At 63.3% G+C, this 115,343-nt stretch carries 105 protein-coding genes and 1 pseudogene (2 of these 106 running past the window's edge); 53 read left to right on the top strand and 53 right to left on the bottom strand.

What is annotated here, in order from left to right; all coding sequences use genetic code 11:
- Window positions 1-232 carry the end of a formaldehyde-activating enzyme gene (gene fae, locus BXE_RS25025; RefSeq protein ID WP_007176329.1) on the top strand. 278 nt of this gene lie to the left of the window's left edge, so only the last 232 of its 510 coding nucleotides appear in the window; the start codon falls outside the window, past its left edge; its stop codon occupies window positions 230-232.
- Window positions 233-319: 87 nt separating this feature from the next.
- Window positions 320-727 (top strand): hypothetical protein, encoded by a 408-nt coding sequence (locus BXE_RS25020; protein WP_011490919.1) that lies wholly within the window; start codon window positions 320-322, stop codon window positions 725-727.
- Between the two features lie 68 nt (window positions 728-795).
- On the opposite strand, the gene BXE_RS25015 is transcribed toward BXE_RS25020, so the two are convergent.
- A complete protein-coding gene (locus BXE_RS25015) occupies window positions 796-1,320 on the bottom strand; it encodes a dihydroneopterin aldolase (protein ID WP_040124030.1) in 525 nt (174 codons plus the stop codon).
- Window positions 1,321-1,759: 439 nt separating this feature from the next.
- On the opposite strand from BXE_RS25015, the gene BXE_RS25010 reads away from it, so the two are divergent.
- The 7 genes from BXE_RS25010 to BXE_RS24980 all read left to right on the top strand — a co-directional run bounded on the left by BXE_RS25010 (window position 1,760) and on the right by BXE_RS24980 (window position 9,295).
- Window positions 1,760-3,835, top strand: coding sequence for a sigma-54-dependent Fis family transcriptional regulator (locus BXE_RS25010; RefSeq protein WP_040124032.1), 2,076 nt, complete (start codon window positions 1,760-1,762; stop codon window positions 3,833-3,835).
- Complete coding sequence (locus BXE_RS25005; protein WP_011490916.1) at window positions 3,832-4,410, top strand: flavoprotein; 579 nt, start codon at window positions 3,832-3,834, stop codon at window positions 4,408-4,410. The genes BXE_RS25010 and BXE_RS25005 overlap by 4 nt, the downstream gene beginning before the upstream one ends.
- A 78-nt stretch (window positions 4,411-4,488) precedes the next feature.
- Window positions 4,489-5,871, top strand: coding sequence for a DUF6513 domain-containing protein (locus BXE_RS25000; protein ID WP_011490915.1), 1,383 nt, complete (start codon window positions 4,489-4,491; stop codon window positions 5,869-5,871).
- 205 nt (window positions 5,872-6,076) lie between these two features.
- Complete coding sequence (locus BXE_RS24995) at window positions 6,077-6,913, top strand: AraC family transcriptional regulator (protein ID WP_011490914.1); 837 nt, start codon at window positions 6,077-6,079, stop codon at window positions 6,911-6,913.
- Window positions 6,914-7,059: 146 nt separating this feature from the next.
- Window positions 7,060-7,800, top strand: a complete 741-nt coding sequence (locus tag BXE_RS24990; protein WP_011490913.1) for an AzlC family ABC transporter permease — start codon at window positions 7,060-7,062, stop codon at window positions 7,798-7,800.
- The gene (locus BXE_RS24985; protein WP_011490912.1) at window positions 7,797-8,108 is read left to right on the top strand and encodes an AzlD domain-containing protein; all 312 of its coding nucleotides are present in this window, start codon (window positions 7,797-7,799) and stop codon (window positions 8,106-8,108) included. The genes BXE_RS24990 and BXE_RS24985 overlap by 4 nt, the downstream gene beginning before the upstream one ends.
- Before the next feature lie 35 nt (window positions 8,109-8,143).
- A complete protein-coding gene (locus tag BXE_RS24980) occupies window positions 8,144-9,295 on the top strand; it encodes a hypothetical protein (RefSeq protein ID WP_199577125.1) in 1,152 nt (383 codons plus the stop codon).
- Between the two features lie 61 nt (window positions 9,296-9,356).
- On the opposite strand, the gene rpe is transcribed toward BXE_RS24980, so the two are convergent.
- The 8 genes from rpe to BXE_RS24940 form a co-directional block, all read right to left on the bottom strand.
- The gene (gene rpe, locus BXE_RS24975) at window positions 9,357-10,076 is read right to left on the bottom strand and encodes a ribulose-phosphate 3-epimerase (protein WP_011490910.1); all 720 of its coding nucleotides are present in this window, start codon (window positions 10,074-10,076) and stop codon (window positions 9,357-9,359) included.
- Window positions 10,077-10,105: 29 nt separating this feature from the next.
- A complete protein-coding gene (gene fba, locus BXE_RS24970; RefSeq protein ID WP_011490909.1) occupies window positions 10,106-11,143 on the bottom strand; it encodes a class II fructose-bisphosphate aldolase in 1,038 nt (345 codons plus the stop codon).
- 59 nt (window positions 11,144-11,202) lie between these two features.
- On the bottom strand, window positions 11,203-13,245 hold the full coding sequence (gene tkt, locus BXE_RS24965) for a transketolase (protein WP_011490908.1): 2,043 nt from the start codon (window positions 13,243-13,245) through the stop codon (window positions 11,203-11,205).
- 46 nt (window positions 13,246-13,291) lie between these two features.
- The gene (locus BXE_RS24960; protein ID WP_011490907.1) at window positions 13,292-14,164 is read right to left on the bottom strand and encodes a phosphoribulokinase; all 873 of its coding nucleotides are present in this window, start codon (window positions 14,162-14,164) and stop codon (window positions 13,292-13,294) included.
- Window positions 14,165-14,228: 64 nt separating this feature from the next.
- Entirely contained in the window at window positions 14,229-15,365 is a 1,137-nt protein-coding gene (locus BXE_RS24955; protein ID WP_011490906.1) for a class 1 fructose-bisphosphatase, read from the bottom strand.
- A 26-nt stretch (window positions 15,366-15,391) separates the two neighbouring features.
- Window positions 15,392-16,441, bottom strand: a complete 1,050-nt coding sequence (gene cbbX, locus BXE_RS24950) for a CbbX protein (RefSeq protein WP_011490905.1) — start codon at window positions 16,439-16,441, stop codon at window positions 15,392-15,394.
- Window positions 16,442-16,496: 55 nt separating this feature from the next.
- Window positions 16,497-16,925: a ribulose bisphosphate carboxylase small subunit gene (locus BXE_RS24945; protein ID WP_011490904.1), complete on the bottom strand. Its 429-nt coding sequence runs from the start codon at window positions 16,923-16,925 to the stop codon at window positions 16,497-16,499.
- A gap of 108 nt (window positions 16,926-17,033) precedes the next feature.
- Window positions 17,034-18,533, bottom strand: coding sequence for a ribulose-bisphosphate carboxylase large subunit (locus BXE_RS24940; protein ID WP_011490903.1), 1,500 nt, complete (start codon window positions 18,531-18,533; stop codon window positions 17,034-17,036).
- Window positions 18,534-19,028: 495 nt separating this feature from the next.
- Here BXE_RS24940 and pqqA point away from each other — a divergent pair, with 495 nt between their 5' ends.
- The 3 genes from pqqA (at window position 19,029) to BXE_RS24925 (ending at window position 20,574) form a co-directional block, all read left to right on the top strand.
- Entirely contained in the window at window positions 19,029-19,103 is a 75-nt protein-coding gene (gene pqqA, locus BXE_RS47925) for a pyrroloquinoline quinone precursor peptide PqqA (RefSeq protein WP_013342881.1), read from the top strand.
- 101 nt (window positions 19,104-19,204) lie between these two features.
- The gene (locus BXE_RS24930) at window positions 19,205-19,804 is read left to right on the top strand and encodes a DUF447 domain-containing protein (RefSeq protein ID WP_011490901.1); all 600 of its coding nucleotides are present in this window, start codon (window positions 19,205-19,207) and stop codon (window positions 19,802-19,804) included.
- A 26-nt stretch (window positions 19,805-19,830) separates the two neighbouring features.
- Entirely contained in the window at window positions 19,831-20,574 is a 744-nt protein-coding gene (locus tag BXE_RS24925) for a (5-formylfuran-3-yl)methyl phosphate synthase (RefSeq protein WP_011490900.1), read from the top strand.
- Window positions 20,575-20,650: 76 nt separating this feature from the next.
- On the opposite strand, the gene BXE_RS24920 is transcribed toward BXE_RS24925, so the two are convergent.
- From BXE_RS24920 to BXE_RS24910, 3 genes are all read right to left on the bottom strand, one after another.
- A complete protein-coding gene (locus tag BXE_RS24920; RefSeq protein WP_007176312.1) occupies window positions 20,651-21,241 on the bottom strand; it encodes a kinase aspartokinase/uridylate kinase in 591 nt (196 codons plus the stop codon).
- Window positions 21,242-21,366: 125 nt separating this feature from the next.
- Entirely contained in the window at window positions 21,367-22,500 is a 1,134-nt protein-coding gene (locus BXE_RS24915) for a hydantoinase/oxoprolinase family protein (protein ID WP_011490899.1), read from the bottom strand.
- The gene (locus BXE_RS24910) at window positions 22,497-23,552 is read right to left on the bottom strand and encodes an ATP-grasp domain-containing protein (RefSeq protein ID WP_011490898.1); all 1,056 of its coding nucleotides are present in this window, start codon (window positions 23,550-23,552) and stop codon (window positions 22,497-22,499) included. Before BXE_RS24910 ends, BXE_RS24915 begins: the two co-directional genes overlap by 4 nt.
- Window positions 23,553-23,566: 14 nt before the next feature.
- On the opposite strand from BXE_RS24910, the gene BXE_RS24905 reads away from it, so the two are divergent.
- The 12 genes from BXE_RS24905 to BXE_RS24850 all read left to right on the top strand — a co-directional run bounded on the left by BXE_RS24905 (window position 23,567) and on the right by BXE_RS24850 (window position 35,131).
- On the top strand, window positions 23,567-24,337 hold the full coding sequence (locus BXE_RS24905) for a HisA/HisF-related TIM barrel protein (protein ID WP_011490897.1): 771 nt from the start codon (window positions 23,567-23,569) through the stop codon (window positions 24,335-24,337).
- Between the two features lie 286 nt (window positions 24,338-24,623).
- Window positions 24,624-26,000: a formylmethanofuran dehydrogenase gene (locus BXE_RS24900; RefSeq protein ID WP_040124037.1), complete on the top strand. Its 1,377-nt coding sequence runs from the start codon at window positions 24,624-24,626 to the stop codon at window positions 25,998-26,000.
- The gene (locus tag BXE_RS24895) at window positions 25,997-27,697 is read left to right on the top strand and encodes a formylmethanofuran dehydrogenase subunit A (RefSeq protein ID WP_011490895.1); all 1,701 of its coding nucleotides are present in this window, start codon (window positions 25,997-25,999) and stop codon (window positions 27,695-27,697) included. Before BXE_RS24900 ends, BXE_RS24895 begins: the two co-directional genes overlap by 4 nt.
- Before the next feature lie 20 nt (window positions 27,698-27,717).
- Window positions 27,718-28,677, top strand: a complete 960-nt coding sequence (fhcD, locus tag BXE_RS24890; RefSeq protein WP_011490894.1) for a formylmethanofuran--tetrahydromethanopterin N-formyltransferase — start codon at window positions 27,718-27,720, stop codon at window positions 28,675-28,677.
- A complete protein-coding gene (locus tag BXE_RS24885; protein WP_011490893.1) occupies window positions 28,674-29,519 on the top strand; it encodes a formylmethanofuran dehydrogenase subunit C in 846 nt (281 codons plus the stop codon). Before fhcD ends, BXE_RS24885 begins: the two co-directional genes overlap by 4 nt.
- Before the next feature lie 76 nt (window positions 29,520-29,595).
- Entirely contained in the window at window positions 29,596-30,162 is a 567-nt protein-coding gene (locus tag BXE_RS24880) for a cytochrome b (protein WP_011490892.1), read from the top strand.
- Window positions 30,159-31,199: an alpha/beta fold hydrolase gene (locus tag BXE_RS24875; RefSeq protein WP_011490891.1), complete on the top strand. Its 1,041-nt coding sequence runs from the start codon at window positions 30,159-30,161 to the stop codon at window positions 31,197-31,199. Before BXE_RS24880 ends, BXE_RS24875 begins: the two co-directional genes overlap by 4 nt.
- Window positions 31,196-32,116, top strand: coding sequence for a pyrroloquinoline quinone biosynthesis protein PqqB (gene pqqB, locus BXE_RS24870; RefSeq protein ID WP_011490890.1), 921 nt, complete (start codon window positions 31,196-31,198; stop codon window positions 32,114-32,116). The genes BXE_RS24875 and pqqB overlap by 4 nt, the downstream gene beginning before the upstream one ends.
- Before the next feature lie 82 nt (window positions 32,117-32,198).
- Entirely contained in the window at window positions 32,199-32,951 is a 753-nt protein-coding gene (gene pqqC / locus BXE_RS24865; RefSeq protein ID WP_011490889.1) for a pyrroloquinoline-quinone synthase PqqC, read from the top strand.
- Window positions 32,948-33,238, top strand: coding sequence for a pyrroloquinoline quinone biosynthesis peptide chaperone PqqD (pqqD, locus tag BXE_RS24860; RefSeq protein ID WP_007176300.1), 291 nt, complete (start codon window positions 32,948-32,950; stop codon window positions 33,236-33,238). Before pqqC ends, pqqD begins: the two co-directional genes overlap by 4 nt.
- 4 nt (window positions 33,239-33,242) lie before the next feature.
- On the top strand, window positions 33,243-34,466 hold the full coding sequence (gene pqqE / locus BXE_RS24855) for a pyrroloquinoline quinone biosynthesis protein PqqE (RefSeq protein WP_011490888.1): 1,224 nt from the start codon (window positions 33,243-33,245) through the stop codon (window positions 34,464-34,466).
- A 2-nt stretch (window positions 34,467-34,468) separates the two neighbouring features.
- A complete protein-coding gene (locus BXE_RS24850) occupies window positions 34,469-35,131 on the top strand; it encodes a response regulator (protein WP_007176298.1) in 663 nt (220 codons plus the stop codon).
- On the opposite strand, the gene BXE_RS24845 is transcribed toward BXE_RS24850, so the two are convergent.
- Complete coding sequence (locus BXE_RS24845) at window positions 35,101-36,111, bottom strand: histidine kinase (RefSeq protein WP_011490887.1); 1,011 nt, start codon at window positions 36,109-36,111, stop codon at window positions 35,101-35,103. The genes BXE_RS24850 and BXE_RS24845 overlap by 31 nt on opposite strands.
- A gap of 204 nt (window positions 36,112-36,315) precedes the next feature.
- Here BXE_RS24845 and BXE_RS24840 point away from each other — a divergent pair, with 204 nt between their 5' ends.
- A complete protein-coding gene (locus BXE_RS24840) occupies window positions 36,316-38,682 on the top strand; it encodes a TonB-dependent receptor (RefSeq protein ID WP_011490886.1) in 2,367 nt (788 codons plus the stop codon).
- A gap of 86 nt (window positions 38,683-38,768) precedes the next feature.
- On the opposite strand, the gene BXE_RS24835 is transcribed toward BXE_RS24840, so the two are convergent.
- Complete coding sequence (locus tag BXE_RS24835) at window positions 38,769-39,863, bottom strand: beta-propeller fold lactonase family protein (RefSeq protein ID WP_011490885.1); 1,095 nt, start codon at window positions 39,861-39,863, stop codon at window positions 38,769-38,771.
- A gap of 197 nt (window positions 39,864-40,060) precedes the next feature.
- Here BXE_RS24835 and BXE_RS24830 point away from each other — a divergent pair, with 197 nt between their 5' ends.
- The 5 genes from BXE_RS24830 (at window position 40,061) to gph (ending at window position 43,678) form a co-directional block, all read left to right on the top strand.
- Complete coding sequence (locus BXE_RS24830) at window positions 40,061-40,825, top strand: energy transducer TonB (protein WP_049782255.1); 765 nt, start codon at window positions 40,061-40,063, stop codon at window positions 40,823-40,825.
- A 27-nt stretch (window positions 40,826-40,852) separates the two neighbouring features.
- Complete coding sequence (locus BXE_RS24825) at window positions 40,853-41,641, top strand: MotA/TolQ/ExbB proton channel family protein (protein ID WP_011490883.1); 789 nt, start codon at window positions 40,853-40,855, stop codon at window positions 41,639-41,641.
- On the top strand, window positions 41,632-42,054 hold the full coding sequence (locus BXE_RS24820) for an ExbD/TolR family protein (RefSeq protein ID WP_011490882.1): 423 nt from the start codon (window positions 41,632-41,634) through the stop codon (window positions 42,052-42,054). Before BXE_RS24825 ends, BXE_RS24820 begins: the two co-directional genes overlap by 10 nt.
- A 147-nt stretch (window positions 42,055-42,201) precedes the next feature.
- Entirely contained in the window at window positions 42,202-42,966 is a 765-nt protein-coding gene (locus BXE_RS24815; RefSeq protein WP_011490881.1) for an HAD family hydrolase, read from the top strand.
- 25 nt (window positions 42,967-42,991) lie between these two features.
- Entirely contained in the window at window positions 42,992-43,678 is a 687-nt protein-coding gene (gene gph / locus BXE_RS24810) for a phosphoglycolate phosphatase (protein ID WP_011490880.1), read from the top strand.
- Between the two features lie 141 nt (window positions 43,679-43,819).
- Here gph and BXE_RS24805 read toward each other — a convergent pair whose 3' ends face one another.
- Window positions 43,820-44,353: a hemerythrin domain-containing protein gene (locus tag BXE_RS24805; protein WP_011490879.1), complete on the bottom strand. Its 534-nt coding sequence runs from the start codon at window positions 44,351-44,353 to the stop codon at window positions 43,820-43,822.
- Window positions 44,354-44,477: 124 nt separating this feature from the next.
- Window positions 44,478-45,413, bottom strand: a complete 936-nt coding sequence (locus BXE_RS24800) for a YihY/virulence factor BrkB family protein (RefSeq protein WP_049782352.1) — start codon at window positions 45,411-45,413, stop codon at window positions 44,478-44,480.
- A gap of 261 nt (window positions 45,414-45,674) precedes the next feature.
- Here BXE_RS24800 and BXE_RS24795 point away from each other — a divergent pair, with 261 nt between their 5' ends.
- The gene (locus tag BXE_RS24795) at window positions 45,675-46,844 is read left to right on the top strand and encodes a zinc-dependent alcohol dehydrogenase (protein ID WP_011490877.1); all 1,170 of its coding nucleotides are present in this window, start codon (window positions 45,675-45,677) and stop codon (window positions 46,842-46,844) included.
- Between the two features lie 296 nt (window positions 46,845-47,140).
- Here BXE_RS24795 and BXE_RS24790 read toward each other — a convergent pair whose 3' ends face one another.
- From BXE_RS24790 to BXE_RS47325, 3 genes are all read right to left on the bottom strand, one after another.
- Entirely contained in the window at window positions 47,141-49,111 is a 1,971-nt protein-coding gene (locus tag BXE_RS24790) for an Ig-like domain-containing protein (RefSeq protein WP_011490876.1), read from the bottom strand.
- Window positions 49,112-49,663: 552 nt separating this feature from the next.
- On the bottom strand, window positions 49,664-51,175 hold the full coding sequence (locus BXE_RS24785; protein ID WP_233518979.1) for a hypothetical protein: 1,512 nt from the start codon (window positions 51,173-51,175) through the stop codon (window positions 49,664-49,666).
- A 67-nt stretch (window positions 51,176-51,242) separates the two neighbouring features.
- A complete protein-coding gene (locus tag BXE_RS47325; protein ID WP_011490874.1) occupies window positions 51,243-51,599 on the bottom strand; it encodes a WxcM-like domain-containing protein in 357 nt (118 codons plus the stop codon).
- 216 nt (window positions 51,600-51,815) lie between these two features.
- Here BXE_RS47325 and BXE_RS24775 point away from each other — a divergent pair, with 216 nt between their 5' ends.
- Genes BXE_RS24775 through BXE_RS24755 form a run of 5 tightly spaced genes read left to right on the top strand, consistent with a single transcriptional unit; the run spans window position 51,816 to window position 56,111 of the window.
- The gene (locus BXE_RS24775) at window positions 51,816-52,685 is read left to right on the top strand and encodes an STAS domain-containing protein (RefSeq protein WP_193352972.1); all 870 of its coding nucleotides are present in this window, start codon (window positions 51,816-51,818) and stop codon (window positions 52,683-52,685) included.
- A 1-nt stretch (window position 52,686) separates the two neighbouring features.
- Window positions 52,687-53,058, top strand: coding sequence for an STAS domain-containing protein (locus tag BXE_RS24770; protein ID WP_011490872.1), 372 nt, complete (start codon window positions 52,687-52,689; stop codon window positions 53,056-53,058).
- Window positions 53,059-53,078: 20 nt separating this feature from the next.
- Window positions 53,079-53,468, top strand: a complete 390-nt coding sequence (locus tag BXE_RS24765) for an anti-sigma regulatory factor (RefSeq protein WP_011490871.1) — start codon at window positions 53,079-53,081, stop codon at window positions 53,466-53,468.
- Window positions 53,453-54,445, top strand: a complete 993-nt coding sequence (locus BXE_RS24760) for an ATP-binding SpoIIE family protein phosphatase (RefSeq protein WP_011490870.1) — start codon at window positions 53,453-53,455, stop codon at window positions 54,443-54,445. The genes BXE_RS24765 and BXE_RS24760 overlap by 16 nt, the downstream gene beginning before the upstream one ends.
- A gap of 1 nt (window position 54,446) precedes the next feature.
- Window positions 54,447-56,111, top strand: a complete 1,665-nt coding sequence (locus tag BXE_RS24755) for an ATP-binding response regulator (protein ID WP_011490869.1) — start codon at window positions 54,447-54,449, stop codon at window positions 56,109-56,111.
- Window positions 56,112-56,132: 21 nt separating this feature from the next.
- On the opposite strand, the gene BXE_RS24750 is transcribed toward BXE_RS24755, so the two are convergent.
- The gene (locus BXE_RS24750; RefSeq protein WP_011490868.1) at window positions 56,133-56,438 is read right to left on the bottom strand and encodes a hypothetical protein; all 306 of its coding nucleotides are present in this window, start codon (window positions 56,436-56,438) and stop codon (window positions 56,133-56,135) included.
- A 349-nt stretch (window positions 56,439-56,787) separates the two neighbouring features.
- On the opposite strand from BXE_RS24750, the gene BXE_RS24745 reads away from it, so the two are divergent.
- Window positions 56,788-57,831: an FAD-dependent oxidoreductase gene (locus tag BXE_RS24745; RefSeq protein WP_011490867.1), complete on the top strand. Its 1,044-nt coding sequence runs from the start codon at window positions 56,788-56,790 to the stop codon at window positions 57,829-57,831.
- Between the two features lie 115 nt (window positions 57,832-57,946).
- Here BXE_RS24745 and BXE_RS24740 read toward each other — a convergent pair whose 3' ends face one another.
- The 8 genes from BXE_RS24740 to BXE_RS24705 all read right to left on the bottom strand — a co-directional run bounded on the left by BXE_RS24740 (window position 57,947) and on the right by BXE_RS24705 (window position 66,842).
- Window positions 57,947-58,309, bottom strand: a complete 363-nt coding sequence (locus tag BXE_RS24740; protein WP_148222996.1) for an antibiotic biosynthesis monooxygenase — start codon at window positions 58,307-58,309, stop codon at window positions 57,947-57,949.
- Between the two features lie 7 nt (window positions 58,310-58,316).
- Window positions 58,317-59,861, bottom strand: a complete 1,545-nt coding sequence (locus tag BXE_RS24735; RefSeq protein WP_011490865.1) for a methyl-accepting chemotaxis protein — start codon at window positions 59,859-59,861, stop codon at window positions 58,317-58,319.
- 266 nt (window positions 59,862-60,127) lie between these two features.
- Window positions 60,128-60,478, bottom strand: a complete 351-nt coding sequence (locus tag BXE_RS24730) for a RidA family protein (protein ID WP_011490864.1) — start codon at window positions 60,476-60,478, stop codon at window positions 60,128-60,130.
- A 48-nt stretch (window positions 60,479-60,526) separates the two neighbouring features.
- Complete coding sequence (locus tag BXE_RS24725) at window positions 60,527-62,092, bottom strand: hydantoinase B/oxoprolinase family protein (RefSeq protein WP_011490863.1); 1,566 nt, start codon at window positions 62,090-62,092, stop codon at window positions 60,527-60,529.
- On the bottom strand, window positions 62,093-64,207 hold the full coding sequence (locus tag BXE_RS24720) for a hydantoinase/oxoprolinase family protein (RefSeq protein ID WP_148222995.1): 2,115 nt from the start codon (window positions 64,205-64,207) through the stop codon (window positions 62,093-62,095).
- Between the two features lie 44 nt (window positions 64,208-64,251).
- Entirely contained in the window at window positions 64,252-65,664 is a 1,413-nt protein-coding gene (locus BXE_RS24715) for an aldehyde dehydrogenase family protein (RefSeq protein WP_011490861.1), read from the bottom strand.
- A gap of 21 nt (window positions 65,665-65,685) precedes the next feature.
- Window positions 65,686-66,294: a thiamine pyrophosphate-dependent enzyme gene (locus BXE_RS24710; RefSeq protein WP_011490860.1), complete on the bottom strand. Its 609-nt coding sequence runs from the start codon at window positions 66,292-66,294 to the stop codon at window positions 65,686-65,688.
- A gap of 14 nt (window positions 66,295-66,308) precedes the next feature.
- Window positions 66,309-66,842, bottom strand: a complete 534-nt coding sequence (locus BXE_RS24705; RefSeq protein WP_011490859.1) for a thiamine pyrophosphate-binding protein — start codon at window positions 66,840-66,842, stop codon at window positions 66,309-66,311.
- A 294-nt stretch (window positions 66,843-67,136) separates the two neighbouring features.
- Here BXE_RS24705 and BXE_RS24700 point away from each other — a divergent pair, with 294 nt between their 5' ends.
- The 3 genes from BXE_RS24700 (at window position 67,137) to tcuB (ending at window position 70,761) form a co-directional block, all read left to right on the top strand.
- On the top strand, window positions 67,137-68,063 hold the full coding sequence (locus BXE_RS24700) for a LysR family transcriptional regulator (protein WP_011490858.1): 927 nt from the start codon (window positions 67,137-67,139) through the stop codon (window positions 68,061-68,063).
- A 78-nt stretch (window positions 68,064-68,141) separates the two neighbouring features.
- The gene (gene tcuA, locus BXE_RS24695; protein ID WP_011490857.1) at window positions 68,142-69,560 is read left to right on the top strand and encodes an FAD-dependent tricarballylate dehydrogenase TcuA; all 1,419 of its coding nucleotides are present in this window, start codon (window positions 68,142-68,144) and stop codon (window positions 69,558-69,560) included.
- A complete protein-coding gene (gene tcuB, locus BXE_RS24690) occupies window positions 69,547-70,761 on the top strand; it encodes a tricarballylate utilization 4Fe-4S protein TcuB (protein ID WP_011490856.1) in 1,215 nt (404 codons plus the stop codon). Before tcuA ends, tcuB begins: the two co-directional genes overlap by 14 nt.
- A 225-nt stretch (window positions 70,762-70,986) precedes the next feature.
- On the opposite strand, the gene BXE_RS24685 is transcribed toward tcuB, so the two are convergent.
- From BXE_RS24685 to BXE_RS24670, 5 genes are all read right to left on the bottom strand, one after another.
- Window positions 70,987-72,291, bottom strand: coding sequence for a c-type cytochrome (locus BXE_RS24685; protein ID WP_011490855.1), 1,305 nt, complete (start codon window positions 72,289-72,291; stop codon window positions 70,987-70,989).
- 105 nt (window positions 72,292-72,396) lie between these two features.
- Entirely contained in the window at window positions 72,397-74,625 is a 2,229-nt protein-coding gene (locus BXE_RS24680) for a xanthine dehydrogenase family protein molybdopterin-binding subunit (protein ID WP_040124995.1), read from the bottom strand.
- Window positions 74,626-74,670: 45 nt separating this feature from the next.
- Entirely contained in the window at window positions 74,671-75,177 is a 507-nt protein-coding gene (locus BXE_RS24675; RefSeq protein ID WP_407668628.1) for a (2Fe-2S)-binding protein, read from the bottom strand.
- 20 nt (window positions 75,178-75,197) lie between these two features.
- Complete coding sequence (locus BXE_RS46645; protein WP_158340982.1) at window positions 75,198-75,335, bottom strand: hypothetical protein; 138 nt, start codon at window positions 75,333-75,335, stop codon at window positions 75,198-75,200.
- Between the two features lie 199 nt (window positions 75,336-75,534).
- Window positions 75,535-76,497, bottom strand: coding sequence for a Bug family tripartite tricarboxylate transporter substrate binding protein (locus BXE_RS24670; RefSeq protein WP_011490851.1), 963 nt, complete (start codon window positions 76,495-76,497; stop codon window positions 75,535-75,537).
- Window positions 76,498-77,201: 704 nt separating this feature from the next.
- Here BXE_RS24670 and BXE_RS24665 point away from each other — a divergent pair.
- Entirely contained in the window at window positions 77,202-78,329 is a 1,128-nt protein-coding gene (locus BXE_RS24665; protein WP_233518981.1) for a LysR family transcriptional regulator, read from the top strand.
- Between the two features lie 167 nt (window positions 78,330-78,496).
- On the opposite strand, the pseudogene BXE_RS43430 reads toward BXE_RS24665, so the two are convergent.
- From BXE_RS43430 to BXE_RS24595, 15 genes and pseudogenes are all read right to left on the bottom strand, one after another.
- Window positions 78,497-78,760 (bottom strand): annotated as a pseudogene (locus tag BXE_RS43430) (XdhC family protein); the annotation flags it as partial.
- A gap of 53 nt (window positions 78,761-78,813) precedes the next feature.
- The gene (locus tag BXE_RS24660) at window positions 78,814-80,004 is read right to left on the bottom strand and encodes a porin (protein ID WP_011490848.1); all 1,191 of its coding nucleotides are present in this window, start codon (window positions 80,002-80,004) and stop codon (window positions 78,814-78,816) included.
- Between the two features lie 88 nt (window positions 80,005-80,092).
- Complete coding sequence (locus tag BXE_RS24655) at window positions 80,093-81,082, bottom strand: porin (protein WP_011490847.1); 990 nt, start codon at window positions 81,080-81,082, stop codon at window positions 80,093-80,095.
- Between the two features lie 634 nt (window positions 81,083-81,716).
- Complete coding sequence (locus BXE_RS24650; RefSeq protein WP_011490846.1) at window positions 81,717-82,700, bottom strand: ABC transporter substrate-binding protein; 984 nt, start codon at window positions 82,698-82,700, stop codon at window positions 81,717-81,719.
- A 156-nt stretch (window positions 82,701-82,856) separates the two neighbouring features.
- Entirely contained in the window at window positions 82,857-84,452 is a 1,596-nt protein-coding gene (locus BXE_RS24645; protein ID WP_011490845.1) for a tripartite tricarboxylate transporter permease, read from the bottom strand.
- A 2-nt stretch (window positions 84,453-84,454) separates the two neighbouring features.
- Window positions 84,455-84,937: a tripartite tricarboxylate transporter TctB family protein gene (locus BXE_RS24640; RefSeq protein WP_011490844.1), complete on the bottom strand. Its 483-nt coding sequence runs from the start codon at window positions 84,935-84,937 to the stop codon at window positions 84,455-84,457.
- 77 nt (window positions 84,938-85,014) lie between these two features.
- Complete coding sequence (locus BXE_RS24635; RefSeq protein WP_011490843.1) at window positions 85,015-85,422, bottom strand: PaaI family thioesterase; 408 nt, start codon at window positions 85,420-85,422, stop codon at window positions 85,015-85,017.
- A complete protein-coding gene (locus tag BXE_RS24630; protein ID WP_011490842.1) occupies window positions 85,419-86,960 on the bottom strand; it encodes a class I adenylate-forming enzyme family protein in 1,542 nt (513 codons plus the stop codon). Before BXE_RS24630 ends, BXE_RS24635 begins: the two co-directional genes overlap by 4 nt.
- A complete protein-coding gene (locus BXE_RS24625) occupies window positions 86,957-88,108 on the bottom strand; it encodes a quinone oxidoreductase family protein (protein WP_199577126.1) in 1,152 nt (383 codons plus the stop codon). The genes BXE_RS24630 and BXE_RS24625 overlap by 4 nt, the downstream gene beginning before the upstream one ends.
- A 262-nt stretch (window positions 88,109-88,370) precedes the next feature.
- Window positions 88,371-89,729 carry an MFS transporter gene (locus tag BXE_RS24620; RefSeq protein WP_011490840.1) on the bottom strand — a complete coding sequence of 453 codons (1,359 nt, stop codon included), beginning with the start codon at window positions 89,727-89,729 and terminating at the stop codon, window positions 88,371-88,373.
- 157 nt (window positions 89,730-89,886) lie between these two features.
- Entirely contained in the window at window positions 89,887-91,515 is a 1,629-nt protein-coding gene (locus BXE_RS24615) for a methyl-accepting chemotaxis protein (RefSeq protein WP_011490839.1), read from the bottom strand.
- Between the two features lie 88 nt (window positions 91,516-91,603).
- Entirely contained in the window at window positions 91,604-92,236 is a 633-nt protein-coding gene (gene leuD / locus BXE_RS24610; RefSeq protein ID WP_011490838.1) for a 3-isopropylmalate dehydratase small subunit, read from the bottom strand.
- The gene (leuC, locus tag BXE_RS24605) at window positions 92,236-93,669 is read right to left on the bottom strand and encodes a 3-isopropylmalate dehydratase large subunit (RefSeq protein ID WP_011490837.1); all 1,434 of its coding nucleotides are present in this window, start codon (window positions 93,667-93,669) and stop codon (window positions 92,236-92,238) included. The genes leuD and leuC overlap by 1 nt, the downstream gene beginning before the upstream one ends.
- Window positions 93,670-93,918: 249 nt before the next feature.
- Window positions 93,919-95,304: an MFS transporter gene (locus BXE_RS24600; protein WP_011490836.1), complete on the bottom strand. Its 1,386-nt coding sequence runs from the start codon at window positions 95,302-95,304 to the stop codon at window positions 93,919-93,921.
- Window positions 95,305-95,524: 220 nt separating this feature from the next.
- Window positions 95,525-96,613, bottom strand: coding sequence for a porin (locus BXE_RS24595; RefSeq protein WP_011490835.1), 1,089 nt, complete (start codon window positions 96,611-96,613; stop codon window positions 95,525-95,527).
- Window positions 96,614-96,905: 292 nt separating this feature from the next.
- On the opposite strand from BXE_RS24595, the gene BXE_RS24590 reads away from it, so the two are divergent.
- The 12 genes from BXE_RS24590 to BXE_RS24535 all read left to right on the top strand — a co-directional run bounded on the left by BXE_RS24590 (window position 96,906) and on the right by BXE_RS24535 (window position 109,312).
- A complete protein-coding gene (locus tag BXE_RS24590; RefSeq protein WP_011490834.1) occupies window positions 96,906-97,484 on the top strand; it encodes a UbiX family flavin prenyltransferase in 579 nt (192 codons plus the stop codon).
- Between the two features lie 189 nt (window positions 97,485-97,673).
- Entirely contained in the window at window positions 97,674-98,864 is a 1,191-nt protein-coding gene (locus tag BXE_RS24585; RefSeq protein ID WP_011490833.1) for an FAD-dependent monooxygenase, read from the top strand.
- Window positions 98,865-98,894: 30 nt separating this feature from the next.
- On the top strand, window positions 98,895-99,425 hold the full coding sequence (locus BXE_RS24580) for a VOC family protein (RefSeq protein WP_011490832.1): 531 nt from the start codon (window positions 98,895-98,897) through the stop codon (window positions 99,423-99,425).
- Window positions 99,422-100,774 (top strand): fumarylacetoacetase, encoded by a 1,353-nt coding sequence (gene fahA, locus BXE_RS24575; RefSeq protein WP_011490831.1) that lies wholly within the window; start codon window positions 99,422-99,424, stop codon window positions 100,772-100,774. Before BXE_RS24580 ends, fahA begins: the two co-directional genes overlap by 4 nt.
- Window positions 100,771-101,538: an alpha/beta fold hydrolase gene (locus BXE_RS24570; RefSeq protein ID WP_011490830.1), complete on the top strand. Its 768-nt coding sequence runs from the start codon at window positions 100,771-100,773 to the stop codon at window positions 101,536-101,538. Before fahA ends, BXE_RS24570 begins: the two co-directional genes overlap by 4 nt.
- 81 nt (window positions 101,539-101,619) lie before the next feature.
- A complete protein-coding gene (locus tag BXE_RS24565; RefSeq protein ID WP_011490829.1) occupies window positions 101,620-102,438 on the top strand; it encodes an FAD binding domain-containing protein in 819 nt (272 codons plus the stop codon).
- A 21-nt stretch (window positions 102,439-102,459) separates the two neighbouring features.
- Entirely contained in the window at window positions 102,460-102,945 is a 486-nt protein-coding gene (locus BXE_RS24560; protein ID WP_011490828.1) for an SRPBCC family protein, read from the top strand.
- 40 nt (window positions 102,946-102,985) lie between these two features.
- Window positions 102,986-103,495: a (2Fe-2S)-binding protein gene (locus tag BXE_RS24555; RefSeq protein ID WP_011490827.1), complete on the top strand. Its 510-nt coding sequence runs from the start codon at window positions 102,986-102,988 to the stop codon at window positions 103,493-103,495.
- On the top strand, window positions 103,492-105,828 hold the full coding sequence (locus BXE_RS24550) for a xanthine dehydrogenase family protein molybdopterin-binding subunit (protein WP_011490826.1): 2,337 nt from the start codon (window positions 103,492-103,494) through the stop codon (window positions 105,826-105,828). The genes BXE_RS24555 and BXE_RS24550 overlap by 4 nt, the downstream gene beginning before the upstream one ends.
- A 41-nt stretch (window positions 105,829-105,869) precedes the next feature.
- Window positions 105,870-106,595, top strand: coding sequence for an enoyl-CoA hydratase/isomerase family protein (locus BXE_RS24545; RefSeq protein WP_011490825.1), 726 nt, complete (start codon window positions 105,870-105,872; stop codon window positions 106,593-106,595).
- 109 nt (window positions 106,596-106,704) lie between these two features.
- Complete coding sequence (locus tag BXE_RS24540; RefSeq protein WP_040124054.1) at window positions 106,705-108,270, top strand: UbiD family decarboxylase; 1,566 nt, start codon at window positions 106,705-106,707, stop codon at window positions 108,268-108,270.
- Between the two features lie 106 nt (window positions 108,271-108,376).
- Window positions 108,377-109,312, top strand: a complete 936-nt coding sequence (locus BXE_RS24535) for a LysR family transcriptional regulator (protein ID WP_011490823.1) — start codon at window positions 108,377-108,379, stop codon at window positions 109,310-109,312.
- A gap of 502 nt (window positions 109,313-109,814) precedes the next feature.
- On the opposite strand, the gene BXE_RS24525 is transcribed toward BXE_RS24535, so the two are convergent.
- The 5 genes in view from BXE_RS24525 to BXE_RS24505 are tightly spaced (at most 55 nt apart) and all read right to left on the bottom strand, a layout consistent with a single transcriptional unit that may run on beyond the window.
- On the bottom strand, window positions 109,815-110,666 hold the full coding sequence (locus tag BXE_RS24525) for an amidohydrolase family protein (protein ID WP_011490822.1): 852 nt from the start codon (window positions 110,664-110,666) through the stop codon (window positions 109,815-109,817).
- A gap of 23 nt (window positions 110,667-110,689) precedes the next feature.
- Window positions 110,690-112,330 carry a class I adenylate-forming enzyme family protein gene (locus BXE_RS24520; protein WP_011490821.1) on the bottom strand — a complete coding sequence of 547 codons (1,641 nt, stop codon included), beginning with the start codon at window positions 112,328-112,330 and terminating at the stop codon, window positions 110,690-110,692.
- Window positions 112,331-112,385: 55 nt separating this feature from the next.
- Window positions 112,386-113,480 (bottom strand): ABC transporter ATP-binding protein, encoded by a 1,095-nt coding sequence (locus BXE_RS24515; protein WP_011490820.1) that lies wholly within the window; start codon window positions 113,478-113,480, stop codon window positions 112,386-112,388.
- A 31-nt stretch (window positions 113,481-113,511) separates the two neighbouring features.
- Complete coding sequence (locus tag BXE_RS24510; protein ID WP_011490819.1) at window positions 113,512-115,104, bottom strand: phytoene desaturase family protein; 1,593 nt, start codon at window positions 115,102-115,104, stop codon at window positions 113,512-113,514.
- 19 nt (window positions 115,105-115,123) lie between these two features.
- Window positions 115,124-115,343, bottom strand: partial view of an ABC transporter permease gene (locus BXE_RS24505; RefSeq protein ID WP_011490818.1) — the 3' end only. It continues 632 nt past the right edge of the window; 220 of the gene's 852 nt are visible here — the last part of the coding sequence; its start codon lies beyond the right edge, outside the window — the gene reads right to left on this strand; its stop codon occupies window positions 115,124-115,126.

Genomic DNA, 115,343 nt, shown 5'->3' with positions numbered 1-115,343 from the left:
CGCTGTCGCGGACAGCGTCGAGGACGGCACGATTCCGAAAGACGAGGCGGACGACCTGTTCCTGTGCGTCGGCGTCTTCATTCACTGGCAGGCGGACGACGACAAGAAGATTCAGGAGTTCAACTACAAGGCCACGCGCGAGGCGATCCAGCGCGCTGTCGCCGGCGAGCCGAGTGCCGCGGAGGTGGTGGCGAAAAAGGGCAGCGTCGCGCATCCGTTTGCACCGAACTGAGGGCGCGCGAGTTCGCGTGGATGCGACAGGCGCCCGCCGTTGCGCGGGCCCTGAACTGAAGCGCAAACCCTTTGATAGAGGCATGAGATGACCATACGATGTCGTGCGCTGGCCGCCTGCGCCTGCTTCGCGCTCGCAACGACGCTCGCCTGGGCGGACGGCGACGCGCCCACGGCGCCGGCCCCGGCGGGAGGCTACAACTACCCGACGCAGGGGCGCGTCGAATACGTGTTGAGCTGCATGGACGACAACGGACACGATTTCGTGAACGTCTATAAATGCTCGTGCGTGATCGACAAGATGGCCACTGCGCTGTCCTACGACGACTTCGTCGCCCAATCGACCTTCTCGAAGTACGCCACCCTGGGCGGCGAAGGCGGTTCGGAGTTCCGGGTCGACCACGCGAAAGCACAGACAAAGAAATTCCGCACGCTGCAGACCCAGGCCTATCACAGTTGCGGACTCGGCCCCGACAAGACGGCGTCGGCGAAATAGCCGGGCGTGTAACGTTCAGCATGAAGGCAAGCGGCGCCGGCCATGGCGCCGCTTGCCTTCTGTCGCGCTCAATTCGGAATCAGCCCCGCCCCGAGCGACGCATAATCCGCGAGCCCGGCAGCCGCTTGCTGCATGTCGCTACGCTGCCGCTCGATCTGCACGCCGACGGCCGACACGTCATCGAACTTGGCGGGTTTGGCGAGCGCGACGCGCACCCAGTGAGCGCCGAAGTCCGTAATCAGCAAACGCGCTACCGCTTCGGCAAGCGCTTCGAGCAGCCGCACGCCGTGCGAGGCGAGCAGCGCATGCAGCGCACTGCGGACCGCCGCATAATTTATCGTGTCCTCGATGCGATCGGTCGTGCACGCGCGGATGGAAGGAACCCCGATTGCGAGATTCATTCTCACCGGCTGCAAGACATGCTGCTCGCTGCTGTCGATACCGATAATCGTCTGACCGACAAAGTTCTCGATAAAGACGATGTCCATGCGCCCGGGCAGCGTGCCGGTAGAGAGCGGCCCGGACGGGGCAGTGGCGCCCGGCGCGCCGGCAGCGGAGAAACTGGCAAGGCGAACGGTATCGATACGGTCCATGATGTACTCCGCCGCAGTGCGGCAAATAGTGAGCAAACGGGTTGGCAGACGGGATCCGGGTAAACGCAAAAGGGTAAACACAAAGCGGTTCAAAGGTGACAGGAAGCGAAGCACTCTGCGCCAAACCTGCAACACGTTCTCGCCGCCGGCAGGCGAAAAGCGTCCGCAACGGCGTGGCATCAATAAAAGCAAAAATCGGGCACGCCATGTAGGGTTATTGCGACTTCTTATTGAACGGCAGCGACATCCGGCGTACAGTTTTAAGCCGACGCCTTGCTACAAGGGCGAATCACTCAGTGCGCATACGGACGGCAGAAGCCGCAGCGCGAGGGGAAGACAGTATCGATAAAGCGGCACTCGTGACGCGCATGGCGAAGCAGAGCATCCGCAACGCAATGCGAACCGGCGCGCACGAACTGACGCAACGGAGACAGGCCCCATGTCGTTGCTCGCTGACAGCACTCTGCACGTCCGTGAAGTTCTGAACGTCGTCAACCATCAATTGGCCACGCGCCCAACGAGCGAGCCCGTCGCTCAATCGTGGGCGCGCTGCATGAACGAATTCCGGCTCGACCCTTCCCGTTTTGTCACGCCACCTGTCCTGACGGACTACGAACTAAGTTCGCGCCGCGAAGCAATGGGCGATCTGATCGCGTGTTCGAAGCTCGAAATGACCACGCTTTATCAGCAACTGGCCGATCCCGAACTGGCGGTCGTGCTGGTCGACGCGGGCGGCATGATCGTCCATCAGGTTTCGTCGGTGCCTTTCGCCGAGGCAGTCGCGGCGGACGGCTTTCGCGTCGGCGCGTTGTGGAGCGAGCGCGAGGCCGGCACGAACGGCATGGGCACGTGTCTGGCCGAGCGCGACTGCATCGCCGTCTGCCAGCATGAACATTTCTATCCGCGCTATACGTCGCTCACCTGCTCCGCCGCGCCGATTTTCGATGACCGCGGCGAGATTGCCGGCGTGCTGGACGTAACGAGCCGCTCGAAGCTGTTGCAGCAGCATTCGCTGGTGCTGGTCGGCATGTCGCGGCAAATGATCGAGAACCGTCTGCTGGATGCGCGTTACCGGCACGCGAACATGATTCATTTCCATAGCCGCCCGGAATTCGTCGGTACGCTGCACGGCGGCAAACTGGCGGTAGCGGACGACAGCACGGTGCTCGCCGCGAACCGCAGCGCCCTCTTCCAGCTCGGCTTCCGCACGCTCGGCGAATTGCGCGGCCGGCGTATCGAGGAAGCCTTCAATGCGTCGCTCGAAGACATGATCGCGCGCAGCATTCGCGGGTCGTTTCATCCGGTCACCGTGTATAGCGCGAACGCGACCAACCGCTTCTTTCTCGTCGCGCAGACGCCGCAAAACAGCGCGGAGCGCGGCACGCGGGTGGCGATAACAGCGCCGGGCGCGCGCGCGAGCGCCGCGGACAAACGGCCGGCGCCGGCACGGCTCGACGAAATCGCGCACCTGGAGTTCGGCGACCCGCGCATGGCTTCGCAAATCCAGCTCGCGGCGCGCGTGGTCCAGCGCAAGATTCCGATCATCCTGAGAGGCCAAACGGGCACCGGCAAGGAAGTCTTCGCGCAGGCGCTGCATAGCATCAGCCCGCACGCGGCAGGCCCGTTCGTGCCGGTGAATTGCGCATCGCTGCCAGAAAACCTGATCGAAAGCGAGCTGTTCGGCTATCGTGCCGGCGCGTTTACCGGCGCCCAGCGCGAAGGACGGCGCGGCAAGATCGTGCAGGCCAACGGCGGCACCCTCTTTCTCGATGAAATCGGCGACATGCCGCTCTCGTTGCAGGCGCGGCTTCTGCGCGTGATCGAAGAGCACGAAGTCACGCCGCTCGGCGCGGAAACGACCATCAAGGTGGATTTTCAGCTCATTAGCGCCAGTCACCGCAATCTGCTCGAACTCGTGCATGGCGGTCAGTTCCGCGAAGACCTGTACTACCGGCTCAAGGGCGTCGAACTGAATCTGCCGCCGCTTAGCGAACGGATCGACAAGCTCGCGCTGATTCATCATCTGCTCGAAAACGAGTCCGACAACGATCCGCCCGAGTTGACGCCGGAGGCCGAGCACGCGTTGCTGACCTATGCGTGGCCCGGCAATATCCGCCAGTTGCGCCACGTATTGCAGATGGCCATCGCGCTATGCGACGGACAACCAATCCGTTGCGAGGACCTGCCTGCCGAAATCACACAACGTGGGCCGGAAACCGGGCTGCTCGCCGTTTCGCGCACGGCAGCGGCGGACTTCGAGCCGCATCCGGCCGACGAAGCGGATCTCTCCTCGCTCAATGCGATTCAGTTGAACGAACGCGGGACCGTGCTTACGCTGCTCGACGAGCATCGCTGGAACGTCAGCAACGTTGCGAAGGCGCTCAGCATCAGCCGCAACACGCTGTACCGCAAGATGCGCCGGCTGCATATCCGTCTGTCGCACGACGGCTCGGCGCCCGACGGATTGCCGCCCGACGATTCGCCATCCGAAGAATCGCCGCCTTTCAGCGCATGACCCAGGCGCCCGCTCGCAATCTCGCGGACTTCAAGCCCGATGCGCGCTTCGCGTGGTGCGTAACCGGCTCTGGCCATCTGCTCGACGAATCGATCGCGCTCGCACTGGAGTTGCCGCGCGCCGACCTGTTCCTTTCCGCAGCCGCGGAAGAAGTTCTGCCGCTCTACGGCTGGGCGTTACCGAGGCTGCGCAAGCACTTCCGCGTGTTTCGCGACAATAGCGCGAGCGGCGTGCCGGTCGGCATGCTCTATCACGGCATGTATCACACGGTCGTGATCGCGCCGGCCACCAGCAACACCGTCGCCAAATGTGCGTTCGGCATCTCCGATACGTTGCCCACCAATATGTACGCGCAAGCCGGCAAGCAGTGCATTCCGGGCATTGTCTTTGCATGCGACACCGAACCGACCGTAGTCACGCAAAGCCCGAACGAGTGGGTGGAGCTGCGTCCGCGGGCAATCGAACTCGACAATGTGGAGCGCCTGTCCCGCTTCGAATATACGACGCTCGTCCGCTCGCTGGACGAACTGAAAGCGGCGCTCGGTGAACGCCTGTCGACACTCGATCTCGCATGAAACGGCATTTACGCTCCCTGCGTTCGCTGCCTCCCGAGCGGGAGGCAGCACGTTTGGGGCAGCCCAGCGCGCACTGACATGGATCACATCGTCTTCCTGACTGGCCGGCTCGCCGAAAAGAGCCTGCTGCGCGTGCTCGAAAGCATGGCGCCCACGCCGTTCACTTGGGAAATCCGCGAAATCGGCCTGCAGGTCGCCGCGCTCATGACAGCGGATCTGATCCGCCGCCGGGTGCCCGCGCCACTCGCCGCGCAGCGCGTGATCGTGCCCGGCCGCTGCCGCGGCGATCTCGCCGCGCTGACCGAACACTACGGTGTGCCGTTCGAGCGCGGTCCGGAAGAGGTCAAGGACCTGCCGCAATTCTTCGGCCGCGAGGCGCAGCCGTTCGATCTAACGCGTTACGAGACCGACATTTTTGCCGAGATCATCGATGCACCGCGGCTCGATCTGGACGGCATCGCCGCGCGGGCGCGCGAGTATGCCGCGCAGGGTGCCGATGTGATCGACATTGGCTGCCTGCCCGAAACGCCGTTTCCGCATCTCGAAGACGCGGTGCGCCTGCTGAAAGACGAAGGGTATCGCGTAAGCGTCGATTCGATGAGCGGCGATGAACTGCTGCGCGGCGGCCGCGCGGGCGCGGATTATCTGCTGAGCCTGAACCTCGATACGCTATGGATCGCGGACGAGGTGCCGTCCACGCCGGTCCTCGTTGCCCGCGAACCGGGCGACCCCGCCTCGCTCGACGCCGCGATCGACCTCCTCGCCGCGCGCGGGCGCGCGTTTCTCGCCGACCCGATTCTCGATCCGATTCCGTTCGGCCTCGCCGCATCGATTGCGCGTTATGTCCGGTTGCGCGAGCGCTACCCGGACGTCGCCATCATGATGGGCATCGGCAACGTGACCGAGTTGACCGAGGCCGACACCAGCGGCATCAACGCGGTCCTGCTCGGCATCGCAGCGGAGCTTCGCGTGAGCGCGGTGCTCACCACGTCCGTCAGCCTGCATGCGCGGCGCGCGGTGCGCGAAGCGGACGTGGCTCGCCGGGTGATGCACGCCGCGCGCGAGGCGCAGGTGCTGCCCAAGGGCATCGACAGCGATCTCGCGACGGTTCACGCCAAACGCCCATTTCCATACAGCGCCGCCGAAATCGACGAGTTCGCTCGCGATATACGGGATCCTAACTTTCGCGTCCAGATCAGTACCGACGGCATTCATGTCTACAACCGGGATGGACATCGCAAAGGCCATGATCCGTTTGCGCTTTACCCGGCGTTGCATCTGGAAGCCGATGGCGGACACGCGTTTTATATGGGTGTTCAGTTGGCGCGTGCGGAGATTGCGTGGCGGTTGGGCAAGCGGTTCGATCAGGATCAACCGCTTGACTGGGGGTGCGCGCTCGATCGGAATGAGCAGGATTTGATGGTGTGGCGTGAACCGGGAGAGACCAGGAAGAAGGGGTAAGCACGGACACCCGCGCGCACAGCCGACCGGCGGTCGTATCTCTTTATTTGACACCGTGCCGCCGATCGCGGACAGTGTGTTGCATCGGTCACCCAGTAAAAAAATCGGCAAGCCAAGGCGATCTCTTGCAGCGCTCCAGATAGAGCCAACAGCAATTTTGTTCTAAACATGGGGTCAATCGTATTTGCCATGCATAGCAAGGGAAATGGAAACTAGAGAACAGGCCAAATTCTTTCATCTGGATGAATTCAGCGGGTTGAGCCTCCTGCAGGCAAGCTATCACCGGCAACGATTTGCCCGCCATGTGCATGAGACCTTCTGCATTGGCGTCATTGAAGAGGGCGTACAGCGTTTTTATCGCACCGGCGGGGAGCACGTCGCCCCCAAAGGCGACATCATCCTGGTCAATGCGGACGAGATTCACACTGGGTCGCCTGGCGTGGAAACGGGCTGGGCCTATCGCGCCATTTACCCGCATCCCGACCTGATGCTGCTGTTGTCCCGCGATCTCATCAACGCCAACGGCACCGTTCCCTGGTTTCCCGAGGCAGTCGTCCACGATCCGGGACTGGCCGAACAGTTCCGGCTGGTGTTCAATTTGCTGACCCGAGACGGCGACAGATTGCTGAAGGAAAGTCTGCTTCTTTCATCAATCGCCTCGCTGGTGATGCGCCACGGCCGCACTCCAGCGTTCGCTCGCGAGCTACCCAGTGTGGGACAGCCGCTTCGCATCATCAAGGATCTCATCGCGAGCTGCCCTGAGGAGGATTATTCCCTTACCCAGCTGGCCGAAATGGCGCACCTCAGCCCGTGGCATTTTCTTCGGCAGTTCAAGAAACAGGTGGGCCTACCGCCCCACGCGTGGCTAATCCAGGCGCGGCTGAAGCGAGCCCGGCAGTTACTGCGACGAGGCCTGCCCATTCCCGTTGTCGCCGCACGCTGCCGATTTTCGGATCAAAGCCACTTCAACCGGCATTTCAAGAGTTCCTTCGGCATTACACCGGGCGAATTCATTCGCACACTGCCGTCGCTATCGGCGTGACAGCCGTCTGCCTGCCGCACGCCTCTGCCTCGACATAAAGTCACCGCAGCAACGCACCGCGCAGGCGATGCGGAACTCCGCAAGATTGTTCAATACGCGACGCCGCCGCATTCGTAGACTCACAGTCCACTCTCCGGTGCAACGGCATGACACGTAATAAAAATACTCTCGAGTGCGCTTCAGGCGCACATGAGCGCGACCTCGCCCACGGCGGGGCTTTTCTCGGCGCTCTTAACATGTTGCCTCTCTGTCTCTCCGTCCTGCCGTGGGGAATACTCGCCGGCTCGATGGCGGTGCAGTCCGGGCTGACCCTGTGGCAAAGCATTGGTATGTCGGCGATCGTCTTCGCCGGCGCCGCGCAGCTCGTGACACTCGGATTGCATATGTCCGGCGCAAGCGCATTGACCATCATCGTTTCGGTTTTCCTGATCACCGCCCAGCACTTTCTCTATGGGCTGAACCTTCGAGGCTACGTGTCGACTCTGCGCAAACGTCACCGGCTGCCTATCGGCTTTCTGCTCACCGACGAACTCTTTGCACTCAGCAGCGCCAGCAAAATAAAAAGTCAATTGACACCTGGCTATCTGATCGGGGCGGGACTGGCTTTTTATCTGAGCTGGAATCTCTTCAGCCTGCTTGGAATCTTCACAGCCGCTTCCGTCCCGGATCTGAGCCGCTACCACCTCGATTTTTCCATTGTGGCCACGTTCGCCGCAATCGTGATCCCCATGATCCGGAAAATCAGCGTGCTTTCGGGCGTTCTGTTTTCGCTGCTGACTTCCATGCTGCTGTCCTATTTTCATGTGGGCGGCGCGATCGTGATTGCCGGCGTGAGCGGCATGTTCTTCTCGTCGTTTGTCGCGCGCCTGCGGAAGGAAGCGCCATGAGCTGGTGGCTGATCCTGACTCTGGCGGCGGTTGTTTTCTTCAACCGATATGTATTTCTGGAACCCAAGGTTCCAGTCAAACTGCCCCGTCTTTTGAGCAATGCGCTCGAATATTCGGCTCCCTGCCTGCTCACAGCGATTTGTGCGCCGATCATCCTGATGGATAAAGGCTTGCTTCGCAGTTTTCCGGGTAACCCTTACTTCCTGGGCGCGGCGTTTAGCGTCGTCTTCGCACTCGTGATCCGCAGCGTCGTGCTGTCTGTCGTCATGAGTCTCGCCGTTTTTTATCTGCTTGCGCGATTCCTGTAAAGAACGTTTCTCGTAGTTTTATTAAGGAAATTGTTTTGCATACAAAAACTTATAAGGATTCCTGTGCGATACGCGATTCATATCGTATTTTGCCTCTTCAAGGTGTCTGGACATGGCTGACGGGGAAAGAGATCAACGGGCGCAGCCCGCTCTGGCGGTCCAGTTCCCTTGAAATGCTGTTCTGGTCCCTGCTCTGGTGCGCGGGCGGAACCACCTTGAGCAGTTACGCATTGGGAGCAACGCACGGGTGTTTCGTCGATATGCTTCTCTACTCGGTAGGCGTGCTGTTCTCTGTCTCCGGCGCCCGTTACGTGGTGGCAACGATCATCCATCATGGCGTACACGGCCACCTGACCCGCAAGCCGATAGTCAATCAGGCGCTATGCGAGGTCCTGTCCACGTTGCTGATCGTTCAGCCTTACGAGTCATATCGGCGATTTCACGTCTACGAACACCACGGGCGCGATTTTTCGACGCTGAATGACAAAGATCTGGCGGCGATCTACAAACTGGGCTTCACGCCCGGAAAAAGCAAGGGCGCGCTGTATCGCAATCTCGTGATCACGCTGCTCAACCCGGCATTCCACCTGACGTTCTTCTGGGGTCGGCTCAAATCCAACCTCGTAAGCGTGCGGCTATATCGTCTTTGTATGTCGGTCCTCTGGTTGATCTCGCTGGCAGTTTTCGCGGCACACTTTGGCACATTGTTCTTTGTGGCGATCGTGGTCGTTCCGTATGTCGTGGTTTATCAGGCGGCTTCCTTGCTGCACTTGCTGACGGAACATGTCTGGCTCCTGAGGCTACCGCCTGAAAGCGTGCGTGAAAGCCACGTCAGAAACAGTCTCGGGCGCTTCTGTGGCTCGGCATGTCCGGCCGGTTGGGGTATCGTCCATCTCGTGCCGTGGCTGAAGTGGTCCATTGCCCATCTGTTTTTTCACCTGCCGTGCCGCATGCTCATCGTTCAGGGCTCCCTCGTCTGCCATGACTGGCATCACCGGTTCGGCAGCACCCGGCAGTGGCACGACTATGCCGCCTTGCGTGAGGCGGATGCCGTCAAACTGGTGGCGGAAGGCAGATACGACTACACGGAAATCTGGGGATTCGATCATTGCCTGGATCATGTCTTCGAACGCCTCAGTGCATCTGATGCCGTGCATGTTGGAAATCTGAACTACCGGCTCAACTGATTGGAGAGGCGCCCGGCGCGGGATGTAATTCGCATGCACTGTGGGGCATTTCCCGCGCGCCCTATCGCACCACCGCCAAAACCCCTGCGCCTTCACTCTCGTCACTCACCCGCTCAAGCTCGTCGCGCATCTCCCCGATCGCCTGTGCGTAGTCGTCCGCACCGAACACCGCCGACCCCGCCACGAACACGTCCGCCCCCGACGCCGCGATCCGCGCGATGTTCGCCGCCTTCACGCCGCCATCCACCTCGATCAGCAACAACCGTCCCGTTCGCTGCATCGTCGCATCGACCCGTTCGCGCAAGGCGCGCAGTTTATCCAGCGTTTCCGGAATGAACGCCTGCCCGCCAAAACCCGGATTCACCGACATAACCAGCACCACGTCGAGCCGCTCGATCACATGATCGAGCACCGCGAGCGGCGTGGCCGGATTGAGGGCGAGTCCGGCGCGCGCACCGCTCGACTTGATGAGTTCGATGGTCCGGTGCACGTGCAGCGACGCTTCCGGATGGAAGCTGATCGTATTCGCGCCTGCCTCGGCAAAGCCCGCCACGAGCGAATCGACGGGCATCGTCATCAGATGCACGTCGATCGGCACGGACGTATGCGGGCGAATCGCCGCGCACACGAGCGGCCCGACCGTGAGGTTCGGCACGTAGTGATTGTCCATCACGTCCAGATGAATCCAGTCGGCGCCGGCCGCCGTGACGTCGCGAATTTCGTCGGCAAGGCGGGCAAAATCCGCGGACAACAACGACGGGGCTATCAGAAAATCGCGCATGGCCGTCTCCTTGCGAACAGGTGAATGGTTCAGTGATACCGGCGCGCCATCGCATCGAGCGGCAGCGGCTTGATGCGCGAGGCCTGGCCCGCACAGCCGAACGCTTCGAACCGTTCGACGCAAATCGCGCTGGCCGCCGCCGTCGCCGCCTTCAATGCCGCGCGCGGGTCGAACTCGGCGCGCGCATTCGCCATCGACTTGCGCATCGCGCCGCTCATTGCGAGCCGGATGTCGGTGTCGATATTGACCTTGCGCACGCCATGCGCAATGCCGCGCTGGATTTCCTCGACGGGTACGCCGTAGGTGGTGGGAATCTCGCCGCCGTATTCGCGGATCACCGCGAGCCACTCCTGCGGCACCGAAGACGAACCGTGCATCACGAGATGCGTATTCGGAATCCGCTCGTGAATTTCGACGATCCGGTCGATGGCCAGAATATCGCCGGTCGGCTGACGGCTGAATTTGTACGCGCCATGCGACGTGCCGATCGCAATCGCCAACGCGTCGACGCCGGTCGCCTCCACGAAAATCTGCGCCTCGCGCGGATCGGTGAGCAGATCGTCGCGCGAGAGTTGGCCTTCGGCGCCGACGCCGTCCTCGTCACCCGCCGTGCCGGTTTCGAGCGAGCCGAGACAACCCAGTTCACCTTCCACGGAAACGCCCACTGCGTGCGCCGCCTCGACAACCCGCCGACTCACATCGACGTTGTACTCGTACGCGGCGGGCGTCTTCTGGTCGGGCAGCAAGGAGCCATCCATCATCACCGACGTGAAGCCCGAGCGGATCGCCTGCTGACACACCGCCGGGCTCGCGCCGTGATCCTGGTGCAGCACGAGCGGGATATCCGGATGCGCTTCGAGCGCCGCGAGCACCAGATGGCGCAGATACGGCTCGCCCGCATACTTGCGAGCGCCCGCCGACGCCTGCAAGATCACCGGGCTCGACGTCGCCTCGGCGGCCTGCATGATCGCGTGGATCTGCTCCATGTTGTTGACGTTGAAGGCGGGCACGCCGTAGCCGTGCTCGGCCGCGTGGTCCAATAGTTGCCGCAGTGCTATGAAGGCCATCGCAAACTCCTCGAAATCGGATCGGGTCATGGCGCGCCGCGCGTGCCGCGGGTTCGGGTTTAACGCGCGAGTTGCGCGACACGGCGGGCTTCGTCCACCACCGCGCGCGCGGTCAGACCGAAATGCTCGAACAGCGCCGCGGCGGGGGCGGATTCGCCGAACGTATCAATGCCCACCACGCCGCCTTCGAGGCCCACGTATTGCCGCCAGAACGCGCGCACGCCCGCTTCCACCGCGACGCGCGGCACCCGCGGCGGCAGCACCGCGTCGCGCCATGCGGCGGGCTGCCGGTCGAATACGCTGGTGGACGGCATCGACACGACCCGCGCGGCGATGCCGGCTTGCGCGAGCGGCGCGACGGCATCGAGCGCGAGCGAGACTTCCGAACCGGTGGCGATCAGCACGATCCGCGTTTGCGCCCGTTCCGCAGGCCAGTCACGCAACACATAGCCGCCGCGCTCGATCGCGTCGATCTGTTCAGCGCTGCGCGCGGCGAACGGCAGATTCTGGCGGCTCAGCAGCAGGCACGACGGCCCATCGCGTTCCACCGCGCTCGCCCACGCCTGCGCGGTCTCGACCGTGTCGCACGGACGCCAGACGTCGAGCCCGGGAATGAGCCGCAAGCTCGCCGCGTGCTCCACGGACTGATGTGTCGGCCCGTCTTCGCCGAGGCCGATCGAGTCGTGCGTGAACACGAAAATCGCACGGGTCTTCATCAGCGCGGCCATGCGCAGCGCGCTGCGTGAGTAGTCGGAGAACGTGAGAAAGGTGCCGCCGAACGGAATATGTCCGCGATGCAGCGCAATACCGTTCATCACCGCGCTCATGCCGAATTCGCGCACGCCGAAGTGCAGATAGTTGCCGCCTTGCAGGCCGCTGTCGTCGGCATGAACATCGACCGCGGTTTTCCAGTTGGTGAGGTTCGAGCCGGTCAGGTCGGCCGAACCGCCCAGCAATTCCGGCAATGCGCGAGCCAGCACGGCAATCGCCTGTTGCGAGGCCTTGCGGGTCGCGATCGATTCGCCCGCGTGGTCCGCGTCGCTCACCATCGCGCGGACCGTGTCGCGCCACTGCACGGGCAGCGTGCGTTGCGTCCTTCGCTCGAACTCGGCGGCTTCATGCGGATAGTGCTTGCGATACGCTTCGAAACGCGTGTTCCAGTCGGCTTCTGTGGCCGCGCCACGCTCGCTCGCGTCCCACAGCGTGCGAACCTCGGCAGGCATAGCGAACGGCGCATGCGGCCAGCCGAGCGCGCGCCGCGTGTTCGCAACTTCGTCGGCCCCGAGCGGCGCGCCGTGCACGTCGTGCGTGCCCGCTTTCGAGGGCGAGCCTTTGCCGATCACCGTGCGGCAGCAGATCAGCGTCGGCCGGCCGGCTGCGCGTGCGCGCGAGAGAGCCCGATCGACCGCGTCCACGTCATGTCCGTCCACCTCGCGTACCACATGCCAGCCGTAGGCCGCAAAACGCGCGGGCGTGTCGTCGCTGAACCACTGCGAGACGTGGCCGTCGATCGAGATGCCGTTGTCGTCATACAGCACCGTGAGCTTGTCGAGCTTCAACGTGCCGGCGAGCGAAGCCGCCTCGTGCGAAATGCCTTCCATCATGCAACCGTCGCCGACGAACACATACGTGCGGTGATCGACGATCGAATGGCCGGGCCGGTTGAATTCGCGCGCGAGCAGCGCCTCGGCGAGCGCCATGCCGACAGCATTGGCGAGCCCCTGCCCGAGCGGCCCGGTGGTCGTTTCCACGCCAGGGGTCACGCCCACCTCCGGATGCCCCGGCGTCCTGCTGTACAGTTGCCTGAAGCGCCTGAGTTCGTCGATCGGCAGATCGTAGCCGGTGAGATGCAGCAGGCCATACAACAGCATCGCACCGTGCCCGTTCGACAGCACGAAGCGGTCGCGATCGGGCCACGCGGGATTGCGCGGGTTGTGCTTCAGATGCCGGTCCCACAGCGCGACGGCAATCTCGGCCATGCCGAGCGGCATGCCCGGATGACCGGACTTCGCGGCTTCGACCGCGTCGATCGCGAGCATGCGCAGCGCGTCGGCCATCAGCCGGGTCGCGGGTATTGCGACGGATTCTGCGACGGCACTCATCGAATGTCTCCTTGCACGAAATGGATAAACCGTTTTGCACCGCGCGTCACGCGCGCGCCCGCCGGTCGATCAGTTGCAGAATCATCGGCGTGAAAATCAGCTGCATCGCGAGCCCCATCTTGCCGCCCGGCACGACGATCACATTCGGCCGCGACATGAACGAGTCGTGCAGCATGGTCAGCAGATACTGGAAGTCGATCCCCTTCGGGCGCGCAAAACGGATCACGACAAAGCTCTCGTCGGGCTGCGGAATCTCACGGGCGATAAACGGATTCGACGTATCCACGGTCGGCACGCGCTGGAAGTTCACGTGTGTGCGCGAGAATTGCGGGCAAATGTAGTTCACGTAGTCCGGCATGCGCCGCAGGATCGTATCGACCACGGCCTCGTGCGAGTAGCCGCGCATGGTCTGGTCGCGATGCAGTTTCTGAATCCATTCGAGATTGATGATCGGTACCACGCCGATCAGCAGGTCCGCGTGCCGCGCAATGTCGATATCGTCGGTCACGGCTGCGCCATGCAGGCCCTCGTAGAACATCAGGTCGGTGTCGGGCGTCACCTCCTCCCACGGCGTGAAGGTACCGGCATCCTGCTTGTAGAGCCGCGTTTCGCCTTCGTCATGAACGTAGTGGCGCAGCCTGCCGGTGCCGTTCTCGCCATAACTGGCGAACAGGGTCTCGAGGTCTTCGAGCAGATTCGCTTCCGGTCCGAAATGGCTGAAATTCGGTGCGCCATCCCGCTCGTGCTGCTTCATGGCCTCGCGCATGCCGTTGCGGTCATAACGATGAAAAGCGTCCCCTTCCACGATCTGCGCGTTGATTTTTTCGCGCCGGAAAATATGGGTGAAGCTCTTCATCACGGTCGTGGTGCCGGCGCCGCTCGAACCGGTCACCGCAATGATCGGGTGTTTGACTGACATGCGCTTGTCTCCGGATAGTAGTGTTCTGATCGGATGCCTTTCGCGAGCCCGGGTTGTCCGGCGGCTAGGCCGTGAAACCCGGCAGGAACAGCGAGCGCCGGCTGAACAGCGGCGAGGTGAAGGGCTGATCTTCGCCGCGGTCGTATTCGCCGTGATAGCGGCCAATACGCTCCACCTCGTGCTTCGAACCGAGGATCACCGGCACGCGTCCATGCAGCGCGCGCGGCACGACGTCGAGAATCCGCTCGCGCCCGGTGATCGAAAGACCGCCCGCCTGTTCGACGAGAAAGCTCATCGGGTTGGCTTCATACAGGAGCCGCAGGCGCCCTTCCATCGCAGGCGTCTTCGAGTCGCGCGGGTACATGAACACGCCGCCGCGCATCAGGATGCGATGCACCTCGGCGACCATCGACGCGATCCAGCGCATATTGAAGTCGCTCGCACGGCAGCCGCTGCGCCCGTCCTTGCATTCCTGCACATAGCGGCGCACCGGCGGTTCCCAGAACCGTTCGTTCGAGGCGTTGATCGCGAACTCGACGGTGTCTTCGGGAATGCGGATGTTCGAATGCGTGAGCACGAAGTTGCCGATCTCGCGCTCCAGCGTGAAACCATGCGTGCCGTTGCCGACCGAGAGCACGAGCATGGTCGATGGCCCGTAGACGGCGTAGCCCGCGGCCACCTGCTCGCAGCCCGGCCGCAGAAACGCGGACTCGCCGACCGTGCCGCGCGGATCGCTGCCGTTTTTTTCATTGGCATTTCCATTTCCCTCGCCATTGCGCAGCACCGAAAAGATCGACCCCACCACGCCGTTGATGTCGATATTCGACGAACCGTCGAGCGGATCGAAAGCGAGCAGATAATCGCCGCGCGGATAGCCCGGCGGAATCGCATAGACGCTCTCCATTTCCTCGGACACCATCGCGGCGAGCAGTCCGTCCCACTCGCATTGCTGCACGAAGATTTCATTGGTCGCGACGTCGAGCTTCTTCTGTTCCTCGCCGTGCGTGTTGATGCTCTGCGCGGAGCCGTAGTTGCCGCCGAGCGCGCCTTTGGTGAGCATCGCGGAGATCGACTTGATAGCGGCGGCGACGTCGATCAGCAGCGCCGAAAGGCCGGCGTTGCGCGCCGTTTCCGTCGAACAGGGCTGGCGGTCGAGGGTGTCGATCAGAAATTTCGAAAGGGTCGTACGTCCGTCCTGCATGGCGATCTCCTGAGGATTGTTTTCGTTCAGCCTGGCGGCGCCGTCACGGCGCGCGTTGCCGTTGCATGAGAGGACGCAGGCGCCCCGGCGTTCGCCGCGAGCGCTTCAGATTCAGTGAACACGCGGCTCGCGCGAACGTCGGCGGCGGCGATCAGCGTGAGCGCGGCTGCGTCGATCGGCGCACCGCCCTGCATCGCCGTGGCGAACAGGCGGTTGGCCTGGCGCAGCCGTGAGCGATCGAGCGCATTGCGCACCGAGCGGGCGTTGGCGAAATTCGCCTGCCTGGTGCGCAGCGCGAGATAGTCGGCGAAAGCGCGCCGCGAGTCGGCGTCGAAGCGGTAATGCATCGTCGCGAGCATGCGCTCGGCGATATCGAGCAGTTCCGCGCCGTCGTAGTCGGGAAACGTGATGTGATGCGCAATGCGCGAGCGAAAGCCCGGATTGCTTTCGAAGAACACTTCCATGCGCGCGGCGTAACCGGCCAGAATCACCACCAGATCGTCACGCTGGTTTTCCATTGTTTGCAGCAGGATCTCGATCGCTTCCTGACCGTAATCGCGTTCGTTTTCCGGGCGATACAGGTAATAGGCTTCGTCGATGAAAAGCACGCCGCCCATCGCGCGTTTCAGCACATCGCGCGTTTTCGGCGCGGTGTGGCCAATGTACTGGCCGACCAGATCGTCGCGCGTGACCGACACCAGATGATTGCGGCGAATGTAGCCGAGCCGGTGCAGCACCTCCGCCATGCGCAGCGCGACCGTGGTCTTGCCCGTGCCGGGATTGCCCGAGAAACACATATGCAGGGTGGGCGCGCCGCCCGCGAGACCGAGCGAATCGCGCGCGCGCTCAACGAGCAGATGCGCCGCGATCTCGCGAATGCGGGTTTTCACCGGGGCGAGGCCGACCAGATCGCGGTCGAGTTCGGCAAGCACGTCGCCGATGCCGGAGTCGCGATAGAGGGCGGCGAGATCGACCTGCGGCGCTTGCGCGCGGCTGTCCTGGCTGTCCTGTAGCGCGGCAGCGTCTCGTCCGTCAGAACATAGCGCGTTCGCGTCTATGGCGGCAGCTTCGGTCATGGCCTCTCCCTTTGCTTGTGGCAATTCGTCGAGCCTCGCATTGCGGGTCCCTCTTCTAGCGCGCGGGTCCGTATCGTTCGCCCGACGGCCGGTCGCCCGCGTAGCCCGACAACCCGTAGCGCTGCACGCGTCCCGGCCCGTCCTGGCGCGTCAGGCGGAAGCCCGGCTCTTCGTCCGGCCGGTTGACGATGAACGACAGGCGCATCGTCTCGAAGCCGCGCACCGAGTCGAATGCATTGACCTTGATGTAGTGCTGCGGCTGCGCCGCGCGGCACGCCTTCACTTCCTGCAGCACGCCGGCCGCATCGCGCAGATCGAACATCGGCAGGCCCCACATTTCCCAATACGTGTTGCGCGGATGCGGGTCGTCGGTGTATTCGACCGAGCAGGCCCAGCCCTGGCTCAGCGCGTAGTCGATCTGCAAACGGATCTCTTCGTCGGTCAATTCCGGCAGGAAGGAAAACGTGCCCTGTGTAATTCGCATGACGTACCTCGTTGATGAATGCAGCGTTCGGAACGGCGCCAGCAGACTCCCGCGCAGTGCGGCAGCACTGCGGTCGAACCCGCCCTGAAAATCCTGAATGGCCGCCGCTCAGGCCGCGGTCGGCGTGGCGGCGAAATCCGGCGTGTCGGTGGACGCGTAGTTGAAGGTCACGTCCCGCCACGTATCGAGCGCCTGCTTGAGCGGCGTGCACCAGCGCGCCGCGGCTTCGAGAATGTCCGGCCCCTCGTGAACGATGTCGCGGCCCTCGTTGCGCGCCTTCACCATCGCTTCGAGCGCGACGCGATTCGCCACCGCGCCCGCCTGAATACCGGCCGGATGGCCGATCGTGCCGCCGCCGAACTGCAGGATCGCGTCATCGCCGAACAGATCGAGCAGCTGATGCATCTGTCCCGCGTGAATGCCGCCCGAGGCCACCGGCATCACCTTGCGCAGACCGGCCCACGGCTGGTCGAAGAAAATGCCGCGCGACAGGTCGACCTCGTTGTGCGACTCGCGGCACACGTTGTAATAGCCCTGCACCGAGAGCGGATCGCCTTCGAGCTTGCCGACCGCCGTGCCCGCATGCGCGTGATCGACGCCCGCCATGCGCAGCCACTTCGCGATCACGCGAAACGAAATGCCGTGGTTGCGCTGCCGCGTATAGGTGCTGTGCCCCGCGCGATGCAGGTGCAGGATCATGTCGTTCCTGCGCGCCCAGCGCGCCATCGACTGAATCGCGGTCCAGCCGATCACCAGATCGATCATCACGATGCATGAACCCAGTTCCTTGGCGAATTCGGCGCGCTCATACATGTCCTCCATCGTGCCGGCCGTCACGTTCAGGTAGTGGCCCTTGACCTCGCCCGTCTCCGCCTGCGCGCGATTCACCGCTTCCATCGCAAACAGAAAACGGTCGCGCCAGTGCATGAACGCCTGCGAATTGATGTTCTCGTCGTCCTTCAGAAAATCCAGACCGCCGCGCAATCCTTCATACACGACGCGGCCATAGTTCTTGCCCGACAAACCCAGTTTGGGCTTGACGGTCGCGCCGAGCAGCGGCCGTCCGTACTTGTCGAGCCGTTCGCGCTCGACGACGATTCCGGTCGGCGGCCCCTGAAAGGTCTTCAGATAAGCAACAGGTATGCGCATGTCTTCGAGACGCAGCGCCTTGAGCGGTTTGAAGCCGAACACGTTGCCGATGATCGACGCCGTCAGGTTGGCGACCGAGCCTTCTTCGAACAGATCCAGTTCATAGGCGATGTACGCGAAATACTGCGGTTCGGCGGCGTTCGAGGCCGGCACCGGATCAACGCGATAGGCTTTTGCGCGGTAAATGTCGCACGCGGTCAGCCGGTCGGTCCACACCACGGTCCAGGTTGCCGTCGACGATTCGCCGGCCACGGCCGCCGCCGCCTCCTCCGGATCGACGCCGGGCTGCGGCGTGATGCGAAAAAGCGCTATGACGTCGGTATCTTTCGGCGCGTAATCGGGCTGCCAGTAGCCCATCTCGCGATACTTCATCACGCCCGCGGCGTACCGTTCGCGAGGGTTCGCCGCGTCGCGCGGCTTGTGTATGGAATCGATCACCGGTTGACTGAAATCGTTCATGACGTATCCTCGAGAGTGAACAGGCGCGCTGCCGGAAGAACGAAGCGCTTGTGTGCACTGTAGGCATGAACGCAGTCATTGAGAATTCACGATTTTATTTGGCAGACTTAACCGATCCGTTATCGATCACCGAAAACGCGGATCGCGAAAACGCGGGCCACGAAGCGAAATTCTCAACACATGCGCTTGCGATCGGTAGAGAATGATTCGCATAGGAATTGCAAGCATTGCGTGACAGAAGCGGTAGCCTTTGCCCGTCATGGAACACTTTGCTGCATTCCCGGAACAGTGCGCGGTGCAACCGCATCGTGCCGCGCGCCCGGTGGCCGCGCCGACGCAATTCGGCGAACGCTGTATTGCGGCGCGCCGGTGCGCTGCCCACGCCGTGTCGTCGAACATCCGGCATGGAGCTTGCGTAGTAACCAACGCCAATGAAGTCCGGCATCACGCCGGGCCGACGGCGCAACGCTGTATCAATACCTGGAGGAAACACGTATGCAATGGACCACTCCGAGCTACACCGATATGCGTTTTGGTTTCGAAATCACGATGTATATCGCTACGCGTTAAGCCCGCACGGGCCGCGAGACGCGGCCCTTCTGCGGATTTGCTGTGTAATCCCTAGCTAGACGGCCGGCCTTTCGGCGCTGCCAGGACACGCGTTCCCAGCCATGATCCACGAAACGATCGTCACCACGGCAGCGTGCGATGGCCGTCCTCATATCGCGCCGATGGGAGCCCGTTACGAGGGCGACTTCGTCATCCTCTCGCCTTTTCGTCCGTCCGTGACGCTCGACAATATCGTGGCGTCGCGCGCAGCGGTGCTGAACTTCACCACGGACGTTCGTATCTTTGCCGGCTGCGTCACGCATTGCGCAACCGATTGGCCCACGCTCGCGGCGAGCCGCGTGGCGAGCGTCAGGCTCGCCGAATCGCTCGCGCATGCGGAACTCGAACTCGACGACCTGCGCGACGACAAGGAGCGTCCGGTGCTGCGCATGAAATGCGTGCACCGCGAAAACCATGCGCCGTTCGGCGGCTTTAACCGCGCCCAGGCGGCCGTGGTGGAAGGCGCGATTCTCGTCAGCCGGCTTTTCATGCTGCCTGCCGACAAGGTGGACCGGGAAATGGCCTACCTGCAGATCGCCATCGACAAAACCGCGGGCGAGGCCGAACTCACCGCCTGGCACTGGCTCACCGCCGCGATCGCGCGGCACCGCGAGAATCTCGCCGCGTCCGGCGGCCCGGCCGCCGAACTCGTGTCCCACTAGTTTTTCCCGTCTTCCGGAGAATATCGATGACCGCATTGCTCGCGAGCGTCCGCTCGGACGAGGAGGCGTTCGACGCCGCCCAGGCCGGCGCCGAACTGATCGACCTGAAGGAGCCGAACGCGGGTGCGCTCGGCGGTTTGTCGATCGGCGACATCACGCAGATCGCGCGCCGGCTGCGCGCCCATTACCCGGTCAAGCCGATCAGCGCGACGATCGGCGACGTGCCGGCGGATGCGCTCGACGAGATCACGACACGCGTTATCGAAGTGAGCGACGCGGGCATCGATTATGTAAAAGTGGGCGTGACGCCCGGACCGGCCGCACGGCGCTGCCTCGAACAACTGGCCAACCTGCCGGCGGCGGTCGTGCCGGTGCTGCTATGCGACGGCGGCATGGACGGCGAACTGGTTGCCTACGCGGCCACGCTCGACTTCGTGGGCGTGATGTTCGACACCGCCGGCAAGGACGGCAGCACGCTGTTCGACCATGTGGATAGCGACACGCTCGCCCAGTGGTTGCGGATCACACGCGAGCGCGGCGCCATGAGCGGCATTGCCGGCTCGCTCGGCTGGGCGCAGTTCGAGCAGATCCGTGCGCTCGCGCCGGACGTGGCGGGTTTTCGCACCGCGCTATGTGTGGATGGCAGGCGCTCGCGGCTCGATCCGCAGCGCGTCGCGCAATGGGCCGCCGCGCTGCACCGTCCGTCGGGCGAGGTCAGCGGCGCGGTCGCGGCGGCGGACACGCGAGCTTCGGGTACGGCGCGTTTTTGATGCTTGCCACGCGTGTCATTGCGCGTGTCGCCGCATAAGCGGCGACACGCAACGCGCGCTCCAGAACGCCAAATCGCTAGCTGACCGGCGTATTCAGCAGCCGGTCGCGCATCAACGCCACATTGTCCTTGTTGAACAGTTCGACCACGTAATTGGCCTCGTTCACATAGTCGACGAAACACCGGTCGACCACGCCCGAGGCAGCCAGCGTTTCGAGCCGCTCGTCCTCGGCGATCGGGCATGACTTCACCACGATCAGCCGCTCGGCGTTGAGCATGGTGGAGAGCCACGCGGCGAGACTGTCGGAGGTGGTGTCCCAGTTGCTCATCGCGTCCGGCGTGTCACGCATCAGCGCGGTCGGCACCCACACGGCGACATGGCCGTCGCGCAGCGCGCGGCGGATCTTCGCCTCGCTCGAGGCGAGCACGAGTTCAGGCAAGACCCCTTGCATCAGAATCGCGTATTGCGTCATGGCGAGCAGACACATGTTGTGCGCGGCGAGATCGTCGAAGCGCCACTCGCTCTGGTATTGCCGCACCTTGTCCGCGAAATCGCCCCCGCCGGGCACGATGACGACGCGCCCACCCCCCACTTCGCATAGCTCGGTGAGCCAGTGGCGCAGCGTCGGCTCGTGACTCAGGCTGCCCCCGATCTTGACCACCCACATGACCGTTGTCCTCGTTTCCGATTAACTGCATTGGCTTGCCGATTGTCCGACTACAAGTTCCGTCGCGTCCAGCAGCCGCTCTTGCCGCTTCGCACGCAAACCTGCGCTGCACCGCACCGTTCGCGTCAAGCCGCCCGCGATGCCGCGCTACGGTTTTCATCAGCGGCTTCGCCGCCGCGCGCTGCCGCCAGCAATGCCACCGCCACACTCGGCGCGCACGTCGCAGCCCAGTCCGACCGGCTCGCCGGCACACTCGCCAGCGTACCGAAATCGATATACCCGCGCGCCTCTTCACGCGCGAGCGCCGCCGCGAGAAACCGTCCGCAGCCCGCACCCACCAGCGGGGCGGTGGCGAGTTCAGGGTGCGCCGCCGTCACCCGCGCCAGATTGACGCCGATTTCTCGCAGTTGCAGTTCACGCCAGCGCAGCGCGAACCGGCGCCATTCGGCGGGATCCGTTTCATGAGCATCGCGGCCGATCATCCGCGCGAGCCGCGTGCGGCTTGCGTTTTCCGTCTTCGGCCCCTGGTCGGCGCACGGATACAGGTCGTACTGCGGCGCCAGTTCACCCGTGAGCCGGTAGACGTCCGCCGTGGTCGCGAACCATTCGTTCATCACGTTGACGGCCGTCCCGGCGAATTCGATGCGCTGCGCGACACCGCACAACGGCGTGCGCACCACCCCCTGATACACGAGCTCGCCCGTGGCGAGCCGCCCGGCGTCGGTCGCGGCGCGCGCGACGACACGGCCGCCCGCGAGCGGAATGATGTCGGTGGTCGTGCTGCCGATGTCGATGAGCAGCGCATCGGGCACGCGCGTCGCCACCCAGCGCGCGGTCGCCAGCCAGTTCGCCGAGGCGACGCTGCGCCAGCCGGCCGCGCAGGCCTGCGCCGTGAGCCAGCCGGCGTCGCCGGCGTAGAAGCAGAGCCGCGGCCCGAGCCGCTCTGCCAGCGCGGCGGCGATCGCCCGCACGCCCTGCGCGCGGTCCTCGAACAGGTCGACCATCTCGCCGGTCATCGTCACCGCGTGTTGCGCGGCGCCAGTGTGCGCGAGCGGCCAGCGCTCGAAGACGAGGTCGATGGTGCGCTCCAGATGGTCGAGCCCCTGCCACAACGGACACGCCCATTGCGCGATATCGAGCACGACGCCGCTGGCATCGGCCATCGATACCTTCACATGCGCGCCGCCCACGTCCCAGCCGAACACCGGCCCGCTATCCAGCGTCGCGGAACTTGCATGCGTGACATGCGCGGTGCTCATGGCCGGGCCCCACAGGCGGACTGTGCGCCACGGCTGCGCGCCGCCGGCCCGGATCGCCCGACGCGCACCCCGTGCGCCGCGAGCAGGGTGCGCGCGAGATCGCCGCCGCGCGCACCCGCGGACAGACCCGCATACGCCACGGTCAAACGCGGATTGACCTCGATCACGACCGGCCCGCGCTGCGGATGCCACACCACGTCGATGCCGACGAAGCCACGCAAGCCCGGCATCGCCTTCGCGACGCGCTGTGCGAGCGCGCCGAGCAGGCGGCCCTGATCGCCGGCCAGGTCGATCTGATTGACCGTCACGCCGTCGAATTCGACGATGCGCGGTTGCCGTTGCGACGTGTCGTTCGCGCTCAAGCTGATTTGCTGCCGGTTGATGCTGATGAGTTCCACACCGTCGGCACGGCAGATCAGCGAAAGACTGAGCGGCTCGCCGTCGACCCAGGCTTGCAGCACGGGATTGCGCGCGGCCGCCGCGCGCGCGTCGTATTCGGCGCACGCGTCGGCGAAGCTGTCGAACACGAAGGTATCGAGGCCGCCCGCGCCGTCGTCCGGTTTCACGACCCAACGCTCGCCGCGCTGCACATCGGATTGTCCGGGTTCGATCGCGGGCGTGGTGGCGACACCCTGCGCCGCGAGCAACGCCGCCGTCGCGCTCTTGCTCGACGCCACACGGATCGCTTCCTTTGCGCAGCCGAGCCAGCGCGCCGCGCCCACCGCGTCGTACAGTTGCAGCAGCAAGCCGTCGCATTCCGGCGCGATGACCCACGCGTAATCGTGCTCGCGCGCCACGCGAGCGACGAAAGCCGTCATCGACTCGCCTTGCGCGGCCCTACAATGAGCAAGCGCCGGGTCGACGGTTTCGAAGCGCGAACTCGCGAAGCTCACGTCCACGCCGTCGAGTTCACGCAGCTCGCTCACCAGCGCGTCGCGCATCACCCGGCCTTCGACGATCAGCGCGCTCAGGTCGGCGAGACTCGCCGCGCCGGCATGCGCCGGGTCGATGCCGCCGCCGGTGAGGTACTCGTAGACAAAGATCTTGGTCAAAGGAACGCGCCCCTATGCAGGTGATACCGGTTCTCGATCTGCTCGACGGCCACGTAGTGCGCGCGGTGCGCGGCGAACGGACGGCCTATCGGCCCATCCGCTCGTTGCTCGCCGCCGGCAGCGAGCCGCTTCACATCGCCCGTGCGCTGCTTGCGGCAAGCGGCGCACGAACGCTCTATATCGCCGACCTCGGCGCGATCCTTCAGCAAGGCGCTCATGTCGAGACGCTCGCTGCACTGCGTGCCGCCCTGCCCGGCACGGTCATCTGGCTCGACGCGGGCTATGCCGACTACACCGCGATGCATGCGCTGTTCGAACGTATCGAGGCAGCCTGCAAGCGCAACAGCAGCAGCCAACCCACTCCGTATGATCCGCACGCTCCGCACGATCTCGCGAGCCTCGTGCCCGTATTCGGCACCGAGTCGCTGCGCGACATCGACGCGCTGCGCACCGCCGAAGCCGCCGGTCTCTCGCCGATCCTTTCGCTCGACCACCGCGCCGGCCAACTGGTCACCGCCACCGCATTCGAGCGCACCTCCGCATGGTGGCCTCGAAGCGTGATCGCGATGACGCTCGATCAGGTGGGCAGCTATGACGGGCCCGATCTCGCCACCATCGAACGCATTCGTGCCACGGCTCCCGCGCATACCGCCGTGATCGGAGCGGGCGGCATTCGCCATCGCGACGATGTTGCGGCAGCGGCCCGCAGCGGCGCATCCGCGTGGCTCGTGGCGTCCGCGCTGCATGATCGGCAGATCGGCGCGCCGCTCATCGAATCCACATAGGCGAGCCATACAAATTCCATGCCAAACGTCGAAGAGGGTGTGGATGTAAACGAACGGCAAGCTGATGTGGCAGTTCGTGACACTCTGCTCCAGATTGACACACAACCTGTGCGGCGCAGCCGGCAGGCGTGCCGCCGATTCGGCTGGGCAGAGGCGGCGCATCGCGCAAACGGCGGCCGTATCGATCCCTTTAAGCGCAGCGCCACATGAGCGGCGCACCATTCGCCGCACACCCGCACCATCGCCATGCATCCGGATCGGCATGGAGCTTGCTAAAAGTGCGGCCATGCACCTCTCGTCCATCGATCCATCGTCCACGAGCCCGTCGGCCGCGAACAGCGCGCCCGCCTCGCCGGTTACGCGCGATTGGATCTGCCCGTTCTGCCCGCTGCTGTGCGATGACCTCGTCGTCGAGTCGCGCGAAGACGCCACGCTCGCGGTGCCCGATACCGAATGCCCGCGCCTCGCGCAAGCGCTCGCATGCTATGGCAGCGCGGATGCGCAGTGCGGCAACAGCGTCGACGGACACGACGCGGATCTCGACACCGCACTGGCGAGCGCGGCGCGGATACTTTCCTCGGCCCGCCGCCCGCTGTTCGGCGCGCTGACCACGGACGTTGCCGGCACCCGCGCGCTGTACACGCTCGCCGCGGGCTGCGGCGCCATTCTCGATCATCTGCACGGCGATGCGATGAGCGCGGCCACGCTGCCGTTGCAGGATCGCGGGTCGTTCTTCACGACGCTTTCCGAAGTGCGTTCACGTGCGGACCTGCTGGTGTTTTTCGGCTGCCGGCCTTCGCAGCGTTATCCGCGTTTCTTCGCGCGTACGCTGGAAGGCACGCAGCAGCAGCGCGAGCTGGTGTTCGTCGGCTGCGCACCCGACCCGGCGGCGAGCGGCCTCGCGAATACGCGAATCGAAGCGCTCCTGCCGGACGCCGATCCTTTCGACACGCTCGCGCTCTGGTCCGCGCTTAGCGAAGGCCGTGAGCCCGGCGCATTGCAGGACGACGGCACAGGTGCGGCAGAAGCGCTTGCCGAACTACAGGCCCGCATCGCCGCCGCGCACTACACCGTGCTCGTCTACGAACCTGCGGCGCTGCCCGGCCCGCATGCCGCGCTGCTGATCGAAGCATTGAACCGGATCGTCAAGGCGGCCAACCGCACCGTCCGCGCCGGCTGTCTCGCGCTCGGCGGCGACGATGGCGCACTGACCGTCAATCAGACCGTGACCTGGCTCTCGGGTCTGCCGCTTCGTACTCGTGTCTCCACGCCCGCACGCATCGCCGGCACGGCGCCGCTCGACTACGATCCGTATCGGTATCGCACGGCCAGATTGCTCGCCGAGGGCGAGATCGATGCCCTGCTGTGGGTCGCCAGCTTCGCGCCGCCGGCCTGGCCGCAAGCGCTCGCCGAAGACGTACCGGCGATCGTGCTCGGCCATCCCGCTTTAGCGCAAGCCGCGAAATCGCGCGGCGGCGCCACGGTCTTCATTCCCGTCGCCACGCCTGGTATCGACAGCGGCGGCCATCTGTTTCGCGTCGACGGCTCGGTCGTGCTGCCGCTCGCTGCCGCACGCGGGGCGGCACTGCCGTCAGTGGCGGCGATCGCATCGCAACTGGCTGAGCGGCTCCACGCCCAACCCGCCGCACAGGTGCAGCCATGAGTCTGATCCGGCTCAAGGGCGGCACGCTCTTCGATCCCACCCACGGCGTGAACGGCGAGCGCCGCGACCTGGCGATCCGCGACGGCCGCATTGTCGAGGTGCCCGCCGCCACGCCGGCCGACCACGAATACGACGCCACCGGCATGATCGTGATGGCAGGCGGCATCGACATGCACTCGCATATCGGCGGCGGCAAGACCAATCTTTCGCGCCTGCTGCTGCCCGAGGATCATCGCGACGACCGTGTGCGGGACGCCGCCTATGAATCGGTGCAGGACGCGAACGGCCGCTACCTGCGGCTGCCGTCGTGCGGCGTCTGCACGCCCGGCACGCTCGCAACCGGCTACCGCTACGCCGAAATGGGCTACACGGCCGCGTTCGAGCCGGCCATGATGCCGTCCAACGCGCGCCACACGCACCTCGAAATGGGCGACACGCCGATCATCGATCACGGCGCGTATGTGATGCTCGGCAACGACGAGCTGTTCCTCCAGATGCTCGCCGCGCGCGACGACTTCGAGCGGCTGCGCGACTACATCGGCTGGACGATTCATGCGAGCAAGGCGCTCGGCGTGAAGGTTGTCAATCCGGGCGGCATCTCCGCGTTCAAGTTCAACCAGCGCTCGCTGAACGTGGACGAGCCGCACGTGCATTACGGCATCACGCCGCGCGAGGTGCTGCACACCCTCTCGCGCGCGTTGACCGAGTTGCGCGTGCCGCATCCGCTGCATGTGCATGCGAGCAATCTCGGCGTGCCCGGCAACATCGATTCGACGATCGCCACGATGGATGCCGCCGGCGGCCTGCCGATCCATCTCACGCATATCCAGTTTCATAGCTACGGCACCGAGGGTCCGCAAAAGTTTTCGTCGGGCGCGCGGCAGATCGCGGAAGCGGTGAACGCACGGCCGAACGTGTCGATCGACGTCGGACAGATCATCTTCGGGCAGACCGTCACCGCATCGGGTGACACCATGATGCAGTTCCGCAACACGCCGCTCGCGCGTCCGCACAAATGGGTGATCGGCGATATCGAATGCGACGCGGGCTGCGGCGTGGTGCCGTTCCGCTATCGCGAGCAGAGCTATGTGAATGCGTTGCAGTGGATCATCGGCCTCGAGATCTTTCTGCTGATCGACGACCCGTGGCGCGTCGCGATGACCACCGATCATCCGAACGGCGGCCCATTCACGAGCTATCCGCATCTGATCCGCCTGCTGATGGACAAATCGTTTCGCGACGAGCAACTCGCGAAGCTCAATGCCGACGCACAGGTGGCGAGCGCGTTGCCGCAGTTGCAACGCGAGTTCTCGCTGTACGAAATCGCCATCATCACGCGCGCCGGCCCGGCACGCCTGCTCGGGTTGCGCGACCGGGGCCATCTGGGCGTCGGCGCGGCGGCGGACATTGCCGTCTATCGCGACGACGCGGACCGCGAGCGGATGTTTACGTCGCCCGCGTATGTGTTCAAGGACGGCGAACTGGTCGCGCGCGACGGCACGCTCGTCGCCACGCCCACGGGCGGCATCCATTTCGTTTCGCCCGACTTCGACCGGGGCATCGAGAAGACGTTGCGCGCCTACAGCGACGCCAATCTGGCGAACAACTTCGCGCATGCCGCCATCGGCGACGACGAGATCTGCCACTGCTGCCGCGGCGGCAGACTGCTGCCGGTCGAATGTCTCTCGAACGGCTGAGCAAAGATGAAGCGCACACCATGAGCGAACCGGCGACCCTGCAGATCAACGGCACCACGATCGACGCCACCTTCGCGGAAGCCTTTCCGATGAAGGCGACGCGGCTCGTCATCACCGCCCATACGCCGGCCTGGGCGATGCACGCCGCCAACTCGCTGACGGGTTTCGCCACCTCTGTGATCGGCTGCGGCTGCGAAGCGGGCGTCGAACGCATGCTGCCGGCCGGGCAAACGCCTGATGGCCGGCCAGGCGTGACGGTGCTGCTGTTCGCGGTCTCGTCGAAGGAACTGGCCAAACAGATCGAACGGCGCGTCGGGCAATGCGTGCTCACCTGCCCGACCACCGCCGTGTATGGCGGCATCGACGCCGGAACGAGCCGCGCGCCGCTGTCCGACCGGGCGCCGCTCGGCAGCGCTCTGCGCTTTTTCGGCGACGGCTGGCAGATCTCGAAGATGCTCGGCGACACGCGTTACTGGCGCGTGCCGGTGATGGACGGCGAGTTCGTCTGCGAAGACACGGCGCTCACTGTCAAAGCCGTGGGCGGCGGCAACCTGATTCTGCTGGCGCGCGATATCGACGCCGCGCTGGCCGCCGCCGAGGCCGCGGTCGCCGCCATGCGCAGGCTGCCGAACGTCATCATGCCGTTCCCGGGCGGCGTCGTGCGCTCGGGTTCGAAAGTCGGCTCGAAATACAAAGGCGCGAGCGCATCTACCAACGACGCGTTCTGTCCCACCCTCACGGGTCTCTCGGCGCGCAGCGAACTGGGCGCGGAAGTCGGCTGTGTGCTCGAAATCGTGATCGACGGGCTCACGGATACGGACGTGGGCGCCGCGATGACGGCGGGTATCGGCGCGGCCGCCGAATCAGGACGCGCGGCCGGCCTGCTGCGGATTTCGGCGGGCAACTACGGCGGCAAGCTCGGGCCTTACCACTTCTATCTCCATAGCCTCGCAGCCGGCCTCGACGGGAGCCGCGCATGAGTCAACGCACAACGCTGCGCGTGAAAACGCCGCCGGGTTTCCGCGTCGACGCTTCCTCCCTGCTGCCGATGCCGCTCGCGGCGATGAGCGTGGCGGACATCGAGGGCATGGTCCTGCCCGCGGGCAATGACAGGTGTATCGTGGGCGATATATTCGACGTGTCACGCCATGAAGCCGCCGATGTCCCCGAAGCGCCTCACGCCGGCGCCACCCTGGTGGTCGAAAACGCAGAGCCGTGGCTCGACCGCATCGGTGCACGGATGACGGACGGGCACCTCGTCGTTCACGGTTCGACCGGCGACTACAGCGGTTTCCAGATGGCGGGCGGCAGGCTGCACATTGAAGGCGACGCGGGCCATTTCACCGCATGCGAAATGCGCGGCGGCCGCCTGACGGTGACCGGCCATAGCGGCGATTTCGCCGCCGGCGCGCTCGCAGGCGACATGGAGGGCATGACGGGCGGCACGCTGACGATTCATGGCAACGCGGGCGCACGGCTTGCCGATCGCATGCGCCGCGGCCTCGTGCTGGTCGGCGGCAATGCGGGCGATTTTGCCGCGTCGCGACTGGTGGCGGGCACAGTCGGTATTGCCGGTCAACTGGGCGCGCATTATGCGTACGGTATGAGGCGTGGCACGCTGCTGCTCGCGCAGCAGCCGGCGCACTTGCCGCCGACGTTCACCGAAGGCGGCCGCGGTTTCGACGTGTTCTGGGCGCTCCTCGTGCGCAGTCTCGCCACGGAAATCGCGCCTTTTTCGCAGTGGCGCGCGGCGAGTTTGCCGACGCGCCACGCGGGCGATCTCGCGGTCGACGGACGCGGGGAAATACTGGTCGTGAGTTAGCCACCGGAGCCGATGGCCCGCAAAACAGCCCGTCAAACGGTGTTCGACAGAAACACCGGATAACGAAGGAGACAGCATGACGATGGCGCATTCTTCCCACCTGACGCCGGGCGCCGAAGCGCCCGCGCCGCGCTATGCCGGCGTAATGATCGCGCTGCACTGGCTGATTGCTCTTTGCATCATCGGCCTGCTCGCGCTCGGACTTTATATGGTCGGACTGCCGAAGGGGCTGCCGCTCAAGGCGGCGCTGCTCAACCTTCACAAGTCGGTCGGACTGACGGTTTTCCTGCTGGTGCTTCTGCGCATCATGGCGCGTGCGGCCTTCAACCGGCCGCCCTTGCCGCCGATGCGACCGTGGCAACGCGCCGCCGCGCGCACTACGCAGGGCCTTTTATACGTGGCAATGGTCGCGATGCCGGTATGCGGCTATCTCGGTTCGTCGTTCAACCGCTACGGGACGCGCTTCTGGGGCGTGCCGCTGCCGAAGTGGGGCTGGGACGACGCGGGTTTGCGCGAACTCTTCTTCGGCCTTCATCAGGCGATCGGCTATGCGCTGATCGCATTGATCGCGCTGCACGTGGCGGGCGCGCTCAAGCATCAGTTGATCGACCGTGACAATCTGCTGGCGAGGATGCTGCCATGATGCGGCACGCTTCGAAGTCCGGGTCAAGGCCGGGGGCACGGCAGGCGTCGCCACAAGCGCCGTTGACGGTGGACGCGCTGCGTACGCGCGACGGGCATCGCGTGTCGTTCAGCGTCGCCGGTGCGGCTGACGGCGTGCCGGTGGTCGTGCTGCACGGTGGTCCGGGCAGCGGCAGCCAGCCCGGTGCACTGGGGCTTTTCGATCTGACGCGCTTCAGGGTCGTGCTGATCGACCAGCGCGGCACCGGCGCCTCGACGCCGCACGGCAGTGTGCGCCATAACCGCACCGACCGGCTGATCGAAGATATCGAAGCGATCCGTGTCCGGCTCGGCGTCGAACGTTGGGGCGTGCTCGGCGGCTCGTGGGGTGCCGCGCTCGCGCTTGCATATGCCGGCCGGCATCCGCAGTCCGTGACGGGCGTGGTGATGCGTGGCCTGTTTCTCACTTCCTCGCGCGAGGTTCGCGGGCTGTTCGTCACGGCGCGCAAGCGCGCGCCGCGCGCATGGTCGCAGTTGTGTGCGGCCGCGCAGTGCGACCGGCCCGCAGCGTTGCTGGCACGCTGTCATGCCCGGTTGCAACGCGGCGCAAACGCGAACCAGGCGCAACAGCATGCACTCGCTCTCGCCTGGCGCGGCTATGAAAATGCCGTGCTCGCCAGTGCCACCTCACGCCGCTCACGCTCGCCCACAAGAAGTTCGCGTCAAGACACGCGCAAGCTGATCGGCAAGTACCGGATTCAGGCTCACTACCTCATGCATCGCTGCTGGCTCGGCGAAACCCGTCTGCTCTCGCTCGCGCGCGGCGCCGCCGCAGCCGGCGTGCCGCTCGCCGCCGTGCATGGCTCGCGTGATCCGGTGTGCCCGCCGGACAATCTGCGACGCCTCGCGCGCGCCGTTTCCGCGGCACGCGTCGAATACGTGCGCGCCGGTCATCTGGCGAGCGACCCGAAGCTGCACGAACGCGTGGCCGCAGCGCTCGCGATGATGTTCCTCCCCACCGCTCACGACGAGGGGCGCGTTCTGCGCCGCGCGGCATGAAAATCAAGGTACTCGGCTCATCGGCGGGCGGCGGTTTCCCGCAATGGAACTGCAATTGCCGCAATTGCGACGGCGTGCGGCGCGGCACGATCAAGGCGACGCGCCGCACGCAATCGTCGATCGCGGTGAGCGCGAATGGCGAGGACTGGCTGCTCGTCAACGCATCGCCCGATCTGCTCGCACAGATCGCCGCCAATCCGGAATTGCAGCCGGCCCGCCGCGCGCGCGACAGCGGCATTGCCGCGGTGCTGGTCATCGACGCGCAGATCGATCACGTGACCGGCCTGCTGATGCTGCGCGAACGCGACACGCCGCTGCCGCTCTATGCGACTAATGCGGTATGGCAGGACCTGTGCAGCGGTTTTCCGGTTGCGCCGATCCTCTCGCACTATTGCGGCGTCGAGCATCGGCGTATCGCGCTCGACGGCGCGCCGTTAGCGATAGATGCGCTCGGCGGCGTGCAGATCGACGCGCTGCCGCTGTCGAGCAAGGCGCCGCCCTATTCGCCGCACCGCAACGCACCCGAGCGCGGCGACAACATCGGACTCGTCATCACGAACCGGCAGACCGGCAAGCGCGTGTTCTATGCGCCCGGACTCGGCGCGATCGAAGCGCACGTACTCGCGGCGATGCGCGAGGCCGATCTGCTGCTCGTCGACGGCACGCTGTGGACCGCCGATGAAATGATCCGCCTGGAACTTTCGAAGAAGACTGCGGCCGACATGGGCCATCTGCAGCAGTCCGGCCCCGGCGGCATGATCGAGGTGCTGGACTCGCTCGGCGCGCACAATGCTCGCAAGGTGCTCATTCACATCAACAACACCAACCCGATTCTCGTGGAGGACGGCCCCGAGCGCCGCATCCTGACCGAGCACGGCATTGAAGTGGCGTATGACGGAATGACGTTCGAGATCTGACATGAAGCGATGAAATCGGACTGAAGCGGGAAATCAAGCGTCAGTCTGCAAGCGTAGTCATGAAGTGCAAAACGGAGACAGCATGAACGCGAAAGATACCTTGGGCACGGCGCCGCGCCAGAACGCGCAAACGAACGGAGGCGACGAGCGCCCGGCCTGGACCCGTGAAGAATTCGAAGCACAGTTGCGCGCGAAAGGCGCCGCGTATCACATTCATCATCCGTTCAATGTGAAGATGAATAGCGGCGGTTGCTCCCGCGAACAGATTCGCGGCTGGGTCGCCAATCGCTTCTATTATCAGATCAATATTCCGCTGAAGGATGCGGCCGTGCTGTCGAATTGCCCGGATCGCGAAACACGCCGCCGCTGGGTGCTGCGCATTCTCGACCACGACGGTTGCGGCGACGAGGAAGGCGGCATCGAAACATGGGCGCGGCTGGGCGACGCGGTCGGGCTGTCGCGTGACGATCTGTGGTCGCTGAAACAGGTGGCGCCCGGCGTGCGCTTCGCCGTCGACGCCTATGTGAATTTTGCGCGCCGCGCGCCGTGGCAGGAATCGGTCTGCTCGTCGCTCACGGAAATGTTCGCGCCGCAGGTTCATCGCGACCGGCTCGCGAGCTGGCCGGAACATTATCCGTGGATCGAGTCTTCGGGTCTCGCGTATTTCCGCTCGCGCATTTCGCTTGCACAACGCGACGTGGAGCACGGGCTCGCCGTCACGCTCGATCATTTCACGCGGCGCGAACAGCAGGAACGCGCGCTCGAGATCCTGCAATTCAAGCTCGACATTCTGTGGACCATGCTGGATTCGATCGAAAAGGCCTTCCCGCAATGAACGATCTGCCACGCGCCGGCGGCGCCACGCAAACCGCCGATCGTCCGACGATCAGCAAACTGTTTCGTCTGCAATGGGAGCCCGCTCAGAACGCTCACGTCCTGCTCTACCCGGAAGGGATGGTGAAGCTCAATCAGAGCGCGGCGGAAATTCTCAAACGTTGCGACGGCACGCGCGATATGAACACCCTGATCGCCGACCTGGAGCAGGCGTTCAGCACGACCGGGCTCGGTCCCGACGTGCGGGCGTTCGTTGCCGACGCGCAGTTGCGCGGCTGGCTGGAGTAGCGCGATGACGGACCTTTCACAACCTGGCGGCGCGGCACAGCCGCAAGCGACTCCGGACGGCGTGGCACCGCCGCTCTGGCTGCTCGCCGAGCTGACTTATCGCTGCCCCCTGCACTGCGCGTTCTGCTACAACCCGGTCGACTATACGGATCACAGCCGCGAGCTCAGCACCGAACAATGGATCGGCGTGCTGCGCGAGGCGCGCGCGCTCGGTGCCGCGCAACTGGGGTTTTCAGGCGGCGAACCGCTCGTGCGCGACGATCTGGAAGTGCTGGTCGGCGAGGCGCGCAAGCTCGGCTTCTATACGAATCTGATCACCTCCGGTGTCGGTCTCACCGACAGGCGCCTCGGCGATCTGAAGGCCGCCGGCCTCGACCACATCCAGCTGTCGTTCCAGGATTCGACGCAGGAACTGAACGACTTCCTGAGCAGTACGCGCACCTTCGATCTGAAACAACGCGTTGCCGCATCGATCAAACGGCACGGCTTTCCGATGGTGCTCAACTGCGTGCTGCACCGCTACAACCTGCCGCACGTCGACAAAATCATCGACATGGCGCTCGCAATGGGAGCCGAATACCTGGAGCTCGCCAACACGCAGTACTACGGCTGGGCGCATCAGAACGAAGCTCAACTGATGCCGACACGCGAACAGCTGGAGGAAGCCGAAGCGGTAGTCGAGCGTTATCGCCGCACGCAGGGTGAGCGCTGCAAGATCTTCTTCGTGGTGCCGGACTACTTCGAGCGACGCCCGAAGCGCTGCATGAACGGCTGGGGCGCGGTGTTTCTCGGCGTCGCTCCGGACGGCGCGGCGCTGCCCTGTCACGCCGCCCGCAGTCTGCCGGGACTCGTGCTGCCGAACGTGAAAGAGACGCCGCTGCGCGAAATCTGGTACGAAAGCGACGCGTTCAACCGCTTCCGCGGCCTCGCATGGATGAAAGAGCCCTGCCGTAGCTGTGACGAGAAAGAACGGGACCTCGGCGGCTGTCGCTGCCAGGCCTATCTGCTCACCGGCGACGCGGCCAACGCCGACCCGGTCTGCGACAAGTCGCCCGCGCACGACACCGTGGTGAGCGTGGTGAACATGGCACGGCGTGCGGCCGCCGCAGGCGAAGCGCGCGAGCAGCCGATCCTGTTTCGCAACGACACCAACTCGCGCAAGCTGGCATCCGCTTTGTCCACTGCGGCGAGCGGCGATACCTGCGGCCACGGCGGCACTGGAGGCTGACCATGACAGCCGGAGACATTTCCGTCCTGCTCGTCGACGATCACGCGGTGGTGCGCGAGGGTTACCGGCGACTGCTCGAACTGAATGCCGACGTGCATGTGTGCGGCGAGGCCGCCGACGCCGCCCAGGCCTATCAGCGTTTCTGCGCGCTGCGGCCGGACGTGGTGGTGATGGATGTCTCGTTGCCGGGCGCCAGCGGCATCGAAGCAATGCGACGTATGCTCGCGCGCGAGCCGGACGCGCGCGTGCTGATCTTCAGCGTGCACGAGGAGGCGATTTTCGTGCGCCGCGCGCTCGATGCCGGCGCCCTCGGCTACGTGACCAAGGCGAGCGCGCCCGATGTGCTGGTGGAAGCAGTGCGCACCATCGCCCGGCGCGCGGGTTATCTGAGCCCGGATATCTCGCAGGCGCTCGCGCTGCGCAATGCGTTCAGCGAAGGGCCGCCCGGACGGCAATTGTCCGCGCGCGAATTCGAGGTGCTGCGTCTGCTCGTGCAGGGTTATACGCTGCCGAGCATTGCCGAAAAACTGGGGCTGAGCCAGAAGACCGTGGCCAATCACCAGTCTGTAATCCGGCAAAAATTCGGCGCCGACAACGGCGTGCAGCTCGCCCAGATGGCGAGCCGCCTCGGGCTTCAGTTCACGGGCTCGGCAAGCCCTGCGTGAGCAGGCACCCGCGCGCAGAACAGGAACCCGCCTTCCGGCCTGCTCGCCACGTGAAATTCGCCGCCGAGCGCTTCCACGCGCTCGCGCATGCCGATCAGGCCGAGTCCGCCGCGCGGCTTGTCGAGATCGGCGCCGGGGCCGTCGTCGGCCATAGTGACGACGATTTCATCGACGAGCCTGCCGTCCTGCCGCTCCCGCGCCTCGCGCGGCGCGCGCACCATGAACACTTCCACGCGTGCAGTGCGGGCGAACTTCGAGACATTGGTGAGCCCTTCCTGCACGAGCCGGTAAAGCGTGATGGTGAGCGCGTCGCTCAGCCCGGTGAAGTCCCCTTCGATCGTCAGCGAAAACGAGGCGTCCGGCAGCCGCTCACGCCAGCCGTCGACGCAATGCTCCAGCGCGCTCGGCAAACCGAACTCGTCGAGCCCGATGGGCCGCAGGCGCCGGATCATGCCGCCAATCTGCCGATAGACGTGACTCGCGCTCTGGATCAGGCCGAGCGACACGCGATGAACTTCCGGCTCGCGTGCGCTGGACAGATCGCGGATGCGCGCGGCGTCGAGCGAGATCGCGTTCAGGTACTGGCCCAGTTCGTCGTGCAGTTCGCGCGCTAAATGGCGGCGTTCCAGTTCCTGCGCCTGCAACGCCTGATTGGCGAGGCGCCGGTTCTCGGCGAGCAGCCGTTCGGCCTGCTCTTCCAGCGCGCACCGACGGATCAGCTCGCGGCGCGCCTCGCGATACCGGCGCCATGCGAACCACGCGAGGCCGATGGAGAGCACGCACAGCGTGCCCGGCAATTCGTCGAGCTGGAAGCGTTCGAGGCCGCGCGTCCAGCGGTAAGCGTGCTCGCTGAAATCGAACCTCGCGCTCAACACGGCGGCGAGCACCGTCAGCGCGAGCACCCATGCAAGGTCGCGCCGCACCGTCGAATGCGGCGGAACGGGGCGCGCTGAAGAAGGGTTCGAGGGATCGCTTGCCATCACGTTTGCATTCTACTCAGACCGGTCGCCCGCAGCGGTTTGTTGCAGCGCGTTTGGGAACGCTTCCCCGCGATATCGGGAAAAGCTCCCGGGTCTCGCGCGCCGGCGTATGCGAAGCTTTGCACACACAGAAAGAAAGCGCTACGCACGCCGCAACGCGGTAGCGCCAATGAAGATAGCGTCGATCCGGCCGGAGACAAAACGATGAACATGCCGCTCAGCGCGCACCGCGCATCCCGCTTACCGGACTTGCCACGTTTGCGCCGGCGTGCCGGTCTCACGCTCTGCTTCGGCAGCGCGCTCGCAAGCCTGTCGGTCCCGGTGTGGGCCCAGGCCGAAACCGCCACGCCGGCAGCGGCGGCTTCGTCGGCCGCGCCGGCCGGTGCGAGTCCGGACGCCGATACGGTGAAGCTCGCGCCGATCGTCGTGGTCGGCACCACGCCGCTTCTCGGCATCGGCACACCGCTCTCTCAGGTGCCCGCCAATGTGCAGACCGTTCACGCGCAGGACCTGGAACAGCAGCACCGCAGCACGCTCACCGACTACTTCGCGAAGAACCTGCCGAGCGTCGATATCGCCGATGCGCAGGGCAATCCGTATCAGGTCAACCTCAACTATCGCGGCTTCACGGCGTCGCCTCTGCTCGGGACGCCGCAAGGCCTCTCGGTGTTCGTGGACGGCGTGCGCGTGAACGAGCCGTTCGGCGACGTGGTGAACTGGGACCTGCTGCCGCAACAGGCGATCGACACGATCCAGCTGATTCCCGGTTCGAATCCGACCTACGGGCTCAATACGCTGGGCGGCGCGCTCGCGATCACGACGAAAAACGGCAAGACGAGCCCCGGCGGCGAGGCCGAAGTGCAAGTGGGCTCGTGGGGCCGCAAGACCGCCCAGATCGAACAGGGCGGCACCATTGGTCAGAATCTGGATTACTACGTGACCGGCAGCATGGCGAACGACAACGGCTGGGCGGAGCAGAATGCCAGCCGCGTGCGGCAGGCGTTCGGCAAGCTGCGCTATACCGACGCGGATACGACGCTGTCGTTCTCGGCGGGCGGCGCGGACAACGACCTGCACGGCACGCAGACCATTCCGCGATCTTTCCTCGGCAATCCGAAGCAGCCTTATACCTATCCCGACCAGAATCTGAACACCGCCGCGTACGCGACGCTCTCGGGCGACCATTACTTCAACGACCATGTAGAACTGAGCGGCAACGTTTATTACCGGCACTTCCGCAACGACAATGTGAGCAGCAACACCAACTCGGACTTCGGCTCGGTGGACGACGACGGCAACGTCGATACGACCCAGGCCACCAACGAAAAATCGATCGTCTCGACCGACAGCTATGGCGCCAGCCTGCAACTCACGCTGCTCGGCAAGCTCGGAGGAATGGAGAACCAGTTCGTCGCTGGTGTGTCCGCGGATATTGCCAACTCCCGGTACACCCAATCTTCCCAGGACGCGGTGTTCACCGCTTCACGCGCGACGATCGGCATTGGCGATTTCGAGCAGGAAACCGCGGCGAAAACGCATAACGGAAACTACGGCATCTATCTGCAGGACACTTTGTCGCTCACGAAGCAATGGACGCTGACGCTGGCCGGACGCTACAACTGGGCGGACGCCACGATCGGCGATTCGAGCGGCACGCAGCCGCAACTGGACGGCCACCATACGTTTTCCCGCTTCAATCCGGCGGTCGGCATCAACTGGAACCCGACCTCCGCGTTCACGGCTTATGCCACCTACAACGAAGGCATGCGTTCGCCGACCGCCATCGAACTGGCCTGTGCGGATCCGTCCGCGCCGTGCTCGCTGCCGAACGACTTCGTGTCGGACCCGTCGCTTCAGCCGGTGATCTCGAAGACCTTTGAAATCGGCGCACGCGGACGCATCGGCCAGGCAACGACCTGGAGCGCCGCCGCTTACAGCACGACGCTCGACAACGACATCGAATTCATCAGCACGAATGGCGCCACCAGCAACCAGGGCTTCTTTCAGAACGTCGGCCGCACGCGCCGGCAAGGCGTGGAGCTGTCCGGACACAGCCAGTTCGGGCCGCTCGCGGTCACGGCCAGCTACAGCTATGTCGATGCGACCTACCGTTCGAGCTGGACCGAAAGCAGCCCGAGCAACTCCAGCGCGGATCAGAACGGCAATATCACGGTCAAGCCGGGCGACCATATTCCCAGCATCCCGGCCAACACCGTCAAACTGCAACTCGACTATGCGGCCACCGCGAAGTGGAACGTCGGCACCAACCTGACCTGGCGCGGCAGCGTCTATGCACAGGGCGACGAAAACAACCAGGACGTGAACGGCAAGATCGCCGGCTATCTGCTGATCGATCTGGATACCTCGTACCAGGTGACCAAACAGTTGCAGGTCTTCGCGAGCGTCACGAACCTGCTCGACAAGCGCTACGCGAGCTTCGGCGCGCTCGGCGAGAACTTCTTCAACGGCGCGAACCATACGTTCGACGGCGCCAACCCGATCAACGAACAGTTCGTCGGGCCGGGCGCGCCGCGTGGTTTCTGGGTGGGGTTGCGCTACGCGTGGAAGTAGCTATGGGTGTGAGCCGATCGGCGCGTCGTGTCGCCTGACGACGCGTGATCGGCTCATCGGCTCATCGGCTCACATGCTGCACGCGCTCAATGCGATTCGATCGAGCCGTCGCTATGCGGATAAGTGACGATGCCCCAGGCCAGCGGCAGTTCGCCGATCTGCTTGATCGGCTGATAGCTCTGCGCGTCGAGCACATACACCGCGTCGGAGCGCCCGCACGCCACCAGCAGCTTCGCGCCATCCGGCGTGAAGCTGAAGTGCCAGCAACGCTGCCCCACCGGCACGTCGGCGAGATGCTCGTAGCTGTGGCCGTCGAAAACCTGCACGGTCCTGTCGCGCGCCGCGGCGACAAAAAGCCGCTTGCCATCCGGCCCGAACGCTACCCCGTAAGGCCCGAGCTTCGTATCGACAGTCTTCGTAACCTGGTACGTACGCGCGTCGATCACCACGAACTTGCTTAGCGATTCGAGCGTGACCACATAATCCTTGCCATCCGGAGACAGGCGGATGCCGCGCGGACGGCCACCTGCGACGAGCTTCACGGTTCTCACCGGCGCGCCCGTGCGGACGTGATAAACGGACACCGTGTCGTCGCCCTCGTTGGTGACGAGCATCATGTTGCCGTCGCGTGAGAATTCGATGCCTTCGGTTTCGTGGCCGCTCGTCACTGAACGGATCACGCGCCAGGTTTTCATATCGACGATCGCGATCTGCGCGGGCGGCTTGTTGGCGTCATCGTCGTCGGCACCCGGCTTTGCGTTGGCGGCAGGTGGGCCACCGTCTTCGCCGGGCTCGTAGGTTACGTATGCGAAGCCATTGTGCACGCGCACATATTCGGGGTTCTTGCCGATCTTCACACGCTGCACGACCTGACCCGAAGCCGTGTCGATCACCGCCAGGTCGCCGGTGTTCTTGTTGGCCACGAGAAGCCGTGTGCCGTCGGTATTCAGACTCAGGCCGCGTGGGCCGTCGGCGCCGACCGGAAACGTCTTTGTCAGCGTCATCTGATCCAGATCGATCACGCCGACGCCGGCCTTCTCGCTGGTCACGTAGGCCATTGGGGCGGCGGCGTATGCCGTGCTCGCGGCGAGCGCGAACGCCGTGGCGGCAGTGGCTAACGTGGCGACAGCGAAAGCGAGGGAACGTGTTGGTGTGGTGTTGCGGAACCGTGTCTCCAGCATTGTTGTACTCCGTTGTGAAAGCGCTGCGCCGCGAAAGCTCGCGTCATTCAAGCAAAGTAGTCCATTGGAGGATCGTTTGACAACGAACATCTGGCGGGAGATTTTCCCGAATTGACGCTGCGCGGCCCGCGGCAGTACTAAAACACGCTACAGGGGTGGAAAATAAACGCGGAGGTGGCCAATGCAAGGCCTCGACCGTGATGCTGGAACGTGCAACGGCGACGGCGGGATATACCGCGAACGATACGGCATGGCGCCGTCGGATCGTCGTGGCGCTGGGCGCCGTGGTCGCCGCTCATGTGGGTTTGCTCGCGTGGGTGTCGGCAACGCTGGACAGGACGGTGGAGCGAACGGTCGAAGCACCGGCCATCGTTGCGATGTTGTTGAGGAATGAGCCGGAGACGGCTGCACCCATCACACCTGTAGCGCGTGCCGTGCCCGCGCCGGCCGCCGTGGTTGCAGCGCCGCAAGCCGCGCAGCCTCCGGCACGCAGCAAACTCGCGCCGCCTCGTCTCAAGGCGCCGCGCAGCAGCGTAGCGCCTGCGCCGGGTGCGCCAGGTGCGCCGGATGTACCTGCCACGCCGTCGCCGTCCAGAGACGCTGCACGCTCACCGGAGCCCACTGCCCCGGCCGTTGCTGCTGCGCCTTCGCCCGCAGCACCGGCAACGAATGCACCGGCTACACCAAAGAGCGTAGCGCACGTCGATTGCGATATTCCCAAGCCGGATTATCCCGACATATCGAAGCGCCGCAGTGAGAGCGGCACGGCGATCGTGCGCTTCGTAGTAGGCCTGAGCGGTCATATCGAAACCGCGCAACTGCAAAAAAGCAGCGGCTATCCCCGGCTCGACGACGCAGCGCTCTCTGCCGTGCACGCCGGGGCCTGCCAGCCATACAGGGAAAACGGCGAAGCGGTACGCGCCGCCTATTCGGAATCGTTCGTCTTCGGCTTGACCGAGTAACTTGTCTACGGGTCAAAGGAAATCACCATGCAACACTACGGCCTCGCGAATGTCTGGGAAAGCGGCGATATCGTCACGCGCTGCATTCTGGGCACGTTGCTGATCATGTCGGTTCTCTCGTGGACGGTGATTCTCGTCAAGCTATGGACCATTGTGCGGATCAGGCGCGTAACCCGCCAGGCCGAAGCGCAATTCTGGCGAGCCGACCGTTTCGAGGACGGCTTGAAGAGCCTCGGCGCCGAAGCATCGAAGTCGGTCCGCGACAACCCGCTTCTCGCGCTCGCTCTGGCCGGCGAGGAAGCCGCGGCCCATCATCGGCAAACGCAGTCGCATCTGCATGACCGCATCGACGTATCCGACTGGATTACGCGCCGCCTGCAGGACACGATGGACGACGCCATCGCACGCATGCAAAGCGGACTCGCGGTGTTGGCATCGATCGGCAGCACCGCGCCCTTCGTGGGGCTCTTCGGCACCGTGTGGGGCATTTACCACGCGCTCATCCTGATCGGCGAGACGGGACAGACCTCGATCGATCACGTCGCCGGACCGGTCGGCGAGTCGCTGATCATGACGGCCTTCGGCCTCTTTGTAGCGATACCCGCGGTGCTGGGATACAACGGGCTGACCCGCGCCAACAAGTCGGTCGTGACGAGACTCAAGCGTTTCGCGCATGGACTGCATGCGTATTTCGTGACCGGCTCGCAATTGCCGTCGAGTACCGGTCCCGACATGCGCATCGTGCCGCGCGCCGTTCCTGCGGCAAATGGCAAAGCCAATGACGCCACGAACGACGGAGCGCTCAAATGGCAATGACCCCGTTCTCCGACGACGAAGATAGCGGCCTGATGAATGAAATCAACATGACCCCGCTCGTCGACGTGATGCTGGTACTGCTGATCATCTTTCTCGTCACCATTCCGGCCATGCAGCACGCGGTGAAGATCGATCTGCCGCAAGCGAGCAGCCAGCCAGACAACGTCAAACCCGCACATCTCGACGTTGCCGTGCGAGCGGACGGCTCGATTCTTTGGGACGGCCATCCCGTGGCCGACGACGTTCTGCGCGCAAGGATCGCCGAGGCCGCGCGCGCGAAGCCTCAACCCGAACTGCATTTACGGGCCGACCGCAAAGTGCCTTATGAACGTGTTGCCGACGTGATGTCAGCTGCGCAGGCCGGCGGGCTGACAAAAATAGGCTTCGTGACCGATCCTCGGGCGAAGAAATAGCGCGGCGTTTCCGCGTGCTCGACACAACTACTCAAAGGATGTCTTACCGGAGACCAAAGAATCTCTGAATTCAAATCGGCATCCGGCTCCGCTATCGTGGCTGCTTGAACCTGCTTGAAGCTGCTTGAACTCAGGAGAGCCCGGACCATGCAAGCCCTGATTTTCGACGTCGACGGCACGCTTGCCGATACCGAGACCGCTCATTTGCAGGCCTTCAATGCCGCATTTGCCGAAGTGGGTCTCGACTGGTTCTGGGACGAACCGCTCTACACGCGTCTTCTGAAGGTGGCGGGCGGCAAGGAGCGCCTGCGGCATTACTGGCACGTCGCCGATCTGGAGGAAGCGGACGGCACGCGTATCAACGACGTGATAGACGCGGTGCACGCCATCAAAACCCGTCACTATGCCGCGCGCGTGAGCAACGGCGGCTTGCCGTTGCGGCCGGGCATTGCGCGTCTGATTGCCGAGGCGCAAGCGGCCGCCATTCCGGTTGCGATCGCAACCACCACCACGCCAGCGAACCTAGACGCATTGCTGCAAACGCCGTTCGGACCCGCGTGGCGTACGCGCTTTGCCGCGATTTGCGATGCCGGCACGACCCACGTAAAAAAGCCTTCGCCCGACGTCTATCTCGACGTGCTTCGTCAGCTCGGGCTGAAAGGCCCGGACTGCGTGGCCTTCGAAGACTCCGCGAATGGTCTGCGCGCCGCACGCGCGGCGGGCGTTCCCACTATCGTGACGCCAACCGCCTATACGTCGCAAGATGATTTCGACGGCGCGTTGGCCGTGCTCCCTCACCTGGGCGAACCGCACGCGCCGATTCCTTCGTCTGTACCGGATGAACGGGCCGGATGGGTCGATCTGGCCACCTTGCGTCAGTGGCATCGCCACGCGTCGGCCGCGCTTGCCTGATCTGCGTATGCTCGCGAGGCCACTCATGAGAAGCATGCAGTCCAAAGCCGTGCTGGTCGATCTCGACGGTACGATGGTCGACACCGCGCCGGACATTGTCGAAGCGGTCAGCCATATGCTCGACGAGTTCAACGCAGCGCGGTTGCCGTTCGCGACCGTTAGCGGTTTCATCGGCAAGGGCGTACCTAACCTGGTTCGACGTTCCCTTGAAGCAGCCGGTCTGGACCGGCGCGTCGATGTCGACCATGCGTTGAACGTGTTTCATCGCCACTATGTGCAGACCAATGGACGCCTAGGCCGCGTTTTTCCACACGTGGAGGCAGGGCTTGCGGAGTTGCAGCGTCGTGGCTACCGGCTTGCATGCGTCACCAACAAACCGGAAGAACTCGCTGCGCGGCTATTGCTCATGACTGGCCTTGCCCGCTACCTCGACGTACTGGTGGCCGGCGACTCGATAGCGAGAATGAAGCCCGATCCCGAACCGTTGTGGCACGCGTGCAGGCTGCTCGACGTGGAACCTGAAAACAGCGTACTGGTTGGTGATTCGCCGGTCGACGTGAGCGCCGCGCGAGCGGCGGGTCTGCCGGTATTTATCGTGCGCTATGGCTATGCCGGGCCACACGGGTCGGCGGCGCTAGCGTGCGATGGTTTGATCGATTCACTCATGGCAATGCCCGCGATTCTGGAGTCTCGCGGAGCGCGTGCTGGATAACCTGGTTGACGATCGGATTGGAGCTACGGATTTGCAAACATCCGCAGGTGCGCTTGGCTAAACACTGCGGATTCCTACTGATGCCAGGTGAAAAACGAATCCTCTCAGCCCCATTCCGCCGTTGCCGTCAGGCTGCTCGACTCAAAGCGTCGCGGTCTTGTCGCCCACCGCTCTGCTGCCCACGGCATCGAGCTTGGCTTGCAGTTCCGCCTTGCGTTTTGCCAGCTTTTCACCGAGCGTGCGGAGATCGCATTTCGACTTGCGCAGTTCCGGGAAGAGTTCCTGTTCTTCTTCCTCCACGTGATGGTCCACCATCTCACTCATTACCTTGAAGGTTGCGTCGAAACCTTTGTCGCCCGCTTTCAGCGTTTCGAATTTCGCAATCAGCGATTTGACGAGGTAGTGCTCGACGTAGGCTTCTTCGACGTCCACCTTATCGCTGTCAGGCAACGCTTCCTGCGCAGCCGGATAAAGCAGTTCCTCCTCCAGCATCGCATGAATGGTTAGCTCTTCGCAGGCACGCTGTGCCAGCGCCGCCTTCGCTTCGAGGTCGTCGTCCGCTTTCTTGAAAGCGGTGAACAACTTTTCAACTGCTCGATGGTCCGCCTCCAGAAAGGCCAACGCGTCGGTTGTGCCGGTGCGGGTGTCCGTCTGGTTCTCTTTCGTGGCTTGCATTGTGATCTCCTCGGTGATGCGGTTGAATGGTCTGGTTGCCACCGTAGTCGAGCAAGCGATATGCCTGCCGATTCAGCGCGATCTGGCATCTCTGTCACGCTTCCACGCGCTGCCATCGATCTGGTCAATTGCGGGGCTGCCCGACAGTTACGGGCTTCTTGCCGTCCGGCGTCTGACGCTCGCCGTCCATCGCTGAAGCGACCTCTGCGCCGAGTAGAAACACCGCTGCGGAGAAATAAAGCCACAACATCAGCACGGCGAGCGAGCCGGCGGCACCGAACGAGTTCGCCGTGCCGGCATGCGCGAGGTAAAGCCCGAAGAGCCGCCGTCCCACCGAGAAAAGAACCGCAGAAACGATTGCGCCCGTCATGGCGTGGCGAAATGGGACATGCGTGTCCGGCAACCAGCGCAGCATTGCCGTAAAAGCGGCGGATAACACGACGATGCCGAAAACGGTTTGCGCGATCTGCGCGGCGATCACCAGCGGCGATTCGCCGAACAGTCGTTGTCCGACGAAAGTGATTGCCGTATCCAGGACCAGCGAAACCACGAGCAGGAATCCGACACCGAGTACCAACCCGAACGAAATGAGGCGTGCTCGCACCAGAAGGGCCAATCCGGCCAGCCCGGCTTTCGGCTTCGCGGCGAAGACAACGTCGAGCGCCGTGTTCAGCGAACTGAAGGTGGCCGATGCGCCGATCACCAGCAGCACGATCGAGAGAAGCGCGGCCAGGCCGCCTCCGCTTGCACGATGCGCGCTTTCGACAACGGCCTGCATCGCGCCGGCTGCGTCGTTGCCGAGGATGTCGTGCACCTGCGCAAACAGCTTGCCGCGGGCGGCGGCCTCGCCGAAAAACCAGCCTGTCACCGTGAGGACGATCAGCAACGTCGGCGCGAGAGAAAACGCCGCGTAGAAGCTGATACTGGCCGCCAGAGTCGTGCATCTGTCCGACGCAAATCTGCTGACGGCTTCGACAGCAATGTGGAAGATGCTACCGCTGCGGCGGCGGGCGGGCGCTTCCGGGCGGATCGATCGGCTCACTTTCGTTCTCCTCGACATTTGCACGGCGTGCGGTAAACGCCGCCGGGTGCGCTGCATCCGTTTTCCTGTCTACCTGTTCGAGCCCCGTGCGCTTTTTTAGCAGGTCGGTTCGGTGCGGCGGGCCATGAAGAATCCCGCTGCGTGAGTTTGAGCAACCGCCATTCCCACACGCAAGACGCACCCGCCACAGGCGGGAATAGTCGTTGCGGAAGGAAGGCGCCGGCCTTGTGCATGCGGTCGCATGCAAGCAATGGCACTGACATTTACCGGGAGCTTCGAATGAGAGCACTACGTTGGCATGGCAAACACGACATCCGCTGCGATACGGTCCCCGACCCGATCATCGAAGAAGGACGCGACGCGATCATCAAGGTCTCGACGTGCGCCATTTGCGGCTCGGACCTTCATCTCTTCGACGGCTTTATGCCGACCATGGAAAGTGGCGACATCATGGGCCACGAATTCATGGGCGAAGTGGTCGAAGTCGGCAAGGACAACAAGGCGTTGAGCGTCGGCGATCGGGTCGTCATTCCGTTCACGATTTTTTGCGGCGAATGTGATCAGTGCAAGCGCGGTAATTTTTCCGTTTGCGAGCGCAGTAACCGCAACAAGGAAAAAGCAGACAAGGTCTTTGGCCATGCAACGGCCGGACTATTCGGGTACTCCCATCTGACCGGCGGATATGCAGGCGGACAGGCGGAATACGTGCGTGTGCCGATGGCGGACACCACGCACGTCAAGATTCCCGACGGACTAACCGACGAACAGGTTCTTTTTCTTGGCGACATTTTTCCGACCGGCTGGCAGGCGGCGGTGAACTGCGACATCCAGCCCGAGGACACGGTCGCCATATGGGGTGCGGGGCCGGTCGGCCAGATGGCGATCCGTAGCGCCGTGCTATTGGGAGCCCGGCAGGTGGTGGTCATCGACCGTGTACCGGAGCGGCTCGTCATGGCCAGGGCCGGCGGTGCGATCACCATCAACTTCGACGAGGAGAGTGTGCTCGACCGTCTGAAGGAGTTGACGAACGGCAAGGGCCCGGAAAAATGCATTGACGCAGTCGGCATGGAGTCTCACGCCACCCGCTCGTTCGATGCGATGTACGACCGTGTCAAGCAGGCCGTGATGCTGGAGACCGACCGGCCGCACGTGCTGCGGGAAATGATCTACGTGTGTCGCCCGGCGGGCATATTGTCCGTGCCGGGAGTGTATGGCGGGCTCATCGACAAGATCCCGTTCGGTGCCTCCATGAATAAAGGCCTCACCTGGAAGATGGGACAAACCCACGTCAACCGCTGGACAGACGATCTGCTGCATCGCATTCAGGAAGGACAGATCGATCCGTCCTTTGTGATTACGCACACGGTTTCGCTCGAACAAGGACCCGATATGTATAAGACGTTTCGTGACAAGGAAGACGGCTGTATCAAAGTCGTCATGAAGCCATGAAAGCGTGACGATCATGCATAAAAAAATCCCCGCAGGGCAGCGGGGACAAGTTGTTGCGCGATGCGATTAACGGCAGTGGTTTTGCCAGTGGTGATGAACCATTACCCGGTGGCAGGAACGGTGATGCGGATTGGCGGAGGCAGGGGCTGCGGCACACAAAGATACGGCGGCAACGGCGAGTGCGAGGACTGCTTTTTTCATGACGTATGGCTCATAAGTGAAAAGAAATTGCATGGACAGGTAGTGCCGGAAGCAGGTACCCGGCTATGCCGGGTACCCGACTGGCACAGCCAGGCCTACTGTGAAGGCAGATTGATAACCGTATTGACCATCGTCACCGCGGCGGTCAATGCGATTGCGCGACCGTTGAGCGTCGTGATAACGGCAGTCGGAGGTGTTCCGCCTACCGTCGACAGAGTGATCGACGCATTGGCCAGCATCGTTCCGGTCATCGTGGATCCCGTGCCGATAACAGCACCGGCCGGGACGTACCAGAACACGTTCTTCGCCTGGGCGCCATTGACGAGCAACACCTGGATCGGCACCGCGGGTGTCGCGGGTCCGGTCAAGCCGACATTCAATGTACCTGTACCGGCTGCCGTCTGGAAGACCCACACTGCATTGGCATCGCCACCCGCGTCGAGCGTCAGATTGGCTGTCGTGCGGCCAACACCGCCGATATCGAACGTACCCGTGCTGGACAGATAGACGCCCGGCGGAAGCGTACGGCCTGCGAGTTCGTCCGCCCCCCCTCCAGCGCCGCCACAGCTCGGACACTGGGCCAGGCTCGCAACGTTGATACCACCCGGCAACGAAGCCGGCGACAGCGAATTGAACGCGGTCGTGGCGTCAAGGCTTGCCTGAGTGACCGCAAGTCCCGGGACCGAATTGGCAGGCGCAGTGAGGGTGTACACCAGACCCGTTACCAGTCCGTTATTGCTGGTGGTAGTCGTGAAGTGGGTGCCGCTCGAATCGGTCAGCCCCGTTATCTTCGTTGAAGCGGCATTCACACCCAGGTCGCCGTGAATGACCGAATTCAATCCGGCGTTGGTGACCGATGCATTACCACCGAACGAACCAAAGGGCTGGGCGCCACCCAATGCCGGTGCCGTCGTGCACAGCGACGAATTCGTCGTGAATGTCGTCACCGAAGCCAACGCCAGGGCATTGCCCGCAAGATCCTTCACCCCGGTCGTGACCGTAGCGGTGTAGCTCGTGTTAGCCGCGAGCGGGCTGGTTGTGGTGAAGGTTGCCACCTTGCTCGGCACATCATAGGCAACGGTACCTGACAACAGTGTGGCGGGCGTGCTCGACGCCGCGACCGTGAACGTCGCGCCGGTAAGGGTCGACGGGTCCATCGCCTCGCTGAAGGTCACGTTGACCGACTTGTTGGTGCAAACACCGGTCACGCCATTGGCCGGGTTGGCCGATACGATCGACGGAGGCGTCGTGTCCGTGGTGGTTCCCGTGGTGAACGTCCACGCAAACTTGCTGACTAGCGCGTTGCCGGAAAGATCTTTGGCAGCGGTGGTAATCGTTGCAGTGTAGGCGGTTGCCGCACTCAGGACCGCAGGCGAGGTCGGTGTGAAGATGGCACTTTTTGCACCCGCCGCGTAGGACACCGTACCCGCGACTGGCGCGCCGCCGGGGCCGGTCAGTGTGAAGCTGGTCGCCGTGATCGTCGACGGATCCATGTCTTCGCTGAAGGTCGCAGCAATGTGCGTGTTCAGGGCAGCGTTGGTGGCGCCCGCGGCAGGCACGCTCAGCGATACCGTCGGCGGAGTTACATCCGGAGCGGCCGCCGTGGTGAACGTCCAGACGAAATTGTTCTGCAGCGCGTTACCCGAAACGTCCTTCGCCGCAGTGGTTATCGTTGCCGTGAGAACCGTGCCTGCCGGCAGCGAAGCATTCGTGGACGTGAATACAGCGGCTCTTGAGCCGACGGTATAGTTCACCGTACCGGCAATCGGGGTGGCGCCCGGACCGCTGACGGTGAAGCTCGACGCGGAAATCGTCGCCGGGTTCATGTCCTTACTGAAAGTGACGGCGATCTTCGTCGTTACGCCGACACCCGTGGCGCCCGGCGCGGGCACGGCGGCGCTGACAGCGGGACGGGTCGTGTCCTGAGTTCCACCCGGCGCGGAAGCGGGTTGATCACCGCCGTTGGAAACATTGTCCGAAGAACCACCGCACCCTGCCGCCAATACGATGAGGAACACTGCCGACAACCAGCTCAGCCGTTTTGCGAAACGCGGTATGTGATTCATTTGCCACCCCGGTGCGACGACAAAGCCGCTTTATAGTGAAGATTTTTCATGGTTCGCTTCTGCATAGTCGGTCCGCAGCACCGGGAATTCGGTGCCGCTTAAAATAAGTTCGGTTTGCGTGTGGCGCTGAGGACATACCGAGGATCGGGGCAACCACATACCCGAATTGATCCTGGAAGAATCGGACCGGCCGCTAAGTGCGCCGGTAATAGAGAACTAAATATGGGTAATACTTGCGCGGCGAGAAGGGAAAAAATACCGAGAGGACCTTTTGCCTTTTACTCTTTTTACTCTCCCGGGGCGCCGCCGCATCTCCCGTGAGGGATCAATGGATCTCTTATACACCTAATTGCGGTGAGGATATCGATTTATCTGAAGGTTGCGATCGCAACAGGTATTCCGGCGCGTTACGTGGACATTGCTGTTGCATGCGCCGCGCTCTGCGGACCAGTCGATGCAACAAATGCGACGACACGCCAAGCGTCGGAACGCGGCATTGGCCTGGACCGAATGCCAGCGTCCCGTTGCGTGCCCCCGGCACATTCATTCGTGTCAACGCTGGAGCACGAACAACTCGGCGCTGGAGGTTCCGTAATCTCGGGCGGTCGAAACATCAACCGTGCCGACGCGGCGATACTGCGGCAGTTCGCGGATCGCCTGCACGACGGTCGAGCTACCGGGCAAGTCTCTCCGGGTCACTACGACCACGTCAGCTGGACAACTTTCAATGGCCCGTCTCATGGCTTCGACGTTGAAATGCAGCGTGACAGCCGTGACGGTCAGATTACTGACGCCGTAACACGGCGGGCGAAGACCCGTGAGCGGATACAGTATCAGCATTGCGGCACTCGAACTCAGCGTGGCGTTAGCAGGAGCAATGCGTTTGATCTGATCAGCCATGAGCAGATAATTGCTACGCTGAATCGACTCCTCGGCCCAATATTTCCCGTGCGTCTCCTTGAAAGCGGGATAAGTGAGTCCCCAAAAAAGGCCGCGTTGGAATTGAAGCTGGGACCATACGAGCAGCAAAGAGACGCCAATGCACACGCCGCTACCAATGAGCTTTTGCACCCGGCCACTGAAACGGCAGGCGCGCCAACCCAGACTCGTGATACTGCACAGACCGATCAGCGACCATGAGAAATGGTAAGGCAGACCCAGTTTCGAGAGCGGTTCAACGAGCGGAATCAACGCGGCAGCCGCCCAAAAAACGAAAGGTTTGAAATATTCCTTCGTTCTTCCGCGAATCGACGCGACGACGATGCATACCGTTGCCGCCAGACTCATGACCAACCCTGCGACCGCTGCCTGCGCGGCGAGTTGCCCGCTCGACTTGAAGAGCTTCCATCGCAAATCACCAAACGCCCCATATCCGACGCCGGTGTCAACATAGCCGGATATCAGGCTGGATACGCCGCCGGGGCCTCGCAGGCCGATTGCCACGATAAGTACGAGAGACCCAGTTGCCAATCCGCCTGCAACAAAGTACTTCAGTGCGCGAGTACCCCGCTCCACGAAGATGGAGACCGCCCCCAACACAGCGAACAGAAGTAGCGTTTCTCGCAGGAGTACGCCGAGCGCAACGAGTACTCCCATTGCAAAGAATCTGCCCGGACCGGCCTGCTGGCCGGACAGGAACAGAATCACCGCGTACAACAACGGACAGAGTGCTATGAAGAAGCTGTTCTTGAACCCATATTGAATAAATGTCGGATGGTTCAGCAGCAGAAAAAACAGCGCGGTAATGAGCGCGCTCGCTATCAGGCTTCCACTCAGACGGACCGATATTCGCAGCATCAGGACAGCGGCCAACGCGTCTGGAACCACATCAATCAGTCGCAACGCAAAAATTGGATTGACCTTGAGCGAATAGACGAAAGACGTTAGCAGCGGGTAGAGCATCAACATGCCGTCATTCGGAAGACGCAGGTCTTGCGATAACCGGTCATGGATAATCAGCGCATAGTATTCGTAGATGCCTTCGTCCGTAGATGGATAGCCTCCGATTACCGCCAGCCGCAACACGACAATAACGAGCACGACGAACAAAGCGGCGGCGACCATGCCTACGCGTTGGCGGTGCGTCTCCGACTTTGGCTCTGATGTCAATCTTACGACGCGGTCCATTCAGTCAAACCTGCTTTTGCGTCAGCTCTTTCATCAACGCCAGATAGTCATCGTAGTCCCGGACATAATCCGCTTCGTTGTAGACATCCGACGCGAGAACCAGCGCGACCGAGCCCGGGTCGAAGTTGACCTCTGCTGCCCAGATCAACGGGGGCACATGCAAGCCCTTCCACGGTCGATTCAAATGGATACGCGTGACGGCACAGCCGATTTCGAGGAAAGCCGGGCGGAATAGCAATATGACTGGCGGCATCTCGCTGGCGGCAATCGTCAACCAGGGATCTATCGCGGCAGAAATCCGGTCTTCGGAAGCTACCGCCGATGGCAAGCCCTGCGCTATGGCGGAGCAGTGAATACCCATCGCGTCCGGCGTCCTGTCGCTTGCGTACCGGCCCGCGTTTTTCCTCGGTAGAAGTGACCACGCGCCGTTCATTTTTCAGAGCCGATTCGGTAAAAAGGTTGCGCACGCAATTTTTTGATGGTTTTGCACGGCAACTGGCCCCTCCACATGTAACTCGTCCCGAAGCCCCCTGTATGATGTCTTCCTGTCCTATTAACTGACATGAAGGAGTGGACTTTGAGCGAACAAAACGAGTTGGCAACCATCCTCGAAAAAGACGGGGATACCGTTTTAAATGCGTGGGTGGCTGGACAACTGTCCGGCGGTATCCGCCAGGGTGTTATTTCAGAAGCTGAGTTGCGCGAGTCCGCGCGCTCGTTTCTGGCCGTCTTTGCACGCGCGGTCAAAACAAACTACAACGCCCAGCTTGCCGGCGAAACATGGGATTCGGTTCGCACCCACCTCGTGTCACTGTCCAGAGAGCGGGTCATTCAGGGTTTTTCCCCGGTCGAAACGGCCATGTTCGTGTTTTCGCTGAAAGAGCCTCTGTTCGAAGCGCTGCGTAAATCGCTCGGCAAGAATCCCGAGGCATTCGGCGACGCATTGTGGAAACTCACGCAAACGCTCGACAGCCTGGGTCTGATCACGATCGAAGCGTATCAGGCGAGCCGCCAGCAGATCATCGAGCGGCAACAACAGGAGTTGCTGGATCTCACCACGCCGGTTGTCCGGTTGTGGGACTCCGTGGTCGCATTGCCGCTGATCGGTACGCTCGACAGCGAGCGCACCCAGGTCGTCATGGAAAGCCTGCTCGATTCCATTGTCGAGAACGAGGCGGCCATTGCGATCATCGATATTACCGGCGTGCCGACCGTCGATACGCTGGTCGCCCAGCATCTGCTGAAGACCGTCGCGGCAGCACGGCTGATGGGCGCGGAATGCATCATTAGCGGCATTCGCCCCCAGATCGCGCAGACCATCGTGCACCTCGGTGTCGACCTGGGTGACGTGGTGACAAAGGCCACGCTGGCCGAAGCACTGAAAATCGCCTTGCGGCGCGTCGGCATGACGGTAACGAAGATCGCTACCGCGAAGCAGGGCGACTGAGATGGAGCAAATCCCGGTTCTCAAGCTCGGCGAATTCCTGCTTGTGTCGATTCAGGTTGAGCTGCACGATGAGCTGGTGCTCAGCTTGCAGGACGACCTGACGTCGCGAATCGAACGCACGCGCGCAAAAGGCGTGCTAATCGACATTTCCGCCCTTGAAATAGTGGATTCGTTCATTGGCCGCACACTTGGGCACATCGCGGCAATGGCGCGGGTGATGGACGCGGCCACGGTGCTGGTCGGCATGCGGCCGGCGGTGGCGATCACGCTGGTCGAGCTCGGCATGTCGCTGCACGGTATCCGGACAGCGCTCGATGTCGACAAGGGAATGGCTCTGCTGCGAAAGTCGCTGGAAGAAGGGGGAGAGTCCTGATCATTACCCTAAGCGAATCCGTGCTTGAAATACGTTCGGCCGATCAGGTCAATCTGGCTCGCAAGACGGTTCAGGATTGGGCCACGCGGCTGGCGTTCGGCACGCTGGACCGGACGAAATTCGTCACGGCAGCCAGCGAACTCGCGCGTAACACGCTAGTGCACGGACGAGGCGGCACTCTCACGATTTCGGAAATCGAGCGTGACGGGCGAACTGGTATCAAGCTGGTTTTCGAGGACACCGGTCCGGGCATCCCGGACATCGAAAAAGCGCTACAGGACGGGTTCAGTACTGCCAGAAGCATGGGGCTCGGCCTGGGTGGCGCGCGCCGGCTCGTCAACGAGTTCGAGATCTCGTCGACGGTGGATGTAGGAACGAAAGTGAGCATTATTCAATGGAAACGACGCTAAGCCTCGCCGACAAGAGCGGCGTGGCGCATGCGCGCAGGCGCGCTGTCGAAATGGCGCAGGCACTGGGCCTTCCTGACAGATCTCAGGCGGATGCGGCCCTGGTGGTCACGGAAGCCGCCACCAACATACTCAAATATGCGGGACATGGCGAGATCGTGCTGAAAAGCACCGACGATGCAGGGGCAAGCAGTCTCGACGTGATCGCTCTAGATCGCGGCCCCGGCATCGCCAATCTTGGCGCAGCGTGTTCGGATGGCTTTTCCACGGGCGGGAGTCTCGGCGCCGGCCTGGGCACGATCGCACGCCATTCGGCGGTTTTCGACATTTACTCGATTCAGGGCTGCGGAACGGCGCTGTTTGCACGCGTCGGCGAAAAAGCCGCGGCAGAACACCCGCGCTTTCTGGTGGGCGCCAAATCCACGCCCAAGCGCGGGCAGGACATCAACGGAGACGCATGGTCGGTGCGCCATGCGGGCGGCAATCTCTGGCTGACCCTGCTCGACGGCCTCGGCCACGGACCGCTCGCCGCGGAGGCGTCGCGCCGCGCGGTCGACGTTTTCATGCGCGCCGATCCGGCGGCTCTGCCGCAAGAAGTGCTTCGCGATGTCCACTCGGGTATCAAGGCGACACGCGGCGCAGTGATGGCGATTGCCAGATTCGACCCGGTAAATGCCATCCTGTCGTTTGCAGGCGTGGGTAATATCGTCGGTATCGTGAATGCGGGCGAGACTACGCAGCATCTGCTTTCCACCGACGGCACCGTCGGCTACAACATGCGTTCGGTTCGGCCGACGGAAGCACGCTGGGCACCCGGCAGCGTGTTTATCGCCACCACGGACGGGCTGACCACACGCTGGAACCTGAACCGTCATCCTGGCCTGATCAGCCGGCACCCCAGCCTGATAGCCAGCGTGCTGCATCGCGACTTCGCGCGCGACAGTGACGACGCGACGATTGTAGTAGTCAAGGCGCTTTGATATGCGACATCGAATTCTGGCGACGCCCGTCAGTTCCAATTTGAGTCTCGTCGCGGTGAGGGACCGTTCGCGTCAGATCGGCGAACTGTTCGGACTCGACAATCTGCAGCGTACGCGTTTCATCACCGCAGTGTCCGAGATCGCGCGCAACGCGGTTCAGTTCGCGGGCGGCGGCATGCTGACATTTTTCGTCGGCGACGCCACGGACGCCGGCGACACTCAATGCGTGGTCGCGCAGATCAGCGACAAAGGGCCGGGCATCGCCCGTCTGGACGCGGTGCTGGCCGACGCCAGCCATCGCCCTGGCGCGGCGGGCGTGGGCATTCTCGGCAGTCAGCGCATGGCCGACGGATTCTTCGTCGAATCGCAGCCCGGGCAAGGCACGATTGTCACGATCGAGATGTTCCTGCCGCGCGGCACGGCGCGCCTTTCGGTGCGCGCGCTTGGAGAACTCGTCGAGCAGATCACTCACCGCAAGCCTCAGAGCCCGGTCGAAGAACTCGAAAAGCAGAACCGGGAAATGCTGCTCGCGCTGGAAGAGCTTCGCCGCAAGCGCGCGGAGCTCGAAGAAGCGGATATTCGAAAGAACGAATTTCTGGCGATGCTGGCGCACGAACTGCGCAATCCGCTGGCGGCGATTTCGCTGTCGCTGGAACTGGCGGCGCAAGCGGACAGGAGCCGGTCCGGGCAAGCGTTCGCGGTGATTGGAAGGCAAACCGCGCAACTGTCCCGCATGGTCGAGGATCTGCTCGACGTCTCACGGCTCACACGCGGCAAGGTCGAACTGCAGACTGAAGTCGTGCGGGTCGATACGCTTATCGAGGGCGGCATCGAAATAGCGGCGGCAGAAATCAGGCGGCGCGGGCACACGGTTCGGGTCACCTGTCCGCCGGAGCAGCTGTCGGTTCGCGTCGACGTCGCGCGGCTGAAACAGGTATTCAACAACATCATCCACAATGCCGCGCGGTACACCCCTCAACCGGACACCATCGATATCACGGTGACGAACTCGCACAGCGAGGTCGTGGTTGCGATTACCGATCGCGGCATCGGCATCGATCCCGTCATCCTGCCGCACATATTCGACCTGTTCACCCAGGCGGCGGGCGGTATAGGCAGGCAGGAAGCCGGACTGGGGATTGGATTGACGGTCGTGCAGCGGCTCGTGCAGGATCACGGCGGGTCGGTCGAAGCGTTTAGCGACGGAATCGGCAAGGGCTCGAAAATTGTCGTGACGCTGCCGGTCGCGCATGAGGAAATGGCTCGCGACGACGCCGAGATCTTCGTCGAGACGGCGCAAACGGGCGTGATACACAAGGTATTGGTCGTCGACGACAACCGGGACTCCGCGGATGCCCTCGCTGCGTTGCTCGACATGCACGGGCACGAGTGCAGGGTCGCTTACGACGGTGCTTCGGCTCTCGAACTCGCGGAGCAGTTCGCCGCGACGGTCGGCATCGTCGACCTGGGATTGCCCGATATGCCCGGTTTCGAGGTGGCCAGGGCGCTGCTCGAGCGCCCGCGCCCGGCCCCGTTGACGCTGATTGCGTTGACCGGCTATTCGAGCGCAGGGTTTCGGGCGAGTGCGACGCAAGCGGGTTTCCATCACTTCTTCGTCAAGCCGGTCTCCGTCGACGAGTTGCTGAGGTATCTGGAGAACAGGTAGCCCCCGCGCCGGTGAAGCGGGCTACCGTCCGCCGCTGCCGGCGGGTGCTGTCCAGGCCCTTTTGTTGATTTCGGGCCGAACGCTGAACATCGGCTCGTTGATCCAGGCGGCGAGATCGTCCTGCCAGTGCTGCCACTCATAGTCGGTCAGCTCGAATTCATCCTCGATCACGCCGCAGCCGTCTGCGGAGAGGAAGGCATAGACGACCTTGCCGCCGTCCCAGAACGCGATCGCGAAGCCCGTCAGATCGGCGCTGGTGCCATAGGGAATATCTCGCAGCATCGACTCCAGTTGGGTCTTGAACTGGTCGAAGGTAAGAGGCGTCATCGTCTGCTCCACTGGGTAGTTTCCATCAGGTGACACCGTCGGCCCGGCTGAATGCTGGTTCGCCAGGCAAAGGTTTCATGGCATGGAGTGATCGCTCCCATTCCAGTTCGCGCGAATGCCCGAAACAACGCGTTCTGCACGGGATGCCCAAGCAAGCTCAGCAAGCTGCGCGCCCAACCGCCGCGCGCAGCCCGCTTTATGCGCATGGCTCGCCAGATACCGATGAAAAACCTCAGAAAACGCGACCCTCCATGCAAGCGACGCCGATCCGCGGGCCGCGCGGCAACAAAAAGACTGCCCGAACCGCACTCACATCTCTACAACGCTCAGTAACGCCTGCTTCGAGGCGGTGCTGCGCGAGCGTGGCGTGCGCTTCCTGATGAACACGACAGTCGACGGCCTCAGGCGCAGCCCGCATGGCGTCGAAGCCTTCAGCGGCGGAGCGGCGCTCCCGGCAGACCATGTCGTGCTCGCTTCGGGCGCCGGCGCGGCGCGGCTTCTGAAGCCGATCGGAATTCGCGCGGCGATCTATCCCATCAAGGGCTACAGCCTGACGTTCGAACTTCAGGCGCAGAGCACCGCCCCGCATGTAAGCATCACCGATTCCGGCCGAAAAGTGGTGTATGCGCGGTTGGAACTGCTCGCACGGAACGACGTGGACGGCGTGGTGGTCACGCATGGCACCGATACGATAGAAGAAACCTCGTATTTCCTGCATTTGACGCTCAAGAGCGCAAAGCCGGTGGTCGTGGTCGGTTCGATGCGGCCACCGTCGGCGATGAGTTCCGACGCGGCGCTGAATCTGTACGATGCGCTCGCGGTCGCCGCGCATCCCTCGTCGCGCGGTCTCGGCGCGCTGGTTGTCGCCAACAGCGAAATCCATACGGCACGCGATGTCGTCAAAAGCAACAGCTTCAAGCTTGACGCGTTCCGCTCGCCTTACGGTGCGCTCGGAATTGTGATCGAAGGCACGCCGCGCTACTACCGCCGGCCCGCGCGTGCCCATACGCTCGACACGCCGTGGTCGATCGACACGCTCCGCACGCTGCCGAAAGTCGATATCGTCTATGCGTACGGAGCACTCGAGTCCAGCGCAGTAGCGGCGATCGCAAAGAATGCGCGTGGGCTGGTCTTCGCGGGAACGGGCAACGGCAACGTTGCCGGCCATCTGATCGGGCCATTGCGGGATGCGGCAAGACGGGGCGTGCGTGTGGTTCGTGCTTCGCGCACGGGCAACGGCGTCGTGCTGCACAACGCCGCGCAACCCGACGACGAGTACGGCTGGCTGACCGTCGACGACCAGGCTCCGCTGAAAGCACGCCTTCTCCTGACGTTGGCGCTCACGCAAACCGACGACACGAACGCGCTGCAAGCGGTCTTCGAGCGCTACTGAAGCTTGCCGTTTTCCGGCCGATATCGGTCGATTCCCGGCACGGCAAGCCTTATTCGGCGAAAGGAAGGCGACTCCAGCAATCGCGGCAGAAGTCGCGCCGGACGCACGTCGCGTTCTATCCGTGCGGTGAAGTCCCGTCCGCATCCACGCTGATATGCTCGACCGAGCTGTAAAGACGCTCTACCTTCGGCAGCGGCGATGCCGCTAGATGAGCCTCCCATGCGGCGCAATCCGACGCCGTCGCCCAGGCCGTCACGCTGGTGATGCACGATTCGTCGCCCGCTTCCGTGCCTACATGACGAAAACAGTAACCGGGCTGCGTTCGCATGCGCTCGGACAATACGTTAATACGGGCGAGCGCCGTTTCGGCCGCACCAGGAAGCAAACGATGACGAATGATGACAAGTTTCATATGTTTCGGGCATTGAAATAACCGACTGAAATCCGCTGCGCAGCCAATGACGCAGCCCCAGGACATCACAACCTCACACCAGCCGGAACACCGCGACCGCGCTGTGCAAACCTTCGGCCTGCTGGTCCAGAGACGCCGCGGCGGCAGCCGCTTGCTCGACCAGCGCGGCGTTCTGCTGCGATACCTCGTCCATCTGGGACACCGCAAGGCTCACCTGCTCGATACCCTCGCGCTGCTCGTCGGAAGCCAGCGCGATTTCCTTCATGATTGTCGTCACACGTGCAATCGAACTGCGGATTTCGTCCATCGTCTCGCCCGCCGTATGCACGAGTTTCGCCCCCGATTCGACGCGCGTCACCGAGTCGCCGATCAAAGCCTTGATTTCCTTGGCGGCGGTGCCCGCCCGTTGCGCGAGCGAGCGCACCTCGCCCGCCACGACCGCAAACCCACGCCCCTGATCCCCCGCGCGCGCCGCCTCCACCGCCGCATTGAGCGCGAGGATATTCGTCTGAAAGGCAATGCCTTCGATGACGCCGATGATGTCCGCTATTTTTTGTGAACTGCGGTCGATCTCCCCCATTGTCTGCACAACGTCGCCTACTACCCTGGCGCCGCGAGCGACGACCTCGTGCGCGCTGTCGGCAAGCGTTTGGGCAGTACGCGCGCTATCCGAATTCTGTTTGACGGTTGCCGTGAGCTGCTCCATGCTCGCGGCGGTTTGCTGCAACGCCGCGGCCTGCTCCTCCGTGCGTTGCGACAGATCGCTATTGCCCGCCGCAATCTGTTTCGTGGCAGCCGCGATTGTTTCGGAGCCGTGCGTCACCTGACGCACCGTGCGCGCCAGTTCTCCCTGCATTGTCTTCAGGCCTCCGATGAGCTGGCCCATCTCGTCGTTTGATCTGACTTCGAGCAACATCGTCAGATCTCCGGCGGCAATGCGCCGGAGCGCGGCGAGTATATCGACCAGCGGCATCGAGATCGAGCGGCGCAATCCATACGCACACAGCACACAGATCACGAGCCCGAACACGATGAGCGAAAGTCCCGCGACACTCAGCCTGTCGTGCAAACGCTGCGCATCCGCGAATGCCTGCCTTCCGTGCGCCTTCTGCCACGTATCGAGCGCATCCGCACTATTGGTCAAGGCGAGCGACAGCGGCGACATCGTCTTCATCACGATCGCGTCCGCGCGCTCATGCTCTCCCTTCGCGAGAGCCTCGATCGACGGTTGAACGCCCAGTTGCAGAAGCGCCGTACGCGCTGCGTTCACGCGATCGGCCAGCACCCGTTCCTCGCCTTCGTGAGGTAGCGCGGCATAGTCGCGCCAGGCGCGATCGGAATCGCGCAAATGACGCTGCGTCCTTGCAATCAGGTCAGGCACATCGGGAGAATCCGGATGAAGCAGTGCGCGGTCCAGAGACAGGCGCGCGACTGTCAGGCTCAGATTCGCCTCGCCTGCCGCAATCGACGCGGTCAACTGATTCGAATACGCGTAGGCCAGCTCGTCGTTTGCGCGCTTCATCCCTAGCTGGCCGAGCAAACCGGTCAGCACGATCAGTATGCCAAGGAGAGCGACGGTTGCCCACAACCGGGCGGAGATGGAAAGTCGTGAGAGCATTGGAGTTCGATGTCTGTTTTCTGGTTAAACGAACTTTCCATGTTTGCCGTTTGGCCATAAAGTGCCGACAGGAAAGCGCTTTTCTCTACATCGCTGTTTACGACATAACGAGAAAAACCTGAATACTGTGTACCTTTTTTGTTGAATACAGCACTGCGAAACACTTCTTCATGACCTGATTTGCAAGAACATTCTTACGGCATGTCGCCACCACCCATCCCCCGGAACATTCAGGAATGGCAGCGACATCGGCCCTCAAACCGTCTTTAGCAGGCTGCCACTGCAACGATCTCCACGAGGCAATGCGGATCATTCAATTCCACCTTGCCGCAGCAACGGGTAGGCGTCTTGCCGGGTATCACCCACGCGTCCCACACCGCGTTCATTTCGGCGAAGTCATCCATCGTCTTCAACCAGATCTGGGCACTCAGCAGTCTGTCTTTCGACGTACCCGCCTCCTTGAGCAGATCGTCGATTTTTGCAAGCACCTGCCGGGTCTGATCCGCGACACCTCCCTTGCGCTCGTCAGGTACCTGTCCGGAAATGTACAGGAGTCCGTTGTGAATAAGCGCGCGGCTGCGCCGGGCGTTCTGGTCGATGCGAACGATGTCGTTCATAAGCTTCCTTTTGTAACGACGGGCGCGGCTCGCGCCCGTCCTGGTCAATCAGGCGGCGCCGTAGGCCCCGCCGCCCGCGGTTTCCATCAGTACACGATCACCCGCATTCAGCACCCGCGGCTCCGTCGGATCCGTGATCTGCCCATTGATCATCAGGCGGCCCGGCTGGCCGGCACCGCCGCCCGCCAGCCCCGGCGGCGACGACTTGAGCTGGGTCATGAGGAAAGACGCCGTGACATTGGCCGCCTCCGGAAGCAATTCGAATTCGAAACTGATGCCGCATCCCCCGGGATGCTTGCCGGCCCCGCCACTGCCGCGGCGAATCTCGCGGCGCAATACCTTGATCGGCGCGAGCGACTCCATCATCTCGACTGGCGTATTGCCGAGGTTGCCTGGAAAGCTCAGCGCCGAGAAGCCGTCCCGCCGCGAATTCGCGCCCTGCCCCGCGTTCAGGAAGTTGACCACCGCGAAGCGCTTGCCGCGATATTCACCCGACATGGTCATCGACGAATTGGGCGAACCGGCCGCCCAGACCTTCTCCGGCAGCACGTCGCCCAGTGCGCGGAATACGCAGGCCGGCAGCAAATGGCCGATCGCACTCCGGCCGCCGGAAGCCGCGGGATAAGTTGGGTTGAGCAGCGATCCGAGCGGCGCCGTCGTCGTGATCGGCACGAAACTGCCTTCGTTGTTCGGAATATCCGGGCACAGCAGCGTCTTGATGCCGTACACCGTATAGGCGAACGTGTAAATCGGCACCACGTTGAGCGCGCGTGCAAGTTGCGGACTCGTGCCCGCATAGTCGATGTCGATCCGGTCATCGGTCACGGTCAGCCTGCACTTGAGTTCGATAGGTTTTTCAAACCCGTCATGCAATACCACCGACTCGTACACGCCATCGGGAATCTTGCGGATCGCGTCACGCATGGCGTTCTCCGAACGCTGGCGCACTTCGGCGCCCAGCGCATCGAGATCGACCGTGTCGAGCAACCCCTGCAGGCGCTCGCCCATCATGCGGCACGCCGATACCTGCGCCCAGATGTCGCCCATGCCCTGCTCCGGCGCGCGGACGTTCTGCATGATCATTTCGATCAGCACGTCGTTCGGTTTGCCCTGGTCCAGCAGCTTCATCATCGGGATCTGGAGTCCCTCTTCGTAGATCTCGCGGCTGCTGTTGCTGCGCAGCTTGCCGCCAATGTCCACGAGATGCGAGACGACGGCGGCGAAAGCCACCAGTTCGCCGTCACGAAAAATCGGCGTGACGGTCGTGACATCGTGAATATGCCCCGATCCTTTCCACGGATCATTCGTGATATAGACATCGCCTTCTTTCATGGTGGCGGCCGGGTACTTCTCCAGAAAGTGGCGCACGGTGGCAGGCAGACAGCCAATGAAGCCCGGCAAGCTCATCGTGGACTGTGCGAGCGACCGGCCCTGCGCGTCGGTCAGCACGATCGCGAAGTCGTTGCCGTCGCGCACCAGCGTCGAGAAACAGGTTCGCACGAAAGCCGCGGAGGCTTCGTCGACCACGCTGATCAGCCGCTTCCAGAGAATTTCCAGCTCGATCGGATCAAACCGGCTGGCCCGCGCCGCCGGCGTCCTGGACAGTTGACTCATTTATTCGAACTCCTTGATAGTGACGGATGTCGTGAGGTCGGCCAGCACGGTAACGTCGGACCTCACCGCGACGACAATGGTCGATTCGCGTTCTTCCAGAATCAACGGACCTTCCAGCGTCCGGCCGGGCGGCACCGAGTAGCGGTCGTAGACTGGCACTTCGTGGTATTCGCCGCGCAGCGGCAGATAGATCTGACGTGTGCCGCGCCGCGCGTCCGTTGTCTTGACGCGATCGTCGCCCCATTCGAAGTGGTGACCCGCAGTCCGCGCCCGCCCTGTCAGGCGCCATGTGACGACTTGCGGCCGGGCATTCGGCACGAGGCGCCCATACAGCTTTTCGTATTGCTCCTCGAACGAAGCCAGCACCTTTGCGCCGGTCGCGTGCGTGACGGCCTCGTACGGAATCGATACCGAAACGTCGGCGCCCTGGCCGTAGTAACGCATCTCGGCGCCGATACGCCATTCGACGTCGGTGGCGCCGGCCGAATCGAGCTCGACTTCGCCCTCCTGCCTGAGCTTGCCGAGATTGAACGCCACCTGCGGCCAGTCGGTATCGGCAAGCAGTTGCGGGCTGGAGAACGCGCGGTCGACGCGAGCGGGAGCGGCCAGCATGCCCAGACAGGACCCAGCCCCCGCGGCGATCGGAATCAGCACACGCGGAATGCGCAGCTTGCGGGCCACTTCCACGGCGTGAACCGGTCCGGCGCCGCCGGTCGCCACCATCGCGAAGTCGCGCGGGTCATGGCCGTTTTCAGCGATGTGGATCCGCGCGGCACTGGCCATGTTTTCGTTGACCATGTTGTAGATGCCCCAGGCCACGTCGGTCGCGGCCATGCCGAGTCTGTCGGCGAGCCGTTGCATGGCGGCCCGTGCGAGGCCGGTGTCGAGCTCCATTTCGCCGCCGAGAAAGTTCGACGGGTTCAGGTAGCCCAGCAACAGATCGGCGTCCGTCACCGTGGCGTCAGTGCCGCCGCGTGCATAGCATGCGGGTCCGGGCACCGAGCCTGCCGACTCGGGGCCGATGTTGAGCAGGCCCAGGCGATTGCAGTACGCGATCGACCCGCCACCCGCGCCGATCTCGATCAGTTCGATGCTCGGAATGAGGATAGGCAGGCCCGAGCCGCGCTTGAAGCGTTCGACGCGTGCGCACTCGAAGCTGTGCGCGACCGGCGCTTCGCCGCCGACAGCGACGCACGCCTTGGCCGTCGTGCCGCCCATGTCGAAGGCAAGCACCTGCCTGACGTCGTTCTGATAGGCCGTATTGAGCGCCGACAGCACACCGGCGGCCGGCCCCGATTCGAGTAACAGGATCGGCGATTCGGCGCCGGCCTTCGCCGAGGTGAAGCCGCCGCTCGACACCATCACGCGCAACGGAATGCCGTCCTGAATGCGGGCAATCCGGTTCTCGAGTTCGTGCAGGTATTCGGCGACGATCGGTTTGACGTACGCATTGGCGACCGCCGTGGACGTACGCTCGAATTCCTTGATTTCCCGGGCAAGGTCCGACGAAATCGACACGGCGAGGTTGGGCAACGCCTCCTTCAGACGAGCCTCGATACGCTTTTCGTGCCCGTCGTTGACGTAGGCGTGCAGCAGCGACACGGCCACGGACTCGACCCCGAGCGCGGCGAGATCGTTCACCATCCGGTCGAGCGCGGCTTCGTCAAGCGGCGTCAGCACTTCGCCGGTCGCATCGAGCCGCTCGTCGACTTCGACACGCAGGTCCGCCGGCACCAGCGGCGTCGGCAGCACAATGTCGAGATCGTAGATGTCGTAGCGCCATTCGCGGCCTATATCAAGTGCGTCACGCATGCCGCTGGTGGTGATGAGGCCGGTTCTGGCGCCCTTGCGTTCGATCAGCGTATTGGTGATGAGCGTGGTGCCGTGAACGACTTCAGCCAGCTTCGGCGCCGAGGCTCCCATCGACGCGGTGACCTGCCGCAACAGGTTGAGGGCGACGGTGGAAACCGCTTCGCCCGGATCATCGGGCGTGGTGGGGGTTTTGCCGACCCAGATGCGGCCGAGCGGCGACAGCGTCGCGACGCCGTCGGTAAAGGTTCCTCCGATATCCACGGCAATGCGCAGGACATTGGATGTCGAGATGGATTGACTCAAGATGTTGTATTCCAGATCGGTTCTATGGGACGCCTGGCGGCGCATCAATACGCCACGGTGATCAGGCGTTCTTCGGTCATTTCGCGGATGGCGTAAGCCGGGCCTTCGCGGCCGAACCCGCTGTCCTTGACGCCGCCGAACGGCATCACGTCGATGCGCGCGCTCGAAGCCTCGTTGATGTGCACCCCGCCGAACGCGAGCTCGCGCGCCGTACGGAACGCCGTCTTCAGATCCGACGTAAAGAGCCCTGCTGCAAGGCCGAAATCGCTGGCGTTGGCGCCCGCCACCGCTTCGCCGATATCGTCGAATTCAATGATCGACACCACGGGCGCGAAGACTTCCTGGCAAACTACCTTCATTGTCGCGTCGACCCCGTGAAGCACGGTCGGCTCGAACAACGCGCCTTCGCACTTGCCTCCGGTGAGCAGCCGCGCCCCGCCGTCAAGCGCTTCCCTGACCCACGCCGCCGCCCGCTGCGCATGCTGGACGGAAATCATCGGGCCCAGAATGGTTTTCGGATCGGCCGGGTCGCCATAGGGAGTCGCCTTGACCGCCGCCACGAACCTGGGAATGAATTCGTCGGCAATGCCGCGGGCGACGAACAGGCGCTGCACCGACGTGCAGACTTGCCCTGCTTTGCGAAAACCCGCGTTGACGATCTTGGGAATCGCGAGGTCGATGTCGGCGTCCTCGCAAACGATGGTGCTGGCAATGCTGCCCAGTTCGAGCTGCATTCCGCGCAAGCCCGCGGCCTGCTGGATTTCGCGGCCCACCTGCGTGCTGCCGGTGAACGCATAGAACGCGATGCGCGGATCGGCCAGCAACTGGCGGCCGATCGCGCTGCCCGAACCATGCACCAGCGCCAGCAGATTCGCGGGCAGTCCCGCGTCGATCAGAACCTTGCACAACTCGACGGCCGACAGCGGTGTTACGTTCGACGGCTTGATCACCACCGCGTTGCCGCCCGCAATGGCCGGCCCCACTTTGTGTGCGAGCGTGTTGAGCGGCGAGTTGAACGGCGTGATCGCGCAGACCACGCCGCGCGGCACACGAATCGTGAAGCCCATCCGGTTCCTGACTCCCGCGGCGGCTTCCATCGGGACCAGTTCGCCTGCCAGATGCTTGCCTTCTTCCGCCGACAGTTCGAATGTCTGCACACAGCGGCGCACTTCGTTCTCGCCGTCGGCGTGCGTGAAACCCGCCTCATCGCGCATCAGGTCGATCAGCATCGGCATGCGGCTTTCGACGATCCGGGCCGCTTCCATCAGAATCCTGAAGCGCTCGTAAGGCGACAGGGTGGACGCCCTGAAGCCGGCCAGCGCGCCGTCGACAGCCTGGGTGACTTGCGCGGCGGAGGCCACGGCCATCCGGCCATATTCGTTGCCGTGATACTTGTCAGTAAGTGACTGGGCTGATTCTCCGTCCACCCACTTCCCGTCAATCAGCAGTTGTGACATGGGGTGCTCCTTGAGTCCGTCTTATACGGCGATGCCTTCCATGAAGCGCAGGCGGATCTTCGCGGGGTCGCGCTCGGTGACACCGGCGGGTTTCGCGTTGTCCGTGTGAACGGCGATGAAGGCCGGCCCATTGCCGGCCAGCGCGCTGTCCACCAGCGCGTCGAAGTGCGCTTCGTCGGCGGCCCATGCACTTTGTTCGATGCCCGCGCCGCGAGCGATCGCCACGAGGTCGACCGTGCCAGAGGTGAGCGTCTTCTGCGAACCGGTGATCTGATAGACACCGTTGTCCCAGACCACCATCAGCAGATTCTTCGGGGCGCGCGTCGCCACCGTGCCGAGCGCGCCAAGTTGCATCAGCAACGATCCGTCGCCTTCCAGCGCCACCACCTGACGGTGCGGCTGCGCCGTCGCCACGCCGAGCGCGATTGGAATTGCCAGGCCCATGCTGCCGAGCATGTAGAAATTCTGCGGGCGCTGGCCGCTCGCCCAAAGATCGAAGTTGTTGTTGCCGATGCCGCCGATCACGGCCTCGCCGGACTTGAGTTTCGCCACGAGTCGCCGGGTCATGTCAGACCGGTTCATCACCTTGGCGGCACTTCGCACCACTGCGTTTTTCTCGGATGAGGTCATAAAATGCTCCACCTTTACTGGGACGTGTTGCTCTTCTTGGTGAGCAGAGGGGAAAGAATGATGGCGGCCGGCTCCTGCGTGGAAAACGCCTGCTTGATCATGCGGTCGACCACGAATTCGACATCGTCCAGACGTTCGATCGCGAAGTGCTCGATGCCGAGCGACGTAAGCACCGGCCGCATCGTGCGGCACACCACGGCTTGCCCGAGCTGGAAATCGCCGAGCGTGCCGCGCTCGGAAATCAGCATCACGAGCGGCAGTTGATACGGCCGCACGAGCGAGGCCAGCGCATTGGGCAGCGTGGCGAAACCGCTGGTCTGCATCAGCGTGATACCGCGCATGCCGGCCATGTAGGCGCCCACCGTGATGCCCACCGCTTCTTCCTCGCGCGCCGGGCAGATAACGGTGAAGTACGGATCGGCGTGCACCGCGTCGATCAGCGGCCTCAACACGTTGTCGGGCACATAGGTCACGAGCCGCACTTCGTTGGACTTCAACGCCTGGACGACCACGTCGGCCCAGGTCTTCACGGGTGTTTCGACAGACATTCGATTTCCTCTTCTGGGTGTCTCGTAGTGCGCAGCCGGCGCCGAGGCCGGTGCGATGAAAATATCCTAAGTCGCCCATTTGATCGGCACAAACAACTAGTTTTTGTCCATTACTCACTTTTGGCGATAAATGCGGCCACCCGCAATCGTGCTGCGCCTGGCGATGGGCCACCGCGCGGCATTGACCAATGAATCCGCTTTCCGCGCGGGGAAAAAGCCCCTTCACGAAGCGGAAAAATGATGTGCGACACTACCGACTCTCTCGGCAGGAACCCCTTTCATGGGACGCACTTAATGGAACTCCGCCAGTTGCGCTACTTCATCAAGGTGGCCGAACACGGCAGCATGGGGCGCGCCGCCGCCGACCTCGGCGTCGTCACATCGGCGCTCAGCCAGCAGATCAGCCGGCTCGAAGGCGAACTGGCCGCCCGGTTGCTGACGCGCACGGCCACGGGCGTCACACCCACCGACGCAGGCATCGCGTTTCTTCGCCAGGCACAACTGGCACTACGGCACGCCGACAGCGCTGCGCATGCCGCCCGACAAGCGCGGCTGACCGGTCACGTCAGCGTCGGCATGGCGGCCACCACGGCATCGGTCCTCGCCATGCCTTTCCTTCGGGCGATGCGCGAACGTTATCCCGACGTCCGCGTTCATCTCGTCGAGGCTTTATCCGGTCACCTCAGCAGCATGCTCAACTCACGCCGGCTCGACCTCGCGGTCCTGTTCCGCTCCGAAGCCGCGCAACGCTGGAGCGTGCTGCCGCTCATCGACGAACGGCTGTTCCTGATCGCGAAACCCGGCATGAAAGGACTGCCCGCGGCAGGCCCGGTCAGGCTGCGTGATCTGGCGGGTTTGTCGTTCGTGTTGCCCAGCAGCAGCCACGGACTGCGCGCGCTACTGGATGCGGCGTTCGTGCGGGCGCGTGTGACGCCCGAAGTGAGCGTCGAGATCGACGGCCTGAGCGTGCTGATGGATCTGGTGCAGGACGGTTTCGGCGCGACCATTCAGCCTGGCGCGGCCACGGCACGCCTGAGCGGGCAGCCGCTCGAAGTCCGCGAGATCCGGGATCGTTTCCTTCACCGGCCCAATCTTCTGGTGAGCCTCTCCGACGACGAACTGTCGCCGGCCGCGCTTGCCGCCCGCGTGCTGCTTAGCCGGGTGGCCTCGGCGCAGGTCACCAGCGGCAACTGGCCCGGCGCCACCCTTCACGAATCGTGAAGGCCTCTTGCCCGATGTAGCGTGGCGCTCATCGGGCAACGTCCCTATAGTGCGGTGAAGAAAAGAGGACACCCGCACATGATCGACGTTCTGGTAATCGGCGGCGGCAACGCCGCTTTATGCGCTGCGCTGACGGCTCGCGAAGCCGGCGCAAGCGTCACGTTGCTCGAGGCCGCGCCGCGCGAATGGCGCGGCGGCAACTCGCAGCACACCCGCAACCTTCGCTGCATGCACGACGAGCCGCAAGACGTGCTGGTCGACGCCTATCCGGAAGAGGAATTCTGGCAGGATCTGCTCAAGGTCACGGGCGGCATCACGGATGAACACCTGGCCCGGCTCGTGATTCGCCACTCGTCGTCGTGCCGCGACTGGATGCGCCGGCATGGCGTCAATTTCCAGCCGCCGCTCTCGGGCACGCTGCACCTGTCCCGCACCAACGCGTTCTTCATGGGCGGCGGCAAGGCGCTGGTCAATGCCTACTACCGCAGCGCCCGGCAACTGGGTGTCGAGATCCGCTATGAGACACCGGTCGATTCACTCGAGCTGGACGACAACGGCAATTTCATCGCGGCCCACACGAGCTCGGGGCGTATCGAAGCACGCAGTTGCGTACTCGCTTGCGGCGGCTTCGAATCGAACCGCGAATGGCTGCGTGAGGCGTGGGGGCAGAACGAACGCGGCGAATGGCCTGGCGAAAACTTCCTGATTCGCGGCACCCGGTTCAATCAGGGCGTGCTGCTCAAGTTCCTGATGCAACACGGCGCCGACATTATCGGCGACCCATCACAGGGCCATTGCGTGGCTATCGACGCGCGCGCGCCGCTCTACGACGGGGGCATCTGCACGCGTATCGACTGCGTGTCGCTCGGCATTGTCGTGAACCGCGACGCTGTGCGCTTCTACGACGAAGGCGAAGACTTCTGGCCGAAACGCTATGCCATCTGGGGACGGCTCACCGCGCTCCAGCCTGGCCAGATCGCCTACTCGATCATCGACGCGAAAGCGATCGGCCGTTTCATGCCGCCGGTGTTTCCCGGCATCCAGGCCGACACGCTGCCGGAACTGGCGCGCAAGATCGGCCTGGACGAAGCGCAGTTCGTGCAGACCGTCGAAACCTATAACGCGGCCTGCCGCATCGGCACGTTCGACCACACCGTTCTCGACGACTGCCACACTGAAAATCTGCAGCCGGCCAAAACCCATTGGGCACGCCCTATCGACACCGGACCGTTCTATGCGTTCGCGGTACGGCCTGGCATTACCTTCACGTACCTCGGCCTGAAGGTGGACGAAACAGCCGCCGTGCGCTTTAACGGCCGGCCTAGCGAGAACCTGTTCGTGGCCGGAGAAATGATGGCCGGCAACGTGCTCGGCAAGGGCTATACAGCGGGTGTCGGCATGTCCATCGGCACCGCGTTCGGCCGGATTGCCGGCACCCAGGCAGCGAAAGCCGCACTTCAACGACACCAAACCGGAGCACTGCATGAAGCCGCTTGACGATCTGATTCACGACGCAACCAGATTGGCCGGCGACGGAATTTCTGCCGCAGCCCAACCCCTCCACTTCAGAACCAGAGCGGATATTCTGCAGGGCGATCTCACCGGCAGCGAAGCGGAAGTCGCACGCGTCATGCAGATCTGCAATTCCTGCCGTTATTGCGAGGGTTTTTGCGCAGTTTTCCCGGCCATGAACCGCCGGCTCGAATTCGGCAAGGCCGACGTCCACTATCTGGCGAACCTGTGCCACAACTGCGGTGCATGTCTGCATGCGTGCCAGTATGCCGCGCCTCACGAATTCGCCGTCAACGTACCGCAGGCAATGGCAAAGGTGCGCGGGGAAACTTATGTCGACTTCGCGTGGCCGGCGCCGCTCGGCAAGCTATATCAGCGCAACGGGCTCACGCTGTCACTGGCCGTGGCCGCGGGACTCGCGTTGTTCCTCTCGCTGACCGCGCGCATCGATGGCGGACTGCTGCACGCGCCGACGGGCGGCAATTTCTATGCGATCTTTCCGCACAACGTGCTCGCGCTGATGTTCGGCGTTGTCTTTCTGTTCGCGATGGTGGCGCTCGGAACGGGCGTATCGCGGTTCTGGCGCAACGTCAGTCCCGGTTCCGCGTCAGGCGCCGCGGTTGCGGACGCGACCTATGATGCGCTGCGACTCAAGTATCTGGACGGCGGTCATGGCAAAGGCTGCAACAATGAAGACGACGCGTTCACGCTCAGCCGGCGGCGCTTCCATCACTTCACCTTTTATGGCTTCATGCTGTGCTTTGCCGCTACGTGCATCGCAACTCTCTATCACTATTTGCTCGACTATCACGCGCCGTATCCGCTCTTCAGCCTGCCCGTCATACTGGGCTCGCTGGGCGGCATCGGACTGCTGGTGGGTCCGGCGGGACTATTGTGGTTGAACCTGCGACGCGACCCCAAACAGGGTGATGTGGCACAGCGACCGATGGATCGTGGATTCATCGCGCTGCTGTTGCTGACCAGCGCGACGGGGTTGCTGCTGCTTGCGCTGCGCGACAGCCGGGCCATGAGCCTGCTGCTGGCGGTGCATCTGGGGGTGGTCATGGGACTCTTCCTCACGCTACCGTATGGCAAGTTCGCGCACGGCATCTTCCGCAGCGCGGCGCTGCTCAAGTATGCGATCGAAAAACGCCAGCCCGGCAACCTGCAACTCAAGGGCGACTGACACGTCCCATCGAAGTACCTTCCGCTTCCCTGCAATCACGTTGCGCGCCCAACCGCGCAACGTGATTCGCTGCTCAATGAACCGACCAGCCGCAGTATTCACCTTCCTGCGCCAGCTAACGCTGGCCTTCCGCGTTGTTCAGCCAGCGTTTGCAGCTCAAAAATCCCCCCGCCCGTCCGCCGGTTCGTGAGATCTCGCCGCGCGCCTGCGGCGCGGCGGGAAACCCTATTTCATCCGCAGGACGATGACCCGATCGCTGCTGATGTCGGTACTGGCGCGCAGTTTCTCCACCTCGCTCGCCGAAACCGCGCTCGCCTTGTTGCCCCACGAATGCCGGATCCAGGTAGCGACGTCGGCGATCTCCCTGTCGCTCAGCTGAAGCCTGAACGGCGCCATGCGGTAGGTATCCGGCATGCCTTGACGAACCACCCGTTGTGCGCCGTTGAGAATGAGGTTGATGACGGACGACGGATCTTTGGCGAGGACATTCGGATTACCTGCCAGAGCCGGCAGACGGTCGCCAAGCCCCTTGCCGTTGACGGCATGGCAACTGGCACATTGCGTGCGAAAGACTTCCGCGCCCGGATCGCGAAGATCTCCTCGCTGCAAGGCTTTCGTTGTCGCGTCGTCGTATGCGTAGACTGGTTCGTTCGCGTCAGCGGCGGAAAGCGACTTGAGATACGACGCAATCGCCTTCAGATCGTAATCGCTCATGAACTGCGTACTATTGTTATACGCGTCGGTCATCGGACCGAAAACGGAAGCGTGGCCATTGCTGCCTTCCTTCAGGAAAGTGACGATGTCGGCTTCGCTCCACCAGCCCAGCCCGGTAGCCGGATCTTCACGAAGATTGCTTGCCGTCCAGCCGTCCAGCGTCGCACCGCCGAGAAACCGGCCATCGCGATCGTCGAGCGCCTGTTCCTGGAAGGCGAAGCCCCGCGGCGTATGACACGCGCCGCAGTGGCCGAGCCCCTGAACGAGATAGGCGCCACGATTCCATTGCGCGTCATGGGCGCGGTTCACCGCGTAGGGCTGCGTATTCACGAATGCCGTATTCCAGATCGCGAGCGGCCAGCGCATGTTCAACGGCCATTTGATCTCGACCGGCCTGTTCTGCTGACGCACCGGCGCCACTTCGTGCATGAAATAGCCATACAGCGCGCTCAGATCATTGTCGGAGATCTTCGCGTACGAGGGGTACGGCATGGCCGGATACAGGTGGCGGCCGTCTTTGGCCACACCTTTTCGCACGGCCCGATCGAAATCGGCGAGCGTGTAGTTTCCGATCCCGGTCGCCTTGTCCGGCGTGATGTTGGTACTGAAGATATTGCCGAGAGGTGTGCCCATTTTGAGTCCGCCCGCAAAGGGCTTTCCGTTCGGCACGGAATGGCAGGCCACGCAGTCGGCCGCTCTCGCAAGATACGCTCCGTTCGACTCGGGACGAGATTGTGAAAACGCCGGACTACTGACCATTGCGAGCGCGATCGGCGCACACAAAGCGGCCGCAGTCGCCAGATTCAGATGTTTCATGCCTGCCTTTTGAATTGAAGTGTCGGCAGGCAGGGCTCATCTCGGCAACCATCGCCTCGCAGCCCTGCCCTTACCAGGGGTCACGTTGTCCGCCGCGGTTGTCCGTCAGGCAACGGTGAGTGCCGCCTTGACGCGATCGGGCGTGAGCGGAAGCTCGCGAATCCGCACGCCGGTCGCCGCGAAAACGGCATTGCCGATAGCGCATGCCGGCGTCACGTTCGGCACCTCGCCTGCCCCGAGCGGCGCATGATCGGAGTCGATCAAGGTGACGTCGATCGATTCGGGCACGTCGCTGAACTGCAGAACCGGATACGTCAGCCAGTCCGCGGAAGCGACCGCGGCGCCGCGGAACAATACCTGCTCCTTCAACGCGCGGCTGATACCCATGATCGTTCCACCCTCGGCCTGATTGCGCAGTCCGTCGGGATTGGCGACTCTTCCTGCGTCGAAGGCGACGAAAACCCGCTTCACGCGAATCACGCCGGTCCGCTTGTTGAGCACGATGTCGACGATCGTGGCGAGATTACCCCAGGCCCCGTGGTTCGCCAGTTTCCCGTCTCCGGCGCACAAGGCGCCAATGCCCCGGCTTTCGATCAGATCGCCGTCGATCACGGGCTTCTGCAACGGCTTCCAGCCCGCTTTGCGCGCCACGGTTTCGAGCACGATTCTCGAGCGCTTGTTCGTGGTGTGTTTCAGGCGGAATGCAATGGGATCCATGCCCGCTTTCGCGGCCAGATCGTCCATCATGCTTTCGATCGCGAAGGCATTCTGAATACCCGCGACCGATCTCATGTAAATCGCGCGGACGATCTCATGGGTGTAATGCGTAACGACGTTGATGTTGGCGATGTCGTAACTCGGACTGTCGGCGCCGCCGCTCAGGCGTTTGTGGCCAGGGTTGGTGCCCAGCGCGCGCCAGGCCAGTATATTGCCCTGTTCGGCCGTCGAGTGGCCCGGTGTCCAGTTCTCGAACTCCCACGCGGTGATCTTCCCCTGTGCGTCGAGCCCGGCCTTCACGTGAATGACGGCGGCCGGACAGAACGGCGACCACTGGTTTTCGTCCGCGCGCTGCCACTGCACCCGTACAGGCCTTCCAACGGCCTGCGAGAGCAGCGCGGCATCGCCCGCAGCATCGTCCACGCCGAGGCGCCCGTACGAACCCGAGCCCTGAACCCAGATCAGCCTGACCTTGTCGATGGGCATACCGAGCATGCCCGCCACGTCGCGCCGCGTACCGTCCGGCCACTGCGATCCGGACCAGAGCGTCAGGCTGCCCTCGCGGAAATCCGCCACGGCGCAAGACGGTCCCATCATGCCGTGCGAATTCACCGGAAGATAATAGGTTCCCTCGACCACCGTCGCCGCGTTCGCGAAAGCGGTCCTGACATTGCCGACCACGCCTTCGATCTCGTCCTTGATGACCGGCGTCTTGCGGATCGTGCCGTACATGTCGTCGAAATTTTCGTTCGTGCCGGGCGCCCACGTCACGTTCAGCGCATTTCGCGCACGCACGGCCGCCTGTTCGGTCTCCGCAACGATACCGACGAAATTGCCGCGCGTCACGACCTTGACCACGCCGGGAACCGGCTGCGCAAAACCATTCACGGACACCAGCTTCATCCCGCGCGCGGGCGGCAGCACCACCGTACCGTGCGCCATGCCGTCAACCACGACGTCATGCACGTATTTGAACTTGCCCTGCACTTTTGCCGGAATGTCGACGCGTGGCACGGAAGTACCGAGTACTTTGAATTCCTTCGGATCCTTGAGTTTCGCACGCCCGGTCAGTTGGGTCCGGTTGCCGTCCCCCTTGACGCCCAGCCTGATGTCGAAACGCTTGCCGCCAACCAGTTCCCCATAGCTGACCGATTGACCGCCGCCGGACACGCTGACCACGCCGTCCTTGACGACAAGCTTTTGCGACGGCACACCCAGCCGGGCCGCAGCCAGATCCATGAGGGCCAGCCTGGCCTCCGCCGCTGCCTGGCGCAGCGGCGGAAGATTTCTCGCAATGTTGTTGCTGGCCGTCGACTTACCCTGATCGACCGTTCTGGCGGTGTCGCCCATAACGAACGTGACCGAACTGACCGGCACGTCCAGTTCTTCGGCCACCGCCTGGACGAACACGGTCTCAACACCTGTTCCCATATCGATGCGGCCGGTAAACGCGGACACCGAACCATCCTGCTGGACCGCGATCCACGAGTCCAGCTGTTCAGGAGGCACTTTCCCGAAGGTGTCCGCGCGCGTGGCGCTCGAGCTGATCACCGGAATACAGAAAGTGACGACCAGTGCGCCGCCGGCTTTCAGAAAACCGCGCCGACCGGGCGACACGACATTCCCCGCCGGGGACGATGGAAGATTCTCGCGTGGCATCGCTCAGCCTTCCTTGCTCATGTGGTCGGCGGCCTGTTCGATCGCCGAGATGATCCGCATGTGCGTGCCGCAACGGCAGATGTGCCCTTGCATGGAAGCGACAATGTCACTTCTCGTGGGCTGCGGATTCGTGTTCAGGAGACTGACCGCCTGGATCATCATCCCGCTTTGACAATAGCCGCATTGCGGTACCTGCAGCTTGATCCACGCTTCCTGTATGGGATGCAGATCCGTCGTTTCGGGTTCACGATGTAAAGACGTGCCGGGCGTGCGCTTTCGTTGCTCCCACAGTTCGCCTAACCCCTCCAGCGTCGTGATTTCGTGTCCCGCAGCCATCGACACGGGCATGATGCAGGAGCGAATCTCCTGCCCGTCGAGCAGCACCGAGCACACGCCACACTGCGCAACACCACAGCCGAACTTCGTCGCATACAGTCCAAGCTCATTGCGTAATACGTAGACAAGCGGGGTTTCGGGGTCGGCCTGAACGGCATGCTGCCGGCCGTTCACGGTAATGGTAATTCCGGTTGTCATAGGAAAGCCTCGGAGACTTCGTGTTGCATCAGTTGCGCGCTCTCATCAGGACACACGACGCTCTCCCACACGGCGCCCCATGCCGTAAGCCCCGCAAACCAGTCGAACATCAGGCTGTAACAGCTCTCGTTCATTAGTGCGCGTGCGCGTCGTTGTGCGCTTCGTTGTGCGCCCCGTATCAACCAGGCTGTCGGCAATCGCCGCGCACCCAAAGCGTTGCCCACTGAGTTCATCAACGGGTGTTTCCGTATTTCATTCATTCCACGCGCCGCCTCCTCTGCCAGAGATCGAGACCATGACTAAAATATTTCCCACACCGGATCACCCCGCCGATCAATCTCCGGCGCCGAGACCAATTTCCCTGATCAACGGCTTGTATTTGGCGATATCGCGATCCTGCAATGCGCTGAACTCCTGAGGCGACGTCAGAAAAGGCTGGGCGCCGAGGCTTTCCATGCTTTTCGCCACCTCCGGCGTCGCCATCGCGGTTCGCAGGGCCGCATTCAGCCTGGCAACGATGACAGGCGGCATGTTCGCCGGCCCTTCGATACCCATCCAGAACTGCATGGTCGCAGCGGGATAGCCCTCCTCGACCGCAGTCGGTACGGCGGGCAGAAGCGGAGAACGCTTGTCGGACATCACGACGATGGGCCGAACCTGTCCGGCGCGAATGAAGCCGAGAGTCGACGGTACCGAATCGAACAGCATCGAAACGCGCCCGGCGATCACATCAGGAAAACCCAGCGCGGACGATTTATAGGGCACGGCGATCAGATCGATATTGGCCGTTCTCTTGAGAATCTGACCGGACAGATCACCTGTACTGCCTGTCCCACCGGACGCAAAGCTCACATCTCCCCTGGCAGGTCCTCGGGCGTAAGACACCAGGTCCGCCAGCGTTTTGACCGGCAACGAGTTGTTCACCACGAGAATGTTCGGCGTGGTCACGAAGGTGCCGATCGGCGTGAAATCCCGCGTCGGGTTGTAGTAGATATCCGGCAGCAACAGCGGCGCTACCGCGATCATCGGCGGGCTGGTCAGTAGAATGGTGTAGCCGTCCGGCGCGGCTTTGGCCACGAGCGTCGCGCCGATCGTCCCGCCCCCGCCACCGCGGTTGTCGACGAACACCGATCGGCCGAGAGCCTTCGTCAAGCCCGCGGCCAGCACACGGCCGATATTGTCCGCGACGCCGCCCACTCCATACGCGACCACCATGCGCACCGGTTTGTCCGGGTAACTGTCGACACCGTTTGCAACCGCGTAACGAGGCTGGAACAGCATCGATGATGCCGCCATCAATACCGTGCCGAGAAAACGGCCAGCGCGGCGAGAGCGTTCGCGTTGCGTCGATCGTGCGGCCCCGACACCAGGCCGACGGGCCGCGCCGCGTCCCTGCACTGACCGATCTTTGGCCAACTCGCTTACCATCGCCTTCGCCTCCTTTTCACACGTGGACCGTCTCTATTCGCATGCCTAATTAATTACCCATGCGGCCGAAACGGAAAAACGGCAATCCAGGTATCTGACCATGCCTCGCTCACCCCCGAACGTTCTTCACGCCCGCACGGGTTGCGCGAAGGCAGCGAACGCCGTCATGCCGACTGCTATTGCTGTGCACACGGCTCGACAATGACACCGCGACGCCGCGTAATCCGTATGCCGTCAGAAACGAGCGATCAGGCATAGCGAAGTGTTGTGGCGATTATAGGTTCTTCGCACAGATGGAAAAAAACACAACCAATTTCTACCCATTGTTATATTTTTCCGATAGATAGTTGCGGCCGCGACGATGTGCGGCAACGGCAGCCTTTCAATTGACTTTCCCCATACGGAGCGGATTCGAGTCAGGCTGACCATCTATCGAAAAAGGCTAACAATGGCATTTTTTTAATTTCTTGCAATCATAAAAGCACCGATTTATCGTGAGATCTGTCGCATCACTCTCTGCAGAACCGGCGAGCTGACGAACTGACAGTCAGCGGGGTCCGGACCGCGGAGCCATGACTATTGCGGTCATACGAGACGCCGGACTGCGTGGATGCCGCATGCAGGCCGGCAATCCGGACGAGGCATTGAGCCCAAGTAGCTCCGCAGCAGCGCCTTCTGCATCCACCATGCCCGCGATCCCCCACCGGGGCGTTTCCGGCTGGGACATATGCATCGATGTCAACGGGGTCCCCGAGATGAGAAAGATATCGCTTCGCCATCTCCGCTGTTTTGCCGCGGTCGCCGATACAGGCTCATTCACTCTCGCTGCGGCACGTCTCTACCAGACACAATCGTCGCTAACCGCAACGATCCAGCAGTTTGAAGAGGAAGTGGGGCTCAAGCTATTTGACCGCACGACACGCAGAGTGGTCATGACGGAAGACGCTGCGCGCTTCAAACCGATCGCGGACAGGGTTCTGCAGGACTTCGATACCGCCATTGGGGACCTGAAGGCCATATCTCTAAGCCATCGAGGCCACGTGCGGATTGCCTCGGTGCCCTCCATGATCGAACATGTGCTGGCTCCCGCACTGGCATCGTTCCGGCGCGCCTACCCGGACATTACGATTTCGGTAAGCGACGGCAGCGCGGACAAGGTGGAGCGTGCGGTTCTGGCCGGTGAAGCCGACTTCGGAATGGCAAGCCGGCTGAACAACTTTCCCGATCTGACCTATTTGCCGATCCTGGGAGATCGTTTCGGCGTGCTTTACCCCGACGACCATCCTCTTGCGAAAATCAGGCAGCCACTCCGCTGGGCGGATCTGTCCGAATTCGAGCACATTGCACTGGCAAACGACACGGGTATTGGCGCATTCCTCGACTCTCACCCCGCGCTAGGCTTTCACCAGAAAGCAAGCTTGCACGATCGCGCGTCGAGTACGAACTCCCTCTTCGCCATGCTGAATCTCGGCGGTCGCATTTCCGTGCTGCCTGAATTGTCCGTGCTGGCGAGTCCTCTCAAGAAATTTACGTTCCGTGAGCTGTCCGAGCCGGTGATTACGCGCGAGGTTTGTCTGATAACACGGCAGTTGCGATCGTTTTCGCCGAATACACAGCGGCTTGTGGATGCGTTAATGGAAAACATCGCAGAGGATTACCATTGGGACGGCCCGCGCCAGGACCAGGGCAAGGCGGCCTGAACCGGCGCGCGAGCGCGTTCAGCCGACGGCGCGCAACCCGTGCCCTGCCTCCGGGCCGGCGTCGCTTGTTCTCATGCATCGGCCGGCGCTGCTCTCGCCCCACTCACGTTGCCTGTGCTCCAACCGCTGCCGGACACCTTGACGAGCGACGCCGCTACATACCGCGTCTTCTCCACGCTGACGCCGTATCCGGCCAACTGAGGCCTTGTCTGCTCGATACCGTTGCGACGTACCTGCTCGATCAGGTCATCCTCGATACAGCCGCCCGATACCGAGCCCGCCACGCGACCGTCGGCACGAACAGCAGGCATCGCGCCTCCAGGCCGCGGCGACGAACCCCATGTTCCGACAACTGTCACGAGCAGCACTCGACATCCGTCGGCCAGCCAACGATAACTGGACTTCAGAACGTCGAGGTCCACGCGGTTCATTACGCGTCTCCTTCTGCTGGCATCCCGAAGGCGGCTGCGCACGTGCTGCGGATTTAAAACCGGTGGCGCATCCCCACGCGAAAGAGTGCCTGCCGGTTATTCGACGAGTCGCCTACCAGCGAGATATCCGCAACAGCCGGAGCACCCGTGGAGTTCGTTCCGCTCGCGATCTGGTACGTTACGGTAACGTAGACGTCCGTGCGCTTGGACAACAGGTAGTCGGCCATCGCCGAAATCTGGTGATAGGTCTGGTCACCAATGTCGCGCGACACGGCATTACCCTTCAGATAGTTGTAAGCCAGCGAAACGAATACTGCCGGATTGACCTGATACATGCCGTTCACTTCAGCGTCGTTGAACGTCGCCGAGGCTCCATTGAACCGTCCGATATTTCCATATCGCACGTTCGACCACGCTCCAGCGACAGTCACGGCGCCGAAATTGTAGGACCCGGCTGCGGCAATGACTTGCCACGATGTTGCCGGATTGGCTCCGGTGAGATACGCCGAATTCAGTGAACCATAGATCGTGGTACTGGTTGGCGCCACCGCATTCGAATTGCTGTTAAGCACGGCTCCCGCGTTAGACGGATTCTTGAAGAGCTCGTAGACGAGGCCGAAGGTGGCCGGACCCTGTTTGTATCCCAGCCCCGCCGAAAACCCACTGTTCTGCGAAACCGATCCGGCCACGCCGCCAGTCGTGACCGTGCCGCCGAACGTAAGGCCCCGCAAGTTCGGCGATACATACTTGACCGTATTGTTTACCCGTGACTCGTGCGTCGTGTTGTCGATATCACCGGGATGCGCGAGGCCGCTACCGTAGCCGGCGAGACCGAAAGTCATATAACCGATGTAATCGTTGATGCTGTCGTATTGCCGGCCGAGCAGCACACTACCGAACTGGCGGCTGCTCAAACCAACGAACGCCTGGCGCCCGAACGCCGTACCACCCTGGCCGAAGCTGCCTGAGTTGAGGTTGACCCCAGACTCCAGCGTAAACACCGCGCTCAAGCCGCCACCCAGATCTTCCGCGCCCTTCATCCCCCAGCGGCTTCCGGACGGCCCCGCCAGCGAGTCCAGATTCCACTGCCGGCCGCCAACATTGTGGCCACCAACATTATTCTTGTTGTTGGTATTGAACTGCAGACCTTCGTCGATTACGCCGTAAAGCGACACCGTGCTCTGCGCATAGGCCGGCAACGCAAGTGCGCCCAGCGCCGCGATTGCAACTGACTTCTTTCTCATCTGTGACCTCCGTTTATATATGTGATAAGTACTACTGATATCGGCTTGCGATCAGATCGCCTCTGCGCAACTGCCATCTACCTTTAAACTACGAACCTCGAAATATGGCCTGATGGTATGTCTGGTCCCCGATGTCCCCGGAAACCGCGTTACCTTTCAGATAGTTGTAATCGAGCGCGGCTGATAGCGCCGGGCCAAACCGGTAGATTCCATGTACTTCCATGTCGTTGAATGTCGCCGTGGCACCGTTGTAGCGCCCGATGTTGCCGTAGCGCACGTTTGACCATACGAGGCCGAGCGTGGCCGCACCGAAATCATAAGTTCCCCCTACCGCGCCGACCTGCCAGGTGGTCGCCGGGTTCGCGCCAGTCAAATAGCCGGAGTTGAGCGACTCAAAGATCGACGTGCTAGTTGGACTCACCGCATTCGCGTTACTGTTCAGCGCAGCTCCAATGTTCGACGGATTTCTGTAGATCTCGTAGGCGACGCCGAGCTTCAGCGGTCCCTGGGCATAGCGCGCGCCGACCGAAAATCCGCTGTTCTGCGCGATGGAACCAGCCACTCCGCCCGCCGACAAAGTACCGCCGAACGTAAGACCTCGCAGGTTCGGCGACACATACTTGATCGTGTTGTTGATATGCGACTGGTGCCCCATGTTGTCGAGATCGCCAGGATGATCGATACCGCCATATCCCGAGAGCGTGAACGACAGGCGCGCCACATAGTCATTGATACTGTCGTACTGCCGCCCCATGAAAACGCTACCGGCCTCCCGGCTTCGCAGCCCGACGAACGCCTGCCTGCCAAACGCTGTTCCGCCCTGGCCGAATGCGCCCGAATTGAGGTTGATGCCCGACTCCAGAGTAAACACGGCACTCAGTCCGGAGCCGAGCTCTTCCGCGCCCCGCATACCCCAGCGGCTACCGCTAGGACCAGATAGCGAGTTGAGATTCCATTGCCTGCCGCCAACGTTCCGACCGTGAACAACATTCTGACTATTGGTGTTGAACTGCAAAGCTTCGTCGAGTATGCCGTACAACGTTACGCCACTCTGTGCATAGACAGGAAGCGCCACCATACCTAGCACCACGATTACGATTGACTTCAGTTTTATTGACAATCTATTTATCTCCGTGCATTCGCATTCCTAACAACAATGGAATGTCAATCGCCGATGGCAATCAATTCTTTCTTCGTGCGGGGAAAACTTTCTTTACGACGACAGAGATTGGACCGCGTGCCCGACTGTTGAACCGATTATAGGTTCTCTGGATGAGGGGAAAAAAACACAACTAATTTCAGTCCATTGTTTCTATTTTCCGATAGATGAAGATCGTCGATCTCCGCACATCAGGCGCTGCGAAATCCCCTGTGAACTACCCTCCTGCCAATTGCGCGTGATCTTTATGTCCCATGCACGAGCATTCACAACGGCTCCTGCCAGGCGTGTTGCGAACGCAAGGTGCACGTTGAACTATTTCGACAGGGACCGTAGCGACAGAACAGGCTGCGACCGGCATGCGGGTCACTTCATGGGAGAAGCGGAAGGTTGAGCCAGAATCCAGGTGCGTTTCAGCGCCGACTTTGTCGTCTTATGAACCTGGAGCTGTCATTGAATGGCATCACGGCATGATGCGTGAATACCGCGTGATTCCCCGGAGCAAGTCCGGTTGCTACGCAAACGGGGGCAAAGGCCCCCCACGATGCATCCATCAAGTCCGGAACGTGCCGCGCTTCGCGCCTTCCGAAAGATCGAGGAACAGTTCATTCATCGGGATCATCCGACTGATCAACCCCTGCTCATGCGAATATCCCATCAGCGTTTCGATATTCTTCACGTTTTCGGCGCTCAGGCCGTATTGCCAGGGATCGGGGCCGAGAAGTCTTTCCTGCTCCTCCAGTGCATCCTGATACCAGGCAAGCGGCGCGACGCGCGGATTGCGCATGCGTTTCATGCCCATTGCCTTCGCCTGCTCGAACGCCTTGAATAAACTGCGCGGCACCCACGGGTACTGTTCGACCACTTCTTTCTTGATCCCCATCATATGCATGATCGGAAAAATGCCGGTGCGCTTGTAATAATCGATCTCCGCCGCCTTCGTATCTTCAAAGAGCCGGCCAACGCGGGGATCCTTGTTGAGAATCGGGTCTATGATGTCCGGGTGCAGCAGCGCGTCCAGTTCGCCCTCCGCCAGCATCTTCTCGACTGACTGATCGTCTCGCACACGCGTTAGACGCACGCCTTCGGGCGGTGTGAAATCGATGTCTTCGTCGAGGTCCGAGTACCAGTCAATCGACTTGTGCGGCACGTCGTATTCATGCTCAAGCATGCCACGCAGCCAAAGGACAGCCGTCACCTGGTAAGCCTTCACGCCGATCTTTTTGCCGATGAGGTCCGAGGGTTTGGTAATGCCTTTGTTCTTGTTGATATAGATAAAGCCGTGGCGGAATCGGCGGTGCAGGAAAACCGGTATGGCGCGAAACGGCATGTCGCGGTCACGGGAGACGATATAGGAGGACGCCGAAACCTCCGCAATATCGAATTCGTTGTTACGTAGAAAACGCCAGTGCCGTGTTATCGAATCCATGCTTGTCAGAACCGTAAGATCGATTCCTTCCGCCTGCACGGTGCCGTCCTTGAGCGGACGCGTAATCTCGTAGTCCCCGACGGCTAGCGTCAGCTGTATCTTCTTCATTAGTCCACCTTTGACGTCCAAAGCTATCAATCTGGCAGGCAACCGGCGCCGCTCCAACGCGGCTAGCCGATCTGCCCGTCTTTACTCCGTCCGGGACGACCCGGCTTCCGGTTATCGCGTGGCAACCGGGCGAAAACCAGGCCTGATTCCATGTGTTCAGGAATGCTGGTTCGCATCACCACGCAGGAGTTCCCGCTCTCTTGCGCTCTGGCTTTGTTCCATGTTCGGAGGTTCAGGCAACAGTTCCCTGAGTTTTCTTTTGCGAATGCGGGCAAGAACGGCAAAGTAAACCTGGGCAGCGATCAGAATCGCGCTTGCCGCAATAAAAACAGCACTGATCGGATGCAGAATGAACGCCGAAAGATGTCCGTGCGAGAGCAAAAGCGTCCGCCTGAAATTTTCCTCGATCATGGGTCCGAGCACATAGCCGAGAAGAATGGGCGCTACCGGGAATTCGAGCGCAAGCAGAACGGCGCCGACCACGCCAAAGAGCAGCACCTCGCCGACTTCAAATAGGCTGTTGTCCGTCGAATACACACCTACGGCAATGAAGAGAAGCGCCGACGGATACAGAAACCGGTATGGAACCTGAAGCACCTTCACCCATAGCTGGATCAACGGAACGTTCAGCAGCACCAGAAGCACGTTGCCGATCCAGAAACTGGCCACCAGGCCCCAGAAAATGTCAGCGTGCTTGCTGATCAACAGTGGACCGGGCTGGATTCCATGAATCAGCAACGCGCCCAGCAGCAACGCCATGATCGGGTCGCCCGGAATGCCGAGACTCATGGTCGGGATGAAATCGACCTGCGTCTTGGAGTGGGATGACGCTTCCGGCGCGGCCACGCCCTCCAATGCGCCCTTGCCAAACCGCTCCGGCGAGTTCGAAATCCGTTTCTCCACCGCATACGCAATGAACGTCGTGATGGTCGGCCCGGTCCCCGGCATCGCGCCAAACAGCGTGCCGATTCCCGTGCCGCGGACCATAGGCCAGAACGATTGCTTCAACTCGGCGCGGCTCGGTCTCATATCCCGTAGGCGCACCTTCGCAGTCGAACCCACCACATGCATGCGATTGACATTCCGCAGGAACTCCGCGACACCGAACAAACCCAGCGCCAGCGCCACCAGTTGCACACCATCGGCCAGTTCGGGAAAACCGAACGTGAAGCGGATTGCGCCGGAATTGATGTCGATGCCGGCAACGCCGATCAGCATGCCGAATACGGTCATTGCCACGCCCTTCACGGACGATCCGCTCGACATCGTCCCGCCGGCCAGCAAGCCGAGCAACATGATCGAGAACAATTCGCTGGGTCCGAATTTGAAGGCCACGTTGACGAGCACCGGCGACAGGAAAATCATCACGATAATGCCGACCGATGCCGCGAAGAACGAAGAGATCATGGTGATCCCCAGCGCGGTGCCCCCTTTGCCCTGGCGGGTCAGAGGATAGCCATCGAGACAGGTGACCGCGTGAGGAGGATGGCAAGGCAGATTCAACAGAATCGCACCGATTGCCCCACCGTACTGTGAGCCGTAAAAGACCCCTGCCAGCATCAGGATCGCGGGTACCGGATGCATTGAATACGTCAGCGGCAACAGCAGCGAGATCGCCGACAACGGCCCCATGCCCGGCAGTACGCCGATCAGGTTACCCACCACGACGCCAAAGAAAGACCACATCAGGTTGTGCCACTCAAGCGCAACGCCAAAGCCTTGCCACAAATCCGTTAGAGATTGCACCACCATGATTAGCCCCAGCTGAATAGCGGAAATTGAAGTTGCAACGCCCACCAGAAGAGAACGACGCTGACGGCGGAAATAGCGGTCGCGACGATGAGCGCCGCACGAACGCTGTTGTCCCGGTCGCCCAGTGCCGAGATGAACACGATGGCGAAACTGGCCGGCAACAGGCCGCCGAATTTTCCAAGCAGGAGAAAAGCAAGAATGCTTGAAACAATACAGATCCAGCCACGCCATTCCGATGGTTGCGCTTCGTCTTCCGTATCTCCAGAGGGAACCCTGGTCGCGCTGCCTGCAATGATCACGCCGAGGATTGCGAGAATCACACCTAATACAACTGGATAAAAGCCGGCCTTCATGTGCGTCATCGAGCCGATGCCGTATCGCGAACCCTGAAAGGCGGCAGCGAGTCCTACCAGCAGCATCAACGCGCCACCGTAATAGTCGCGCGTGTATTCCGTCACGAACCGCCGTTCCCTGCCGTTTGACATAGATCACTCTTCGTTAAAGGGCTGCGTACAGTGCCCCGGACATCGGTCTCCAGTATCGAGGCGGACCCAGTATGTCGCTAACTTTCTTTCGGCGCGGTAATATACGCGCCCCGTCCGCTCGCGATCAGCAGATTACTCCCGTCAAAAATCTGCGCCTCGCAGATCGAAAACTGCCTGCCGAGTTTGATCACGCGCCCTTTTGCAATCAGATCGCACTGTTTGGTCAAGCGGTGGTAGTCGACTCGCATATCGATCGTCGGAACCGGGTGCCCTAGGCTGTTGAGCAGCGAGAAATCAGCGGCGAAGTCGATCAACGCGGCCAGAATGCCGCCGTGCGTCTGCCCGAGGGTCGGGTTGGCCACCCATTCCGGCCGCCATTTCGCTTTCACGGTGATCGTGTCCGCTCCCAGGTCGAGAACCTCTAGCCCCAGCCAGTTCAGGTACGGGCCACGAGACACGAGTTGCTGCGCCTCGTCGATAGTCATTTGCCCTCCGGGCGATCCGCCACGTCGGCCGCCACTGCGCGCTCTGTCCTGCAGATCTCGAGGGCTTGAGCCTGGAGCGCCTTGCGGTCGATCTTGCCCACGCCGTTGAGCAGCAACTGGTCGACGAAAATGACCTTACGCGGGTATTGATAAGGCGGCGCATTGGTCAATGCGTGTTCCTTCACGTCTTTCTCGGACAGCGCCGAGCCCTTGCGCCGAACCACATAGGCGTAAGGAATCTGATGCCTGATTTCATCGGGCACCGGAACGATAACCGCCTGCTCGATATCTGGATGCCGCTCCAGCATCAACTCGACTTCGCCAGGATAAATGTTGTTGCCGCTGCACACGAACATGTCGTCCGAGCGACCGATAAAGTAATACCAGCCGTCGGCGTCCTTGCGTAGCACATCACCGGTATTGAACCAGCCATCCTTGAGCCGCCGCTCCATCTCCACGGGATTGTTGTGGTAACCGTTCATCATGCCCGGGCCACGCACATGCAATACACCGAAATTCTCGTCCGGACCGCCGATCAGCTTGAACTCGTTACCGGCAATCGGCCAACCGACCGAATGCCGGGGTCTCGTCAGATTCCCGGGATGCGATCCGAACAGCGCGGCGCTGGTTTCCGTAATGCCGAAGATCGAGATGATGTCGGCATTCGGGAGGATCTTCGCTACGGCATCGATCAGTTCATCCGAGGCCGGCGCACCGCCCATAGTGGCGAGCCGCACGAAGGAAAAATCTTTACCCTCGATCAGGTCGCGCTGCTGCAGGATCATTGCGAAGATGGTGGGAACGCCGGAGAGCACGGAAACACGGTAACGGCTCACCGCATCGAGATACGCGCGCGGTTCGAATTTCTTCATCAATACGACCGTCGAGCCGCCGACGAACACCGACTTGATCGCGTTCATCGCATGCTTGTGATAAAGCGGTGCGGCAACGATCATGCGGTCGGTCCGGCAGAAGCCCCGATCCTTCGAGATCGTTTCGGCAACCCAGACGTGCGCACGGTGAGACAGCACGACGCCTTTCGGCCGGCCCGTCGATCCGGACGTGTAGGGCTGGAACGCCACGTCGTCGCCGGTCGGCACAATGGCTTCGAACGGACCGGGTACCTTGAACGCCTCGTACTCCTCGCTCTCGACGACGATGTGCGGGGTATTGGAAGGCAGTTTCGCGCGCAGTTCCGAGTCGCAGAAAACAAGCTTCAATTCGGCGTCGCGGATAATCCATTCGATCGTATCCTTCGGCAGCAGGATTCCCATCGGTACCGGAATGACGCCGGCGCGCATCGCTCCATAGAACACCTCGAGAAATTCGAGGCGATTCGAGCAGAAGATGCCGATGCGCGTACCTTTCCCGTATCCACGCGCAACGAAGCCGCGCGCGATCGCGTCGCAAGACGCATGAAAAGTCGGATAGTCGACTTCCCGCGGATTCTCGCTATCCCACAGGTCGATAATGACAGGACGATCTTCGTTGCGGAACTCGTCGCCGATGCTGCCGAGGTTTTTCAAAGGTTGGCTCATGGATTGACAATGACCTTTCCAAAAATGCGTCGATCTTCGAGCAGGCCAATGCCGAGACCAGCCTGCGCCAGCGGGAATTTCGTTTCGATGATCGGCTTCAACTCACCGGATGCGACATAGTCGAGGCAGGCTTCGATGTCGGTGGGCACGTAAGCGCGGGACCCGATAATGTCCACTTCGCGATGCCAGATAAAGCGCACGTCCACCTCACAGATATGGCCCGCGGTGGAACCACACGTGAGGATGCGACCGCCAACCGCCATACAGCGTTGCGTGGGAATCCAGGTATCCCCGCCGGTAAAGTTCACCGCAACGTCGACACCCTTCTTTCCGCTCGCGGCCCAGACCGCCTTTGCAAAATCCGGATTCTCGACGTAGTTCACGACGTGATCGGCGCCCAGTTCCTTCAGCTTGCGCCCTTTCTCTTCGGTACTCGTGCAAACGAACACCTCGAGGCCCGCCATCTTGGCAAACTGGAGACAGGCTACGCCGACGCCTCCGCTCGCACCGAGGATCAGGATCTTTTCACCCTTGCTGATTTTTCCGCGCGTGAACAGCATGCGGTGCGCGGTGCCATACGCGATCGGCAACGCTGCGGCGTCATCGAAATCGACGCCGTCGGGAATGGCGATCAGTTGCCGCTGATCGGCCGCAATGAACTCGCACAGGCCGCCGTTGCCATTTTCGCCAAGCACACCGCCCTCGGGGAAACGGGGAAACAGAACGACACGCTTGCCGAGCCACTCTTTCGACACCTCGGAGCCGACTTCCCTGACGATGCCCGCGATATCGCCGCCGGGGATGCGCGGCATTTCGGTTTTCATATCCGGCATCCCACGCATCACGAATACGTCCATGTAGTTCAACCCGCATGCCTTCACTTCGATCAACGCCTGGTGCGCTGCCGGAGCCGGAACGGGCCAGCTGTCATGCTTGAGCTGGTCCATTCCGCCATGCTGTTGAAGTGCGATGACTTTCATCGTCGATGTCACAAAAAACCTCCGCTGTTTCACTAGATCAGTGCGAATCATCGTATTCGACGGTTTTTTCGGACACAAACAAGTAATAAATTGGGATTGATAGCCTGTGGTGATTAATTCAGGACCGATCTGTCGATCGGGCACGGCGGAACCATGACGAGACGCCATGTCGCCGGGGTGCTTGAATTGGGGGTGGTCAGCATCGGCTGACCGGGAGATATGACGGCATGCCGAAGATGCCGGCTCTCCGGCACGGAGCCTGTGCCGATCGAATCGGCACCGTGCCGCTGGGGTGGTGTGCGGCTACGCGCGACGCCCGCCCGAAGCCGAAGCCGAGGCCGAAGCCGCGTGGATGCGAACAGGATGTGGACACGCTATAAGCGCCCCCGCGCCGCTGCACAGCCGGGAGCACGCCGTCATCGCGGCGGCTTCACGATGCCCCCGTTTGCCCGACCGCCGCCTGGCGCTCGCTCACGCGCCGATTCCGGCCGAGCCAGATTGCCAGCAGCGCGATGAACACAAATACGCTGGCGAGATCGACGAAAAGCTTCGCCACCGGCAGATGCATCGCCAGCAGTATGCCGCCGAGCACCGAGCCCAGGATCGATCCGAACTTGCCGATGCCGATGGCCGAGCCGACGCCGGTCGAGCGCAGCGCGGTCGGATAAACCATTCCGGACACCGCGTACAGCGCGAACTGGCTGCCGATCACGCACGCGCCGCTCACGAACACCGCCACGAACAGCCACGCAACCGGCATGGGCATCCCGAGCGATGCGGCAACGGGACAACCGATCACGGCCAGCAGCAGGATCACCCCGATTCCGTAGCGGTCGACCCAACGGCTCAACATCAGCGCGCCGACCGTTCCGCCCGCCGGAAACATCATTGCCGCCTGGGCGGCGTGCGCCGGCTCGAGCGTACCCATGCCGAACAGGATCGGCAGCCAGTTCTGCAGGAAATGCAGCGCTAGCGAATTCAGAACGAACAGCGCCCACAGCAGCGGCGTCACGTACGCGAGATCGTTCTGGAACAGCGCGGCCGGCCGCACGCGTAAGCGCACCTCGTCGTCGACGACGTAGCGCACGGCGTCGCTGTCGACACCGCCGAGCCGTTTCGCAATACGGGCGATCCTGCGCGCTCCGCGCCCGCTCACGATCAGGAAGCGGACCGATTCAGGCAACAGCGCCAACGATGCAAGCGCCACCACGACTGCCGCGGCCCCGCCCAACTCGAATAGCACGGGCCAGCCAAAACGCGGCAGCAGCCACGACGCGACCGCGCCGCCCCCGCTCGCGCCGATCGAAAAGCCGGAGAACATCAGCGTGATCCAGGTTGCTCGGCGCGCTTTCGGCGCATATTCGGAGACGAGCGCGACCGTATTCGGCACCACGCCGCCCATCCCGATGCCGGCCAGAAACCGCAGCACTGTCAGCTGTTCGAGCGAGGTCGCGTAGCCGCATAAAATCGTCAGGATCCCAAACCACAACGTACCGCAGATGATCGTCGGCCGCCGGCCGAAACGGTCGCCGCTGAAACCGAGCAGCAGCGACCCTATGAGCACGCCGAACAGGCCGACGCCGAATACGCGGCCGAAGCCTGCCGCGTTCGTGTGCCACGCGTGGATCAGCGCAGGCGCGGCGAAGGCCGCCGCCACCTGATCGTAACCGTCGATCAGCACGATCAGAAAGCACCAGGCGATCAGGCCAAGTGCGAAGCCGCCGAGCTTCTGGCGCTCGATAAGCGCCGAGACATTGACGGACGCCGTAGAGAGTGTGGAGGTCGTCATCGTACGTATTCGCCCACGATGTCGATTGAATGCGGCATATAGGGCAGCCGCGCGTCTCGGTTCATATCTGTCTCCCTGGTTCTCGCTGTCGCCGGCGGTTTCGATGCCGTCCGGTCGTCTCCTCGGAAAAGCGGTGCCCCTCGCGCGCGGCGGCGCGTCAGACCCGGAACATCGCCACTTGCCGGTCCAGCTCCCGCGATTGCTGGTCGAGCGCCTGCGCGGCAGCACTGGCCTCCTCGACGAGCGCCGCGTTCTGCTGGGTAATCGAATCCATCAGGCTGATCGCGGCATCCACCTGTTCGATGCCGGTGCGCTGCTCGTCCGCGGCGGCCGCGATGCTGCCCATCATGTCGGTGAAGCGCCGTGCGGCGTCGAGAATGTGGTCGATCGCCTGTTCCGCTTCCGCGACCATCATCGTGCCGTCGGAAGCCGCGCCTACCGCATCGCCCACCAGTTCGCCGATTTCTTTCGCGGCCGACGACGCGTGCTGCGCAAGGGAGCGCACCTCCGCAGCCACCACGGCGAAGCCCCGGCCGTGCACGCCGGCGCGCGCCGCCTCGACTGCCGCGTTCAGCGCGAGAATGTTGGTCTGGAACGCAATGCCCTCGATGATGCCGGTGATGTCGGCAATCTTGCGGGCGCTCGCCTCGATGCGCAGCATCGTGTTGCTAACCCGCCCGATCGCGCCGCTGCCGCCGTTCGCCGCCGTGGACGCGTCATCCGCAATCGCATGCGCCTCCCGTGCGCGGCTCGCATTCTGGCGGACCGTCTCGGTCAACTCGCTCATGCTCGCGGCCGTCTGTTCGAGCGATGCGGCCTGCTCTTCGGTCCGCGACGACAGATCGAGCGTGCCGGCCGCGATCTCGCCGATCGGTATGCCGATCGACCGGCAACCGTCCCGCACCGCCGTCACGGTTCGCGCGAGCTGCGCCTGCATGTTGCGCAAACCATCGAGCAGGTGTCCCATCTCGTCGGCGCGATATCGGCCAATCGTACGCTGCAGGTCGCCGGCCGCGATCGCTTCGAAATGCGCGAGAGCTTCGTTCAGCGGCGCCATGATCGCGCGGCGCAGCGTCACCCAGCTAAACGCCGCAGCGACGATGCCGAACACGATCATGGCCAGCGAGGCCGCCAGGAACAGACGAGAGTATCGCTCCGCGTTTTCGTAGCTCCGTTTCGCGTTCGCGTACAGCGCGCTTTTCAGCCGGTCGTTGGTGTCGCTCATGTCGTTGAAGAGCGGACTCAGGCGCGACATGCCGATCTTTTGCGCGGCATCGCGATCGCCGGATTTCAACGCGTCGATAAATGCCCGCATTGCGTCGCGCATCGTGTCGCGCCGCTTGCCTGCCGCCTCGATCAGCGGCACCTCTCCGATCTCGTGTGGTTCCTCGACGAACTGGCGCCACGCTTCGTCCGACTGCCGGAAGAATTCGCTCGCGTGGCCGATCTGTTCCTGGGCGCGAGCGCTATCGGGTTGCGCCATCGCCCCGCCGAGCACGAGGCGCGTACGCGCAATCAGCAGTTCCGCATTGCCGATGTACACGGCCGCAGTCAGCTTGTTCTGGTAGGTGTCCTGATTCGCCCGGTTCGCGCGCCAAACGCCCGCGAGCCCCAGCACGCCGATCGCCGTCATCAGCACCGTCAGCAGCGCTATCGTCAGCCCGATGCGGGCCTGCAGCGACACCGTTCTGCGCTGCGCGGCCGGAGCAGGACGCATTGCGGCTGCGCCCGGCGAGGCGAACGGATCCGTGGAAACGACGGCATCGGCGGCCAGGGTTGGGTTCATGGCATGACTCGGCTTGTAAGCGTAAGAAAATCGTTCGGGTAACTTAGGAAATGCGTCGCAACGGCGGCGCGCAATCGTGCGTCTGCGGCTAGAGCCACGGCGAACGTTCGAGTTGAACGGCCTCGAACGCACGGATCGCGTCGGCGAATGCAAGCGTCGCGCCGGTTTCGTCGAGGCCTTCGAGCAGCAGCGTCCTCAGCGCGGGCGGGATGTCGAAGCGCCAGCACTCGCCGTCCGGCGCAGTGAGTGTCTGCGCAGCCAGATCCACGCGCAGACGGTAGCCGTGCGCAGCCTCCACCGTTTCCATCAGCCGGCCGATCAGTGCGGCATCGAGCCGTACCGGCAGCAGCCCGTTCTTGCAGCAGTTGTTGAAGAAGATGTCGGCGAAGCTCTCGGCCACGAGCACCCGGAAGCCGAATTGATGCAGCGCCCACGGCGCGTGCTCGCGCGAACTGCCGCAGCCGAAATTGCGCCGCGTGAGCAGCACTGAGGCGCCCGCGTAGCGCTGCTGGTTCAGCGCGAAGCCCGGCTCGGGCGTGCGTTCGGCCGCCGGCTTGCCGTAATGGCCGGGGTCGCGGTAGCGCCATTCGTCGAACAGATAGGGACCGAAACCGGTTCGCGCGATGGACTTCATGAACTGCTTCGGGATGATCGCGTCCGTATCGACGTTGTCCCGATCGAGCGGAACGACAAGACCTTCATGACACACGAGCGGTTCCATCAGAGGCCTCCCATACCAGAAGCGAACGGCCGGACATCGGCGAACCGGCCCGCGAGCGCGGCGGCCGCGGCCATTGCCGGGCTGACCAGATGCGAACGGCCGCCGGCGCCTTGCCGGCCCTCGAAATTGCGGTTCGACGTCGACGCCACGCGTTCACCCGGTTCGAGCCGGTCGGGATTCATCGCGAGACACATCGAGCAGCCCGGCTCGCGCCATTCGAAGCCGGCGGCGATGAATACGTCGTGCAGACCCTCCGCTTCCGCGTCGCGCTTGACCTGCTGCGAACCCGGCACCGCGAGCGCGAGGCGTACATTCGACGCGATCCGTCCGCCCGTTGCACGCAGAATGTCGGCGGCCGCGCGCAGATCTTCGAGCCGGCCGTTCGTGCACGAGCCGATGAACACCTTGTCGATCGCAATCGTATCGATGCGCGTGCCCGCGTCGAGCCCCATGTAGTCGAGCGCGCGCTGCCACGACGCGCGCCGCCCGGCGTCGTGGATGTCCAGCGGATCGGGCACCCGGCCGTCGATGCCGGTCACCATCTCCGGCGACGTGCCCCAGGTCACCTGCGGCGCCAACGTCGAGACGTCGAGCGAGCATTCGGCGTCAAAGCGCGCGTCGTCGTCCGAGCGCAGCGCGCGCCATACGCGTGCCGAAAGTTCCCACGTCTCGCCTTGCGGCGCATGCGGCCGCGTGCGGCAGTAATCGAGCGTGGTCTCGTCGACCGCGATCAGGCCGGCACGCGCGCCCGCTTCGATAGACATATTGCACAGCGTCATGCGCCCTTCCATCGACAGCGCACGTACCACCGGGCCCGCGAACTCGATTGCGTAACCCGTGCCGCCGGCCGTGCCGAGCGCACCGATCACGGCAAGCGCGACGTCCTTCGCCGTGCAGCCGGGCGGCAGCACACCGTCCAGCGTCATGCGCATCGTCCGGCTGCGCCGCGTAATCAGCGTCTGCGTGCCGAGCACGTGTTCGATCTCCGACGTACCGATACCGAATGCGAGCGCACCCAGCGCGCCATGTGTGCTCGTATGCGAATCGCCGCAGACTATCGTCATACCCGGCAGCGTGCAGCCAAGTTCCGGGCCGACGACATGCACGATGCCCTGGCGCGCGTCGTCCATCCCATAGTGAACAATCCCGCTGCGCTCGCAGTTCTCGCGCAATACGTCCACCTGGATCCGGGACACCGGATCGGCGATCCCGAGGCGCCGGTCGGTCGTCGGCACGTTATGGTCCGCGACCGCGAGATTGGCCTGCGGGCGCCAGACCGGCCGTCCCTCGCGCCGCAACGATTCGAACGCCTGCGGGCTCGTCACCTCGTTCAGCAGATGCCGGTCGATGTAAAGCAATGTCGTGCCGTCCGCATCGGTGCGAACGACGTGCGCGTCGAAAATCCTGTCGTACAGGGTACGGGGCTGGGTCATCGGAATGGATCCTCACACCGGGCCGCGAGGCGGCCGTCATCGTGGACAAGTCAAAGTGCGGCATTCCGCTCATGCCAGCCGCGTCTCTTCGCTCCGGCGTCGCGTATGTCACGCGCGGCGCCCGTTATTTTTCTGCTGCGTTCGCCATCTGGAGGAGTCCGTACGATCTGTGCGTAGCCGGTCTCGATGGAGAATGCGGCCCGCACCGCCGCGCGGCTTTATGGCGGCATGATCCGCCAGGGCGACCGGTTACGAGTCACGCGCCAGCGAGCGCCGCATCGGCTCCATGGCCGCCTGTGCCGCATGCTGTGCGCCGAAGCGCGCACGATACAGCAGCGCAAGCACGGTCGAGAACACTGCCGCGACGACGAACAGCAGCGACGCCGAATAAAAGAGCTGCGTGATCGGCAAATGCATGGACAGCAGCAAGCCGCCGACCACCGGCCCGGACACGGAGCCGATCTTGCCGACCGAGATCGCGCTGCCGACGCCGGCCGAGCGAAACGACGTCGGATAGATCATCCCCGCCACCGCATACAGCCCGTATTGCGCGCCGACCACACAGAAGCCGGCGGCGAACACCGCCACCATCAGCCAGGTCTGCGACGAGCCGTGGCCGAGCAGCGCGACGACCGGAAAGCCGATCGCCGGCAGCGAAATAATGGCGAGTACGCCGTGACGGTCGACGAAGCGGCACAAGATCAGACCGCCGATCACACCGCCGGCCGAGAACATCGTCGTAATCAGCCCGGCGCCGCGCGGGTCCACGCCCATTCCCTCGATCAGGATCGGCAGCCAGTTCTGCAGGAAGTACAGCGCCATCGAGTTAGCGATGAAGACGATCCATAGCAGCAGCGTGATCGAGGCCAGGCCGTCCGAGAAAATCAGCCGGAACACGAAACGCTGCTTTTCGCGTACCTCGCCGGGCACGAATTGCGCATCGGCGGGAATGTTCAGGTCGGGACGCAACCGCGCCACCAGAGCACGCACCGTTTCCTCGCCGCGCTGACGGACCACCAGCAGCCTCGCGGATTCGGGCAGCGTGAATATCAGCAGCACTGCGACGAGCAGCGATCCGCCGCCGCCGACCGCGAACATGACCGGCCAGCCGAAGCGGTGGATCAGCGCCGACGAAACCAGCCCGCCCGAACCCGCGCCGATCGAGAAGCCGGAGAACATCAGCGTGACCCACGTTGCGCGCAGCCGCTTCGGAGCGTACTCCGCGACCAGCGCCACGGAGTTCGGCACGACGCCGCCCATGCCGATGCCGGCGAGAAAGCGCAGCAGCATCAATTCCTGCAGCGACGTCGCCCACACCGACGCCCAGGTCAGCACGCCGAAGAACAGGCTGCCGATGACGATGGCCTTCTTGCGGCCCAGCCGGTCGCCGAGATAGCCGAAGATGAACGAACCGACCAGCGTACCGAACAGGCCCGCGCCGAACACCGGCCCAAAGCCGCCGCGCGCCACGTGCCAGTCCTTGATGATGGCCGGCGCCGCGAACGACACGGCCGTCTGGTCGTAGCCGTCCATCAGCATGATCAGGAAACACCAGAACAGCAGGCCGACGGCAAAGCGTCCCGTTTTCTGCTCTTCAATCAGTGTCGCGATGTTGAAAGTCCGGTCTGCTTGCATGTGTGTCCCATTTACCTCGCCCGCGGCGCGCGCGCCGGGTCGGCTCGCGTGCGCTTCGCGCTGTTGCTCCTGATATCCCTCATGGCGGCGCCATGTCCGGGAGCCACAAACTATAAGATGGCGACCCGGCACGGCTCAATCAAAAAATTGCGATGAAGAGATCGAAATGTGTGAATAGACCCGGTTGCATTCCGTTTCACCGCACGATGGCACCTCCGCTTCAAAACATGTGATTGACGCCTATGCGCGCAATCGTCTGGCTGCCGCTCGACGACGGCTGATAGCCGAACTGCGCAGCGCGCGCACCCGGCCCCGCCGCGCGCTGCAGGCCGACACCCGCGTAGATCTGCGTGCTCTTCGAAAGATAATCGGTCAGGAACAGGTTGTACTGGTTGATCGCGAGGCTCTGGAACGTCGAGTGATCCCACGAAAGACCCAGAATGTAAAAACCCTTGCCGCTCAGGTCGATGTTGACGCCGGTCTGATAGTTGTTCAGCGTCGCGGAGCCCTGGCCGTTTTCCAGCTTCACACCCGAGTAGGTCAGATGCGGCGTGAAATAGCCGATCTTCACCGAGCCGCCGACGGCGAGCGTGCTGTAGCGGCTTGCGTTGAACATGGTGCCCTGCTTCAACGGCTGGCCAAGAAGCGAAGACAGACTGAACGTGCCGAAAACGTCTGCCGTCCGGTTATGGGACATCGTGTACGCAATGCCGAACCGCACCATGTCGTTCGCGTACTGCGCGCCGAGGCTATATTGACGGCCCTCGCTGAAATTGCCGGCCTGGTTGCCGAAGGCATTCATCGCGCCCGCCTGAAAGCCGTGAAAATTGATCGTCTCGTACTTCACGGCGTTGTTCAGCGCGTGGTTGTTCGCCAGACCATCCAGATTGCCGGGCGTATAGAACGACGAGATGCCCGGTATCGAGTTGTTCAGACGGCCCACGTACTGATAGATGTAGTCGTTGATATTGCCGAAGCTGAGCGCCCCCAGGCGGTCGTTGGACAAGCCCACAAACGCTTCGCGATTGAAGAAACTGGTCGGATTGATCTGCGCACCCGTGTTGGTCACGAAACCCGATTCGAGCCGCGCGAACGCGGTGTTGCCACCGCCGAGATTCTCCTTGATCAACAACCCCCAGCGATCCGGCTGACGCTTGCCGGAAGATTCCTGATACAGATGCTTGCCCTGTGTATTCGACACGAAGTCGAGGCCGACGTCGATGCTGCCGTAAAGCGTAACAGACGACTGCGCCCACACCGGGGCGGCAAGAATCGCGGCGCAACCGCCGACCAGCAGACCAGTTCTCAATGCATGTCTCCAATGTTTTTATCGCTCGCCGGTCGCAGATCCGGACCGGCGTCGTGCATCCGGTAATCGCGTCAGGGTCGATGCCCCGTTTGCTGATGCCGGACAGAGTTTAACGGCTTCGATTCGCGATTTGAATCGCGAATTGTTTATCAATCAATAGAACATTCCGAATATTGGACCAGGGTATTTACCCATCCATTTCAAAATAACAGCATATTGTCTCGGACATAATGAATCACCGTGCTAACATCCGCGACGTTCTGATCCAGTCCCGCTTCATTGGAGAGCACAGATGCATTTCAGCGCAGTACCGCCCCGGCGTCTGGTCGTCGGTATCAGCGGCGCGTCAGGTGTCGTCTACGGTGTCCGGCTGCTGCAGTTGCTGAGGCAGCTCGACATCGAATCACATCTGGTGATGAGCCGCTCCGCGCAGGTCACACTCGCGCACGAGTCTCCGTACAGCGTCGCCGAGGTGCGCGCACTGGCGACAGTCACCTATCCGAACACCGACATCGGCGCGGCCATTTCGAGCGGGTCGTTTCCTGTCATGGGGATGATCGTCGCGCCCTGTTCGATCAGGACGCTCTCGGAAATCTCGACGGGCGTGACCAGCGGGCTGCTTTCCCGCGCCGCCGACGTCACGCTCAAGGAGCGGCGCCGGCTCGTGCTGATGGTGCGCGAAACGCCGCTCCACCTGGGTCATCTGCGCAGCATGACGAACGTAACCGAGGCCGGCGCGATCGTCTATCCGCCGGTGCCGGCGTTCTACGCGAACCCCGAATCGCTCGACGACATGGTCGATCACACGCTTGGCCGCGTGCTCGATCTGTTCGGTATCGAGACTCCGGTCGTGCATCGCTGGGGTATGTAGAACCGCGCCCGTTCGCCACGCAGCATTATCAAAATTGATTAATAAGACGTTCGGATTTTTTTGCTTCTTTAGTAACGGCGGCTCATTTAAAGTGGTTCTGTTCTCAAACGGGGCCGCATTAAAAAGATTTATCTATTGATTGATAAATCAGCCCGATAAGCGTCATTACAAAAGAGGTCGAAACGTCGAATGAAGATCGTCATTGCAGGAGCCGGTATTGGCGGCCTGACGGCAGGAGCCGCCTTGTTGAGGAAGGGCTTCGACGTCACCATCCTTGAACAGGCCAAGGTGCTGAAGGAGATCGGCGCAGGCGTGCAGTTGAGCCCCAACGCGACGCGCGTGCTGTATCAGATCGGCGTCGGCGAGCGCCTCGAAGGGCTTGCGTGCGAGCCGCCCGGCAAGCGCGTGCGGCTCTGGAACAGCGGCCAGACCTGGCCGCTGTTCGATCTCGGCGCGGCGTCGCGCGAGATCTACGGCTACCCCTACTTGACCGTTCACCGTGCCGACCTGCATGAAGCGCTCGTCGACGCGGTGCGCGCGCTCAGCGCGGACGCGATCAGGCTCGACGAGAAGGTTGAAGGCGTCGTGCAGAAAGGCGGCAAGGTCGAGGTGCAGACCGTCTCGGGCGGCATCTACGAGGCCGACCTGCTGATCGGCGCGGACGGCGTGCATTCCCGCGTGCGCCGTGCCCTCTTCGGTCCGGACGAACCCGTGTATTCCGGTGTGATGGCCTGGCGCGGCGTGATCGACGCGGAGAAACTGCCCGAACACCTGCGCACGCCGTACGGCACGAACTGGGTCGGTCCCGGCGCCCACGTGATTCACTACCCGCTGCGCGGCCACAAGCTGGTCAATTTCGTCGGCGCGGTAGAACGCGACGGCTGGCAGGTCGAATCCTGGTCGGAAAGCGGCACGATCGAAGAATGTCTTGCCGACTTCACGGGCTGGCACGAAGACGTGCGCGCAATGATCTCCGCGATCGACGTTCCCTACAAGTGGGCCCTCATGATCCGTGAGCCGATGACGCGCTGGAGTTCCGGCCGCGCCACGCTGCTCGGCGACGCCTGCCACCCGACGCTGCCGTTCCTCGCACAGGGCGCGGGCATGGCGCTCGAAGACGGCTACCTGATCGCACGCTGCCTCGCGCAATACGGAGAAAACGACCTGCAACGCGCGCTCGAACGGTATGAGTCGCTGCGCCTCGACCGGACCTCGCGCATCGTGCGCGGAGCCGCGGCAAACACCACGCGCTTTCACAACCCGGCGCTCGCGCATGCGGAAGGCGCCGCGGACTACGTGGACCGCGAATGGAGCGAAGAGCGCGTCAAGGAACGCTACAACTGGCTGTTCGAATACAACGTGGATACGGTCGAAGTCTGATCGTCAAGAGACCGCACAAGGAGACACCGCATGTCCGCCGTCCCGCCGATTCTCGGCCTGCATCACTTCGCATGGCGCTGCCGCAATGCCGAAGAGACGCGCCACTTTTACGAAGACATCCTCGGCCTGCCGCTCGTCCATCTGATCCGCCTCGACCGCGTGCCGAGCACCGGTGAATACTGTCCCTACGTACACCTGTTCTTCGAAATGGCGGACGGCGCAAACATCGCGTTCTTCGATCTCGGCGACGACACCGCCGCCGAACCCTCGCCCAATACGCCGCCGTGGGTCAACCACATCGCGCTGCGGCTCGCGACACTGGAGCAGCTCGAAGCCATGAAACAGCGGCTCGTCGAGCACGGCGTCGACGTGCTCGGCGTGACCGACCATCACTTCGTGCGCTCCATCTACTTCTTCGATCCAAACGGCTTCCGGCTCGAACTGACGGTGCCGGTCGCACCTGCCGAAACACTCGAGTGCTATAAAATGCAGGCTCGCCCTGCCCTGGATGCGTGGGCCGAAGAGCGAAAAAAAGCTGTATCGGAGACACCCGTCGCATGACAGCCCTGAATTTCACCCACGATCCAGTCCGGCGTAGCTGGATCGAATCGGCTAACCTGCCCGACGCGGACTTTCCAATCCAGAACTTGCCGTTCGGCGCTTTCGAGCGCAACGGCGAAGCACGTACGGGCGTGGCGATCGGCGAGCATGTCGTCGATCTGCGTGCGCTGCGCGACAGCGGCCTCGTCGAGGCCGGCAGCGATGCGGCGCTCGCCTGCGAAGCGGCCAGTGGCGCCACGCTGAACCGTCTGATGGCAATGGGCCCCCGTTATTCCGGCGCGCTGCGCGCCGCGCTCTCCGAGCTGCTGAAGAGCGACGCGCCGCAACGCGCAAATGTGCAGCGGCAGGCTGAAGCGCTTTTGCCGCGCATCGACGAGATCGCGCTGCGTTTGCCTTGCGAGGTCGGCGACTACTCGGATTTCCTCACATCTCTGCATCACACCGAACGGCACGGCCGCTATAAAGGGCTCGCCGACCCGCTGCCGCCGGCTTTCAAATCGCTGCCGATCGCCTATCACGGCCGCGCGTCGTCGCTGCGCGCGAGCGGCGGCGAAGTGCGGCGCCCGCACGGTCAGTACCGCGACGCGAGCGGCCAGATCGTGTTCGGTCCGGCGCCCGCGCTCGACTTCGAACTGGAACTCGCCGCGTGGATCGGGCACGGCAATGCGTTCACGCAGCCCATTCCGATCGACGCCGCACACGAACACATCTTCGGCTATTCGTTGCTGAACGACTGGTCCGCGAAGAGCATTCAATGGTTTGAGCAGGTGCTGGGCCCGTTTCTCGGCAAGAGCTTCCATTCGAGCGTGTCGCCGTGGATCGTGACAGCCGAAGCACTCGCGCCGTTCCGCAAGGCCCCCGTGCCGCGCGCGCAAGACGATCCGCCGTTGATGCCGCATCTGCGCGGCGCATTCGACCAGCAGCAGGGCGGACTGCATCTGGCGTTATACGCGGACCTGTCGACGAGCCGGTTGCGTGACGCCGGCGCCGGCCCGGTGCGAATCACCCGCACGCATCTCGACAACCTGTACTGGACCTTCGCGCAGATGGTCGCGCATCACACCAGCAACGGCTGCGATCTGCGCACCGGCGACCTGCTCGGCAGCGGCACGATCTCGGGCGCGGACGACGCAGCGCGCGCCTGCATCACCGAGCTGACGAATGCCGGCAAGGACCCGCTGCGCCTGCCGAACGGCGAAACGCGCACGGCGCTGGAAGACGGCGATGAAATCGTGTTGAGTGCACGCGCAACGAAGTCGGGCGCGGTGTCGATTGGCTTCGGCGAATGCCGCGGCCGTATCGCGCCGGCACTCGCCGTCGCGGGCCGCCGCGAGGAGATCGCGGCATGACCCGGGCGCTCAACGGCTATGTGAAAGTCGGCAACGGGCCGCGCAAGGTGCTGGCGATGAGCGGCTGGTTCGGCAGCGCCGAAGACTGGCAGCCGCTCGTGCCGTCGCTCGACACCGACGAGTTCACTTACGTCTTCTTCGATTACCGCGGCTATGGCCGCTCGCGTGAACGCGACGGCGCGTTCACGTTCGAGGAAGCCGCGCAGGACGTGCTCGCGCTTGCGGACCACCTCGACTGGGACCGCTTCAGCCTGATCGGCCACTCGATGGGCGGCGTGGCGATCCAGCGCGTGCTGCTCGCCGCGCCCGCACGCATCGAGCGGATGGCCGGCGTTTGCGCCGTGCCCGCCTGCGGCTCGCGCATGGATGAAACCCGCCTTGCCGCGTTCCGCGCGGCGGTGGACGATGTCGAGCGCCGCGCCGCGATCATCGCTTTCTCGACCGGCAACCGCCTGTCGCCGCGCTGGAGCGCGCATCTCGCCCGCGAATCGCAGCGGGTTTCGCGCGCGGACGCGTTCGCAGCCTACCTGCCGCACTGGGCGGCCAGCGACTTCTCGACCGAACTGCGGGACCACGCGGTGCCGGTCAAGCTATTCATCGGCGAACACGATCCCACGCTGACGGCCGAGCTGATGGCGCGCACGTGGCTCGCATGGTATCCGCGCGCGACCTTCGAAACGCTGCGCAACGCGGGCCATTATCCGATGTACGAAGTACCGGTTGCGCTCGCAACTGCCCTCGAGGATTGGCTGAAACAATCCTAGTCATGCAACGGGCGCACTATCTGTGCACCAAAGGCCGCACGCGTCATGGTCTGGCGCGCACGGCCGCAGGAGACGACATACATGTACGAGACCACCTATTTACGGGCCGCATCGCTCGACGAGGCCGTTGCCTGGCTGCGCGAGCACGAGGAAGCGCGACCGCTGTCCGGCGGCATGACGCTGATCCCCACGCTCAAGCAGCGGCTCGCCGCGCCTTCGCATCTGGTCGACCTGACTCGCATCGACGCGCTGCGCGGTGTGAGCGTGGAGGGCAACGTGCTGCGCGTCGGCGCGCTGACGAGGCATGCGGAAGTGGCCGCTTCGCCCGTGGTGGCGTCGGCGATCCCGGCGCTCGCGCAACTCGCAGGCGTGATCGCCGATCCGCAGGTCCGCAATCGCGGCACGATGGGCGGCTCGGTCGCGAACAACGATCCGGCGGCTGACTATCCGTGCGCGGTGCTCGCACTCGGCGCGCAGGTGATCACGTCGCAGCGCCGGCTCGCGGCCGACGATTTCTTCGTCGATACGTTCGAAACCGCTCTCGACGCCGGCGAACTGGTCGTTGGATTCGAATACCCCATTCCGTTGCGCGGCGCGTATGCGAAGTTCCGCCAGCCGGCGTCCGGTTATGCGGTGGTGGGCGTGTTCATCGCGCAGTTCGCCGATGCGGTGCGGGTCGCGGTAACGGGTGCGGGCGCCTCGGTGTTCCGCTGGTCCGAAGCCGAAGCGGCGCTCGGCGCCGACCTTTCCGACGCCGCACTCGCGAACCTGAAGATGGACGACCTGGCGCTCCCGGACGACGACAACGGTTCGGCCGCGTATCGCGCCCATCTGATCGAAACCTACACGCGCCGCGCATTGCAATCGCTGCTCGCGCAACCGCTGCGCCAGCCCGCTTAATATCAGTTTCAGGAGACACGAATGGAATTCACCGGATCGCAGACTATCGCCGCCACGCGCGAACAGGTATGGAAGGGTTTGAACGACGCGGCGGTGCTGCAGGCATGCGTGCCGGGCTGCGAGGAGTTCATCGCGCAAAACGAGGACGAATACAAGGCCGTGGTCGTCGCCTCGGTCGGCCCGGTGAAGGCGCGCTTCAAGGGTACGCTGGCGCTGTCGGAACGCAACGGCCCGAACGGCTACAGGATAGCGGGCCAGGGCGAAGGCGGCATTGCCGGTTTCGGCAAGATGACCGCGACCGTCACACTGGCCGACGCCGACCAGGGCGGCACGCTGCTCACCTATGTCGCCGAAGCGCAGGTGGGCGGCAAGCTCGCGCAGATCGGCTCCCGGCTCGTCACGTCGGTGGCGAACAAGCTCGCGGCGGAGTTCTTCAAGCGCTTCAACGCGACGATGAGCGCGGGTCCGGACGCGACCGAGGCCGCCAACGCGGGCACCGCTCACTGAATCTCGGTCCGACGAACGATCCAGCACACCAAGGTGAATCATGGCTGAAGTCCAATTGCGAGTGAACGGCGTCGACGTCGAGCGTGACGTGCCCGACCAGACGCTGCTCGTCGAATTCCTGCGCGAAACGTTGCGCCTCACCGGCACGCACGTTGGCTGCGACACGAGTCAATGCGGCGCCTGCACGGTCAATCTCGACGGCGTCTCCGTGAAGTCGTGCACCGTCCTCGCGGCACAGGCGAGCGGCGGCGCGGTCACGACCGTCGAAGGGCTGCGCGCGGATCAGGACGCGCCGCTGCATCCGGTCCAGAATGCGTTCGTCCAGTGCCACGGTCTGCAATGCGGATTTTGCACGCCGGGCATGATCATGTCGGTCGACTTCTATCTGCGTCGGCCGCCGAAGCTCGACGAAGAAAGCATCTGCCATGCGCTCGAAGGCAACATCTGCCGCTGCACGGGCTATGTGAACATCATCGAAGCGGTGCGCCACGCGGCGCACGACCTGTACCCGGCACTCGCCGGCGCAACGGCGGAGGGCTCGCAGTCATGATCGGCCAACCTCTCCCGCGCGTGGAAGACCGGCGCTTCGTCACGGGCAACGGGAAATACACCGACGACCTGCAGATCGAAGGCCAGACGTATGCAGCCTTCCTGCGCTCGCCGCACGCGCATGCCGGACTGCTTTCGGTCGACATCTCCGCCGCGCTCGACGCGCCCGGCGTGATCGCCGTGCTCATCGGCCAGGATTATCTGGAAGACGGCTACCAGGGCGTCGATCACGTGCCGAATCCGATCGATGCCGTGGACGCGACGAAGAAGGCATTCCTCACCTCGCTGACCGGCCAGATCTTCAACCAGCGGCATATTCCGCTGCCGGTGGATCGCGTGCGCTACGTCGGCGAGCCGATCGCGATGGTGATCGCGCAAACGCCGCTCGCGGCGCGCAATGCGACGGAAATGATCGAGGTCGAATACGACGTGCTCGATGCGGTGGTCAACGCGGCCGACGCCATGCAGGACGGTGCGCCGCAGATGTGGGACGGCGCGCCGGGCAACCTGTGCTTCCAGGCGCAGATCGGCGAGCGGGACGAAGCGCGCCGGATCATCGCCGGTGCGCCGCTCGTCGTGCAGCGCGAGTTCCACCACAGCCGCGTGGTGAACTGCCAGATGGAACCGCGCAGCGCGATCGGCGCATACGACGGCGAAACCGGCGTCTACACGCTGATTTCCGGCAGCCAGGGCGCGGTGCGGCAGAAGCTATGCCTCGCGGACGCGCTCAAGGTGCCGCCCGCGCAGGTGCGCGTGGTCTGCCCCGATACCGGCGGCGGGTTCGGCCCGCGCTCGTTCATTTACGTCGAGCAGTTGGCCGTCGTGTGGGCCGCGCGCCGCATCGGCCGGCCGGTCAGGTGGACGAGCGATCGCAGCGAGGCGTTCCTGTCCGATTACCAGGGCCGCGACGCGATCGTGCGCGCAACGTTCGGTTTTTCGAAGGACGGCCGCATCCTCGCGATCGACAACGAATGGCTCGGCAACGTCGGCGCGCACACGGTATCGTACGTGCCCATGTCGAACGGTACGCGGATCATGACGACCGTCTACGACGTGCCGGTCGCCGCGGTGCACATCAGCGCGGTAATGACGAACACGGTGCCGACCGCTCCGTATCGCGGCGCGGGACGCCCCGAGGCGACCCACGTCATCGAGCGGATGCTCGACCTCGCGGCGGCCGAACTCGGCCTCGACCGCGCGGAGATCCGCCGCCGCAACCTCATCGCGCATGAGAAGCTGCCGTACCGCAGCCCGATGGGACTCACATACGACAGCGGAGAGTTTGCGCGCAACATGACACGCGCGCTGGAACTCGCCGAATGGAACAGCTTCAGTGAGCGCCGCGCCGCCGCGCGCGCGAACGGCAGGCTGCGCGGCATCGGACTCGCGAACTACATCGAGTCGCCGGTCGGCGCGCCGCGCGAGCGGATCGAACTGACCGTGCTGCCGGAAGGCCGCATCGACATCGTGGCCGGCACGCAGTCCACCGGCCAGGGCCACGAAACGACGTTCGCGCAGGTCATCGCTCAGCATCTGGGCGTGCCGATGGCGTCGGTCACGCTGCGCACCGGCGACACTGCCTTCGTCAGCGTCGGCGGCGGCAGCCACTCGGACCGCTCGATGCGCCTCGGCGGCATGCTGCTGGTCGATACCGCCGCACAGATCGTCGCGACCGGCAGGCAGGTCGCCGCCGCTCTATTCGACGCATCGCCCGAACGCGTGGCGTTCGCCGACGGCGGCTTCGCCGATCCGGCTTCGGATCGCCGCATCGGTCTGTTCGAAGTCGCCGCGCGCATTGCGAGCGACGGCGTGCCGGGCGATCCGGCACAACGCAAGCTGTATGCGCATGCCGAGGTCAATACGCGCGTGCCCGCACACCCGACCGGCGCGGCCGTCTGCGAGCTGGAGGTGGACCCGGACACCGGCGTCGTCGAGCTCGTCAACTACACGTCGGTCGACGACGTGGGCCAGCCGATCAACCCGCTGATCGTCGAAGGCCAGGTACACGGCGGCCTCGCGCAAGGCATCGGCCAGGCGCTCTCGGAGACCTGCTATCTCGACCGCGCAACGGGCCAGGTGCTGACCGGCTCGTACATGGACTACGGGATGCCGCGCGCCGGCGCGATTCCGCCGCTGCGCGTCGAGTTGACGGAAGACCCGACCCACGGCAACCCGCTGCGCGTGAAGGGCGGCGGCGAGAGCGGCATCACGCCGGCCACCGCGACGATCTTCAACGCGCTCGCCGACGCGTTGAAGGAATTCGGCAACGAGGAACTGGCGATGCCGGCCACGCCGAAGGTGGTGTGGGAATACATCCACCGCCGCGCCGGCTGAACCCGCTACACGACAACGGCTGCAAACCGAAGGAGACACGCATGCCTACCCCATTCGTCGCGATCAACAGGGACGGCCCGCTCGTGGACGTCATGCTCGATTGTCCCGACAACGGCAACCTGATCGATTCCGCGATGAGCGAAGCGATTATCGAGGCGGTCACGACACTCGATGACGACGTGAAGGTCGTACGCATCCTGAGCAGCGGCCCGGATTTTTGCAAAGGCCGGCAGTCGCCGATGCCGCCGAAAGACGCGAAGCCCTCCGCCGAAATGCTGCGCCGCGTGGTGGCAGCGCCGCCGCTGGCGCTATACGACGCGCTGAAGGCCGTGCGCGTGCCGGTGGTGTCGGTGGTGCGCGGCGAGGCGCTCGGCGTCGGCTGCGCGCTCGCCGGCGTGTGCGACGTGGCGCTCGCGGCAGACGACGCGGTGTTCCAGATCCCCGAAATGGAACGCGACATTCCGCCGACCCTCGTCATGTCCGCCCTGATCGGCCGCGTACCGGTAAAGACCGTCGCGCACATGGTGCTGAGCCGCCTGCGGCTATCCGCGGCGCAGGCACTGCAAGCCGGGCTCGTGAGCCGCGTGGTGCCGGCGGCGAGCCTCGATGCCGAAGCGGAAGCGCTCACGCAGACGCTGCTCGGTTGCAGCGCCGTGACGCTGCGTGCGGTCAAGCAGTTCCTGCACCTCGCACCGGAAATGTCCGCGACCGGCGCCAGCGGCTTCGCCGCGCATCTGGCGGCCACGGCGCTCTCGGCGCGGTTCTGACAACCGCGCATGCGGCGCGCGCCACATGCCCGGCCCGGACCGCCGCATGGCGAAAACGACGATTCATCGACTACGACACTGCGCAAAGACGATGCGCAAGGAACCCAGATTGAGACCCAAGACCGCGATCCCCTCGACTAACGACGGTACACCCGCACCCGACCTCGAACAGTTTCGCCTGCGCCGCTTCCTCGAATCGCTGGACGACAGCGAACTCGAACGCCATGAGGCGCCCGTCGACCTCGCGGACGTCGCGGCAATCATGGAAGGCAACCCGCGCGCGGTGTGGTTCGGACGCGTGTCCGGCAGCACCGCGTCGCTCGCCGGCAGCGTTGCCGCGAGCCGCACGCGCCTCGCGCAAGCCTTCGGCACGACGCCGCAGCGACTGCTCGACACGGTGCGCGAGCGGCTGCGCACGAAAGGCCGGCTGGTCGAGGTGAGCCGCGAGGAAGCGCCCGTCCAGCAGATCGTACTGACCGGCGACGACTGCGACTTCACCGCCCTGCCCGTGCATCTTCAGCACGAACTGGACGGCGCGCCGTACATCTCCGCGTCGATCGACTTCGCGATCGATCCGGACACCGGCTGGACCAACGTCGGCATCCGCCGGCTCATGCTGCGCGGCCGCCGCACCGCGGGCATCGACCTGGTCGCGCCGTCGGACCTGCGCGCGATCGCGATCGGCCACGCGAAGCGCGGCGAGCGCACACCGATCGCGTTTGCAGTCGGCACGCACCCGATCGACCACGTCGGCGCGACGATGCGCATTCCGGCCGATGAGCTCGAACTCGTCGCGGCGCTGCGCGGCACGGCGATGGGCGTGGTGAAGTGCATAACGAACGACCTGCTGGTGCCCGCCGACGCCGAATTCATTCTCGAAGGCTATCTCGACGAGCGCGGCCACGCGGAGCCGGAAGGCCCGTACGGCGAATTCCTCGGCTACTACGGCGGTGTGAAGACCAACCCGGTGTTCCACCTGACGGCGATCACGCATCGGCGCGACGCGGTGTTCCAGACCTGCACGATCGGCGGCCGCTCGATGGCGTGCACCGACACCGCGCAACTCGCCGCACTGCGCACGGAAGTTACCGTGTGGCGCGCGCTCGAAACGGCGGTGCGCGAAGTGAACGCCGTCTATGCCAACCCGGCGACAGGTGGCATGTTCAACGTGCGCATCGCGATGCAGCAGCGCGTGCCGGGTGAAGCCCGCAATGCGATCGCCGCGGTGTTCGCGTCGCTCGCGAACGTGAAGCACGTGTTCGTCGTGGATCCGGACATCGACGTGTTTTCCGACGAGCAGATGGATTGGGCGCTCGCCACCCGCTTCCAGGCCGATCGCGACCTGGTGCTGCAGGACGGCATGCGCGCGATGCCGCTCGACCCGTCACTGCTCGGCGCGACGAAAACCGCCAAGGCGGGCTTCGATCTCACGCTGCCGCTGCTCGCGCCGGGCGCGCAACGCGATCTCGAGCATCGCGTGCCGACACCGCCCGCCTATCAGGGCGCGCGCTTCGATTCGCTCGAAGCGGCGCTCGAAGACGGACCGAAGCGGTTCTCCGAACTGATGGCCGCGGCCGGCACGCGTGACGGCCGCGAAGTGGTGCGCTGGCTGGAAGACATCGCCCCACGGCGCGCAATCGCGCGCGACGCCGAAGGACGCTACACGTTCGCATGACGCGCCGGCGACCGCCGCGCGCGCCCAGCCGTGCGGCGGTCTTCGCGACAGACGGGATACAATCGGGCATCCCCATCCCGCCCGGTGCACGAAGGATCTGTCGTCGATGAACCTGTCCCTCAAACAACTCAAGGTATTTCTCGGGGTCGCGAACACGTCGAGCTTCACCAAGACCGCGCAAAGCGTGCACCTGAGTCAAGCGGCGCTCAGCGCGATCATCCGCGAACTGGAGACGCAACTGTCCTGCCGGCTGCTGGAGCGCACCACGCGCACTGTTTCGCTGACAGAGGCCGGCCGGGTGTTCTATCCGACAGCAATGAAGATCGTCGAAACGCTGGAAAAGTCGGTGATCGAACTGAACGAGCTGGGCCGGCAGAAACAATCGTCGCTACTGCTCGGCTGCACGCCGATGATCGCCGCGAGTTTGATGCCGCCGGTGCTCGTGCGCTTCTCGCGGATGTATCCGGACTCGCAGATCGAACTGGTCGATCGCGCGCCGAGCGAACTGCTGCAGATGGTCGAAGAGGGGCATCTCGACGCCGCATTCGGCGTATTCTTCTCGCAGCTCTCCGGCATCGACCGCGTACCCATCTTTCCGACTCACCTCGTTGCCATATCGGCAGTCGACGACATGCCGGAAAAGAACGGCGGACGCAGCGCGGCCGGCATCCGCTGGACCTCGCTCGAAGGCCGGCCGCTCATCACGCTGCCGAAAGACAATCCATTGCAGCGGCTCATCGAGGCAACGCTGTCGAAAGAAGAAGTGAACGTGAGCCGCCGCATCGTCGTAGGTCACATGCAGACGGCTGTCGCGATGGCTCAGGAAGGGCTCGGCACCGCTGTCATGCCGTCGTTCTGCGAGCACATCTGCCGCCGCTACCGCGTGCGGATCGATCCGATCCGGCCCGAGGTTCCGCTGTCGTTCTACCGGATCACGCGCACCGGCCGCGATACCCTGACGGCGCTCGACCAGTTCACCGAAATGTTCACCGAGGCCGCGCAGGAGCGCCCCGTCATGCTGGCCGCCGACGAACTGGACTGAACGGGCGGCGGCCTGCGCCTTACGCGAAGCTGTGCGCGCCGACCGATACCTCGATCTCGCGCGCGGCCTTCGCGCCCTCGACCCGCAGGATCGCCGGCAGCGAGACGCCGTTTTTGGCGGCCGTCACTTCGGCGAGAATGGAAATGGCGCTCGGCAGTCATCCTCAGCGGATGACAGAACGGCTCGCGAGCGGTGCGCGAGAGTTTGCGGAACGCTGGCTGGCGGCACGCCGCGGCAAAGACGGCGAATGGGTAGGTCTGAGTTACGCCGCCGCGTTGCAAAGCGCGCGCGCAATCGGCCAGGCTTTGCTGTCGCGCACTCTGTCCGCCGAACGGCCGCTGGCCACTCTGTCCGGCAACGGACACGTTCGCCAATGCGATCGAAACCGTCGTGCCACGCAATCCCGAAGTGATCGCGGCCACGTTGCCGCGTAATCGGCAACCGGTGCACGGCATCCGTGTGACGCCACCCGGCGATCTGCCGGACACCCTTGCAGTGCTCTTCACAGGCCGAGAAACTCGAGTGCATTGTTGCAGCGCCAGTCCTCGCGTACTGCATCCTTCAGCGGGAGCGCGTCGAATTCGCTCAATGCCTGCTCTACCGGCATCATCGGAAACGCGGAGCCGAAGATCATGCGTTTTTTCAGTACCGTTCTGCCGTATTGCAGCAGAGGCTCATAGCCGGAATGAGCGGTCGCGAGCAGCCTGGGCCGCACCGCCACCGTGCCAATCCAGAGATTCGGGTGGCGCCACGCCACGGCGAGCAGTTCCTGTACCCAAGGCCAGCCCGGCGGCGACGCGCATACGCGCAGTTCCGGCAAGGCCATCATCACGCGGTCGAGCGCGGCCGGATGGCCGTACATCATCGATGTTTGCGTCGAGAAGTTGGTGCCGCAGTGGATGTTGACCGGCATGCCCAACTCCACGCACTTGCGATAAAGCGGAAAGAGCAGCGGATCGTCGATCGGCAGTCTGTGCTCGAAACCTTGCACGTTCAGACCGCGCAGGCCGAGATCGCGCACGGCGTATTCGAACTCCGCCACCGCCGCTTCTCCCTTGTGCGGATCGACACCGGCAAAGCCGATATACCGCTCGCCGTTCGTTCGGCAAAACGCGGCCACGTCCTCGTTGGCGATCTTGACGCCGAAGGTGCTGGTCAGATCACGCGCCTTCAGCACGACGTGCCGTGCGTTCAGACGCTCGTAAGTGGCGAGATACCCGGCGAGCGGATCGGCGCAGCCCGCGTCCGCCACCTGCCGCTCGGTACCCTGGTATACGCGCCGATAGTTTGTCAGGTGCGAGGCAGGTCCGTCGAATTGCAGCGACGGCGGACGACTCGAAAAGTCAACGAACATGAAAGTCTCCGGCAAACGAAGCGTCAACGCCAACGCGATTCCTGGCGATCGAAGGTATCGGCGAACGGATCCACCGTCTCGGCAATCAACCGCTTCTTGGCGATCTTGCGCGAAGGCGTACGCGGAAAATCGCCCTCTATGTACTGCAGATAGCGCGGCACCTTGAACGGCGCGAGATGGCGCGCGCAATGCTCGAACACGGCCGCGGGCGGCACGTCCCCTTGCGTGAGTCCTTCGCGCAGTTTCAGATAGGCCTTCACTTCCTCGCGGCGCAGCGGATCGGGCACGGCCACCACTGCGGCCTCGTCGATCGCATCCATGCCGCGCAGCACGGTCTCCACTTCGGTAGCCGAGACGTTCTCTCCCGCGCGCTTGATCATCTCCTTGATGCGGCCCACGATGAAATAAAAGCCTTGCGCATCGCGCCGGAATAGATCGCCGGTACGGAACCAGTCGCCGTCGAAACTTTCCGCGTTCGCCTCGGGGCGTTTGTAATAACCCCACAGGATGCCGCGCCCGCGAATCCAGAGTTCGCCGACTTCATCGACTTCGGCCACGCTGCCGTCCTCACGCCTGATCTGCAGTTCGCGAAACGGCGCGGGCAAGCCGCAGGTACGCTCGAGCGCCTTGTCGTGGGCCCAGGCGGGCACCAGTGCGCCCGTCCCCACTTCGGTCATGCCAAAACCCTCGCGCGCGATCACACCGAAGCGTGCCTGCACTTCTTCCCGCGCCGACCTCGTCCAGCCGTAGATGCTGATGTACTTCAGATGCACCTCCGCGTCACGCGGGCCGCGCGGATGCTGGCTCAACGCAGGCTCGGGAAAGATGCAGTAGTGAATGCGATAGTCGATCAGCCACGACATGAAACGCGTCAGGCTCATACGCTCCGCAATGTACGCGGTGCCGCCGAGTTTCATTGTCATGAGGAACTGCCACATCGGGTCCATATAAAAGAACGGCGCCCAGATCAGCACGTTTTCGATACCCGCCTCAGGGCCGCGCCGATGCCGCGCCGCGCCGTGACAATGAATCATCCAGTAGTCGTGGCTAAGCATGCAGCCTTTCGGAAAACCCGTCGTGCCCGAGGTGTATTGCAGGTTGAGCAGATCGTGGCGCGACACCGCGCTCGGCGCGGTGAAATCGGCACTGCCGGCCTCGAGCAGCGCCGCCCATCGCAACGGATGCTCGCTCTCGCCGCAGACGATCACGCGCTCCCACGCGAGTAGCCCGGGCAGTGCCGGCGCGGCGGCAAGACGAGGCAGGAATTCGGCGTCGATCACGAGATATTGCGCGTCGGCGTCGGTCAGCACGAACACCAGCTCGTCCTGCGTATAGGACGTGTTGACCGGCACCATCACGGCGCCGATCCGTCCAAGCGCGATCCACGTGATCACGAATTCGGGCGCGTTCTTCAACATCAGCGCGACATGACAACCCTTGCGGATGCCGCGTTTGACGAGTGAATCCGCCAGCTGCGAAGCCATGCTGTCGATCTGCGCATACGTCATGCTGATACCGCGGTCGAACCATACCGCGGCGATCCGTTCGCCGTGAAGCGCGGCCTGCTCGCGCACGAACTGTCCGAGCGACTCGGGCAGCGCGAGCTGTTCCTGACGCTTTCGACGAACGAGTTCGTCCTCCACGGTCGGCGACTGTGTTCTCATACTGTTCTCCAGAAATGTCGACGCCTCGCACAGCGAGGCGAACCAATAGCGAGGCTCAGTCCTGCAGGATCATCTGGCAATCTTCCGGCGCCCAATCGAGCAGCACCGGTGCGCCGCGCTCGGGCGCCGGGCGCCGGCGGCTGTCCTGCTGCTGCACCACCATCTGCATGCCGCCCGTAAGGCGCACGTGATGACGCACCACGCTGCCGAGCATGATCGAGTCTTCCAGCGTGCCCGCATGGCGCAAACCGTCCGCGCCGTCGCCGGTCGGCGAATCGGATGCGGGCCCCATGCGCACGCTCTCCGGACGCACCAGCAGCGTGACGGACTCGCCTCGCGACGCCGTGCACGCGGTCGCCGCGGCGCGCAGCATGCCAAGCGGGGTCGAGACGAGCGCCCGTTCGCCCGCATGGTGCTCCACCGTGCCCGAGATCAGATTGGCGGTCCCGATGAAACTTGCCGCGAACGCCGTGCGCGGTGAGCGATAGAGTTCGTCGGGAGTCGCGATCTGTTCCACGCGCCCCTCGTTCATCAGCACGATGCGATCGGACATCGACAGCGCTTCGTCCTGGTCGTGCGTAACGTTGAGCATCGTGATGCCGAGCTCAGCATGCAACCGGCGGATCTCCAACTGCATCTGCTCCCGCAGTTTCTTGTCGAGTGCGCCGAGCGGCTCGTCGAGCAGGATCAGCGCCGGGTTGTAGACGATGCAACGCGCGAGCGACACGCGCTGCTGCTGGCCACCCGACAACTCCTTCGGTTTGCGCTGCGCGATGTCGGGCAGCCGCACCATGTCGAGCACGTCTTTCACCTTGCGGGCAATCTCGTCCTTCGGCATCTTGCGCACGCGCAGTGGAAACGCAATATTGTCGAACACCGTCATGTGCGGCATCAACGCGTAGTTCTGGAACACCATGCCCAGGCCGCGCGCGCTCGGCGGCGCTTTCGTGATATCGACGCCGCGCACGAAGATCTGCCCGGACGACGGATTCACCATGCCCGCGATCACGTTGAGCAGCGTCGTCTTGCCCGACCCGCTCGGTCCGAGCAGCGTGACGAACTCGCCCTGCTTCACGCTGAAATCGAGCGGTGCGAGCGCTTGCACTGCACCGTAGCGCCGCGAGACCTGCTTCAGTTCGATCATGTTCATCGTGGAATTCCTATACCTTTGAGGTTGCCGCTCAATGCCGCTCGCGGCGCACGACGACATGCGCCGCGTTGTAACCCGGCACCCCCGTGACGCCGCCGCCGGGATGGACCGATGCACCACACTGGTAGAGCCCCTTGACCGGCGTGCAATAGTCCGCGGCACCTTGCACCGGGCGCCGGAAGAAAATCTGGTCCGCGCTCAGTTCGCCGTGATGCACGTGGCCGCCCGGCAGCGCGAAAATGCGTTCGAGATCGGCGGGCGACAACACCTGCGCATCGTCGATGCACTCGCGTATGTCGGGCGCGTAGGCCGCCAGCGTGTCGAGCGTGATCTGGTAGAGCCGCTCGCGCTGCGCGTCGTCCCACGGGCCGTCGCGCAGCGCATAGGGCGCGTGTTGGCCGAAGATGCTCATCAGGTGCTTGCCTTTGGGCGCGACGCCTGGGTCCACCGCGCTGGGAGTCAGCACGACGAGCGGCGGCCGCGGCGAGATCTCGCCGTATTTGGCGGCGTCCCACGCGCGTTCGAGATACTCCACCGAAGGCGCGAGGCGCACTTGCGCCGGATAGGCGAAGCCTGCCGACCGCGCGTCGAAGTCCTTGAACGTGGGCAGACGCCGGAGCGCGAGATTGACCTTGAAGGCGGTCGAGCGGTCGCGAATCTGCCGCACGCGGGCAAGAAATTCCGGCGGCACGTTCTGCGCGCCCACCAGTTGCTGGAACAACACCTTGGTGGCGACGTTGGAGATCACGCAGCCCGCTTCGATCAATTCGCCCGACGAGAGACGCACGCCCGTCGCGCGCTCGCCGCTGATCTCGACCGAGGCGACCGGCGCGTTGCAGCGCACTTCCATGCCGTACGCCTTGCCCGATGCGGCGATCGCCTCCGAGATCGAGCCCATGCCGCCGCGTACGAAACCGGCCGGCCCCGCGCTCGTGGTGTGGTCGCGAATGAAGCCGCGCAACAGCACATACGCCGAGCCGGGCGAGCAGATGCTCGTTGCCGCACCGCCGCACGACGCGTAGAAACCCAGCGCGGCGATCATTTCGTCCGACTCGAACCAGCGCGCAAGATAGTCGCGTGCGCTCAACGTGAGCACGTCGTAAAGGTCGTAGAACTGCTCGCCCATGTCGCGGAAGCGCCAGGCGAAACCCAACAGGCGGCTGCGCGCACTGAGCGTGCTGTCGGCGGGATCGGGCGGCGTTTCCCACAGCATCCCGGCGACCATCTTGCCGAGGCGCGCCATGTGCGCCCGGTACTTGCCGTAGGCATCCGCATCCGCCTCGCTGAAGCGCGCGATGTCCGCGCTCAGACGCTCGCCCTCCGGGCGGAACAGGAGGCTGCGACCGTCGCCGTAGAGATGCAGCATCGGCGGCGGCACCACGATCTCATAGCCGTATTTCGCCAGTTCCAGTTCGTCGATGATGCGCGGCTGCAGTAGCGCCATCGTGTAAGACGCCGTCGACACGCGATAGCCCGGCCAGACCGCTTCGCTCACGGCCGCGCCGCCCGCGAGCTCACGCCGCTCCAGCAGGCAGACCTTGAAGCCTTTGCGCGCAAGATAGGCGCCGCACACGAGCCCGTTATGTCCCGCCCCGATGATCACTGCGTCGTACCTGTTCGTCATGTTAGTGCCAGCCTGAAGATTATTCGGTGTCGGAATCACGCCGCTGCAAGGTCATGATGCCGAGGCATACCAGCAGCGAGATCAGCGTGAGGAGCGTCGAGACCGCAGCGAGCACCGGCGACACTTCCCAGCGAATCGCGCTGTACATCTTGACCGGCAGCGTCGTGGTCTGTGGCCCCGAGATGAAGTACGCGACCACCACTTCGTCGAACGAGAGCAGGAAAGCGAACAGCACGCTC

It is taken from the genome of Paraburkholderia xenovorans LB400 (genome assembly GCF_000013645.1).
GTDB lineage: Bacteria > Pseudomonadota > Gammaproteobacteria > Burkholderiales > Burkholderiaceae > Paraburkholderia > Paraburkholderia xenovorans.
This window is presented reverse-complemented; position numbering and strand designations above follow the sequence as displayed.

Excerpts from the sequence above, each read along its gene's own strand:
- BXE_RS24705 (WP_011490859.1), bottom strand. The coding sequence starts at position 66,842 with ATGTCTGTCGAAACACCCGTGAAGACCTGGGCCGACGTGGTCGTCCAG.
- BXE_RS24985 (WP_011490912.1), top strand. The coding sequence starts at position 7,797 with ATGAGCTGGTGGCTGATCCTGACTCTGGCGGCGGTTGTTTTCTTCAAC.
- BXE_RS24740 (WP_148222996.1), bottom strand. The coding sequence starts at position 58,309 with ATGTCCTGGGGCTGCGTCATTGGCTGCGCAGCGGATTTCAGTCGGTTA.
- BXE_RS25010 (WP_040124032.1), top strand. The coding sequence starts at position 1,760 with ATGTCGTTGCTCGCTGACAGCACTCTGCACGTCCGTGAAGTTCTGAAC.
- BXE_RS24940 (WP_011490903.1), bottom strand. The coding sequence starts at position 18,533 with ATGAACGATTTCAGTCAACCGGTGATCGATTCCATACACAAGCCGCGC.
- BXE_RS24755 (WP_011490869.1), top strand. The coding sequence starts at position 54,447 with ATGCGACATCGAATTCTGGCGACGCCCGTCAGTTCCAATTTGAGTCTC.
- BXE_RS24630 (WP_011490842.1), bottom strand. The coding sequence starts at position 86,960 with ATGAGCCAACCTTTGAAAAACCTCGGCAGCATCGGCGACGAGTTCCGC.
- BXE_RS24730 (WP_011490864.1), bottom strand. The coding sequence starts at position 60,478 with ATGAACGACATCGTTCGCATCGACCAGAACGCCCGGCGCAGCCGCGCG.
- BXE_RS24875 (WP_011490891.1), top strand. The coding sequence starts at position 30,159 with ATGATGCGGCACGCTTCGAAGTCCGGGTCAAGGCCGGGGGCACGGCAG.
- BXE_RS24555 (WP_011490827.1), top strand. The coding sequence starts at position 102,986 with ATGGCTGAAGTCCAATTGCGAGTGAACGGCGTCGACGTCGAGCGTGAC.
- BXE_RS24650 (WP_011490846.1), bottom strand. The coding sequence starts at position 82,700 with ATGAAGAAGATACAGCTGACGCTAGCCGTCGGGGACTACGAGATTACG.
- BXE_RS24820 (WP_011490882.1), top strand. The coding sequence starts at position 41,632 with ATGGCAATGACCCCGTTCTCCGACGACGAAGATAGCGGCCTGATGAAT.
- tcuA (WP_011490857.1), top strand. The coding sequence starts at position 68,142 with ATGATCGACGTTCTGGTAATCGGCGGCGGCAACGCCGCTTTATGCGCT.
- BXE_RS24615 (WP_011490839.1), bottom strand. The coding sequence starts at position 91,515 with ATGAACCCAACCCTGGCCGCCGATGCCGTCGTTTCCACGGATCCGTTC.
- BXE_RS24800 (WP_049782352.1), bottom strand. The coding sequence starts at position 45,413 with ATGTCGAGGAGAACGAAAGTGAGCCGATCGATCCGCCCGGAAGCGCCC.
- BXE_RS24665 (WP_233518981.1), top strand. The coding sequence starts at position 77,202 with ATGACTATTGCGGTCATACGAGACGCCGGACTGCGTGGATGCCGCATG.
- pqqC (WP_011490889.1), top strand. The coding sequence starts at position 32,199 with ATGAACGCGAAAGATACCTTGGGCACGGCGCCGCGCCAGAACGCGCAA.
- BXE_RS24670 (WP_011490851.1), bottom strand. The coding sequence starts at position 76,497 with ATGGCGGCATCATCGATGCTGTTCCAGCCTCGTTACGCGGTTGCAAAC.
- BXE_RS24580 (WP_011490832.1), top strand. The coding sequence starts at position 98,895 with ATGTCCGCCGTCCCGCCGATTCTCGGCCTGCATCACTTCGCATGGCGC.
- BXE_RS24790 (WP_011490876.1), bottom strand. The coding sequence starts at position 49,111 with ATGAATCACATACCGCGTTTCGCAAAACGGCTGAGCTGGTTGTCGGCA.
- BXE_RS24565 (WP_011490829.1), top strand. The coding sequence starts at position 101,620 with ATGTACGAGACCACCTATTTACGGGCCGCATCGCTCGACGAGGCCGTT.
- BXE_RS24725 (WP_011490863.1), bottom strand. The coding sequence starts at position 62,092 with ATGAGTCAACTGTCCAGGACGCCGGCGGCGCGGGCCAGCCGGTTTGAT.
- BXE_RS24625 (WP_199577126.1), bottom strand. The coding sequence starts at position 88,108 with ATGGCGTCTCGTCATGGTTCCGCCGTGCCCGATCGACAGATCGGTCCT.
- BXE_RS24700 (WP_011490858.1), top strand. The coding sequence starts at position 67,137 with ATGGAACTCCGCCAGTTGCGCTACTTCATCAAGGTGGCCGAACACGGC.
- pqqE (WP_011490888.1), top strand. The coding sequence starts at position 33,243 with ATGACGGACCTTTCACAACCTGGCGGCGCGGCACAGCCGCAAGCGACT.
- BXE_RS24585 (WP_011490833.1), top strand. The coding sequence starts at position 97,674 with ATGAAGATCGTCATTGCAGGAGCCGGTATTGGCGGCCTGACGGCAGGA.
- rpe (WP_011490910.1), bottom strand. The coding sequence starts at position 10,076 with ATGCGCGATTTTCTGATAGCCCCGTCGTTGTTGTCCGCGGATTTTGCC.
- cbbX (WP_011490905.1), bottom strand. The coding sequence starts at position 16,441 with ATGACCGAAGCTGCCGCCATAGACGCGAACGCGCTATGTTCTGACGGA.
- BXE_RS24640 (WP_011490844.1), bottom strand. The coding sequence starts at position 84,937 with ATGTCAAACGGCAGGGAACGGCGGTTCGTGACGGAATACACGCGCGAC.
- BXE_RS24515 (WP_011490820.1), bottom strand. The coding sequence starts at position 113,480 with ATGAACATGATCGAACTGAAGCAGGTCTCGCGGCGCTACGGTGCAGTG.
- BXE_RS24930 (WP_011490901.1), top strand. The coding sequence starts at position 19,205 with ATGATCCACGAAACGATCGTCACCACGGCAGCGTGCGATGGCCGTCCT.
- BXE_RS25005 (WP_011490916.1), top strand. The coding sequence starts at position 3,832 with ATGACCCAGGCGCCCGCTCGCAATCTCGCGGACTTCAAGCCCGATGCG.
- BXE_RS24815 (WP_011490881.1), top strand. The coding sequence starts at position 42,202 with ATGCAAGCCCTGATTTTCGACGTCGACGGCACGCTTGCCGATACCGAG.
- BXE_RS24885 (WP_011490893.1), top strand. The coding sequence starts at position 28,674 with ATGAGTCAACGCACAACGCTGCGCGTGAAAACGCCGCCGGGTTTCCGC.
- BXE_RS24570 (WP_011490830.1), top strand. The coding sequence starts at position 100,771 with ATGACCCGGGCGCTCAACGGCTATGTGAAAGTCGGCAACGGGCCGCGC.
- BXE_RS24760 (WP_011490870.1), top strand. The coding sequence starts at position 53,453 with ATGGAAACGACGCTAAGCCTCGCCGACAAGAGCGGCGTGGCGCATGCG.
- BXE_RS24850 (WP_007176298.1), top strand. The coding sequence starts at position 34,469 with ATGACAGCCGGAGACATTTCCGTCCTGCTCGTCGACGATCACGCGGTG.
- BXE_RS24835 (WP_011490885.1), bottom strand. The coding sequence starts at position 39,863 with ATGCTGGAGACACGGTTCCGCAACACCACACCAACACGTTCCCTCGCT.
- BXE_RS24920 (WP_007176312.1), bottom strand. The coding sequence starts at position 21,241 with ATGTGGGTGGTCAAGATCGGGGGCAGCCTGAGTCACGAGCCGACGCTG.
- leuC (WP_011490837.1), bottom strand. The coding sequence starts at position 93,669 with ATGACCCAGCCCCGTACCCTGTACGACAGGATTTTCGACGCGCACGTC.
- BXE_RS24620 (WP_011490840.1), bottom strand. The coding sequence starts at position 89,729 with ATGACGACCTCCACACTCTCTACGGCGTCCGTCAATGTCTCGGCGCTT.
- tkt (WP_011490908.1), bottom strand. The coding sequence starts at position 13,245 with ATGAGTGCCGTCGCAGAATCCGTCGCAATACCCGCGACCCGGCTGATG.
- fhcD (WP_011490894.1), top strand. The coding sequence starts at position 27,718 with ATGAGCGAACCGGCGACCCTGCAGATCAACGGCACCACGATCGACGCC.
- BXE_RS24715 (WP_011490861.1), bottom strand. The coding sequence starts at position 65,664 with ATGTCACAACTGCTGATTGACGGGAAGTGGGTGGACGGAGAATCAGCC.
- BXE_RS24880 (WP_011490892.1), top strand. The coding sequence starts at position 29,596 with ATGACGATGGCGCATTCTTCCCACCTGACGCCGGGCGCCGAAGCGCCC.
- BXE_RS24685 (WP_011490855.1), bottom strand. The coding sequence starts at position 72,291 with ATGAAACATCTGAATCTGGCGACTGCGGCCGCTTTGTGTGCGCCGATC.
- BXE_RS24635 (WP_011490843.1), bottom strand. The coding sequence starts at position 85,422 with ATGACTATCGACGAGGCGCAGCAACTCGTGTCTCGTGGCCCGTACCTG.
- BXE_RS24520 (WP_011490821.1), bottom strand. The coding sequence starts at position 112,330 with ATGAGAACACAGTCGCCGACCGTGGAGGACGAACTCGTTCGTCGAAAG.
- BXE_RS24660 (WP_011490848.1), bottom strand. The coding sequence starts at position 80,004 with ATGAGAAAGAAGTCAGTTGCAATCGCGGCGCTGGGCGCACTTGCGTTG.
- BXE_RS24785 (WP_233518979.1), bottom strand. The coding sequence starts at position 51,175 with ATGGTCGCCGCCGCTTTGTTCGTCGTGCTCGTTATTGTCGTGTTGCGG.
- BXE_RS24525 (WP_011490822.1), bottom strand. The coding sequence starts at position 110,666 with ATGTTCGTTGACTTTTCGAGTCGTCCGCCGTCGCTGCAATTCGACGGA.
- BXE_RS24645 (WP_011490845.1), bottom strand. The coding sequence starts at position 84,452 with ATGGTGGTGCAATCTCTAACGGATTTGTGGCAAGGCTTTGGCGTTGCG.
- BXE_RS47325 (WP_011490874.1), bottom strand. The coding sequence starts at position 51,599 with ATGGGTATTCACTGCTCCGCCATAGCGCAGGGCTTGCCATCGGCGGTA.
- pqqB (WP_011490890.1), top strand. The coding sequence starts at position 31,196 with ATGAAAATCAAGGTACTCGGCTCATCGGCGGGCGGCGGTTTCCCGCAA.
- BXE_RS24905 (WP_011490897.1), top strand. The coding sequence starts at position 23,567 with ATGCAGGTGATACCGGTTCTCGATCTGCTCGACGGCCACGTAGTGCGC.
- BXE_RS46645 (WP_158340982.1), bottom strand. The coding sequence starts at position 75,335 with ATGAACGAGAGCTGTTACAGCCTGATGTTCGACTGGTTTGCGGGGCTT.
- BXE_RS24510 (WP_011490819.1), bottom strand. The coding sequence starts at position 115,104 with ATGACGAACAGGTACGACGCAGTGATCATCGGGGCGGGACATAACGGG.
- BXE_RS24825 (WP_011490883.1), top strand. The coding sequence starts at position 40,853 with ATGCAACACTACGGCCTCGCGAATGTCTGGGAAAGCGGCGATATCGTC.
- BXE_RS24770 (WP_011490872.1), top strand. The coding sequence starts at position 52,687 with ATGGAGCAAATCCCGGTTCTCAAGCTCGGCGAATTCCTGCTTGTGTCG.
- BXE_RS24895 (WP_011490895.1), top strand. The coding sequence starts at position 25,997 with ATGAGTCTGATCCGGCTCAAGGGCGGCACGCTCTTCGATCCCACCCAC.
- BXE_RS24735 (WP_011490865.1), bottom strand. The coding sequence starts at position 59,861 with ATGCTCTCACGACTTTCCATCTCCGCCCGGTTGTGGGCAACCGTCGCT.
- BXE_RS24990 (WP_011490913.1), top strand. The coding sequence starts at position 7,060 with ATGACACGTAATAAAAATACTCTCGAGTGCGCTTCAGGCGCACATGAG.
- pqqD (WP_007176300.1), top strand. The coding sequence starts at position 32,948 with ATGAACGATCTGCCACGCGCCGGCGGCGCCACGCAAACCGCCGATCGT.
- BXE_RS24560 (WP_011490828.1), top strand. The coding sequence starts at position 102,460 with ATGGAATTCACCGGATCGCAGACTATCGCCGCCACGCGCGAACAGGTA.
- BXE_RS24955 (WP_011490906.1), bottom strand. The coding sequence starts at position 15,365 with ATGCAGGACGGACGTACGACCCTTTCGAAATTTCTGATCGACACCCTC.
- BXE_RS24995 (WP_011490914.1), top strand. The coding sequence starts at position 6,077 with ATGGAAACTAGAGAACAGGCCAAATTCTTTCATCTGGATGAATTCAGC.
- BXE_RS25000 (WP_011490915.1), top strand. The coding sequence starts at position 4,489 with ATGGATCACATCGTCTTCCTGACTGGCCGGCTCGCCGAAAAGAGCCTG.
- fba (WP_011490909.1), bottom strand. The coding sequence starts at position 11,143 with ATGGCCTTCATAGCACTGCGGCAACTATTGGACCACGCGGCCGAGCAC.
- BXE_RS24545 (WP_011490825.1), top strand. The coding sequence starts at position 105,870 with ATGCCTACCCCATTCGTCGCGATCAACAGGGACGGCCCGCTCGTGGAC.
- tcuB (WP_011490856.1), top strand. The coding sequence starts at position 69,547 with ATGAAGCCGCTTGACGATCTGATTCACGACGCAACCAGATTGGCCGGC.
- BXE_RS24840 (WP_011490886.1), top strand. The coding sequence starts at position 36,316 with ATGAACATGCCGCTCAGCGCGCACCGCGCATCCCGCTTACCGGACTTG.
- BXE_RS24600 (WP_011490836.1), bottom strand. The coding sequence starts at position 95,304 with ATGCAAGCAGACCGGACTTTCAACATCGCGACACTGATTGAAGAGCAG.
- BXE_RS24945 (WP_011490904.1), bottom strand. The coding sequence starts at position 16,925 with ATGCGAATTACACAGGGCACGTTTTCCTTCCTGCCGGAATTGACCGAC.
- BXE_RS24795 (WP_011490877.1), top strand. The coding sequence starts at position 45,675 with ATGAGAGCACTACGTTGGCATGGCAAACACGACATCCGCTGCGATACG.
- fahA (WP_011490831.1), top strand. The coding sequence starts at position 99,422 with ATGACAGCCCTGAATTTCACCCACGATCCAGTCCGGCGTAGCTGGATC.
- BXE_RS24915 (WP_011490899.1), bottom strand. The coding sequence starts at position 22,500 with ATGAGCACCGCGCATGTCACGCATGCAAGTTCCGCGACGCTGGATAGC.
- BXE_RS24925 (WP_011490900.1), top strand. The coding sequence starts at position 19,831 with ATGACCGCATTGCTCGCGAGCGTCCGCTCGGACGAGGAGGCGTTCGAC.
- BXE_RS24805 (WP_011490879.1), bottom strand. The coding sequence starts at position 44,353 with ATGCAAGCCACGAAAGAGAACCAGACGGACACCCGCACCGGCACAACC.
- BXE_RS25020 (WP_011490919.1), top strand. The coding sequence starts at position 320 with ATGACCATACGATGTCGTGCGCTGGCCGCCTGCGCCTGCTTCGCGCTC.
- BXE_RS25015 (WP_040124030.1), bottom strand. The coding sequence starts at position 1,320 with ATGGACCGTATCGATACCGTTCGCCTTGCCAGTTTCTCCGCTGCCGGC.
- BXE_RS24550 (WP_011490826.1), top strand. The coding sequence starts at position 103,492 with ATGATCGGCCAACCTCTCCCGCGCGTGGAAGACCGGCGCTTCGTCACG.
- leuD (WP_011490838.1), bottom strand. The coding sequence starts at position 92,236 with ATGGAACCGCTCGTGTGTCATGAAGGTCTTGTCGTTCCGCTCGATCGG.
- BXE_RS24590 (WP_011490834.1), top strand. The coding sequence starts at position 96,906 with ATGCATTTCAGCGCAGTACCGCCCCGGCGTCTGGTCGTCGGTATCAGC.
- BXE_RS24960 (WP_011490907.1), bottom strand. The coding sequence starts at position 14,164 with ATGTCAGTCAAACACCCGATCATTGCGGTGACCGGTTCGAGCGGCGCC.
- BXE_RS24845 (WP_011490887.1), bottom strand. The coding sequence starts at position 36,111 with ATGGCAAGCGATCCCTCGAACCCTTCTTCAGCGCGCCCCGTTCCGCCG.
- BXE_RS24750 (WP_011490868.1), bottom strand. The coding sequence starts at position 56,438 with ATGACGCCTCTTACCTTCGACCAGTTCAAGACCCAACTGGAGTCGATG.
- BXE_RS24535 (WP_011490823.1), top strand. The coding sequence starts at position 108,377 with ATGAACCTGTCCCTCAAACAACTCAAGGTATTTCTCGGGGTCGCGAAC.
- BXE_RS24710 (WP_011490860.1), bottom strand. The coding sequence starts at position 66,294 with ATGACCTCATCCGAGAAAAACGCAGTGGTGCGAAGTGCCGCCAAGGTG.
- BXE_RS24655 (WP_011490847.1), bottom strand. The coding sequence starts at position 81,082 with ATGGTGGCGCTTCCTGTCTATGCACAGAGTGGCGTAACGTTGTACGGC.
- BXE_RS24900 (WP_040124037.1), top strand. The coding sequence starts at position 24,624 with ATGCACCTCTCGTCCATCGATCCATCGTCCACGAGCCCGTCGGCCGCG.
- gph (WP_011490880.1), top strand. The coding sequence starts at position 42,992 with ATGAGAAGCATGCAGTCCAAAGCCGTGCTGGTCGATCTCGACGGTACG.